110 protein-coding genes, 4 tRNA genes and 2 pseudogenes (1 of these 116 only partly in view) are annotated in these 100838 nt (G+C 67.0%); 70 read left to right on the forward strand and 46 right to left on the reverse strand.

Annotation, left to right across the window (positions count from 1 at the left end; genetic code table 11):
- From cysQ to ASD72_RS09760, 5 genes are all read left to right on the forward strand, one after another.
- Positions 1-705 carry the 3' portion of a 3'(2'),5'-bisphosphate nucleotidase CysQ gene (gene cysQ, locus ASD72_RS09740; protein ID WP_056879697.1) on the forward strand. The gene continues 132 nt to the left of window position 1, outside the view, so only the last 705 of its 837 coding nucleotides appear in the window; its start codon lies beyond the left edge, outside the window; its stop codon occupies positions 703-705.
- Complete coding sequence (gene mazG, locus ASD72_RS09745; protein WP_081420251.1) at positions 683-1501, forward strand: nucleoside triphosphate pyrophosphohydrolase; 819 nt, start codon at positions 683-685, stop codon at positions 1499-1501. Before cysQ ends, mazG begins: the two co-directional genes overlap by 23 nt.
- Before the next feature lie 61 nt (positions 1502-1562).
- Positions 1563-1886 carry a YnfA family protein gene (locus tag ASD72_RS09750; RefSeq protein ID WP_056879698.1) on the forward strand — a complete coding sequence of 108 codons (324 nt, stop codon included), beginning with the start codon at positions 1563-1565 and terminating at the stop codon, positions 1884-1886.
- Between the two features lie 16 nt (positions 1887-1902).
- Positions 1903-2205: a DUF962 domain-containing protein gene (locus ASD72_RS09755; protein ID WP_056879699.1), complete on the forward strand. Its 303-nt coding sequence runs from the start codon at positions 1903-1905 to the stop codon at positions 2203-2205.
- A gap of 7 nt (positions 2206-2212) precedes the next feature.
- Positions 2213-2752, forward strand: coding sequence for a hypothetical protein (locus tag ASD72_RS09760; protein ID WP_056879700.1), 540 nt, complete (start codon positions 2213-2215; stop codon positions 2750-2752).
- A 16-nt stretch (positions 2753-2768) separates the two neighbouring features.
- Here the strand turns inward: ASD72_RS09760 and ASD72_RS09765 are convergent, their stop codons facing one another.
- Positions 2769-3107, reverse strand: coding sequence for a DMT family protein (locus ASD72_RS09765; protein ID WP_056879701.1), 339 nt, complete (start codon positions 3105-3107; stop codon positions 2769-2771).
- Between the two features lie 129 nt (positions 3108-3236).
- Here ASD72_RS09765 and ASD72_RS09770 point away from each other — a divergent pair, with 129 nt between their 5' ends.
- From ASD72_RS09770 to ASD72_RS09800, 7 genes are all read left to right on the forward strand, one after another.
- Positions 3237-3938, forward strand: a complete 702-nt coding sequence (locus ASD72_RS09770) for a response regulator transcription factor (RefSeq protein ID WP_056879702.1) — start codon at positions 3237-3239, stop codon at positions 3936-3938.
- Between the two features lie 50 nt (positions 3939-3988).
- Positions 3989-5260, forward strand: coding sequence for a HAMP domain-containing sensor histidine kinase (locus ASD72_RS09775; protein ID WP_056879703.1), 1272 nt, complete (start codon positions 3989-3991; stop codon positions 5258-5260).
- A 96-nt stretch (positions 5261-5356) separates the two neighbouring features.
- A complete protein-coding gene (locus tag ASD72_RS09780; RefSeq protein WP_056879704.1) occupies positions 5357-6895 on the forward strand; it encodes an efflux RND transporter periplasmic adaptor subunit in 1539 nt (512 codons plus the stop codon).
- Complete coding sequence (locus tag ASD72_RS09785) at positions 6892-7623, forward strand: ABC transporter ATP-binding protein (protein WP_056879705.1); 732 nt, start codon at positions 6892-6894, stop codon at positions 7621-7623. The genes ASD72_RS09780 and ASD72_RS09785 overlap by 4 nt, the downstream gene beginning before the upstream one ends.
- Complete coding sequence (locus ASD72_RS09790) at positions 7620-8861, forward strand: ABC transporter permease (RefSeq protein WP_056879706.1); 1242 nt, start codon at positions 7620-7622, stop codon at positions 8859-8861. Before ASD72_RS09785 ends, ASD72_RS09790 begins: the two co-directional genes overlap by 4 nt.
- 45 nt (positions 8862-8906) lie before the next feature.
- Positions 8907-9863, forward strand: coding sequence for an isoaspartyl peptidase/L-asparaginase (locus tag ASD72_RS09795; RefSeq protein ID WP_056879707.1), 957 nt, complete (start codon positions 8907-8909; stop codon positions 9861-9863).
- Between the two features lie 344 nt (positions 9864-10207).
- Positions 10208-11578, forward strand: coding sequence for a S8 family serine peptidase (locus ASD72_RS09800; RefSeq protein WP_056879708.1), 1371 nt, complete (start codon positions 10208-10210; stop codon positions 11576-11578).
- A gap of 65 nt (positions 11579-11643) precedes the next feature.
- On the opposite strand, the gene ASD72_RS09805 is transcribed toward ASD72_RS09800, so the two are convergent.
- Complete coding sequence (locus ASD72_RS09805) at positions 11644-12378, reverse strand: SGNH/GDSL hydrolase family protein (protein ID WP_235577985.1); 735 nt, start codon at positions 12376-12378, stop codon at positions 11644-11646.
- 217 nt (positions 12379-12595) lie between these two features.
- Between ASD72_RS09805 and ASD72_RS09810 the strand changes: the two genes are divergently transcribed.
- The 8 genes from ASD72_RS09810 to ASD72_RS09845 all read left to right on the forward strand — a co-directional run bounded on the left by ASD72_RS09810 (position 12596) and on the right by ASD72_RS09845 (position 18217).
- A complete protein-coding gene (locus tag ASD72_RS09810; RefSeq protein WP_056879709.1) occupies positions 12596-12976 on the forward strand; it encodes a diacylglycerol kinase in 381 nt (126 codons plus the stop codon).
- Between the two features lie 29 nt (positions 12977-13005).
- Positions 13006-13740, forward strand: a complete 735-nt coding sequence (locus ASD72_RS09815; RefSeq protein WP_056879710.1) for a TerC family protein — start codon at positions 13006-13008, stop codon at positions 13738-13740.
- A gap of 158 nt (positions 13741-13898) precedes the next feature.
- Complete coding sequence (locus ASD72_RS09820; RefSeq protein WP_056879711.1) at positions 13899-14540, forward strand: LemA family protein; 642 nt, start codon at positions 13899-13901, stop codon at positions 14538-14540.
- A gap of 18 nt (positions 14541-14558) precedes the next feature.
- Entirely contained in the window at positions 14559-15437 is an 879-nt protein-coding gene (locus tag ASD72_RS09825) for a TPM domain-containing protein (protein WP_056879712.1), read from the forward strand.
- The gene (locus ASD72_RS09830; protein WP_056879713.1) at positions 15437-15928 is read left to right on the forward strand and encodes a TPM domain-containing protein; all 492 of its coding nucleotides are present in this window, start codon (positions 15437-15439) and stop codon (positions 15926-15928) included. The genes ASD72_RS09825 and ASD72_RS09830 overlap by 1 nt, the downstream gene beginning before the upstream one ends.
- Positions 15929-16015: 87 nt before the next feature.
- Positions 16016-16894, forward strand: coding sequence for a prolipoprotein diacylglyceryl transferase (gene lgt / locus ASD72_RS09835; RefSeq protein WP_056879714.1), 879 nt, complete (start codon positions 16016-16018; stop codon positions 16892-16894).
- A gap of 29 nt (positions 16895-16923) precedes the next feature.
- A complete protein-coding gene (locus ASD72_RS09840) occupies positions 16924-17718 on the forward strand; it encodes a thymidylate synthase (RefSeq protein ID WP_056879715.1) in 795 nt (264 codons plus the stop codon).
- 4 nt (positions 17719-17722) lie between these two features.
- Positions 17723-18217, forward strand: a complete 495-nt coding sequence (locus ASD72_RS09845) for a dihydrofolate reductase (protein ID WP_056879716.1) — start codon at positions 17723-17725, stop codon at positions 18215-18217.
- 1195 nt (positions 18218-19412) lie between these two features.
- Here ASD72_RS09845 and ASD72_RS09850 read toward each other — a convergent pair.
- The 10 genes and pseudogenes from ASD72_RS09850 to ASD72_RS09895 all read right to left on the reverse strand — a co-directional run bounded on the left by ASD72_RS09850 (position 19413) and on the right by ASD72_RS09895 (position 29217).
- The gene (locus ASD72_RS09850) at positions 19413-20078 is read right to left on the reverse strand and encodes a DUF1287 domain-containing protein (RefSeq protein WP_056879717.1); all 666 of its coding nucleotides are present in this window, start codon (positions 20076-20078) and stop codon (positions 19413-19415) included.
- 2 nt (positions 20079-20080) lie between these two features.
- Positions 20081-20935 (reverse strand): symmetrical bis(5'-nucleosyl)-tetraphosphatase, encoded by an 855-nt coding sequence (locus ASD72_RS09855; protein ID WP_056879718.1) that lies wholly within the window; start codon positions 20933-20935, stop codon positions 20081-20083.
- A 12-nt stretch (positions 20936-20947) separates the two neighbouring features.
- Entirely contained in the window at positions 20948-21328 is a 381-nt protein-coding gene (gene apaG / locus ASD72_RS09860) for a Co2+/Mg2+ efflux protein ApaG (RefSeq protein WP_056879719.1), read from the reverse strand.
- A 56-nt stretch (positions 21329-21384) separates the two neighbouring features.
- Positions 21385-22173 (reverse strand): 16S rRNA (adenine(1518)-N(6)/adenine(1519)-N(6))-dimethyltransferase RsmA, encoded by a 789-nt coding sequence (gene rsmA / locus ASD72_RS09865; RefSeq protein ID WP_056879720.1) that lies wholly within the window; start codon positions 22171-22173, stop codon positions 21385-21387.
- Positions 22174-22220: 47 nt separating this feature from the next.
- Positions 22221-23198 (reverse strand): 4-hydroxythreonine-4-phosphate dehydrogenase PdxA, encoded by a 978-nt coding sequence (pdxA, locus tag ASD72_RS09870; protein ID WP_056879721.1) that lies wholly within the window; start codon positions 23196-23198, stop codon positions 22221-22223.
- Between the two features lie 19 nt (positions 23199-23217).
- Positions 23218-24528 (reverse strand): annotated as a pseudogene (locus tag ASD72_RS09875) (peptidylprolyl isomerase); the annotation flags it as partial.
- A complete protein-coding gene (gene lptD, locus ASD72_RS09880; RefSeq protein WP_056879723.1) occupies positions 24525-26990 on the reverse strand; it encodes an LPS assembly protein LptD in 2466 nt (821 codons plus the stop codon). The pseudogene ASD72_RS09875 and the gene lptD, both read right to left, overlap by 4 nt.
- Positions 26991-27120: 130 nt before the next feature.
- A complete protein-coding gene (locus tag ASD72_RS09885; RefSeq protein WP_056879724.1) occupies positions 27121-28029 on the reverse strand; it encodes a histone deacetylase family protein in 909 nt (302 codons plus the stop codon).
- 4 nt (positions 28030-28033) lie between these two features.
- On the reverse strand, positions 28034-28597 hold the full coding sequence (locus ASD72_RS09890) for a cob(I)yrinic acid a,c-diamide adenosyltransferase (protein WP_056879725.1): 564 nt from the start codon (positions 28595-28597) through the stop codon (positions 28034-28036).
- Between the two features lie 17 nt (positions 28598-28614).
- Entirely contained in the window at positions 28615-29217 is a 603-nt protein-coding gene (locus tag ASD72_RS09895; RefSeq protein ID WP_056879726.1) for a hypothetical protein, read from the reverse strand.
- A 98-nt stretch (positions 29218-29315) separates the two neighbouring features.
- Between ASD72_RS09895 and ubiH the strand changes: the two genes are divergently transcribed.
- Genes ubiH through ASD72_RS09910 form a run of 3 tightly spaced genes read left to right on the forward strand, consistent with a single transcriptional unit; the run spans position 29316 to position 32890 of the window.
- Positions 29316-30524 (forward strand): 2-octaprenyl-6-methoxyphenyl hydroxylase, encoded by a 1209-nt coding sequence (gene ubiH, locus ASD72_RS09900; RefSeq protein ID WP_056879727.1) that lies wholly within the window; start codon positions 29316-29318, stop codon positions 30522-30524.
- A complete protein-coding gene (locus tag ASD72_RS09905; RefSeq protein WP_056879728.1) occupies positions 30521-31708 on the forward strand; it encodes a UbiH/UbiF family hydroxylase in 1188 nt (395 codons plus the stop codon). Before ubiH ends, ASD72_RS09905 begins: the two co-directional genes overlap by 4 nt.
- Positions 31709-31762: 54 nt before the next feature.
- Complete coding sequence (locus tag ASD72_RS09910) at positions 31763-32890, forward strand: Gfo/Idh/MocA family oxidoreductase (protein ID WP_056879729.1); 1128 nt, start codon at positions 31763-31765, stop codon at positions 32888-32890.
- Positions 32891-32896: 6 nt separating this feature from the next.
- Here ASD72_RS09910 and ASD72_RS09915 read toward each other — a convergent pair whose 3' ends face one another.
- The 6 genes from ASD72_RS09915 to ASD72_RS09940 all read right to left on the reverse strand — a co-directional run bounded on the left by ASD72_RS09915 (position 32897) and on the right by ASD72_RS09940 (position 38575).
- Positions 32897-33619, reverse strand: coding sequence for a hypothetical protein (locus ASD72_RS09915; RefSeq protein WP_056879730.1), 723 nt, complete (start codon positions 33617-33619; stop codon positions 32897-32899).
- A gap of 71 nt (positions 33620-33690) precedes the next feature.
- The gene (locus ASD72_RS09920) at positions 33691-34620 is read right to left on the reverse strand and encodes an SMP-30/gluconolactonase/LRE family protein (protein WP_056879731.1); all 930 of its coding nucleotides are present in this window, start codon (positions 34618-34620) and stop codon (positions 33691-33693) included.
- A 35-nt stretch (positions 34621-34655) separates the two neighbouring features.
- Positions 34656-35708 carry a 23S rRNA (cytidine(2498)-2'-O)-methyltransferase RlmM gene (rlmM, locus tag ASD72_RS09925; RefSeq protein WP_056879732.1) on the reverse strand — a complete coding sequence of 351 codons (1053 nt, stop codon included), beginning with the start codon at positions 35706-35708 and terminating at the stop codon, positions 34656-34658.
- A 44-nt stretch (positions 35709-35752) separates the two neighbouring features.
- Positions 35753-36313: a nucleoside deaminase gene (locus ASD72_RS09930; protein WP_056879733.1), complete on the reverse strand. Its 561-nt coding sequence runs from the start codon at positions 36311-36313 to the stop codon at positions 35753-35755.
- Positions 36313-36729 carry a hypothetical protein gene (locus ASD72_RS09935; RefSeq protein WP_081420253.1) on the reverse strand — a complete coding sequence of 139 codons (417 nt, stop codon included), beginning with the start codon at positions 36727-36729 and terminating at the stop codon, positions 36313-36315. Before ASD72_RS09935 ends, ASD72_RS09930 begins: the two co-directional genes overlap by 1 nt.
- Before the next feature lie 88 nt (positions 36730-36817).
- The gene (locus tag ASD72_RS09940; RefSeq protein ID WP_056879734.1) at positions 36818-38575 is read right to left on the reverse strand and encodes a glutamine--tRNA ligase/YqeY domain fusion protein; all 1758 of its coding nucleotides are present in this window, start codon (positions 38573-38575) and stop codon (positions 36818-36820) included.
- Positions 38576-38666: 91 nt separating this feature from the next.
- Here ASD72_RS09940 and ASD72_RS09945 point away from each other — a divergent pair, with 91 nt between their 5' ends.
- From ASD72_RS09945 to msrA, 3 genes are read left to right on the forward strand one after another with little or no spacing between them, the layout of a single operon-like run.
- On the forward strand, positions 38667-39341 hold the full coding sequence (locus ASD72_RS09945) for a glutathione S-transferase (RefSeq protein WP_056879735.1): 675 nt from the start codon (positions 38667-38669) through the stop codon (positions 39339-39341).
- A 32-nt stretch (positions 39342-39373) separates the two neighbouring features.
- On the forward strand, positions 39374-39643 hold the full coding sequence (locus ASD72_RS09950) for a DUF2007 domain-containing protein (RefSeq protein ID WP_056879736.1): 270 nt from the start codon (positions 39374-39376) through the stop codon (positions 39641-39643).
- A 30-nt stretch (positions 39644-39673) separates the two neighbouring features.
- On the forward strand, positions 39674-40324 hold the full coding sequence (gene msrA / locus ASD72_RS09955; protein WP_056879737.1) for a peptide-methionine (S)-S-oxide reductase MsrA: 651 nt from the start codon (positions 39674-39676) through the stop codon (positions 40322-40324).
- Between the two features lie 116 nt (positions 40325-40440).
- Here msrA and ASD72_RS09960 read toward each other — a convergent pair whose 3' ends face one another.
- The 6 genes from ASD72_RS09960 to ahpC form a co-directional block, all read right to left on the reverse strand.
- Positions 40441-41082, reverse strand: a complete 642-nt coding sequence (locus ASD72_RS09960) for a hypothetical protein (RefSeq protein ID WP_056879738.1) — start codon at positions 41080-41082, stop codon at positions 40441-40443.
- Complete coding sequence (locus ASD72_RS09965; protein ID WP_056879739.1) at positions 41079-42044, reverse strand: transaldolase; 966 nt, start codon at positions 42042-42044, stop codon at positions 41079-41081. The genes ASD72_RS09960 and ASD72_RS09965 overlap by 4 nt, the downstream gene beginning before the upstream one ends.
- A gap of 113 nt (positions 42045-42157) precedes the next feature.
- A complete protein-coding gene (rnk, locus tag ASD72_RS09970; RefSeq protein WP_056879740.1) occupies positions 42158-42598 on the reverse strand; it encodes a nucleoside diphosphate kinase regulator in 441 nt (146 codons plus the stop codon).
- A 112-nt stretch (positions 42599-42710) separates the two neighbouring features.
- A complete protein-coding gene (gene oxyR / locus ASD72_RS09975) occupies positions 42711-43670 on the reverse strand; it encodes a DNA-binding transcriptional regulator OxyR (RefSeq protein ID WP_056879741.1) in 960 nt (319 codons plus the stop codon).
- A 54-nt stretch (positions 43671-43724) separates the two neighbouring features.
- Complete coding sequence (gene ahpF, locus ASD72_RS09980; protein ID WP_056879742.1) at positions 43725-45311, reverse strand: alkyl hydroperoxide reductase subunit F; 1587 nt, start codon at positions 45309-45311, stop codon at positions 43725-43727.
- A gap of 240 nt (positions 45312-45551) precedes the next feature.
- Entirely contained in the window at positions 45552-46115 is a 564-nt protein-coding gene (ahpC, locus tag ASD72_RS09985; protein WP_056879743.1) for an alkyl hydroperoxide reductase subunit C, read from the reverse strand.
- A gap of 362 nt (positions 46116-46477) precedes the next feature.
- Between ahpC and prmC the strand changes: the two genes are divergently transcribed.
- The 3 genes from prmC to ASD72_RS10000 are packed head-to-tail and all read left to right on the forward strand — an operon-like array spanning position 46478 to position 49242.
- Positions 46478-47347 (forward strand): peptide chain release factor N(5)-glutamine methyltransferase, encoded by an 870-nt coding sequence (prmC, locus tag ASD72_RS09990; protein ID WP_056879863.1) that lies wholly within the window; start codon positions 46478-46480, stop codon positions 47345-47347.
- Between the two features lie 30 nt (positions 47348-47377).
- The gene (gene pip / locus ASD72_RS09995; RefSeq protein ID WP_056879744.1) at positions 47378-48319 is read left to right on the forward strand and encodes a prolyl aminopeptidase; all 942 of its coding nucleotides are present in this window, start codon (positions 47378-47380) and stop codon (positions 48317-48319) included.
- A 29-nt stretch (positions 48320-48348) separates the two neighbouring features.
- Complete coding sequence (locus ASD72_RS10000; RefSeq protein WP_056879745.1) at positions 48349-49242, forward strand: dienelactone hydrolase family protein; 894 nt, start codon at positions 48349-48351, stop codon at positions 49240-49242.
- 6 nt (positions 49243-49248) lie between these two features.
- Here ASD72_RS10000 and ASD72_RS20935 read toward each other — a convergent pair whose 3' ends face one another.
- Positions 49249-49935: a hypothetical protein gene (locus tag ASD72_RS20935; protein ID WP_235577986.1), complete on the reverse strand. Its 687-nt coding sequence runs from the start codon at positions 49933-49935 to the stop codon at positions 49249-49251.
- A gap of 233 nt (positions 49936-50168) precedes the next feature.
- Between ASD72_RS20935 and ASD72_RS10010 the strand changes: the two genes are divergently transcribed.
- A complete protein-coding gene (locus ASD72_RS10010) occupies positions 50169-50582 on the forward strand; it encodes a DUF4019 domain-containing protein (protein ID WP_056879747.1) in 414 nt (137 codons plus the stop codon).
- A 4-nt stretch (positions 50583-50586) separates the two neighbouring features.
- Here ASD72_RS10010 and ASD72_RS10015 read toward each other — a convergent pair whose 3' ends face one another.
- Positions 50587-51147, reverse strand: coding sequence for an NUDIX hydrolase (locus ASD72_RS10015; protein ID WP_056879748.1), 561 nt, complete (start codon positions 51145-51147; stop codon positions 50587-50589).
- 218 nt (positions 51148-51365) lie between these two features.
- Between ASD72_RS10015 and ASD72_RS10020 the strand changes: the two genes are divergently transcribed.
- From ASD72_RS10020 to ASD72_RS10060, 10 genes are read left to right on the forward strand one after another with little or no spacing between them, the layout of a single operon-like run.
- Positions 51366-53657, forward strand: coding sequence for a glycosyltransferase family 2 protein (locus ASD72_RS10020; protein ID WP_162250372.1), 2292 nt, complete (start codon positions 51366-51368; stop codon positions 53655-53657).
- A 20-nt stretch (positions 53658-53677) separates the two neighbouring features.
- Positions 53678-54472: an ABC transporter permease gene (locus ASD72_RS10025; RefSeq protein WP_056879750.1), complete on the forward strand. Its 795-nt coding sequence runs from the start codon at positions 53678-53680 to the stop codon at positions 54470-54472.
- Between the two features lie 10 nt (positions 54473-54482).
- Positions 54483-55613: an ATP-binding cassette domain-containing protein gene (locus ASD72_RS10030; RefSeq protein WP_081420256.1), complete on the forward strand. Its 1131-nt coding sequence runs from the start codon at positions 54483-54485 to the stop codon at positions 55611-55613.
- A 54-nt stretch (positions 55614-55667) separates the two neighbouring features.
- On the forward strand, positions 55668-57509 hold the full coding sequence (locus ASD72_RS10035) for a glycosyltransferase family 2 protein (protein WP_056879752.1): 1842 nt from the start codon (positions 55668-55670) through the stop codon (positions 57507-57509).
- A 20-nt stretch (positions 57510-57529) separates the two neighbouring features.
- Positions 57530-58780 carry a glycosyltransferase gene (locus ASD72_RS10040; protein WP_343123680.1) on the forward strand — a complete coding sequence of 417 codons (1251 nt, stop codon included), beginning with the start codon at positions 57530-57532 and terminating at the stop codon, positions 58778-58780.
- Complete coding sequence (locus tag ASD72_RS20940; RefSeq protein WP_155944575.1) at positions 58773-59567, forward strand: acyltransferase; 795 nt, start codon at positions 58773-58775, stop codon at positions 59565-59567. The genes ASD72_RS10040 and ASD72_RS20940 overlap by 8 nt, the downstream gene beginning before the upstream one ends.
- The gene (locus ASD72_RS10045) at positions 59564-60409 is read left to right on the forward strand and encodes a hypothetical protein (protein ID WP_056879754.1); all 846 of its coding nucleotides are present in this window, start codon (positions 59564-59566) and stop codon (positions 60407-60409) included. Before ASD72_RS20940 ends, ASD72_RS10045 begins: the two co-directional genes overlap by 4 nt.
- Positions 60410-60412: 3 nt before the next feature.
- A complete protein-coding gene (locus ASD72_RS10050) occupies positions 60413-62020 on the forward strand; it encodes an aldolase catalytic domain-containing protein (RefSeq protein WP_056879755.1) in 1608 nt (535 codons plus the stop codon).
- Positions 62010-62762 carry a 3-deoxy-manno-octulosonate cytidylyltransferase gene (locus ASD72_RS10055; protein WP_056879756.1) on the forward strand — a complete coding sequence of 251 codons (753 nt, stop codon included), beginning with the start codon at positions 62010-62012 and terminating at the stop codon, positions 62760-62762. Before ASD72_RS10050 ends, ASD72_RS10055 begins: the two co-directional genes overlap by 11 nt.
- Positions 62759-63421: a haloacid dehalogenase-like hydrolase gene (locus ASD72_RS10060; RefSeq protein WP_056879757.1), complete on the forward strand. Its 663-nt coding sequence runs from the start codon at positions 62759-62761 to the stop codon at positions 63419-63421. The genes ASD72_RS10055 and ASD72_RS10060 overlap by 4 nt, the downstream gene beginning before the upstream one ends.
- Before the next feature lie 160 nt (positions 63422-63581).
- On the opposite strand, the gene ASD72_RS10065 is transcribed toward ASD72_RS10060, so the two are convergent.
- The 4 genes from ASD72_RS10065 to ASD72_RS10080 form a co-directional block, all read right to left on the reverse strand.
- Positions 63582-64310 (reverse strand): class I SAM-dependent methyltransferase, encoded by a 729-nt coding sequence (locus tag ASD72_RS10065; protein WP_056879758.1) that lies wholly within the window; start codon positions 64308-64310, stop codon positions 63582-63584.
- A 36-nt stretch (positions 64311-64346) separates the two neighbouring features.
- The gene (gene galE, locus ASD72_RS10070) at positions 64347-65321 is read right to left on the reverse strand and encodes a UDP-glucose 4-epimerase GalE (protein WP_056879759.1); all 975 of its coding nucleotides are present in this window, start codon (positions 65319-65321) and stop codon (positions 64347-64349) included.
- 62 nt (positions 65322-65383) lie between these two features.
- Positions 65384-66220, reverse strand: a complete 837-nt coding sequence (locus ASD72_RS10075) for a 5'-3' exonuclease H3TH domain-containing protein (protein WP_235577992.1) — start codon at positions 66218-66220, stop codon at positions 65384-65386.
- A 67-nt stretch (positions 66221-66287) separates the two neighbouring features.
- The gene (locus tag ASD72_RS10080; RefSeq protein ID WP_056879761.1) at positions 66288-66863 is read right to left on the reverse strand and encodes a nitroreductase; all 576 of its coding nucleotides are present in this window, start codon (positions 66861-66863) and stop codon (positions 66288-66290) included.
- A 153-nt stretch (positions 66864-67016) separates the two neighbouring features.
- On the opposite strand from ASD72_RS10080, the gene ASD72_RS10085 reads away from it, so the two are divergent.
- Complete coding sequence (locus ASD72_RS10085) at positions 67017-69311, forward strand: DUF1631 domain-containing protein (protein WP_056879762.1); 2295 nt, start codon at positions 67017-67019, stop codon at positions 69309-69311.
- 64 nt (positions 69312-69375) lie between these two features.
- Positions 69376-70482 (forward strand): NAD(P) transhydrogenase subunit alpha, encoded by a 1107-nt coding sequence (locus ASD72_RS10090; protein ID WP_056879763.1) that lies wholly within the window; start codon positions 69376-69378, stop codon positions 70480-70482.
- Positions 70483-70500: 18 nt separating this feature from the next.
- On the opposite strand, the gene ASD72_RS10095 is transcribed toward ASD72_RS10090, so the two are convergent.
- Genes ASD72_RS10095 through ASD72_RS10105 form a run of 3 tightly spaced genes read right to left on the reverse strand, consistent with a single transcriptional unit; the run spans position 70501 to position 71907 of the window.
- Positions 70501-70944: a DUF3106 domain-containing protein gene (locus ASD72_RS10095; RefSeq protein WP_056879764.1), complete on the reverse strand. Its 444-nt coding sequence runs from the start codon at positions 70942-70944 to the stop codon at positions 70501-70503.
- A gap of 4 nt (positions 70945-70948) precedes the next feature.
- The gene (locus ASD72_RS10100; protein ID WP_056879765.1) at positions 70949-71341 is read right to left on the reverse strand and encodes a hypothetical protein; all 393 of its coding nucleotides are present in this window, start codon (positions 71339-71341) and stop codon (positions 70949-70951) included.
- Positions 71338-71907 carry an RNA polymerase sigma factor gene (locus ASD72_RS10105; protein ID WP_056879766.1) on the reverse strand — a complete coding sequence of 190 codons (570 nt, stop codon included), beginning with the start codon at positions 71905-71907 and terminating at the stop codon, positions 71338-71340. Before ASD72_RS10105 ends, ASD72_RS10100 begins: the two co-directional genes overlap by 4 nt.
- A gap of 248 nt (positions 71908-72155) precedes the next feature.
- Between ASD72_RS10105 and ASD72_RS10110 the strand changes: the two genes are divergently transcribed.
- From ASD72_RS10110 to ASD72_RS10120, 3 genes are read left to right on the forward strand one after another with little or no spacing between them, the layout of a single operon-like run.
- Positions 72156-72452: an NAD(P) transhydrogenase subunit alpha gene (locus ASD72_RS10110; RefSeq protein ID WP_056879767.1), complete on the forward strand. Its 297-nt coding sequence runs from the start codon at positions 72156-72158 to the stop codon at positions 72450-72452.
- Between the two features lie 17 nt (positions 72453-72469).
- On the forward strand, positions 72470-72961 hold the full coding sequence (locus ASD72_RS10115) for a hypothetical protein (protein ID WP_056879768.1): 492 nt from the start codon (positions 72470-72472) through the stop codon (positions 72959-72961).
- On the forward strand, positions 72958-74346 hold the full coding sequence (locus ASD72_RS10120; protein ID WP_056879769.1) for an NAD(P)(+) transhydrogenase (Re/Si-specific) subunit beta: 1389 nt from the start codon (positions 72958-72960) through the stop codon (positions 74344-74346). Before ASD72_RS10115 ends, ASD72_RS10120 begins: the two co-directional genes overlap by 4 nt.
- A gap of 17 nt (positions 74347-74363) precedes the next feature.
- Here the strand turns inward: ASD72_RS10120 and ASD72_RS10125 are convergent, their stop codons facing one another.
- Positions 74364-74777, reverse strand: coding sequence for a hypothetical protein (locus ASD72_RS10125; RefSeq protein WP_155944577.1), 414 nt, complete (start codon positions 74775-74777; stop codon positions 74364-74366).
- Positions 74778-74888: 111 nt separating this feature from the next.
- Here ASD72_RS10125 and sufT point away from each other — a divergent pair, with 111 nt between their 5' ends.
- From sufT to ASD72_RS10145, 4 genes are all read left to right on the forward strand, one after another.
- Entirely contained in the window at positions 74889-75440 is a 552-nt protein-coding gene (gene sufT, locus ASD72_RS10130; RefSeq protein WP_056879771.1) for a putative Fe-S cluster assembly protein SufT, read from the forward strand.
- A gap of 51 nt (positions 75441-75491) precedes the next feature.
- On the forward strand, positions 75492-76589 hold the full coding sequence (locus tag ASD72_RS10135; protein ID WP_056879864.1) for a branched-chain amino acid aminotransferase: 1098 nt from the start codon (positions 75492-75494) through the stop codon (positions 76587-76589).
- A gap of 382 nt (positions 76590-76971) precedes the next feature.
- On the forward strand, positions 76972-78762 hold the full coding sequence (locus tag ASD72_RS10140; RefSeq protein ID WP_056879772.1) for a S8 family serine peptidase: 1791 nt from the start codon (positions 76972-76974) through the stop codon (positions 78760-78762).
- Positions 78763-79268: 506 nt separating this feature from the next.
- Positions 79269-79484, forward strand: a complete 216-nt coding sequence (locus ASD72_RS10145) for a DUF4287 domain-containing protein (RefSeq protein WP_056879773.1) — start codon at positions 79269-79271, stop codon at positions 79482-79484.
- 403 nt (positions 79485-79887) lie between these two features.
- On the opposite strand, the gene ASD72_RS21650 is transcribed toward ASD72_RS10145, so the two are convergent.
- Entirely contained in the window at positions 79888-80013 is a 126-nt protein-coding gene (locus tag ASD72_RS21650) for a hypothetical protein (protein ID WP_255357645.1), read from the reverse strand.
- A 270-nt stretch (positions 80014-80283) separates the two neighbouring features.
- On the opposite strand from ASD72_RS21650, the gene ASD72_RS10150 reads away from it, so the two are divergent.
- From ASD72_RS10150 to ASD72_RS10165, 5 genes are all read left to right on the forward strand, one after another.
- On the forward strand, positions 80284-80658 hold the full coding sequence (locus ASD72_RS10150) for a hypothetical protein (protein WP_056879774.1): 375 nt from the start codon (positions 80284-80286) through the stop codon (positions 80656-80658).
- Positions 80659-80667: 9 nt separating this feature from the next.
- Complete coding sequence (locus ASD72_RS10155) at positions 80668-80970, forward strand: hypothetical protein (protein WP_056879775.1); 303 nt, start codon at positions 80668-80670, stop codon at positions 80968-80970.
- A 373-nt stretch (positions 80971-81343) separates the two neighbouring features.
- Complete coding sequence (locus tag ASD72_RS21655) at positions 81344-81475, forward strand: hypothetical protein (RefSeq protein ID WP_255357646.1); 132 nt, start codon at positions 81344-81346, stop codon at positions 81473-81475.
- Positions 81476-81541: 66 nt separating this feature from the next.
- Positions 81542-82102, forward strand: a complete 561-nt coding sequence (locus ASD72_RS20945) for a hypothetical protein (protein ID WP_155944579.1) — start codon at positions 81542-81544, stop codon at positions 82100-82102.
- A gap of 64 nt (positions 82103-82166) precedes the next feature.
- Positions 82167-82448, forward strand: coding sequence for a hypothetical protein (locus ASD72_RS10165; protein WP_056879777.1), 282 nt, complete (start codon positions 82167-82169; stop codon positions 82446-82448).
- A gap of 399 nt (positions 82449-82847) precedes the next feature.
- Here the strand turns inward: ASD72_RS10165 and ASD72_RS20610 are convergent.
- Positions 82848-82961, reverse strand: a pseudogene (locus ASD72_RS20610) (asparaginase); the annotation flags it as partial.
- Positions 82962-83082: 121 nt separating this feature from the next.
- On the opposite strand from ASD72_RS20610, the gene ASD72_RS10170 reads away from it, so the two are divergent.
- On the forward strand, positions 83083-83448 hold the full coding sequence (locus tag ASD72_RS10170) for a GNAT family N-acetyltransferase (protein ID WP_056879778.1): 366 nt from the start codon (positions 83083-83085) through the stop codon (positions 83446-83448).
- 89 nt (positions 83449-83537) lie between these two features.
- On the opposite strand, the gene ASD72_RS10175 is transcribed toward ASD72_RS10170, so the two are convergent.
- From ASD72_RS10175 to wrbA, 3 genes are all read right to left on the reverse strand, one after another.
- Positions 83538-84023 carry an asparaginase domain-containing protein gene (locus tag ASD72_RS10175; protein ID WP_056879779.1) on the reverse strand — a complete coding sequence of 162 codons (486 nt, stop codon included), beginning with the start codon at positions 84021-84023 and terminating at the stop codon, positions 83538-83540.
- A gap of 86 nt (positions 84024-84109) precedes the next feature.
- Complete coding sequence (locus ASD72_RS10180; protein ID WP_056879780.1) at positions 84110-84442, reverse strand: DUF2069 domain-containing protein; 333 nt, start codon at positions 84440-84442, stop codon at positions 84110-84112.
- The gene (wrbA, locus tag ASD72_RS10185) at positions 84442-85038 is read right to left on the reverse strand and encodes an NAD(P)H:quinone oxidoreductase (protein ID WP_056879781.1); all 597 of its coding nucleotides are present in this window, start codon (positions 85036-85038) and stop codon (positions 84442-84444) included. Before wrbA ends, ASD72_RS10180 begins: the two co-directional genes overlap by 1 nt.
- A 76-nt stretch (positions 85039-85114) precedes the next feature.
- On the opposite strand from wrbA, the gene ASD72_RS10190 reads away from it, so the two are divergent.
- The 3 genes from ASD72_RS10190 to ASD72_RS10200 are packed head-to-tail and all read left to right on the forward strand — an operon-like array spanning position 85115 to position 87227.
- Complete coding sequence (locus tag ASD72_RS10190; RefSeq protein ID WP_056879782.1) at positions 85115-86392, forward strand: YihY family inner membrane protein; 1278 nt, start codon at positions 85115-85117, stop codon at positions 86390-86392.
- The gene (locus tag ASD72_RS10195; RefSeq protein ID WP_056879783.1) at positions 86389-86961 is read left to right on the forward strand and encodes a TlpA disulfide reductase family protein; all 573 of its coding nucleotides are present in this window, start codon (positions 86389-86391) and stop codon (positions 86959-86961) included. Before ASD72_RS10190 ends, ASD72_RS10195 begins: the two co-directional genes overlap by 4 nt.
- Positions 86961-87227, forward strand: coding sequence for an acylphosphatase (locus tag ASD72_RS10200; RefSeq protein ID WP_056879784.1), 267 nt, complete (start codon positions 86961-86963; stop codon positions 87225-87227). The genes ASD72_RS10195 and ASD72_RS10200 overlap by 1 nt, the downstream gene beginning before the upstream one ends.
- 8 nt (positions 87228-87235) lie before the next feature.
- Here ASD72_RS10200 and ASD72_RS10205 read toward each other — a convergent pair whose 3' ends face one another.
- Genes ASD72_RS10205 through hemA form a run of 7 tightly spaced genes read right to left on the reverse strand, consistent with a single transcriptional unit; the run spans position 87236 to position 92151 of the window.
- On the reverse strand, positions 87236-87652 hold the full coding sequence (locus ASD72_RS10205) for a hypothetical protein (RefSeq protein WP_056879785.1): 417 nt from the start codon (positions 87650-87652) through the stop codon (positions 87236-87238).
- A 2-nt stretch (positions 87653-87654) separates the two neighbouring features.
- Entirely contained in the window at positions 87655-88434 is a 780-nt protein-coding gene (gene ppk2, locus ASD72_RS10210) for a polyphosphate kinase 2 (protein ID WP_056879786.1), read from the reverse strand.
- Between the two features lie 28 nt (positions 88435-88462).
- On the reverse strand, positions 88463-88801 hold the full coding sequence (locus ASD72_RS10215) for a helix-turn-helix domain-containing protein (RefSeq protein ID WP_056879787.1): 339 nt from the start codon (positions 88799-88801) through the stop codon (positions 88463-88465).
- Between the two features lie 15 nt (positions 88802-88816).
- Positions 88817-89335 (reverse strand): molybdenum cofactor biosynthesis protein B, encoded by a 519-nt coding sequence (gene moaB / locus ASD72_RS10220; protein WP_056879788.1) that lies wholly within the window; start codon positions 89333-89335, stop codon positions 88817-88819.
- Between the two features lie 26 nt (positions 89336-89361).
- Positions 89362-89811, reverse strand: a complete 450-nt coding sequence (locus ASD72_RS10225; RefSeq protein ID WP_056879789.1) for a GNAT family N-acetyltransferase — start codon at positions 89809-89811, stop codon at positions 89362-89364.
- The gene (gene prfA, locus ASD72_RS10230) at positions 89808-90893 is read right to left on the reverse strand and encodes a peptide chain release factor 1 (RefSeq protein ID WP_056879790.1); all 1086 of its coding nucleotides are present in this window, start codon (positions 90891-90893) and stop codon (positions 89808-89810) included. Before prfA ends, ASD72_RS10225 begins: the two co-directional genes overlap by 4 nt.
- Positions 90871-92151, reverse strand: a complete 1281-nt coding sequence (gene hemA / locus ASD72_RS10235; protein WP_056879791.1) for a glutamyl-tRNA reductase — start codon at positions 92149-92151, stop codon at positions 90871-90873. The genes prfA and hemA overlap by 23 nt, the downstream gene beginning before the upstream one ends.
- Before the next feature lie 66 nt (positions 92152-92217).
- On the opposite strand from hemA, the gene ASD72_RS10240 reads away from it, so the two are divergent.
- From ASD72_RS10240 to tuf, 12 genes are all read left to right on the forward strand, one after another.
- Positions 92218-93906 carry a tetratricopeptide repeat protein gene (locus tag ASD72_RS10240; RefSeq protein ID WP_056879865.1) on the forward strand — a complete coding sequence of 563 codons (1689 nt, stop codon included), beginning with the start codon at positions 92218-92220 and terminating at the stop codon, positions 93904-93906.
- Positions 93903-94553, forward strand: coding sequence for a lipoprotein insertase outer membrane protein LolB (lolB, locus tag ASD72_RS10245; RefSeq protein WP_056879792.1), 651 nt, complete (start codon positions 93903-93905; stop codon positions 94551-94553). Before ASD72_RS10240 ends, lolB begins: the two co-directional genes overlap by 4 nt.
- Positions 94550-95440, forward strand: coding sequence for a 4-(cytidine 5'-diphospho)-2-C-methyl-D-erythritol kinase (ispE, locus tag ASD72_RS10250; protein WP_056879793.1), 891 nt, complete (start codon positions 94550-94552; stop codon positions 95438-95440). The genes lolB and ispE overlap by 4 nt, the downstream gene beginning before the upstream one ends.
- A tRNA-Gln gene (locus ASD72_RS10255) sits at positions 95439-95514 on the forward strand. The genes ispE and ASD72_RS10255 overlap by 2 nt, the downstream gene beginning before the upstream one ends.
- 36 nt (positions 95515-95550) lie before the next feature.
- A complete protein-coding gene (locus ASD72_RS10260) occupies positions 95551-96510 on the forward strand; it encodes a ribose-phosphate diphosphokinase (protein ID WP_055940747.1) in 960 nt (319 codons plus the stop codon).
- Positions 96511-96622: 112 nt separating this feature from the next.
- Positions 96623-97276 carry a 50S ribosomal protein L25/general stress protein Ctc gene (locus ASD72_RS10265; protein ID WP_056879866.1) on the forward strand — a complete coding sequence of 218 codons (654 nt, stop codon included), beginning with the start codon at positions 96623-96625 and terminating at the stop codon, positions 97274-97276.
- Positions 97277-97327: 51 nt separating this feature from the next.
- Complete coding sequence (gene pth / locus ASD72_RS10270) at positions 97328-97909, forward strand: aminoacyl-tRNA hydrolase (protein ID WP_056879794.1); 582 nt, start codon at positions 97328-97330, stop codon at positions 97907-97909.
- Between the two features lie 75 nt (positions 97910-97984).
- Entirely contained in the window at positions 97985-99076 is a 1092-nt protein-coding gene (ychF, locus tag ASD72_RS10275; protein ID WP_056879795.1) for a redox-regulated ATPase YchF, read from the forward strand.
- A gap of 108 nt (positions 99077-99184) precedes the next feature.
- Positions 99185-99270 (forward strand) — tRNA-Tyr (locus tag ASD72_RS10280).
- Positions 99271-99308: 38 nt separating this feature from the next.
- Positions 99309-99382: transfer RNA gene (locus ASD72_RS10285), tRNA-Gly, on the forward strand.
- Between the two features lie 54 nt (positions 99383-99436).
- Positions 99437-99512: transfer RNA gene (locus ASD72_RS10290), tRNA-Thr, on the forward strand.
- 135 nt (positions 99513-99647) lie between these two features.
- Positions 99648-100838, forward strand: a complete 1191-nt coding sequence (tuf, locus tag ASD72_RS10295; RefSeq protein WP_056879796.1) for an elongation factor Tu — start codon at positions 99648-99650, stop codon at positions 100836-100838.

Below are 100838 nucleotides of genomic sequence, written 5' to 3' on the forward strand. Positions count from 1 at the left end.
GCCGACATGGCCGCGCACCGCGTCATCACCGATGGCCTGCGCCGCCTGACGCCCCAATGGCCGGTGCTGTCGGAAGAAGCCTCGGACATCCCCTGGGCCGAACGCAGCCAGTGGCCGACGTATTGGCTGGTGGATCCGCTGGATGGCACGCGCGAGTTCATCAAGCGCAATGGCGAGTTCACCGTCAACATCGCGCTGATCGAACAGAACGAACCCATCTTCGGCGTCGTGCACGCGCCGGTGACCGGCGAGACCTGGCACGCGCGGCAGGGCCGCAACGCGTATCGCCGCGTCGGCGACGTGGATACGCAGATCCGCACGCGTTCGCCCGCCACCGCGCCGCTGAAGGTCGCGGCCAGCCGCTCGCACCGCGATGCACGCACGCAGGCCTTCCTCGACGCCATGGGCGGCATCGAGGAAATGTCGCTGGGTTCGTCGCTGAAGTTCTGCCGCATCGCCGAAGGCACGCTGGACGTCTATCCGCGTTTCGGCCCGACCAGCGAGTGGGATACCGCCGCAGCCCAGTGCGTGTTGGAAGCCGCGGGCGGCGCGCTGCTGGCGCCGGATGGCCGCGCGTTCCGCTACAACCGCCGCGAGACGTTGCTCAACGGCGACTTCGTCGCGATGGGCGACATGACGCTGCCGTGGCGCACATGGCTGGCCGGCGCGCTCGGGGACGAGCATGGACACGTCCTCAGCGCCTGAGCCGGGCATCGCGCGGCTGCTGGCCATCATGGCCCGTCTGCGCGACCCCGACGGCGGCTGCCCATGGGACCTCGAGCAGGATTTCTCCACGATCGCGCCGTACACGGTCGAAGAGGCCTACGAAGTGGCCGATGCGATCGACCGCGGCGACCTGCCCGCGTTGAAGGATGAGCTGGGCGACCTGCTGCTGCAGGTCGTGTTCCATGCGCAGATGGCGCAGGAGCAGGGTGCCTTCGCGTTCGATGACGTCGTCACGGCCATCTGCGACAAGATGGTGCGCCGGCATCCGCACGTGTTCGGCGATGCTTCCTTCGCCGATGCGGAAGCGCAGACGGTCAACTGGGAAGCGATCAAGGCGGCCGAGCGCAAGGCGGCGGGGGAAGAAGATGCGTCCGCGCTGGCCGGCGTATCGCGCGGGCTGCCGGAATGGCAGCGCGCGGTGAAGCTGCAGTCGCGCGCGGCGCGCGTGGGCTTCGACTGGCCCGGCACCGCACCGGTGATCGACAAGCTGCACGAAGAGATCGACGAAGTCCGCGTCGAACTCGCCGCCGCACCGTCGCCCGAGCGGGACGCGCGGCTGGAAGACGAGATCGGTGACCTGCTGTTCGTCGCCGCCAATCTCGCACGGCACGCGAAGGTGGACGTGGGCGGCGCACTGCGCCGGGCCAATCTGAAATTCGAACGCCGCTTCCGCGCCATGGAAGCGATCGCCGCCGCCGAGGGCACCACGATGTCCGCCCTGGACCTGGAGGCGCAGGAAGCGTTGTGGGCGCGGGTGAAGCGACAGGGCTTGTAGGAGGGGCTTCCGCCCCGACCGCACAAGGCATCGGGGCGGAAGCCCCTCCTACAGGGGTCCCATGAAAACCTTGCTGCTCTTCCTGCTGACCGCGCTGGCCGAGATCGTCGGCTGCTACCTGCCGTACCTGTGGCTGCGCAAGGCGGGGAGCGTCTGGCTGCTGGTGCCGGCGGCGGCGAGCCTGGCGCTGTTCGCCTGGTTGCTGACGCTGCACCCCACGGCCTCGGGCCGCGTCTACGCCGCCTACGGCGGCGTCTACGTCACGATGGCGATCGGCTGGCTATGGGCGGTGGAGGCGGTGAAGCCGACGCGTTGGGACCTGCTGGGCGCCGGCTTGTGCCTGGCCGGCATGGCGGTGATCATGTTCGCGCCACGCGCCGCCTGACCCTGTGGGAGGGGACATGAGCCGCTTCGCCAGCTTCCGCGAGTTCTATCCGTTCTACCTCAACGAACACAGCAACCGCATCTCGCGGCGCCTGCACTTCATCGGCAGCTGCGGCGTGCTGGCCCTGCTGGTGCTGGCCATCGTCGAACGCAACGCGTGGTGGCTGCTCGCCGCGCTGTTCTGTGGGTACGGTTTCGCCTGGGTCGGCCATTTCTTCTTCGAGAAGAACCGGCCCGCGACCTTCAAGCATCCGTTCTATTCCTTCGCCGGCGATTGGGTGATGTTCAAGGACATCCTCACTGGGAAGATCCGGTTCTGAGCGGCGCATGAGCCGCGTCGTCCGGCACGCCGTCCGCGCCGTCGCGCTGCTGGTCGGGGTGCCGTTGGCCGGGCTGCTCGCGTATGACCTGGTGGCGGTCCGGCCGCATGTGGCCGAAATCAAGGCGCTCCTGGTGCATGCCGACAGTCAGGATGCATCGCCGCCGCCGTTGATCCGCGATCTGATCGACGCCAGCGTGGGGTCGCCGGCGCCATCAGTGGCCCGGATGGCGGTCCACCGATTCCATGCTCCGCAGTCCGCGATAAGCGGGCATGCCAGGACCGCGCTCTGGCGGCTCCTGCTTCCCCTGCATGTCAGCGACGAAGAAATGTACGGGCTCTATGCGTCCCAGGCTTACAACGGTGTCGACACCGGCCTGGATCGTCTTGCGCGACGCGAGCACGGCAAGCCCCTCGATGCGCTGTCGCCCATCGAGGCGGCGCGCACCGTTGCCATCCTCAAGGGGCCTTCCTACATGCTGAGGGACAGACAGCGGCTGGAGACGCACGCCGAGAGGCTGATAGCCCGAGCCGGCTACGCCCCTTGAGCGGCGTCGTCACCCTTCATTCGTAGAACATCAGGAATGCCGCGCCCACGATCAGGGCGAAGGCAGCGTAGTGGTTCCACTTCAGGGGCTGGCCCAGGTACCAGGTGCTGAAGCCGGCGAAGACCAGCAGGGTCAGGATCTCCTGGATCGTCTTCAGCTGGACCACCGAATAGACCGCGCTGCCCATCCGGTTGGCCGGGACCATCAGGGTGTATTCGAAGAAGGCGATGCCCCAGCTGGCCAGGATCACCACGAACAAGGGCGAGGACTTGTACTTCAGGTGCCCGTACCAGGCGAAGGTCATGAAGACGTTGGAGGCCAGCAGCAGGAACAGGGGCAGGACGCGTTCGATCATGGGGGGCGGTCTGGGGAGGGATGGCGAAGCCTAATCCCAACTGCCGGCTGAATGCAGCCGCGGTCTTCACATGGCGTCTACCGGTGTACCGGTAGCTTCACAAACCTGAAGCTTTTAGAAGGAGCCGTCATGCGACACAGTCAGGAAACCGCAGGTCTCGTGCTGGTGGTGGAAGACAACCGCAACATCTCCGAGATGATCGGGGAGTACCTGGAAGGGCGCGGATTCGAGGTCGACTACGCCACCGACGGACTGGACGGCTACCGCCTGGCCGTGGAAAACAGCTATGACGTGCTGGTCCTGGACCTGATGCTGCCGCGCCTGGATGGCATGGAAGTCTGCAAGCGCCTTCGCAACGAAGCGCGCAAGTCCACGCCGGTGCTGATGCTGACCGCGCGCGACACCCTGGACGACAAGCTCACCGGCCTCAGCTCCGGTGCCGACGACTACCTGACCAAGCCTTTCGCGATCCAGGAGCTGGAAGCCCGCCTGCGCGCCCTGATCCGCCGCGAGCGCCGCCAGGTGGGTGCCGAGGTGCTGAAGGTCGCCGACCTGGTGCTGGACCCGGTGAGCATGCGCGCCACCCGTGGCGGCACCGAGCTGATGCTCTCTCCCATCGGCCTGCGCCTGCTGACGATCCTGATGCGCGAGTCGCCGCGCGTGGTGACCCGCCAGGAAATCGAACGCGAGATCTGGGGCAATGGGCTGCCGGATTCGGACACGCTGCGCAGTCACCTGTACAACCTGCGCAAGGTCATCGACAAGCCATTCGACAAGCCGCTGTTGCATACCGTGCAGAGCGCGGGCTACCGCATCGCCGACATCGGCTGACCCGGGCGTCGGCGCGCGGCATACTCCGCCCTTCGCCCGACGACACGCCGATGCGCCACGGACTGCCCCGCAAGCTCAGGATCGCCTTCATCCTGCAGGCCGTCATGGTCAGCCTGGCCATCGTGCTGGGCGTGTACCTGATCTCCGCGGTGATCAAGCACAGCCTGATGAACACCGCGCTGCAGGAAGAGGCCACCCATTTCTGGGAGCTCTACAGCGCCTCCACCGCGCAGCCGCCGCCGAACACCCACAACCTGCGCGGCTATCTGGTGCTCAAGGGGCACTCGAACCTGGTGCTGCCGGAGAACCTGCGCGAGCTGAAGCCCGGCTTCCACGAACTCAAGGCCGACGACCTGCTGGTGCTGGTGGACGAACAGCCGGCCGGTCGCCTCTACCTGGTGTTCCTGCGTTCGCAGGCGGAGCGGCTGGCGTTCTACTTCGGCACCGTGCCCATCATCATGACGCTGGTGGCGATCTACCTGGTGTCGTGGCTGACCTATCGCGCGTCCAAGCGGCTGGTGTCGCCGGTCAGCTGGCTGGCGCGGCAGGTGGCCGAATGGGATCCGCGCCGTCCCGACGTCAGCGGCCTGGCCCCTGATCGCCTGCCCAACGACGTGCAGGGCGAAGCCCGCCAGCTGGCCTCCGCCCTGCATGGGCTGGCCCAGCGCGTCACCGCGCACATCGCGCGCGAGCGCGATTTCACCCGTGACGCCAGCCATGAGCTGCGCACGCCACTGACGGTGATCCGGGTGGCCACCGACATGGGCATGGCCGAGGACTCCCCGCCGCGGGTCGCGCGCGCGCTGCAACGCATCCAGCGTGCCGGCCGCGACATGGAGGCGGTGATCGATGCCTTCCTCATCCTCGCCCGCGAGGCCGAGGTCGAGCCGCAGAGCGAGGACTTCGACGTGGCGGACATCGTCATGGACGAGGCCGAGAACGCGCGCGCGCTGCTGCTCAACAAGCCGGTGGACCTGGAAGTGACCCTGCACGCCCGGCCGCGCCTGCACGCGCCGCCCCGGGTGTTCCAGGTGGTGGTCAGCAACCTGCTGCGCAACGCCTGCGCCTATACCGACCGGGGCCGGATCGACGTGATCCTGGAGCCCGACCGGGTGATCGTGCGCGATACCGGCATCGGCATGTCGGCCGAATCGATGGTCCGGGTCTTCGAGCCCTTCTACCGCGCCGACCCCAACCGCCCCCACGGCAGCGGGCTCGGCCTGTCCATCGTCAGCCGCCTGTGCGACCGGTTCGGCTGGAAGATCGAGCTCGACAGCGAGCTGGGACGCGGCACGACAGCGACGATCCGCTTCGTTCCGTAATCTATACGGGAACTGACTGGCGCCAGGGGCTGTCAACGCCGCGGCCCCCGGCGCGTTCTTGTCCCCGATTCCCCACCTTCCGAGCCGACTCACTGCATGAGCCAGCCTGCACGTTCCTCCCTCCGCAAGAAGTCCATCGTCCCCAACGTCCTGCTCGGCATCGCCGTCGTCGCCATCCTTGGCGGTGGCGCCTGGTGGTGGACCAGCCGCAAGGGCGATGCCGCGGAGAGCGCCTACCGCACCGCCACCGTCGAGCGCGGCGACATCCGCGTGGCCATCTCGGCCACCGGCACGCTCAGCGCCATCTCCACCGTCACCGTCGGCAGCCAGATCTCCGGCCAGGTGACCGACGTGCTGGTCGACTACAACAGCGAGGTCAAGAAGGGCGAGGTGCTTGCGCGCATCGACCCCAGCACCTACGAGGCGCAGATCGCGCAGGGCAATGCGCAGATCGCCAACGCGCAGGCCAACCTCAAGCAGGCGCAGGCCACGCTGGCCAACGCCGAGCTCGACTACACCCGCAAGGCCGACCTGGGCAAGCAGAAGCTGGTCGCGCAGAGCGACGTGGACCTGGCCCGCGCGGCGCGCGACCAGGCGCGCGCGCAGGTCAACGCCTCCCAGGCGTCGATCCGCCAGCAGACCGCTTCAACGCAGACGACCCGGGTCAACCTGGACCGCACGGTGATCCGCTCGCCGGTGGATGGCGTGGTGCTGACGCGCTCCATCGAACCCGGCCAGACCGTGGCCGCGAGCCTGCAGGCGCCGGAGCTGTTCACCATCGCCGAAGACCTCTCGAAGATGAAGATCGAGCTGGCCGTCGACGAGGCCGACATCGGCCAGGTCAAGGTCGGCCAGAACGTGTCCTTCACCGTCGATGCCTTCGCCGACCGCCAGTTCCGCGGCGAGGTGCAGCAGGTGCGGCTGTCGGCCACCACCACCAACAACGTGGTGACCTATCCGGTGGTCGTCAGCGTGGACAACACCGACGGCACGCTGCTGCCGGGGCTGACCGTCAATGCCGAAATCGAGGTCAGCAAGCGCGACAACATCCTGAAGATCTCCAATGCCGCGCTGCGCTACAAGCCGACCGGCGAGGAGGCCACCGCCACCGCTACCGCCACGCAGGCGCCGCAGGGCGGCCAGAACCGTGGCAGCGGCATCAGCGACGACCTGGTGCGCGTGGCCGGCGACCTGCAGCTCAAGCCCGAACAGCAGGCCGCCTTCGACGCCGCGCTTGCCGCGCTGCGCGAACGCCAGGCCGCGCGCATGGCGCAGGCGCAGCAGCGCGGTGGCGCCAGCATGTTCGGCGGCGGTCCCGGCGGCGGGCCGCGCACGGGCGGCAACAGCAGTGGCGGTGGCGCCATGCAGGCGCAGATCCGCCAGCGCATGGCCGAACGCATGCAGCAGGACTTCGCGCCGTTCCGCGCCACGCTCGACGACGCGCAGAAGCAGCGCTGGGACGGTGAGCTGCGCACGCTGCTGGGCGCCAAGCGTGCGCCGGTCTACACGCTGGTCAACGGCAAGCCGGAGATCGTGCAGGTCCGCATCGGCGCCAGCGACGGCACCAGCACCGAGGTGTCCGGCGGCGTGAAGGAAGGCGACGTCGTGGTCGTGGGCGAGCGCGCGAAGGAATGAGCACGCCGTCCCCGACCACCGGCGACCGCGTGCCGGTCATCCAGACGCACACGCTGGGCAAGGTCTATTCCGCGGGCACCGAAGCCGAGGTGATCGCGCTGACCGGCGTCGACATGCGCGTGGATCGCGGCGACTTCGTGGCGATCATGGGCCCGTCCGGCTCGGGCAAGTCGACGCTGATGAACCTGATCGGCTGCCTCGACACGCCCACCGAGGGCCGCTACCTGTGCGACGGGATCGACGTCGCCACGCTCGACGCGGAGCAGTTGGCGATCCTGCGCCGCGAGAAGATCGGCTTCGTGTTCCAGGGCTTCCACCTGCTGCCGCGCATGACCGCGCTGGAGAACGTGGCCATGCCGCTGGGCTATGCACAGGTGCCACCGGGCGAGCGCACCGAGCGCGCGCGCCAGGCGCTGGCCGCGGTCGGCCTGGCCGAGCGTGCGGGCCATCGTCCCAACGAACTGTCCGGCGGCCAGCAACAGCGCGTGGCGATCGCGCGCGCGCTGATCAACCAGCCCCCGATCCTGCTGGCCGACGAGCCCACCGGCGCACTCGACAGCAAGACCGGCGAAGAGATCCTGTCCCTGTTCAAGCGTCTGCGCGATGACGGCCACACGGTCATCCTGATCACCCACGACGCCGAAGTCGCTGCGCATGCCGACCGCATCCTGGTGATGCGCGACGGCGAACTGCACGAAGACCTCGAGCACGCCGGAGGCCGCCCATGAAGTTTTCCGACATCCTGCGCACCGCATTGCATGCACTGCGCGGCAACTGGATGCGCAGCGCGCTGACCTCGCTGGGCGTGATCATCGGCATCGCCGCCGTGATCGTGATGGTGTCGGTGGGCCAGGGCACGCAGGCCGAGATCGACAAGCTGGTCTCCGGCCTCGGCTCGCAGCGCCTGGACATCAGCCCGGGTGCGGGCCGTGGCCCCGGCGGCGGTGGCGTACGCATGAGTTCGAGCAGCTTCTACACGCTGAAGGAAAGCGACGTGGATGCGATCCGCAACGAGATCCCGGAAGTGCAATACGTGGCGGGCGCGTTGCGTGGCAACACCCAGATCGTTTTCGCCGAGAACAACGCCTCGACCAGCTGGCAGGGCGTGCAGGCCGATTTCTTCGACATCAACAGCTGGGTGATCGCCAACGGCGAAGGCTTCGACGCGCAGGACTACTCCAGCGCCAGCAAGGTGGTCATCCTCGGCGAAACCGTGCGCCGCACGCTGTTCGGCGAAGACAGCGGCGTCGGCCAGACCGTGCGCCTGGGTCGCGTGCCGTTCACCGTGGTCGGCACGCTGGCACCGAAAGGGCAGGGCGGCTTCGGCCAGGACCAGGACGACGTGATGATGGTGCCGCTGGAAACCGCGCGCCGCCGCCTGATGGGCTCGATGGGGCTGCCGCCGGGCGCCGTGCAGCAGGTCGCGCTCACCGTGGCCGACGCCAAGGACCTGAGCTACGTGCAGGGCGAAGTGGAGGCGCTGCTGCGCCAGCGGCACAAGATCAATCCGGGCGAAGAGGACGACTTCAACGTCCGCAACATCTCGGAGATCGTCGCCACGCGCACGGCCACGACCAAGCTGATGTCGCTGTTGCTGGGCGCGGTGGCCACCATCTCGCTGATCGTCGGCGGCATCGGCATCATGAACATCATGCTGGTGTCGGTGACCGAACGCATCCGCGAAATCGGCCTGCGCATGGCCGTCGGCGCGGGGCCCAGCGACGTGCGAAGGCAGTTCCTCGCCGAAGCCATGCTGTTGTCGCTGGGCGGCGGCGTGCTGGGCATCGTCATCGGCGTCGTCGGCGCCTTGCTGGTCGGCAACTTCAGCGAGTTGCCGGTGGCCTTGAACGGACAGGTCATCGGTCTCGCCGCCGGGTTCTCGATCGCGACCGGCCTGTTCTTCGGCTACTACCCCGCGCGCAAGGCGTCGCAGCTGGACCCGATCGAGGCACTCCGTTCTCAGTAGTCCGGAGTATGCTGGCGCCGTCGTATCCGAAGACCGGAGGGCGCCATGAGCACGCAATCCCCACGCAGGCCGCTCGCGCTGGCCATCCACGGCGGGGCAGGCGTGATCGACACGGCGACCCTGGGCGACGCCGCCGCGCAGCGCATCCACGCGGACCTTGATCGCGCACTCGACGCCGGCCATGCCGTGCTGGCCTCCGGCGGGAGTGCGCTGGATGCGGTCGAGGCCGCCGTCTGCGTGCTGGAAGATGCGCCCCACTTCAATGCAGGGCATGGCGCGGTGTTCACCGCCGACGGCCGCCACGAACTCGATGCGTCGATCATGGATGGCCAGCACCGGCGGGCCGGCGCCGTCGCGGGCATCGCTGGCGTGCGCAATCCCGTGCGGCTGGCGCGACGCGTGCTGGAGGATTCGCCGCACGTCTTCCTGATCGGGGCCGGCGCGGAACAATTCGCCGATCTGCATCCGGACATCGAGCGCGTGCCGAACGACTGGTTCTCGACCGAAGTGCGCCGGCTGCAACTGGTCGAAGCACAGCGGCAGGAACAGCAGGCGTGGGAGGCCAGCCAGGACCTGCGGGGGCGTTACTTCGGCACGGTCGGTGCGGTCGCGCTCGACAGCCGCGGCCATCTGGCGGCGGCTACATCGACGGGCGGCATGACGAACAAACGCTGGGGGCGCGTCGGGGATTCGCCGCTGATCGGTGCGGGCACCTGGGCCGATGCGCATTGCGCCGTGTCCTGCACGGGGTGGGGCGAGTACTACATCCGTAACGTCGTCGCCCATGACATCGCCGCGCGCGTGCGGTACCGCGGCGACCGGCTGCGCGATGCGGCCGAGGACGTGGTGCTGGGCGAAGTCCCCGCGCATGGCGGCGACGGCGGCGTGATCGCACTCGACCGCGACGGCAACGTGGTGCTGGTCCTCAGTACGCGCGGGATGTACCGCGGTTGGATCCGTCCCGACGGCAGCCGCGGCACGGCCATCCATCGGGACGACTGAGTATCGGCATCAATCTGGCGGGACGCGGATGAGCCGCCGATGCTGTCGGTGTAGCGCCGCCAGCGGGTCCAGGCGTTGCGCCAGTGCGGGGTCGAAGATGCGGTTGATCATGCTGGAAGCGTCGCCGCGCAGGCGTCGAGTCTCCTCGCAATCCGTGTCGCATTCCAGCGCTAGAACCTGTTGCGATGCGAGTCGTTCTCATGGCTACCGGTGCCATCGCAGCCGTCCTTTTGCAGGACGCAAGTGTGAGTCAAATTTGATATCTAGAACCGAAATTACAAGCTAGATTCGACCCACTGCGCCATTAGGCGCGGCAACCACAACACTCGGAGTCGGATCGGTTTATGAAGAAGAATCGCATGGCGGTATGGGTGGGATTGGCGCTTGTGGCCATGGGGGCGGCGCAGGCGGCCAGTGCGGGCGGCAGGCCCGACCTGGTGATCAAGGGCCTGAAGGAAGGCAAACCCCACGCCAGCGGCGAGTTGCTCGTGAAGTACCGCGATGGCGCGGTATCGGCCGACCGTGAGGCGGTGGTGCATGGCCTGGGTGCGCAGAAGCTGGACACGGTGCGCCGCGGCAACGGCCGCAGCGGCGAGATCGCGCTGCTGAAGCTGCCGGGCAACATCGACCTGTCCGCCGCCGTGCAGGCGCTCAGCGCCGATCCGGCCGTGGAGTACGCCGAGCCGAACTGGACCTACCAGCACAATGCGGTTTCCAACGACACCTACTCCACCAACGGCTCGCTGTGGGGCATGTACGGTGATGCGGGCACGCCCGCGAACGCCTACGGATCGCAGGCGTCCGAAGCATGGGCCGCCGGCCACACCAGCTGCGGCAACGTCGTGGTCGGCGTGATCGATGAAGGCATCTACTACACCCACGAAGACCTGGCGGCCAACATCTGGACCAATCCCTACGATCCGATCGATGGCGTCGACAACGACGGCAATGGCTATGTCGACGACGTGCGCGGCTGGGACTTCGACGGCAACAGCAACGACATCAATTCCGGTGGCGCCAACGACGACCACGGCACGCATGTGTCGGGCACGATCGCCGGCGTGGGCGGCAACGGCAAGGGCGTGGCCGGCGTCTGCTGGAGCGGCGTGAAGCTGATCAGCGGCAAGTTCCTGGGCCGTCGCGGCGGCAACACCGCGAACGCTATCAAGGCCATCGACTACTTCACCGACCTGAAGGTCCGTCATGGTCTGAACATCGTGGCGACCAACAACTCGTGGGGCGGCGGCGGTTTCTCGCAGGCTCTGCAGGACGCCATCACGCGCGCCGGCAATGCGGAAATCCTCTTCATCGCGGCAGCGGGCAACGACGCCTACGACAACGATGCGACCGCGAGCTACCCCTCGAACTACCCCAACGCCAACATCATCGCCGTTGCATCGACGACCAGCACCGGTGGCCTGTCCAGCTTCTCGCAGTGGGGCCGGACCACGGTGGACCTGGGTGCGCCTGGTTCGGGCATCTGGTCCACGGTACCCAAGTCGTCCAAGGGACAGTTGGTTTCCGGGTATGCGAGCTACAACGGCACGTCGATGGCCACGCCCCACGTGACCGGTGCGGCGGCCCTGTATGCCTCCACTCGTCCGGGCTCGACTGCGGCCCAGATCAAGGCGGCGATCCTCGGCGCGACCGTGCCGACACCGTCGCTGCAGAACAAGACCGTGACCGGTGGACGCCTCAACGTGAGCGGGTTCTGACGGAACATCCGCGTGGAACGAAGAAGCCCGGCATTGCCGGGCTTCTTTTTTTTGTGCGGACGGGGTTACTTCAGATAGGGGGCGATCACACGCTGCCAGATGACGTAGCCGGCACGGTTCATGTGCAGCCGATCCTCGATGAACAAGGATTCGTCAGGCTGGCCGCTGGCGTCGAGCATGGGCGTGAAGATGTCGATGTAGTCCACGCCCAGGCGCTTGGCTTCCGCCGCAATCAACGTGTTCGCCTCGCGCTGGACGGACAGCAGTTGCGCGCGCGACGGGCTGGGCTTGTTGCTGATGTAGGCGATCTTCGTCTTCGGCAGGTCGCGGCGCACGCGTTCGACGAACGCGATGAAGTCCGCATGCAGTTGCCGTGGCGTGCGCCCCGCGTTGAGGTCGTTGTCGCCGGCGTAGATCAGGATCTGCCGCGGCGCGTACGGCACGACGATGCGGTCGGCATACCAGGTGCTGTCGCGCAGCTCGGAACCGCCGAAGCCGCGGTTGATCACCGGCACGCCCGGAAAGTCCTGCGCCAGCGTGTCCCAGAAGCGGATCGACGAGCTGCCGATGAACAGCACCCCCCCGCGCGGCGGCGGCGACTGCGCGTCGGTGGCCTCGAAGCGCTGCATGTCGGCTTCCCAGGCCGGGTTCGAGACCTGCTCCGGGATGCGTGGCGTCGCCTTGGCCGCCGTGGGCGCTGCAGCGCTGGGTGTCGTGGGCGGGCCGCCGCTACAGGCGGCCAGCAGGGCGATCAGCGAGGCGGCGATCAGGGGCAGGCGGACGGAATTCAGGAAGGGCACGGGGGGAAGGGCTCCTTGGACACGGACGGGCCCTAGTGGACCAGCCCGTTCCCGGGGATGCAAACCACGCCGCCACGACCGGGGAGTGCCTTGTGGCAAAATTGCGCCCTTGGCGTGCTGACTGCGCCGGCTCCACCCGATACGTCCCTTCGCTGGCTCCGGCTTCGGCCCGACCCGCAAGGGCCGATGCGTGACCCCTTCCGCCTCTACCCGCCCCATGGCAGACGAAACCGGACACCTCCCGCGCGGCCCCGGCCGCATCCTGAAAGCCACCGTCTGGTCCCTACAGGGCCTGCGCGCGGCCTGGATACACGAATCCTCGTTCCGCCTCGAGGTCTACCTGCTGGTGGTCATGGCGCCGCTGGCGCTGTGGTGGGGCGACACGGGTCTGGAGCGCGCCGTGATGATCGGCAGCTGCCTGCTGGTGCTGGCGGCTGAACTGCTGAATTCCGCGGTGGAAGCGGTGATCGAGCGCTACGGCCCGGAACACCACGAACTCGCCGGACGCGCCAAGGACATGGGCTCCGCCGCCGTGTTCGTGCTGATGATGAATGTGTTGCTGTGCTGGGCGCTGATCCTCGCGCCGCGCTACCTCTGAACTCCTGATCTGAACCTAGGTACCCCCCGATGATGGAATTGCTTACCGATCCGCAGGTGTGGATCACGCTGGTCACGCTGAGTGCGATCGAGATCGTGCTGGGCATCGACAACCTGGTCTTCATCTCCATCGCGGTCAGCAAGCTGCCGCCGCACCAGCGCGAAGTGGCGCGCAAGTTCGGCATCGCGGTGGCGTGCATCACCCGCATCCTGTTGCTGCTGACGCTGGCCTGGCTGGCCGGCCTGACCGCCGACCTCTTCACGCTGTTCGGCCAGGGCATCTCGGTGCGCGACCTGGTGCTGATCCTGGGCGGCGTGTTCCTGCTGGTGAAGGGCACCAAGGAAATCCTGGAGCTGGTGAAGGGCGAGCCCGACTCGGAAGACGTGCATACGCGTCCGGCCGCCTCGTTCGCCGGCGTGATCGCGCAGATCGCGGTGATCGACATCGTGTTCTCGCTGGATTCGGTGATCGCGGCCGTCGGCATGGCCAACCACACGCCGGTGATGGTGGCGGCGATCCTGTTGGCCGTGGCGGTGATGCTGCTGGCGGCACGTCCGCTGGGCCAGTTCATCGACAACAACCCGACCATCAAGATGCTGGCGCTGGCCTTCATCGTGGCGGTGGGTGCGTATCTGCTGCTGGACGGCTTCGAGCTGCACATCCCGAAGGGCTACCTGTACGGCGCGATGGGCTTCTCGGCCGTGGTCGAGTGCCTCAACCTGTGGGCGAAGAAGCGCGCCAACCAGCGCATGCTGCGCGAATAACGTCGCGTTCCCCGGTCGTGTTGCGAAGGGCTCCCTCGGGAGCCCTTTCTTTTTCACGGAAGCCTAACGAAGCTCAGCCCGTGTGACGCGAGCGCCTGCTTGCGCCGTCATGGGCAAGGTGCTGCAATCGGGGCGTCCGTCCCAAGGAGTGTCGTGCCATGCGCCAGGTGTCGCGTCTGTGGTTGCTCGTCGTGCTGACCGCGCTGTTGTCGGGCTGCGGTTACAACGCCATCCAGCAGAAGGACGAAGCGGTGAAAGCCGGCTGGTCGGAAGTCCTGAACCAGTACAAGCGCCGCGCCGACCTGATCCCCAACCTGGTCAAGACCGTGCAGGGCTACGCCCAGCAGGAACGCCAGGTGCTGACCGACGTCACCAATGCCCGCGCGCGGGTGGGGCAGATCCAGGTCAATGCCGACGATGCGGCTTCGCTGGCGCAGTTCCAGCAGGCACAGGGCGAACTTTCCAGCGCGCTGTCGCGCCTGCTGGTGGTGACCGAGAACTACCCGAACCTGAAATCCGACCAGTCCTTCCGCGACCTCCAGGCGCAACTCGAAGGCACGGAGAACCGCATCACCGTCGCCCGCGGCCGCTACATCCAGACGGTGCAGGACTACAACACCTACATCCGCCAGTTCCCGCAGGTGATCACCGCCAAGGTCACCGGCGCCAAGGAGAAGCCGAACTTCACCGTCGAGAACGAGGCGGCCATTTCCGAAGCGCCGGCCGTTGATTTCGGCACGCCGCCGCCGGCCGCACCGCAGGCGCCCACACCGCCGCCGCCGCCGTCGCCCGGTAACTGATCCGCGCCCATCGCCCCCATGCTGCGCGCACTGGCGTTCTGCCTGCTGCTGGTCGCCGCGCCCGCGTGGGCGCAGTCGCTGGCGGCCATTCCGGCGCTGGATTCGCCGGTGGTCGACACCACCGGCACGCTGGACGCGGCGCAGAAGCAACAGCTCGAGCAGCAGGCACTGGCGTTGCAGCAGCGCAAGGGCAGCCAGCTGCAGGTGTTGATCGTGCCCAGCACGCAGCCGGAAGACATCTTCGACTACACCCAGCGCGCGTTCGACCAGTGGAAGCTGGGGCGCAAGGGTGTCGACGACGCGGCGATCCTGGTGGTCGCCAAGGACGACCGGCGCGTGCGCATCCATACCGGCTACGGCCTGGAGGGAGCGATCCCCGATGCCATCGCGAACCGCATCATCCAGGAGTACCTGGTGCCGAAGTTCCGCACCGGCGACTACGCGGGCGGCATCATCGACGCCACCGGCGTGATGGTGAAGCTGATCGATGGCGAAGCGCTGCCGGCGCCCGTGAGCACCCACCGCGGCAGTCCGGGGGGCGGACGGGGTGGTGACTGGTTCTTCGCGTTGTTCGCCGCGTTCATCGTGGCGACCATCGTGCGCGGCATGTTCGGCCGTGCCCCGGCCGGCTTGCGCGGGCTGTTCACGGGCGGTGCCGCCGCGGGCGTGGCGCTGTTGCTTTCCTCATTGATTCCGGCCGGCATCGCCGGCGTCTTCGGCCTGCTGTACGGCCTGGCCTCGGTATCGACGCGCGGTGGTTATGCCCGGCACCGCGATTGGGGCGGCTGGGGTGGCGGCGGTGGAGGCTGGGGCGGGGGTGGCTTTGGGGGAGGCGGAGGTGGCTGGGGCGGAGGTGGCGGCATGTCCGGAGGCGGTGGCGCCTCGGGGAGCTGGTGATGCGCCTGCTGCGCCATCTGTTCGCGCGTTCGGCCCGGCGGCTGTTTCCCGAGGACAGCCTGCACCGCATCACCGATGCGATCGCGGCGGGTGAGCGCCTGCATCGCGGCGAGGTGATGTTCGCGGTGGAATCCAACCTGCCGCCGAGTGCGGTGATCTCGGGCGTGGAGCCGCGGGAGCGCGCGCATGACGTGTTCGTCCGCTTGCGCACCTGGGATACCGAAGCCAACAACGGCGTGCTGATCTACCTGCTGCTGGCCGACCACCGCATCGAGATCGTCGCCGACCGCGGCCTGGCCGGTCTCGTCAGTGACGCCCAATGGCGCGAGGTCTGCCAGCTCATCGAGACGGGCATGGGCGAAGGCCGGGCCGAACAGGCCGTGCTGGACGGCATCGCCGCGGCATCCGCCCTGCTGGCGCGGCATTTCCCGCAGCAGGCGGGCGACACCGACGAGGATGAGTTGCCGAACCGCCCGCATCTGCTGGATTGAGCCGGAACGGTCTGGCGCGCACGCAGTCATCCACGCGCGGGCAGGGTGGGGCAAAATAGCCCATCTCCACCGGCCACGCCGAGGCGCATGATCTACCTCCACCAGATCGATCCGATCATCTTCTCGCTGGGGCCGGTCAAGCTGCACTGGTACGGCCTGATGTACCTGCTGGCTTTCGTCGTGGCGTGGTGGCTGGGCCGCATGCGCGCGTCGCAGGGGCGCCTGCCCGGCGTCAATGCCGATGCGTTCTCCGACCTGATGTTCTACGCGATGCTCGGCGTGGTGCTGGGCGGGCGCATGGGATACGTGTTGTTCTACGGCTTCGGCACCTTCCTCGACAATCCGCTGTCGATCTTCAAGGTGTGGGAAGGCGGCATGAGCTTCCACGGCGGCCTGCTCGGTGTGATGGCCGCGGCACTGTGGTGGTCGCGCAAGCATCGGTTGCACTTTTTCGACACGATGGATTTCGTCGCGCCGCTGGCCGCGCCCGGGTTGGGCTTCGGCCGGCTGGGCAATTTCATCGGCGCCGAGTTGTGGGGCAAGTACACGCACGCCAACTGGGGCGTCATCTTTCCCACCGATCCGGCGCTGCGAAACCTGGATGCACTGCAATTGAAGGCGCAATACGCCGCGGGCGCGTTGAATCAGTTCGCGCGCCATCCTTCGCAGCTGTACCAGGCCTTCCTCGAAGGGCTGGTGATGTTCGTCGTGCTGTGGACGGTCTCGCGCAAGCCGCGGCCGCGCTACCTCGTTTCGGGCCTGTTCGCGCTGATGTACGGCGTGTTCCGGTTCCTGATGGAATTCGTCCGTGTACCGGACGAAGGGCATTACGTCGCCTGGGACTGGCTGACCAAGGGCCAGGTCCTCAGCGTGCCGCTGGTGCTGCTGGGCCTGTACCTGCTGTGGCTGTCGCGCCGTGCGCCAACGCTGCAACCCGTTGTTCCCGCGCCGGTCGCCGGCAAGTAAACCGTGAAGCCCACTGCCGGAGACCAGGCATGAAGCAATACCTCGACCTGCTGCGCCACGTGCTGGAGCAGGGCGCCGAGAAGTCCGACCGCACCGGCACCGGCACGCGCAGCGTGTTCGGCTGGCAGATGCGCTTCGACCTCAACGAAGGCTTCCCGCTGGTCACCACCAAGAAGCTGCACCTGCGCTCGATCATCCACGAACTGCTGTGGTTCCTGAAGGGCGAAACCAACATCGCCTACCTGAAGGACAACAAGGTCAGCATCTGGGACGAATGGGCCGACGAGAACGGCGAGCTGGGGCCGGTGTACGGCAAGCAGTGGCGCAGCTGGGAAGGTGCGGACGGCAGGACCATCGACCAGATGCAATGGCTGGTGGACGAGATCAAGCGCAATCCCGACTCGCGACGCCTGGTGATCAGTGCCTGGAACGTGGCCGAACTGCCGAAGATGGCGCTGATGCCGTGCCACTCGCTGTTCCAGTTCTATGTCGTCGACGGCAAGCTCAGCTGCCAGCTCTACCAGCGCAGTGGCGACATCTTCCTCGGCGTGCCGTTCAACATCGCCAGCTATGCGCTGCTGACGCACATGGTGGCGCAGGCCTGCGGGTTGGGCGTGGGCGACTTCGTGCACACGCTCGGCGATGCGCACCTGTATTCGAACCACTACGACCAGGCGCGCGAGCAGTTGGCGCGCGAACCGCGCGCACTGCCGAAGTTGCACCTCAATCCCGAGGTCAACGATCTGTTCGGCTTCACCTTCGACGACATCGAGATCCTTGGCTACGACCCGCACCCGGCGATCAAGGCGCCGGTGGCGGTCTGACCCGATGCGCATTTCGCTGGTCGTCGCCCTCGACCGCCATCGCGCCATCGGCCGCGACAACGACCTGCCGTGGCGGTTGCCGGATGACCTGAAGCGCTTCAAGGCGCTGACGCTGGGCAAGCCGGTGTTGATGGGGCGCAAGACCGCCGAATCGCTGGGGCGTGCATTGCCGGGCCGCCTGAACCTGGTGCTGACGCGTCGTGGCGTGGTGCCGTTCGAGGGCATGCAGGCCGTCGCGTCGGTCGAAGACGCACTGGCGATCGCCGAGGCGGAGGGTGCAGGGGAGTTGTGCGTGATAGGCGGCGGCGAAGTCTATGCGCTCACCCTGGGGCGTGCCGACGTACTGCATCTGACCGAGGTCGATACCGTGGTGGAGGATGCGCATGCATTCTTCCCGGCCTTCGATCCTGCGGAATGGCGGGAGGTCGCGCGCGCGCCGCACCCCATCGACGCGAAGCACGCGCTGGCGTTCGACTTCGTCGAGTACCAGCGTCGCTGAGCCGCCCACCCGCAGGCTGGGATGAAGCGAAGCGCAATCCCAGCAGCGCCATCTTCGACCGAGGCGATACCGGATGCTGGGTTTATCAACCCAGCCTACGGAGGATCGCGAGCGTCCAGCACCCGTAGGCTGGGATGAAGCGAAGCGCAATCCCAGCAGCGGGATCTTCGACCGCGGCGATACCGGGTGCTGGGTTTATCAACCCAGCCTACGGAGGATAGTGAGGGTCCCGCATCCGTAGGCTGGGATGAAGCGAAGCGCAATCCCGGCAGCGCGATCTTCGACCGAGGCGGCACCGGATGCTGGGTTTATCAACCCAGCCTACGGAGGATCGCGAGGGCCCCGCATCCGTAGGCTGGGATGAAGCGAAGCGCAATCCCAGCATCACCCTCTTCGACCGAAGCGGCACCGCGCGCTGGGTTTATCAACCCAGCCTACGGAGGATCGTGAGGACCACGCATCCGTAGGCTGGGATGAAGCGAAGCGCAATCCCGGCAGCGGGATCTTCGACCGAGGCGATACCGGGTGCTGGGTTTATCAACCCAGCCTACGGAGGATCGTGAGCGCCCCGCATCCGTAGGCTGGGATGAAGCGAAGCGCAATCCCAGCATCACCCTCTTCGACCGAGGCGATACCGGGTGCTGGGTTTATCGACCCAGCCTACGGAGGATCGCGAGCGCCCTGCATCCGTAGGCTGGGATGAAGCGAAGCGCAATCCCGGCAGCGCGATCTTCGACCGAGGCGATACCGGGCGCTGGGTTTATCAACCCAGCCTACGGAGGATCGTGAGCGACCTGCATCCGTAGGCTGGGATGAAGCGAAGCGCAATCCCAGCATCACCCTCTTCGACCGAAGCGGCACCGGATGCTGGGTTTATCAACCCAGCCTACGGAGGATCGTGAGCGCCCTGCATCCGTAGGCTGGGATGAAGCGAAGCGCAATCCCGGCAGCGCCATCTTCGACCGAGGCGATACCGGGCGCTGGGTTTATCAACCCAGCCTACGGAGGATCGCGAGCGCCCTGCGTCCGTAGGCTGGGATGAAGCGAAGCGCAATCCCGGCAGCGCGATCTTCGACCGAGGCGATACCGGGCGCCGGGTTTATCAACCCAGCCTACGGAGGATCGCGAGCGCCCAGCATCCGTAGGCTGGGATGAAGCGAAGCGCAATCCCAGCGCGTCGCCGTGCCATTCGACGTTATCGGGATGCGCCGGATGCCATGTCCGTCGGCTGGCGGTAATGGCCGATGATCGCGTGATCGAACAGGAGGTCGTCTTCCTGCGTGCCTGCGCTGATGTTGTGCAGGATCAATGGTGTGCCGTCGCGACTGCGCCTGTCGGACACGATGCCGATGTGCAGCAGGCCGCTACCGCTGAGCTTCCATGCCACGATGTCGCCTGCCGCGAAATCGTCTGGCGATCGTCCGATGGCCTGTTCCCATCCGTGCCGCTCGAACCAGCGCATCTGGTTCGGTACCCGGCGGTGGTCGATGTTGCGGTCGGTGCGGCTCAATCCCCATTGGCGGGGATACAGGTCGAAGTGCGCCAGCATGTCGTCGTGGATGGCCTGCTGCAGGTCGAGGCCTTGCGTGCGCAGCGCGCGGATCACCACGTCGGTGCAGACCCCGCGGTCGGCGGGTACGTCGCCGCCGGGATAAGGCAGGCTGAAGTAGGTGGGGTCGTAGAGACGGACCACGCCGATCTGTGCGCGTGCCGCGGACACCAGTGGCGGGGAGACCGCAGGTGGCGTGTCTTCCACGGTCGCCGGGGGTGCGCCAGGCGCGACGGCGACCGGCGTGTCATTGCGGCACGCCGCGAGCGCCAGCACCACCACGCACAGCGTCGGGAGCCGTGCCAGCCGCATGCTCAATCCTTGGGTAATTCGCCCTTGGGCGGCGGCGGCACGTCGCGCCCTGCCACCTGCACGAGGCGGACATCGTCGGTGTCCAGCTGCAACGCGGTGAGTTTGCCGCCCCAGACCGCGCCGGTGTCGATCGCATGCACCCCGTGGCCGATCATCAGGCCGAGCGTGGACCAGTGGCCGCAGACGATCTTCAGGTCGCGCTCGGCGCGGCCAGGCACTTCGTACCAGGGATACAGCCCCTGGGCCTGCCGGCCCGGCGCGCCCTTTTCCTCGATCGCCATGCGCCCGCGCGGCGTGCAATAGCGCATGCGGGTGAGCACGTTGATGATGGCGCGCGAACGGTCGTGGCCGGACAGGTGCGGCGCCCAGTTCGGCTTGTCGCCGTACATGTTGCGGAACAGCTTGCGGTAGCCGTTGCCGTGCAGTTGCACCTCGACTTCGCGCGCGTGCTTCTCGGCCAGCGTGGTGGTCCACTTCGGCGCCAGGCCGGCGTGCACCATCATCCAGCCCAGGTCGCGGTCCACGTGCAGCAGTTTCTGCAGGCGCAGCCAGTCCAGCAGCATGCGCGCGTCGTCGGCCAGCACCACGCGTTGCAAGTCGGGATTGACCTTGCGCTGCTCATCCGGCGAACGTTCGCCGATCGCCAGCAGGGACAAATCGTGGTTGCCCAGCACGACGACGCTGTGTTCGCGCAGCGAATGCACCAGGCGCAGCGTCTCCAGCGACTGGCCGCCGCGATTCACGAGGTCGCCGCAGAACCACAGCCGGTCCTGCGCCGGATCGAAGCGGATCTTCTCCAGCAGCCGCTGCGTCGCGTCGTAGCAGCCTTGCAGGTCGCCGATGGCCCAGACACTCATCGCGCCAGGGCCTCAGTGCAGCGTCCGCGGAACGGACAGGGTGAAGGTGGCGATGGGGGCGTCGAAGCGGGTGCCGTCGTCGGCGAGCATGTCGTAGCGTCCCTGCATGGTGCCCAGCGCGGTCTCGAGGACGGCGCCGGAGGTGTAGCGGAAATCCTCGCCCGGCCTCAGCCAGGGCTGTTCGCCGACCACGCCTTCGCCGTGCACTTCCTGCACCTTGCCGTTGGCGTCGGTGATGACCCAGTGCCGGCGCAACAGTTGCGCCGGGACGCTGCCGCGGTTGTGGATGCGGATGGTGTACGCGAACACATAGCGCCCGTCCTCGGGCGCGGACTGATCGTCCAGGAAACGCGTGGCGACGTCGACGTCGATGGCGTAGTCGGGGGAATCCATGCGTTCAGTGTATGCAATGGCACGTCAAAGCGGAAACAACGCCGGTTTCCGCGCGATCAGGGCGCGTCGGGCTGGTTCGCCAGGCGGATGAAGTCGGGGACCGCCACCTGTTCGGCGCGCAGGTCGGGACGCAGCCCGGCGGCTTCGATCTGCTCGGTGGTGCAGGTGCCGGACAGCGCGTTGCGCAGCGTCTTGCGACGCTGGCCGAAGGCGGCACGCACCACGTCGGCGAAGCGACGATGATCGTGGAGGCCCACCTGGTCCGCCGCACGCGGCACCAGGCGCGCCACGGCCGAATCCACCTTCGGCGGCGGACGGAACGCGCCCGGCGGCACGACGAACAGGCTGTCCACGCGGCAGTAGGCCTGCAGCATCACGCTGAGGCGTCCGTACACCTTGCTGCCGGGTTCGGCGGCCATGCGGTCCACGACTTCCTTCTGCAGCATGAAGACCATGTCGCGGATGGAGGCCGCGTGCTCGATGGCATGGAACAGGATCGGCGACGACAGGTTGTAGGGCAGGTTGCCGACGAGACGCAGCGTGTCTTCGCCCGCGAGCTTGCCGAAATCCACGTCCAGCACGTCCTTGTGGATGATGGTGAGGCGGCCCACACCCTCCGAGGCCTCCATCAGCGGCGTGATGAGGTCGCGGTCGAACTCGATGGCGGTCAGCTCGCCGTGCTTGCGCAGCAGCGGGAAAGTGATGGCGCCCTGGCCCGGACCGATCTCGACGAGGCGATCGCCGGGCTGCGGGTTCACCGCCATGACGATCTTCTCGATGTAGGCGCGATCGGTCAGGAAGTGCTGGCCGAGGGACTTCTTGGGGGGAGCCTTGAAATGCGACATGCGCGGATTATGCGGGAACGCCGCGGGCCGCGCGGTATCGGCGTGCGTCAGCGCGCGCGGCGGGTCGCCGCGATGCGCGCACAGGTGGACACGGCGGCGAACAGGCTGGACGGGTCGGCGATGCCTTTGCCGGCAAGGTCGAGTGCCGTGCCGTGGTCGACGGCCACGCGCGGATAGGGCAGGCCGAGCGTCAGGTTCACGGCCTGCTCGAAGCCGCTGTACTTGAGCACCGGCAGGCCCTGGTCGTGGTACATCGCCACGACGGCGTCGAAGCCGCGCAGCTTCTGCGGCAGGAAGGCGGTGTCTGCGGGCAACGGGCCGACGAGTTCCAGTCCATCCGCCCGCAGCGCGTGCAGGACGGGTTCGATGACGTCGATCTCCTCGCGCCCCAGATGCCCCGCCTCACCGGCATGCGGGTTGAGTCCGAGTACGGCGAGTGTCGGGTGGGCGATGCCGAAGTCGGTGCGCAGTGCGCGGTCGGTGATGCGCAGCACCTCTTCCAGGGCACTGGCCGTGATGGCATCCGGCACGTCGCGGAGCGGCAGGTGGGTGGTGGCCAGCGCCACGCGGACGATCTCGTTCGCCAGCATCATCACTACCGGCAGGCCGGCCTGTTCGGCGAGCAGCTCGGTCGTGCCGCTGTACGCGATGCCGCCCGCGTTGATGGCGGCCTTGTGCACGGGGCCGGTGACCAGGCCATCGAGCTCGTCGGCCAGGCAGGCGCTGGCCGCGTTCGTCAGGGCATCGATGACGGCACGCGCATTGCGTGGATCGGTGTGGCCGAACGTATTCGGCGCGGTGTTGGGGACTGGACGCAACCGCAGGTCGCCAGGGCGCGCGGCAACAGCGTCCTCTTCGATCAGGTGCAATGGCAGCCCCAGCGCCTCTGCGGCGGACGTGAGCGTAGCCGCGTCCGCGAAGGCAAGCAGGGTGCAATCGGTGCGCGGCTGCTGGGCCAGCCGCACGCAAAGCTCAGGGCCGATGCCCGCCGGCTCGCCCGGCACCAGCGCGAGCCGAGGCAGCATGTCAGCCGCCCGGCGTGGTCTCGGCGCGGTCACCGGTGCGGAAGCTGACGTAGGCTTCGCCACGCAGTTCCTGCAGGTAGCGGTTGTACTCTTCTTCGGCCTTGCGGCGACCGATCGTCTCGCGGACCTGCGCGCGGCGGTTCTGGTCGGTCACATCGGTCTGGCGGCTTTCGACACGCTGCACGATGTGCCAGCCGGCATCGGTACGGAACGGCGCGCTGACCTGGCCATCCTGCAGGCTGGTCACTTCCTGGCCGAAGGCAGGACCGAAGGCATCTGCCGGGAACCAGCCCAGGTCGCCGCCGTCCTCGCGGCTGTTGGCGTCCTCGGTGGACTCCTTGGCGACCTCGACGAAATCCGCGCCGCCGGAAATGCGGGCGCGCAGGGTGTCGATCTTGGCCTTGGCCGCTGCGACATCCTGGGTAGGGGTGACGCGGACCAGGATGTGGCGGGCGTGGAACTCGGTCACGTTGCGCTTTTCGGCCTGCGCGGCATCACGTACTTCCACCAGCTTGAGCAACTGGAAGCCGCTGGGACCACGCAGCGGGCCCACGACCTGTCCCGGGCTCATGCTCTTGAGCAGGTTCGCGAATGCGGCGGGGATCTCATCGACGCTACGCCAGCCCAGGTCGCCGCCTTCCAGCGCGTTGGGGCTGTCGGAATAGCGGACGGCGGCTGCGGAGAAGTCCAGCTCGCCCTTGTCGATCAGCGCCTTGATGCCGTCGACCTTGCCCTTGCCGGTATTGATCTGCTCGGCGCTTGCGCCGTCCGGCAACCCCACCAGGATATGCGCCAGGTGGTATTGCGCGCCGGTGGCCGCCTGCGCTGCGATCGCGGCGTCGACTTCGCCCTCGCTCACCTGCACGCGACTCTGCGCATAGCTCTGGCGCAGGCGCTGGATGGTGATCTCGTCGCGCAGCGAACTGCGGAACTCGGCGAAGGACATGCCGTCGGCCTCGAGCCGCTGGCGCAGGCCGTCCACCGTGGTGCCGTTCTGCTGGGCGACGGCATTGACGGCGTTGTTGAGTTCGGCGTCGCCGATGCGGATGCCGCTCTCGGCGGCGCGCGCCACCTGCAGCTTCACCAGCACGAGGCGCTCCAGGACCTGCCGCTCAAGCACCGCGCGCGGCGGCAGCTGGCCGGGCTGGTTGGCGTACTGGCTGATGACGTTCTGCACGGCGCGGTCGAGTTCGCTCTGCAGCACGACTTCTTCGTTGACGACCGCAGCGATGCGATCCAGCGGCTGCAGCGATTGGGCCAATACCGGCGTGGCGACCGTGGAGAAGGCCAGCAGACTGGCGATCAGGAGGCGGGAAATCGGCTTGTTCATGGGATCGGATCCGGATCGTAAGAGGTATCGTCCGGTCGCTGCGCGATATTGCTAGGCGGGACGAGATAGAGGTCGTCTCGGTAATAGCCGAGGATAGCACGGCGCAGGGTGCGCTCCGTGTCCTGGCCTGCCGAGCCCAGGCCTTTCAGGACGAATTCGACCTGGAAGCCGGTATTCATGTCGCCCTCGCGGTTGCGCACGTAGCGGCGAACGAGGGCGCGGACGGCGAGGCAGCAACTGTCCCACTGCACGCCCGCCACGCCTTCCAGCAGGCCGGGTTCCTGGTTGGTGGCGGCGTCGCGGTAGAACGAATGGTAGTAGCGACCGACGACGCTCCAGGACGGCGTGACCGGATACAGGAACGAGAAGTCCGCCTGTTCCAGCAGGTCGCGTCGCCGACGGTACGTGATGTTGACCACGCCATCGTCCGGCAGCAGGTAGCGGGCGCGCACGCTGGCCAGATCTTCGCGGCGGAACTTCGGGTCCCACTGGTACGAGGCGCCGATGGTCCAGCGGTCGGTGGGGGCGTAATTGGCGTCGACGACCCACGCCGACTTGCCCTGTTCCAGCGGCACTTCATTGGGGGCGGTGACGCGGCTGTCGTCGAAATAGCGGATCTGGCCGATGCTGGCCGACAGGCGTTCGAAGCCGTCCTTCTGCCGCAGCAGGCGGGTCGTCAGGGCCAGGGTCAGCTGGTTCGCATCCGTCTGGCGGTCGGGGCCCGTGTAGCGGTTGTCGCGGAACAACTGCCCGTAGCTGAAGTTGAAGGGACGGGTATCGAAGATCGGCAGGCCGTCCTGCTCGCGGTACGGCGCGTTGAGGTAGAAGAGGCGGGGTTCCAGCGTGTGCAGGAAGCGATCGCCCTTGATCTCGGTCTCGCGATCGAAGTACACCCCCGCGTCCAGCGAGCCGATCGGCAGGCTGCGGCTGGGTGAGCGGTCATAGAACTCGGCGATCATCGCCGGAGTGAGCTGGTCGGCCGGCAAGCCGTACGTTTCGCCCGCCCGGCTTACCGCGATTTCCTGCGCCAGTTCGGCATCCAGCCGGTACTCGGTGTGCCGATAGGCGAGCGTCGGCGTGACGTACCACGCGGCCCCCTGGAAAGGGAGCGAGATGGTCGGCTTGATGTCGATGCGGCTGCCGCCGGGCTTCTCGTCATGCTGGAACTGCACCGCTTCGGCATGACCGCCCACGCTGATCCAGCGGCTCAACGGCTGGTTCCAGTTGAGGTACGTACGCGGCAACCGGTTGTAGGGCAGCGAGCGTTCGCTGGTCAGGTAGTCGGACAGCTGCCAATGGTCCGCCATCACGCCGGCGGTCCAGAACTCTCCTGAACCGTAAACCCCCGCGGTGCTGGTGACCGAGGAATATGCCTGGCCGTACAGGGAATTGCCGAAATCCTCCTGATAGCGCGCATCGCTCAGCCAGATCAGGTTGGCCCGCGCCTGCCAGTGGCGGTTGAACCGGTGGTTGCCTTCGAATGCCAGGAAACCGCGCCCGTCATCGGGGTCCGGGTTGTTCGGGTTGAGCGGGTCGTAGTCCGCTTCGCCCATGCGGTCGCGGACCAGGTCGTCCCGGGTCATCCAGGTACCCTGGATCTCGCCGCGACCCTTCTCATAGAGGTAGCGGAACTCGGCGCCCATCTGGAACCCGCGCTCGCTCATGTAGCGAGGTTCGAGCGTCGCGTCGTAGTTCGGCGCCAGGTTGAGGTAGATCGGCTGCTTCCAGTCGAAGCCGTTGCGGCCCGACAGGCCGATCGCGGGGTACAGCAGGCCGGTATGGCGCTGGTCGTCGATCGGGAACTTCAGGTAGGGCACGTACAGGACGGGCACCTTGCCCAGCCGGATCGTCGCGCCGCGCGCCACGCCCCAGCCGTCGTCGGTATTGATGTCGATCCGGCGCGAGCGCAGCTCCCAGCGGCGGTCCTGGGGATCGCAGGTGGAATAGGTGGAGTGCTGCAGGCTGCCTTCCGGGCCCTTCATGTCGATGCGGTCCGCGCCACCGTTGCCGCGCCGCGAGACCAGCTGGTAACGCACGTTGTCGATCTGATGCGAGTCGGCACCCTGGTTGCCGCGCGCACTGTCGGCGATCAGGCGGATGCCGGCGTCCTGGTAGCGGATGTGGCCATCGGCGACGTAGGTATCTTTTTCCTGGTCGTATTTCAGGTTGTCGGCGCCGAGGAACTGGTCGCCCCTGACGAGCTGGACTGCGCCGCTGTACTCAGGGTTGGCCTCGGTGCCGGACAGCTGGTCGCCCTCGATCGAGGTGGGCTGTTCCGCCCGTTGCTCGCGCGTCGCCTGGGCGCTGCTGCCCGCGACGGTCTGCGGCGCCTCGCTGAAGACCGGAATCACGTCCTGGACCGGGCACAGGGCCCAGCTTTCTGGCTTCTCATCGTCGGCCAGCGCGGGCAGGCACAGGGCGATGCTGAAGGGCAACGGGAGCAGGCGGAGGACAGGACGCACGCGGTGCTGGGCTCGCTGACGGGTCAAAACGGTCGTTAGCTTGCCCCATCCCCTGCATGCGGGCAATGAAGGCAGGCGGCGCGGTGTCGGGCGGGGTTCAGCGAGGCGGAAGGGCGCGGCGTCCGCGGCCTCAGCGGAGTTCGTCGACGTGCGCGGCCACGGAGTCGCGCAGGGCGTCCAGGTCGTAGCCGCCCTCCAGCATGGAGACCACGCGGCCGCCGGCATGGCGCTGCGCCAGGGTGCGCAGTTGGCGGGTCAGCCAGCCGAAGTCCTCGGTCTCCAGCATCAGGTCGGCCAGCGGGTCCCGCATGTGCGCGTCGAAGCCGGCGGAGATCAGCAACAGCTGCGGCTTGAAGTCGTCAAGCGCCGGCAGCAGTTCGTCCGCCCAGGTGTTCTGGAAGCGGAAGCCCCCGCTGCCGGGCGGCAGCAGCGCGTTGAACACGTTGCCCGCGCCGCGCTCGTACGGGGCACCGCTGTGCGGGTAGATGCCCGACTCGTGGCTGCTGAAGTAGGCCACGCGCGGGTCATTGTAGAAGATCGCCTGGGTGCCGTTGCCGTGGTGGACATCGAAATCCACGACGGCCACGCGTTCCAGTCCATGGCGGTCGCAGGCGTAGGCGGCGGCCACGGCGATGTTGTTGAACAGGCAGAAGCCCATCGCCGTGCCGCTGGTGGCATGGTGGCCCGGGGGGCGCACGGCGCAGAAGGCCGTGGACGTTTCGCCATTCATCACTGCATCGACGGCCGCCACGCCGGCACCGGCCGCACGCAGCGCGGCGGCGGGCGAGGCCGCACACAGGACCGTGTCGGGGTCGAGCATCCGGTAGCCCGCGACGTCCGCGTCCAACACATCGTTCACCAGGGCTTCGTCATGCACGCGGCGGAGGTCGCCGAGCTTGGCGATGGGCGCCTCGCGCCATTCGACGTCGCCGTGTTCGCGGCGCAGCACCTCCAGCACCACCTCGAGCCGCGCCGGGCGCTCCGGATGTTCGGGTCCGGGATCGTGGGCCAGGCAGGCGGGGTGGGTGAAGATGATCACGAGGTCAGCGCGGGGCGTGCCGCCGCTCGTGCTTCCAGAGCACCTCGCCGTGGCCGTCGGCACGGGCCAGCACGCGGGCCAGCACGAACAGCAGATCGGACAACCGGTTGAGGTAGCGGATCGCCTCCGGCCGCACGGCATCGTGGCGGGCCAGGGTGACCGTCTCGCGCTCGGCGCGGCGCACGATGGTGCGCGCCAGGTGGCAGCGCGAGGCCGCCTCGCCCCCGGCCGGCAGGATGAAATCCTTCAGCGGCGGCAGGTCGTCGTTGTAGTGGTCGAGCTGGCGCTCGAGCGCGTCCACGTCCTCGCCGGTGATGGCGGCATGGCCGGGGATGCACAGCTCACCCCCCAGGTCGAACAACTGGTGCTGCACCGTGGTCAGCAGCGTGCGGATGTCCTCCGCCACGCTGGGGACCGCCAGCAGCACGCCGATCGCCGAATTGGCTTCGTCCACCGTGCCGTAGGCGGTGACGCGCGCCGAGTCCTTGCCCACGCGCGTGCCGTCGCCCAGGCCGGTGCTGCCGTCGTCACCGGTGCGGGTGTAGATCTTCGAGAGGCGGTTGCCCATCGTCCGCGCGGGACCGGTCAGTCCGCGGTGCGGCCGTGCGGCTTGGCCAGGCGCGCGACCTGCTCGACCATCACGTGCACGATGACCGCCAGGCCCACGTAGATCGCGGCCACGCGCAGGTACGGCAGGTACCAGTCGCTGAAGTTCTTCCACCAGCCGGCGAAGGTCGGTTCGCTGACGACCGGGCTCAGCCAGTAGAAGCTGCCCTGGCTCAGCAGGTGGCAGACGGTGGCCGAGACCAGCAGGCTGCCCACCAGCAGCGCGAGCGTGCGGCCGTGGCGTGCGGTCTGGTAGCGGCGCACCAGCGCACCGCCGGCCCACATCGCCAGATAGGCGGGGACCAGGAACCAGTACGCTGCGGACACGCAGTAGTGCGTCCAGAAATTGATGCCCTGGCCGCTGATGACCACGTAGTCGACCGCGACCGCTGCCGCCATGAACAGCGGGAACGCCCAGCGCGACCAGCTGCGCAGGTAGTAGCCGCCGATGAAGAACGCCGCCCAGCTGGCGTCGGGCAGCGGCCCGATGTGGCCGAACGTGGTGGGCAGGTGCAGACGGGTGAGGACCAGCAGGGCGGCGACCAGCGCCAGGACGATGGCGCGTTGCGAAGTGGTGTTCATCAGGCACGGTTCCGGAGACTCAGCCCCGCATTCTACCGGAGCCGGCGCGCACCGGGCCGCCGGGTCGGCGCCGCGGGGTGGGGCGCTATCATGACGGGATGACAGATCGGCATGACGTAGTAATCGTGGGCGGAGGCCTGGTGGGCGCCAGCCTCGCGATCGCCCTGGACCGGCAGGGTCTCGACGTGGGGCTGGTCGAGGCCGCGCCGGCGGGACAGATGCCGGCCGTGTTCGACCAGCGCAACCTCAGCTTCGCCGCCGCCACCGTCAATGCGCTCGGCGCGCTCGGCATCATGGGCCGCCTGCGCGCGCCGACCGGCCCCATCCGCCGCATCCACATCAGCCGGCAGGGCGACTTCGGCCGGGTGCGGCTCGACGCCGCCGACTATGCGCGCGAGGCCTTCGGCCAGGTGGTCGTGGCGCGCGACTTCGGCGAGGCACTGGAAGCCGGCCTGCAGGACCTGCGCGGACTGACGCGCTACCGGCCCGCGCGTTTCACCGACCTGGGCGGAACCGACGACGGCCATCGCATCGTCCGCCTCGCCACGGGCGACCAGGTGCGCGAGCTGCGCGCGCGCCTGGTGGTCGCCGCCGACGGCACCCACAGCAGCGTGCGCGAGGCCCTGGGCATCGCGGCGGACACGCACGATTACGGGCAGACTCTGTTCGTTGCCCGCATACGCGCCGAGCGTGCGCCGGACGGCACCGCCTACGAACGTTTCCGTGAAGACGGACCCACGGCGTTGCTGCCGCGCGGGGACCGTCATTGGGGCGTCGTGCACGGCGTGCAGCAGGCGCAGGCGGAGGCGGTCGCCGCGCTCGACCACGCCGCATGGCTGCAGCGCCTGCAGCGGCACGTGGGCTGGCGTATCGGCCGGTTGCTGGAAAGCGGTGAGCGCAGCGCCTACCCGATGACGCGTGTGGTCGCGCAGCGCGTGGTTGGTGAACGCGCGGTCCTGTTGGGCAATGCCGCGCAGACGATCCATCCGATCGGTGCACAGGGCTTCAACCTTGGCCTGCGCGATGCGCTGACGCTCGCCGAGGAAATCGCACGCGCGGGCGATCCCGGCGATCCGGTCGCACTGGCGCGGTATGCCGCGCGCCGGCAGGAAGACCGCGAGCGCACGCTGGCGTTCTCCGATGGTCTGGCGCGATTGACGTCCAATCCTTCGCCGCTGCTGCGTCCGTTGCGCAGCCTGGGCCTCGCCGCCGTGGATGCCAATGCCTCGCTGCAGGCGTTCCTGGTGGGCGGCGCGATGGGGTTCCGTGGCGACGTGCCGGCCCTCTGCCGGGGAGAAGCGGCATGAAGCGTCGCGGACAGATCGATGTCGCCGTGGTCGGTGGCGGCGTGGTGGGTGCGGCCTGCGCGCTGGTGCTCGCGCGCGAAGGCCTGCAGGTGGTGCTGGTCGAAGGCCGCGAACCCGCGCGCTGGTCGCGCGAACAGCCCGACCTGCGCGTGTACGCCTTCGCGCCCGACAACGCCGCGCTGCTGGAAGACGCCGGCGCGTGGTCGGCCGTGCGTGAGGCGCGGGCGCATCCCTACCGCCGCATGCGCGTGTGGGATGCGGCAGGCGGCGATGAACTCCGTTTCGATGCCGACGCGCTGGGCCGTACCCAACTCGGCTGGATCATCGAGAACGCGCTGCTGGTGGATCGCCTGTGGGCGGCCCTGCCCGCAGCCGGCGTCGACATCCGCTGCCCGGCGCGCGTGGACGCGATGGAGCAGGACGCCGATGGCGTCGTGCTCCGGCTCGACGATGGCACGCGCCTGGATGCGCGCCTGGCGGTGGCCGCCGACGGTGCCGATTCCACGTTGCGTCGATTGGCCGGCCTGGAGGTCAGCGGTCGCGACTACGCGCAGCGTGGCGTGGTCGCGTTCGTCCGCACCGAACAGCCGCACGAAGACACCGCATGGCAGCGCTTCCTGCCCACCGGACCGCTGGCCTTCCTGCCTTTCGGGGACGGCCTGAGTTCCATCGTCTGGACATTGCCCGACACCGAGGCCGCACGTGTGCTGGCCATCGATGATGGCCACTTCAATCGGGAACTCAGGCAGGCGATGGGGGGACAGCTGGGCGAAGTCGCGCTCGCCTCTCCGCGCGCCGCCTTCCCGTTGAAGCGGCAACTGGCCAAGGACTATGTCGCCGGCCGCGTGATCGTCGCGGGCGATGCCGCGCACGTGGTGCATCCGCTGGCCGGGCAGGGCGTCAATCTTGGCCTTCGCGACGTGGCGGCATTGCGTGACGGCATCCGTGCGGCCGTGGCCAAGCGCGCAGACTGGGACGCGCCGCACCGGCTGGAACGCTGGGCGCGTCAGCGCCGCAGCGAGAATGCCACCGCGGCGCACGCCTTCGATGGCATCAATCGTCTGTTTTCCAACGACGAAATGCACCTGACCCTGCTGCGCGGCCCGTTGCTCGGCCTGGCGGGCAAGCTGCCGCCGCTGGTGGATTTCTTCTGGCGGCACGCGGCCGGCCAGCGCGCGCGCTGACGACATTCGCCGCAGCCATGCGGTAGCCTCGCGGTTCCCCACGAGGTTGCCGCGATGAACGACGACGCTTCTCCCGTGCATGATCCCGCGCGTCGGCGCTTGCTCGGCGCCCTGGGCGCGGCGGGCCTGGCCGGCGCACTGCCACGCGCGCGCGCGAAGAGTTCGCGTCCGCTCGGCGTGGCCCTGGTCGGCCTGGGGTACTACAGCCGCGACCTGCTCGCGCCCGCCTTGCAGGCCACGACACATTGCCGCCTGGCCGGCATCGTCACCGGCACGCCGGCGAAGGCGGCCGAGTGGCAGCGGCGATACGGCATTCCGGATCGCAACGTCTACGATTACGACGGTTTCGACCGCATCGCCGACAACCCGGACATCGACGTGGTCTACGTCGTCCTGCCCAATCATCTGCACAAGCCGTTCACCCTGCGCGCGGCGGCGGCGGGCAAGCACGTGTGGTGCGAGAAGCCGATGGCCATGGATGCCGCAGAAGCGGGCGCGATGATCGATGCCTGTCGGCACCACCGCGTCCAGCTCGCCATCGGCTACCGCATGCAGTACGAACCCAACACGCAGGCGGTGATGGCCCTGGCGAAGACGCGATCCTTCGGCCGCCTGCAGCGCATCCGCGCCGAGGCCGGCTTCCACGGGTTCGACGGCGCGAGCGGCGACAACTGGCGCCTCGATCCGACACGGGGCGGGGGCGCGATGTACGACATGGGCGTCTATGCGCTCAACGCGGCGCGCTACACGGCGGGCAAGGAGCCGCTCGCGGTGACGGCCACGCAGGAGATCCAGCGGCCGGCGATCTTCCGTGGTGTCGACGAATCGATGCGCTTCACACTCGAATTCCCCGAGGGCATCGTGGCGGACTGCGCGACCAGCTTCGGCCGCAACATGAACCTGTTGCGCGCCGAGTGCGCGAAGGGCTGGTACGAACTGTCGCCGTTCCAGGCCTACGAGGGCGTGCGCGGCGAAGCGAGCGATGGTCGCCGCTTCGATGCCGCCATCGGCGCCACGCCCGCCCAGCAGGCACGCCAGATGGATGCCGAAGCGCTGGCGATCCTGGCAGGACGTGCGCCGCGCGTGCCCGGCGAGGAAGGGCTGCGCGACATGCGCGCGCTGGATGCGATCTTCGCCTCGGCGCGCGCGGGCGGAAAGCGCGTCGAGATCGCGACGGTGTGACGGGGCTCAGCCGGGAATGAAAGGGAACACGATCTTCAGCAACCCCTTCAGTCCACCCTCCGCGGTGCTGGCGACGGCCTTGGCGCCCAGGCTGTTCAGCGCATTGCGCGCGTCCTGCCAGCGCAGCTTGCTGACGTCCTTCTTCAGCAGGTCGGCGACTTCTTCGGCCGTCGGGGTCAGCTTCCTGAGTTCCGCGACGACCGCCGCCGGATCCGGTTGCAGGTAGCCCCAGCGCTCGGCGATCGCCAGCAGCGTATCGAAGCGCACCGCGACGACTTCGCGGTTGCGCTCGTAGACCGGCAGCGCACCCACGTCGAGGATGGCCTGTTCGAACTGCTGGTGGTCGTCCGGATGCTCGATGCGGATGGCGAGGAAGCCGTCCTTGCGGCTGCGCTCGCTGACGTGCTTCGCGCCGGCCTTCAGGTTGGTTTCGGTGAGTACGGTCGCCACGATGCGCTGCAGCGCCGCGTCGCGTTCCTCGGGCACCAATGCGCGCCAGCGGGCGTAGCCGTCGCGACGCAGTGCCTTGATCTTGGCGGGGGTGACCCGCAGCTTGCCGGCGACGGTGAAGTTGGATTCGTCGCGGCCGATCGCGCCATCGCGCTCCAGCAGCACGAACATCAACAGTTCCAGGTCGCGCTTGGTCAGCGACTGGAAACCCTGCAGCAGGGTCAGGCGCATGAACTCGGTGCCGAAGCCGGCAGGGTCCTTGAGTTCGATCGGCAGCATGGCGGTCTCCTTGTCAGGGAGGCATCTTGCCACGCGGGGATGTCAGTGCCTGAGACCCGTCGTGTCCCGCATCACAGGCCGGCTTCGCGGCCCGGGGTTTCGGCCCTGAAGGCCTCGATGGCCCCGCGGTCCTGCAGGGTGACGTACACCGTGCGGCCGTCCGGTCCGCCGAACGCGACGTTGGTGGGCTTCCGCCCCTTCAGCGCTACCTCGCGCAGTACCTTGCCTTCGGGCGAGACGATCGCGACCGCGCCGGCGCCGTAGCGCGCGATGTACAGGTTGCCCTTCACGTCGGTGCGCATGCCGTCCAGGCCGTGATCGTCGAAGGCGATCAACAGGCGCTTGTTCGTCACGCCGCCATCGGCGAGGAGGTCGTAGACCCACACGGTGCGCTGCACGCTCTCGTTGACGTACAGGCGCTTGCCGTCCGGACTGACCTCCACCCCGTTGGTGGTGCCCATGCCCGTTTCGAGAAGATGCGGCGTGCCCGTGCGGTCGATGCGCCACAACTGGCCGGTGTTGTCGGCCCACTTCGGGTCGCTGGCGTACAGCGTGCCGTCCGGTGCGAGTGCGATGTCGTTGGGCTGGTTCGCCTGCGGCATGTGCGCGAATACCGCCGCTTCGCGTGCTCCCGCCGCGATGCGCAGCACATGGTGTCCGCTGTAGTCGGCGATGAACATGCTGCCGTCGGCCGCGAAGCGGATGCCATTGCCCGTGCTGCCTGCCGGCAGCGTGGCGAACAGCGCTGCGTTGCCGCTCCCGTCGGCGTCGAACGTCACCCGGCCGATGGTGCCGTCGCGGCCGAAGCTGACTGCGTACAGCGCGCCGTCGGGACCCCACGCGGGGCCTTCGATGCCGGCACTGAAGATGCCGTCGCCCACCACATCGCGCGCCACGTACAAGGTGTCGTCGGGCGCGGGCGTGCTGGCGGTCGTCTGTGCGCAACCCACGAGCAGGAGCGCGATGCCCGCGGCCAGGTGCCTGAAGCGTCGTGCCGTCATCCGTTTCCCCTTGGCGGCGTAGCCTTGCTGCCGGGTCAGCCCGGCGTGGCGAACACGGTGATCTCTTCGCGATCGTGGTACAGCTGCCTTGCGCGGATCTCGAGTGGCCGGCCGGCCTGTTCGGCGAACAGGTCCAGGCACAGGCGGGTTTCGTCCCAGCGCTTCTTCATTGGCAGCTTGAGGTTGAACACCGCGTGCTTGCACCAGCCTTCGCGGAACCACTGCGCCATGCGCTCGGCCACGCGACGCGGTTGTTCCACCATGTCGCAGACCATCCAGTCCAGCGCATGCGGTGGTTTCCAGTGGAAGCCGTCGGCACGTAGGTGCTCCACCAGCCCGGTGGCCAGCACATGCTCGCGCAGCGGGCCGTTGTCCACGCTGGTCACCCGCAAGTGGTGGCGGGTGAGTACCCAGGTCCATCCGCCGGGCGCGGCGCCAAGGTCCGCGGCGGTCATGCCCGGTGTGAGCAGGGCTTCGCGTTGGCGATCGTCGAGCAGCGAGAGGAAGGCTTCCTCCAGCTTCAGCGCGGAACGCGACGGGGCATCGGGCAGCAGCTTGAGCCGCGGAATGCCCAACGCCCAGGGCGCGCTGTCGCGCGTATCGGCGACGCACAGGAACAGATGGTCGCCCTGCACGAACACCACATGCAGCCGCGGCAGCCGGGCGTCTTCCTTCTCGCTGAGGAAGCCCTGCTTGCGCAGCACCGGGCGCAGGGCGTTGCCGAAACTGCGCGCCAATCCGGCCAGTGGCTTGGCGGTATCCGAATCGGGGTGTTCCACCCACAGGTCGCCGAAGCGTCCAGCGCCCGCCAATGCAGCGAGGAGCGGCGTGATGCGGTCCTTCGGGTCGATGCCGCGCAGCTCGGCGAGCACGCGCAGCTTCTGCCGCGCGAAGATCAGGTCGCGCCAGGGCAGGGCGCGATCCAATCCGGCCGCGTCTTCGCAGACGAACAGCACGTGCCCGTCGTTGCGTTGCGCGCGCGCATAGCCCGCGAAACCCGCGTGCGCCGCGCGTTCGCTCAGCTCGGCGGCGAGTTCGGGTTCGAATCCCTGGCGGCAGTAGCCCAGCAGGCCGGTCGTCGATGACATGGGGACAGTGTAGCCGCGACGCGATGCGCGGCGCAGCCGTTGGATCAGTAGCGGTCGCCGCCGCTCTCGCCGTAGTGCTTGAGCACCGCCCGCGCGTCGTCGCGCCGCAGGTCGCGCACGACCTCGATGCCGCGCTTGTTGAGCTCGCCTACCCAGTCCGCCGGCAGCGGGCCTTCGTCGAACTCGGTCAGCTCCATCACGTCTTCCGCGCGCGCGCCGATCAGCAGGCGGTCGATGCCGGCCCACACGGTGGCGCCATAGCACTGGCAGCAGGGCTGCGAGGACGTGGCCAGGGTCACCGGCGCCATGCGGTCGTTGAGCCGCGGCGTCTGCAGGCGCTGCTGCGCCAGCATGTAGGCCATGTTCTCGGCATGCGCCAGCGAACAGGTGTGAGGCATCACCCGGTTCACGCCCAGCGCGATCACGCGATGATCGGGCCCGAACACCACCGCGCCGAACGGGCCGCCGGTGTTGGCGTCCACGTTGCGGCGCGAGAGATCGATGGCCAGCGCGACCTTGTCCTCGTCGCTGGCGTAAGTGGCGGCCGGGTCGACGAGGTCGTGGGTCCAGGCGGGCAGCGTCAGATGGATCTGTTGGTGGAGCATCACTGTGCGGGGGGAGGAGAAGAGGAATCGGCTTCGCAGCGACCGCTCACGCATTGGCAGGCGGTCACCTCGGCGAAGCCGCAGATGCCTGCCATGCCGCTGGCGGCGCACTGCGCGCGCACGCCCTGCGGATCGGTCGGGCTGTTCTTGTTGACGCAGGCCGGCATGCTGCCGCAGCAGTTGCCGACGTCCTTCACGGCGCAGTCGGCGTTGCTGCCGCAGGCATAGTCGACGGTGATCGCACCGGCCCGGCGCGGTGGCAGCGTGCCTCCCGTCGGCTTCGGGGCCGGCGTGGAGGTCGCGGGCGGCTCGGCCCCGTCCCCGGATGCAGCGGGTGCCGCGCAACCGGCCAGGGTGAAGACGGCGGCCAGCATCAACGACAAGGCGAGCGGCAGGCGCAGGGCGGTGCGGGGCATGGCGAACTCCTTTCCGGGATGGATGAAACGCCAGCCTGAGGCCGGCCGCCTCAACGGTCGGTGAAAGCGCCGCCTGGGGCCGCCCGGCTCAGGCCTTCGTCGCCCAGGTGTCGCGCAGGGTGACGCTGCGGTTGAACACCGGGCGCGCGGCCGCATGGTCGTAGCGGTCGGTGACGAAGTAACCGATCCGCTCGAACTGGAACGACTGCTCGGGCGCGGCATCGGCGGCGGCCGGTTCCACGTAGCCGGTGGTCGTACGGCGCGATTCGGGGTTCAGGTAATCGCGATAGGTCTTGCCTTCGGCATCGTCATCGGGATTCGCGACGGTGAAGAGGCGGTCGTACAGGCGCACCTCCGCTTCGACCGCATGCTTCGCGCTGACCCAATGGATGGTGCCCTTGATCTTGCGTTCGGCGCCGGCCATGCCGGGACGGGATTCCGGGTCCAGCCAGCCGCGCAGCTCGACGATCTCGCCGGCGTCGTTCCTGATCACCTCATCGCAGCGCACGATGCCGGCGCCGCGCAGGCGCACTTCGCCGCCCGTGGTCAGGCGCTTGAAGCCCTTCGGCGGCACTTCCTCGAAATCCTCGCGCTCGATCCACAGCTCGCGCGAGAACGGCACGCTGCGCTGGCCGAACGACTCGTCCTTCGGATGGTTGGAGAACGTCAGCGTTTCTTCGTGCCCGTCCGGCAGGTTCGCCAACACCAGCTTCACCGGATCGATGACCGCCATGCGGCGCGGTGCGGCGGCATCCAGGTCTTCGCGCAACGCGCCCTCGAGGATGGAGATGTCCAGCAGCGAGTTCTGCTTGCTGATGCCCACGCGGTCCACCATCAGGCGCAGCGCCGCCGGCGTGTAGCCGCGGCGACGGATGCCCTGCAGCGTGGGCATGCGCGGGTCGTCCCAGCCGTCTACCAGGTTGTCTTCCACCATCGCGAGCAGCTTGCGCTTGCTCATCACCAGGTAGTTGAAGTTCAAGCGCGAGAACTCGATCTGGCGCGGCTTGCTCGCTTCCTTCGGCAGGCCCTTGGCCAGCAGCGGCGCGATCAGGTCCGGCGAGCCGGCCAGGTCCACCTTGTCCACGCACCAGTCGTACAGCGGGCGGTGGTCTTCGAATTCCAGCGTGCACAGCGAATGGGTGATGCCTTCCACCGCGTCGCTCAGCGAGTGCGCGTAGTCGTACATCGGATAGATCGGCCAGTCGTTGCCGGTGTTCTGGTGCTCGACGTGCTTGATGCGGTACAGCGCCGGATCGCGCAGGTTGATGTTGCCGCTGGCCATGTCGATCTTCGCGCGCAGCGTGCGCGCGCCGTCCGGGAACTCGCCCGCGCGCATGCGGCGGAACAGGTCCAGGTTCTCCTCGACGCCGCGGTCGCGGTAGGGCGAGTTGCGACCCGGTTCGGTCAGCGTGCCGCGGTACTCGCGCACTTCTTCCGCGCTCAGGTCGCAGACGAAGGCGTCGCCCTGGCGGATCAGCTTTTCACCGGCGAGGTACAGCACCTCGAAGTAGTCCGACGCGTGGCGCAGGTCATGCCAGTCGAAGCCGAGCCAACGCACGTCGTCCTGGATGGCGCGCACGTACTCGGGGTCTTCCTTGGCGGGGTTGGTGTCGTCCAGGCGCAGGTTGCAGACGCCGCCGAACTCGCCAGCGATGCCGAAGTCCAGGCAGATCGCCTTGGCGTGGCCGATGTGCAGGTAGCCGTTGGGTTCGGGCGGGAAACGCGTCTTCACCGAGGTGTGGCGACCGCTGGCCAGGTCCTCGCGCACGATCTGGCGGATGAAGTCCCGCTTTTCGGGGGCGGCATCGTCAGACAGGGGGGCGGAAGGGGCGGCAGTGTCGGACATCGGGCGTGGAGGCGTGGAAAAACGCCAGTTTAGCCGGTCTGGCGCCCGCGCTGGTCTATCCTGAACAGCCTTCGCGCACCTGGCCCCCCGCATGAGCCTCCCGACGCTCGTCATCGGCAACAAGAACTACTCGTCCTGGTCGCTGCGCCCGTGGCTGCTGCTGCGGCACTTCGGCGTGGAGATCGAGGAGATCCGCCTGCCGCTGGATACGCCCGAGTTCGCCGCCGAGGTCGGACGCCATTCCCCGACCGGCAAGGTGCCCGCCCTCCACGATGGGGGCGTGCATGTCTGGGACTCGCTGGCGATCTGCGAGTACGCCAACGAGCGCTGGCTGGACGGCCAGGGCTGGCCGCGCGACCGCGCCGCGCGGGCGGTGGCACGTGCGGCGGCGGCGGAAATGCATTCCGGATTCACCGCCCTGCGCACGCAGTTGCCGATGAACAGCCGGCGCACGCCGGATGCCTACCGTTGGGACGCCGCGGCCCAGCGCGACATCGACCGCATCCAGGCGCTATGGCGCGCGCTGCGCACGGCGCATGGCGGCGATGGCGACTTCCTGTTCGGCGGGTTCGGCATCGTCGATGCGATGTATGCGCCGGTGGCGGTGCGCTTCGACGGCTATGGCGTGGGCGTGGACGACACCGCGCGTCGCTACATGCAGGCCCTGTTCGCGCTGCCGGCGATGCAGGCATGGCGGGCCGCAGCCGCGGTTGAGCCTGAATCTGTGCCGGCCACCGACGCCTTGCGCAAGCCGTTGCCCGCCTGAGCGGGTGTAGGCTGGCGGCGGAGGACGTATCCATGCGCGTGGTCTATCTGGCCGACAACCTGTTCGATGCCCATCTGGTGAAGCACGCGCTGGAGGAAGCGGAGATCCCGGCGTTCGTGTTCGGCGAGTCGCTGCTGGGCGGCATGGGCGAACTGCCGCTGTTCGGCGTGTTGCGCGTCTGCGTGCCGGACACAGCGTTCCCCGACGCGGAAGGGATCGTGAAGGGCCTGGGACTGGATTCGGGCGGCAACGGCCCCATCTTGGAAGGCGACGACGAAGGCCTGGGCATCCTGCCGGCCTGATCCGCTTTCCCCCGACACACGAGGTTCGCCATGCTGGGTATCGGAGCCTACAAGCAGCGCATGCCGCGCGCGGAAGACATGCTGCCGGGGCGCAGCGCGCCGCTGCCGCTGCACAACGCCCATTTCGTCAACGGACGCCCGCTGCGCGATGCGTTCGACGGGCTGCAGCAGGTCGAGTTCGGCCTGGGCTGTTTCTGGGGCGCGGAACGCAAGTTCTGGAACGTGCCCGGTGTGTACAGCACGTCGGTGGGTTACGCCGGCGGTGGTACGCCGAATGCGACCTACGAGGAAGTCTGCTCCGGCCAGACCGGCCACAACGAAGTCGTGAAAGTGGTCTACGACCCGGCGCAGGTGTCGTTCGAACGCCTGTTGCAGGTGTTCTGGGAAAGCCACGACCCCACCCAGGGCATGCGCCAGGGCAACGACGTGGGCACGCAGTACCGCTCCGGCATCCACTGCCATACGCCCGAACAGCAGGCCGCCGCCGAAGCCAGCCTGAAGGCCTACCAGCAGACGCTGCGCGCGGCGGGCTACGGCGACATCACGACGGAAGTCGTGTTTCCCGCGCCGGCCTTCTACTACGCCGAGGACTATCACCAGCAGTACCTGGCGAAGAACCCGAACGGCTACTGCGGGCTCGGCGGTACGGGCGTGAGTTGTCCGATCGGGCTGGATGCCTGATACCGGGGATCCTGCAGGAGGGACTTCAGCCCCGACCGCATAGAAGCTTGCAGTTGACGACCAACAGCAGGAGCCATGCGGGATAGCGCCTGTTCCGGTCGGGGCTGAAGCCCCTCCTACAACCGCGTGACGCCGCAGACGTAGACCACTTCGCAGGCGCCGCCGCCGGTATCGGTGCGGCTGGTGGAACTGCGCCACCGCCAGCCGTCGCGCGCATTCGCTTCCACCAGCCAGCCATCGATCCGCACGCGTTCGCCCTTGCGCACGCCGGCGAGCGCCTGCGCGACGCTGTCGTTGCCGGGGATCATGTGCATGTTGGCGCTGCTGCGGGCGATCTCGCTCGCCGGCAGCGGCGGCTGGTCGCTCCAGCGGTAGTGGTACCAGCGTGAGGATTGGCTGATGTCCAGCGCATCGATCACCGCGTCTTCCGTCATCCGTGCCCAGCCCAGCGCCAGGTCGGTCGGCGACAGGTCCGACTCGCGGCCGCTACGGTAATCCTCGCGCGACAGCACGCGCGCTTCCACGCTGAAGCCCGCGAGCGGCGTCAGTGTGGCGGCGTCGAGGGCAAACGGCGCCAGGCTACCCGGCACGTCCGTCTGCAGGGGCGGCTCGCCCGATGCCACGCGGGGCGGCAACGGGCAGGCCAAGGTCAGGTCGCCGGCCGCGGCAGGTGCGCGGGGACCTTCCCGCTTTTCGGAGAACCACCACCCCGCCAGGCAGACCAGGATGCCGATCACCAGCAGGGTGCGCAGGCTCACGCGGTGAGCTTCTCGCGGATGGTGGCGCGCAGGGCGGCCAGGTCCTTGGCGAAGATCTCGATGCCGGTCGCGAGCTTTTCCTTCGCCATCGGATCGGCTTCGATCGCGGCGGCGAAGCTCTCGGCCGTCACCGGTGCCGCAGTGACCGCTTCAGCGGCCGTGGGCGACAGCTTGCGCGGCAGCTCGCCGTGGTCCTGGTCCAGCTTCTCCAGCAAGTCGGGTGAAATCGTCAGGCGGTCGCAGCCGGCCAGGGCCTCGATCTGCGCAGTGGAACGGAACGACGCACCCATCACCACGGTGGGCGAACCGCGGCGCTTGAACTCGGCGTAGACGCCGCGCACGAACACCACGCCCGGGTCTTCGTCGATGGTCGCCGGCGCCTGGCCGTTGGCCACGTACCAGTCGAGGATGCGGCCCACGAACGGCGAAATCAGGAACGCGCCGGCTTCCGCGCAGGCGATCGCCTGGGTGGGATTGAAGATCAGGGTGAGGTTGCAGTCGATGCCTTCGGCCTGCAGTACGCGTGCGGCTTCCACGCCCTCCCAGGTGGAGGCGACCTTGATCAGGATGCGATCGCGGCCGATACCCTGGTCGGCGTACATCTGCACGAACTTGCGCGCCTTGGCGACCGTCGCGGCGGTGTCGTAGGCCTGGTCGGCATCGACCTCGGTGGACACGCGGCCGGGGATCAGGCCGGCGAGCTTGGCGCCGACGCCGACCGTCAGGCGGTCGACCACCTCGTCCACCAGTGCTTCGCCGCCGCCCTGCGCGCGCGCCCAGGCGAGCTGTTCTTCGATCAGCTCGGCGTACACCGGCAGGTCCAGCGCCTTCTTCACCAGCGTGGGATTGGTGGTGCAATCCACCGGCTTGAGGCGCTTGATGGCGTCGTAGTCGCCGGTATCGGCGACGACGACGGAGAGTTCGCGGAGCTGCTGCAGCTTGGAGGGGGACGTATCGGACATGGGATTCGGCGAGGCGGGGGAATCGGATGACAAGTATGCCCTGTCCCGCGGGGGCAGGCCCGGCCGCGGGAGCGTACTTTTCGTGGATTGACGCGATAGCGCGCGTTGCGCCCTCAGCGGTGCAGGTCGCCGCTGGCTTCGGGTTGGTAGTCGATGGCGGTGACCCGCAGGCGCAGCGGTCGGTTGCCCGGCGCATGCCAGTCGATCGTCTGGCCGATGGCCAGGCCCAGCAGGGCGCTGCCGACGGGCGCGAGCACGGATACCCGTCCGGTCTCGACGTTCGCTTCGTGGGGATACACCAGGGTCAGGCGATGGTGCTCGCCGGTGAGTTCGTCGTCGCACTCCACGCGCGAGTGCATCGTCACCACGTTGTCCGGCATCCGGTCCGGCATGCGCACGTCGGCGCGGTTGAGTTCGTCCATCAGTGCGAGCGCGGCCGGGTGCCGGCGCAGCACGGGGGTATCGAGCAGGGCCTCCAGGCGCGACAGATCGCGGCTGGACACGACGAGAGGGGGAAGCGAGGGCGGCAGGCCGCTGGTGCGGGTGTTGTTCATCGGGGTTCTCTGTGGATTTTGGGGTCGCGCAAAAGGAAACGGGCGACGCGTCGCCGCGCCGCCCATCGGAGTCCTGTTTGCCGCCTTACCGTAGCCCGGAAGGCGGTGCGGTTCAAGCCGCGCGCGCGCGCGGCGTGGGACGCCCGGCCGGCGGTTGCGCGCCGCCGGTCTCGGGTTCGAACAGGCCCGGCGGCAGTTCGCGGAACACGCGCGCCAGTTGCTGCAGGAAGTCGCTCATCGCCGAACTCTTGCGCCATACCATCGCGATCTGCCGGCTCGGGTGCGAATCGCTGAAGCCCAGCAGGTGGATGTTCTCCGAACGCGCCACGGGCGGCTTCACCGCCAGCGTCGGCAGCAGGGTGATGCCGACATCGGCGGCGACCATCTGGCGCAGGGTTTCCAGGCTGGTGGCGCGGAACTCGGATTTCTCGTTCGCGCCCGAGAGGCGGCAGACATCGAGCGCCTGTTCGCGCAGGCAGTGCCCGTCCTCCAGCAGCAGCAGGCGCTGGTCGGCGAGTTCGGCCAGCGCCAGCGAATCGCGGCGCGCGAGCGCATGCGATTCCGGCACGGCGAGAACGAAGGGCTCTTCGAACAGGAATTCCGTGTGCAGCTGGTCGTCGGCCACCGGCAGCGCCAGCAGGCCGGCATCGAGCTTGCCCTCGCGCAGGCGCGAGAGCAGCACGTCGCTCTTCTCCTCGACCAGCAGCAGTTCCAGGTCCGGGAAGCGCGTGCGGATGCGCGGCACGACGTGCGGCAGCAGGTAGGGGCCGAGGGTAGGGAAGATGCCGAGCCGCACCGTGCCGGCCTCGGGATCCTGGCTGCGGCGCGCGGCTTCCTTCATCTGCTCGACCTCGGCCACGATGCGACGCGCGCGGTCGGCGGCGTCGCGCCCGGCGGGCGTCAGCATGACCTTGCGCGGTGCGCGCTCGACCAGCGGCACGCCCAGCTCGTCCTCCAGCTTCTTGATCTGGGTGGAGAGCGTGGGCTGGCTGACGTAGCAGGCCGCGGCGGCCCGGCCGAAATGCTTGTGGTCGGCCAGGGCCACCAGGTACTTCAGGTCGCGCAGATTCATCGGAACCCTCCCTCAAGGAACCGCGGAGCGGGCGGCAGCCGCCCGCACGTCACATCATGCCGCGACTGCGTCCACCGCTTCCACCGGGGCCGATGTACGGATCAGGTGGTCGAAGGCGCTCAGCGCGGCCTTCGAACCCTCGCCCATGGCGATGACGATCTGCTTGTACGGCACGGTGGTGGCGTCGCCAGCGGCGAACACGCCGGGCAGGCTGGTCTGGCCGCGGTCGTCGACGATGATCTCGCCGCGCGGACTCAGCGCCACCACGCCCTTCAGCCATTCGGTGTTCGGCAGCAGGCCGATCTGCACGAAGATGCCTTCCAGTTCGACGCGGTGCGTATCGCCACCGATGCGGTCCTTGTAGACCAGGCCGTTGACCTTGCTGCCATCGCCCAGCACGTCCGTCGTCTGCGCGCTGGTGACGATGCGCACGTTCGGCAGGCTGCGGAGCTTGCGCTGCAGCACGTCGTCGGCGCGCAGCTGGCTGTCGAATTCGACCAGGGTCACGTGGGCCACGATGCCGGCCAGGTCGATCGCCGCCTCGACGCCGGAGTTGCCGCCGCCGATCACCGCCACGCGCTTGCCCTTGAACAGCGGGCCGTCGCAGTGCGGGCAGTAGGCCACGCCCTTGTTGCGGTATTCGTTCTCGCCGGGCACGTTCATCTGCCGCCAGCGGGCGCCGGTGGACAGGATGACCGTCTTCGACTTCAGCGACGCGCCGTTGGCGAGGTGTACTTCGACCAGGCCGTCGGCGCTGGCCGGCACCAGCTTCTCCGCGCGCTGCAGGTTCATCACGTCGACCTGGTAGTCCTTGACGTGCTGCTCCAGCGCGGCGGCGAGCTTCGGGCCTTCGGTGTAGGGCACGGAGATGAAGTTCTCGATCGCCATGGTGTCCAGCACCTGGCCGCCGAAGCGCTCCGCCGCCACGCCGGTGCGGATGCCCTTGCGCGCGGCGTAGATCGCAGCGGCGGCGCCGGCGGGACCACCGCCGATCACCAGCACGTCGTACGGCGCCTTGGCCTTGATCTTCTCGGCATCGCGCTTGCCGGCATTCGTATCCAGCTTGGCGACGATTTCTTCCACGCCCATGCGGCCGGCGCCGAACACCTCGCCATTGAGGAAGATCGTCGGCACCGACATCACTTCGCGCCGCTCGACTTCCTGCTGGAACAGCGCGCCGTCGATGGCGACGTGCTGGATCTTCGGGTTCAGCACCGCCATCAGGTTCAGCGCCTGCACGACGTCCGGGCAGTTCTGGCACGAGAGCGAGAAGTAGGTCTCGAAGCGGTACTCGCCATCGAGCGAACGGATCTGCTCGATCACGTCCTGCGCGAGTTTCGACGGATGACCGCCGACCTGCAGCAGTGCCAGCACCAGCGAGGTGAATTCGTGACCCATCGGCAGGCCGGCGAAGGTCAGGTGGATGTCGTGACCGGGGGAGGTCAGCGAGAACGACGGCGTGCGTTCGCCGCCGCGCTGCTCGGTGACGGTGATCTTGTCCGACACGTCCTGCAGATCCTTCAGCAGCGCCTGCAATTCGGCCGAGCCGGCGCTGTCGTCCAGCTGCGCGGTGATGTGGATCGGGCGCACGGCCTTTTCCATGTAGGCGGTGAGCTGCGTCTTCAGATTGGCGTCCAGCATGGCGAACGTCTCCGTGGAGGGGATTCTGGGAAGGGAATCGGGGAGGAGGGGAGGGCAGGCGTTTGCAGGAGCGGCATGTGCCGGGGAGAGGGCGCCGGTCGGGGAGGAGGGAACCGGCAAGCGGCGCATGCCGCTGCTGCAAACGTCCGGATCAGCCTCCGGGCCAGCGGCCCGGAGGTGACGTGATGCGGTGTCGCCATGGCGCATCCGCATCGGGATGCGCCGGTGCTGCGATGACGCTTAGATCTTGCCGACCAGGTCCAGCGACGGGGCGATCGTCTGCGCGCCTTCCTTCCACTTGGCCGGGCAGACCTGGCCCGGGTTGGCGGCGGTGAACTGCGCGGCCTTCAGCTTGCGCAGGGTTTCCGACACGTCACGGGCGATCTCGTTGCTGTGGATCTCGGCGGTCTTGATGACGCCTTCCGGGTTGATGACGAAGGTGCCGCGCAGGGCCAGGCCTTCTTCCTCGATGTGCACGCCGAAGGCGCGGGTCAGCTGGTGGGTCGGGTCGCCGACCAGCGGGAACTGGGCCTTGCCCACCGCCGGGGAGGTTTCGTGCCACACCTTGTGCGAGAAGTGCGTGTCGGTGGTGACGATGTAGACCTCGGCGTCGGCCTTCTGGAACTCGGCGTAGTTGGCGGCGGCGTCTTCCACTTCGGTCGGGCAATTGAAGGTGAAGGCGGCCGGCATGAAGATCAGGACCGACCACTTGCCCTTCAGGGTGCCGTCGGTGACTTCGACGAATTCGCCGTTGTGGAAGGCGGTGGTCTTGAACGGCTGGACCGCGGTGTTGATCAGGGACATGGAAGATCCTCGTGGATGGAGTGGGTGTGGTGAAGCGATGGCGCCATGGTAGGCAGCGACTATTGATTCCTCAAATCGATTGATGGAATTGAATAGATAGTCTCTGGCTATCAATAAATGGGGTTGGCCCGCGGCGGGGACAAGGCCGGTAGAAAAAATTCAAGTTTTTCAGTTATTTGCGTTCGATGCGATCCGGCGGCGCGGCCGTGCAGCGGTGCTTGCATGCAGATCCGGGCCAAACCGGGGCCGCTTTTCAGCGCTCGCGCGAGGCCCATATGCTCCATACGCCATTGAGCACCATGATGGTGCGTCGCGGCGATGCGTAGGCGTGTGGGGTACGGCCGCCCGGTACCATGCGCGCCATGTCCGATCACGCATCCCTTCGGCTCGACCACGCCCTGCGCGCCGCTGCGACCCGACTGGCGGGTCCCGACGCGCGGCATGAAGCCGAGCAACTGCTGCTGCAGGTGATCGGCCGCGACCGCGCCTGGCTGTTCGCCCACGGGGACGCCCCCCTGGTGGACGCGGACGCATCGGCGTTCGAGGCGCTGCTGTCGCGCCGGATCGCCGGCGAACCAGTGGCCTACCTGACCGGGCATCGCGGCTTCTGGACGCTCGACCTGCAGGTGTCGCCCGCCACGTTGATCCCGCGGCCGGAAACCGAACGCCTGGTCGAGCTGGCGCTGGAACGCCTGCCGGCGGACGCGCCGATGCGCATCGCCGACCTCGGCACCGGCACCGGCGCGATCGCGCTGTCGCTGGCGGGCGAGCGGCCGCAGGCCCGCGTGGTCGCGACCGACGTCAGCGAAGACGCGCTGGCCGTCGCCCGCGCGAACGCCATGTCGAACGGCATCGCCAATGTCGAATTCCGCCACGGCAGCTGGTGGGCGCCGTTGCGGGCCGAACGCTTCCACCTGATCGCGAGCAATCCGCCTTACATCGCCGACGGCGACGCGCACCTGGCGCAGGGCGACCTGCGCTTCGAGCCGCCGACGGCGTTGTCCTCCGGTGTGGACGGACTGGACGCGATCCGCGAGATCGTGCGCGGCGCACCGGCGTTCCTCCTGCCCGGCGGCTGGTTGCTGCTGGAGCACGGCTGGGACCAGGGTGCTGCCATCCGGGCGTTGATGACCGCGACGGGCTTCGTCGATGTGGCCACCGAAACGGACCTCGAGCAGCGGGACCGCGTGACCCTTGGGCGCGTCACGGAAGGGCAAGACGCGAGCCGTTAGACTGTCGCTTTCATCCAGGACGGGCCGCTCATGCGCACGCTGTACCCCGATATCGAACCCTTCGACACCGGCACGCTGAAGGTCGATGACCGCCACACGCTGTACTACGAGCAGTGCGGCAACCCGCAGGGCAAACCGGTGGTGCTGCTGCACGGCGGGCCGGGCGCTGGCTGCAGCCCGAAGATGCGCCGCTTCCACGATCCGGCGAAGTACCGCATCGTGCTGTTCGACCAGCGCGGCTCCGGCCGCTCCACGCCGCACGCGGATCTGGTGGACAACACGACGTGGGACCTCGTGGCCGACATCGAGAAACTGCGCGAACAGCTGGGTATCGAACGCTGGCAGGTGTTCGGCGGCAGCTGGGGTTCGACATTGGCGCTCGCGTACGCCGAGACGCATCCGCAGCGGGTGACCGAACTGGTGCTGCGCGGCATCTTCATGCTGCGGCGCTGGGAACTGGAGTGGTTCTACCAGGAAGGTGCGAGCCGCCTGTTCCCCGATGCGTGGGAGCACTACGTCACGGCGATTCCGTCGGTCGAGCGCCACGACCTGATCTCGGCGTTCCACCGCCGCCTGACCTCCGACGACAAGGCCACGCGCCTGGCCGCGGCGAAGGCGTGGAGCGTGTGGGAAGGCGCGACCAGCTTCCTGCACGTGGATGCCGATTTCGTCAGCGGCCACGAGGAGCCCGAGTTCGCGCTGGCGTTCGCGCGCATCGAGAACCACTACTTCGTCAACGGCGGCTTCTTCGAGGTCGAAGACCAGTTGTTGCGCGATGCCTCGCGCATCGCCGACATCCCCGGCGTGATCGTGCACGGTCGCTACGACGTGGTCTGCCCGATCGCCAACGCCTGGGAACTGCACAAGGCCTGGCCGAAAGCGAAGCTCGAGATCACGCCGGCGTCCGGCCATTCTGCGTTCGAGGCCGAGAACGTCGACGCCCTCGTGCGCGCGACGGACGCCTTCGCCTGACCGCCCCTCGTCGCCGCCGGGAGAACGCCATGGATACGCCGCGCGCCACCGCCTCCGCGTTCGACCAGCGCGTACTGGACCTGTACGACGACTACGTCCATGGTCGCGTCGATCGGCGCGGCTTCCTGTCGGGCGCGGCGCAGTTCGCCGTCGGCGGCACGACGGCGGCCGCGCTGCTCGCCGCATTGGCCCCGCAGTACGCGTTCGCCGCGCAGGTGGCGGCGGATGATGCGCGCATCACCACGGTCTATCGCACGTTCCCGGCCCCCGAAGGCCATGGCGAAGGTCGCGGCCTGCTGGCGATGCCGCGCGCGCCGGGACCTCACCCGGTGGTGCTGGTGGTACACGAGAACCGTGGACTGAATCCGTACATCGAGGATGTCGCGCGTCGCCTTGCCGTGGCGGGTTTCATCGCCTTCGCGCCGGACGCGCTGTATCCGCTCGGCGGGTATCCCGGCAACGACGACACCGGACGGGAGATGCAGGCCACGCTGGATCGCGCGAAGGTGATGGCCGATCTCGAAGCCGCCGCGCGCTTCGCGGATGCGCTGCCGCGCGGAAACGGCAAGCTCGGCGTGGTCGGTTTCTGCTTCGGCGGGCTGGTGACCAACGTGTTGGCCGCGCGCTTGCCGGATCTCGTCGATGCCGGCGTGCCGTATTACGGCGGCCCGCCGTCTGCGGAAGAGGCGGCACGCATCAGGGCGCCGCTGCTGCTTCAGTTCGCCGCGTTGGACACGCGCGTCAACGCGGGCTGGCCTGCCTACGAGCAACAGTTGAAGGCCGCAGACGTGCCCTATACGGCCTACCTCTATCCCGACGCCAACCACGGCTTCCACAACGACACCACGCCACGCTATGACGCAGCCGCTGCTGCGCTTTCCTGGCAGCGCACGCTGGCCTTCTTCGAGCAGCACCTGCGCTGAGCGCGGCTACGGCGTGGCGCGCTCCGGGGCGGCGACGTCCACCTTCATGCGCCGGTACGCGCGCTGCAGCCGCACGCTGCCGCCGGGCAGCCGGTCGCCTTCAACGGTGATGTCGATGCGCAGCGCCCCGGAGGCCGCGTCGGGGAGCGCGTAGCGGTAGATCGCGCGACGCCCATCGGGGACATCCAGTTGCAGCGCGAGCCGCCCCCCCTCGTCGCGCAGCGTGGCGTGCGTGCCGTCGGCGAGGTCGAGCGTGCCGGACAGTGGCACCACCACCACGTCGCGGCCCTCCGAGGTCCCGAACACGACCGCTTCGCGCATCCGCTGCATCACCAGGACCGCATCCTCGGGAGCAGCGAACGCGCCTTGCGTCGGCAGCAGGCCTTTCAGGCTTGGGCGTCCACCGGCGGGCCGGGCGCCGCCTGGCGGCGGCCCCATCGGGCCGCCCCCACCCGGAGGTGGGCCCATCGAACCCTCGCCCCCGTTGCCCGGAGGAGGCCCTCCGGCACCGCCGGGGCCCCCGCCAGGCCCACCGCCGCGGCCCGGTCGCGCGCCACGCTCGGGGCGTGCACCTGCGGGCATGGCGCGCTCGGCGTCCTGCAACAGTTGCGTGTTGGTCTCCACGTCGGGTTGCCACTCGCCCGAGGGGTCCTGCGGAGTCGCCTGCGCCAGCGCGGGAGGGGTGGCCGCCATCAAGGCAGCGAGGAAGCAAGAAGTCAGGCGCACGTCGTCGGCTCGTGGGGGAACGAGCGCGGAACGCTTGGCAGCGGCGCGGGATGACGTTGGATCCCCGCGTGTTGCCGGGCATTCAGACGTGGCGGGGCGCGGATGTCCGGTGCCCGTGCGCGGCCACGAACCTCCCGGATGTACGCCGACGCTTCGCTGCGCGGACGGCGACAGATCAGCCGCTCCGGGAGGATGTCACGATGATCGCGCACGCCGCGCCGCTGCACGAAACCAGGATCGGGCTGGAGGATGTCGACATTCCCCGCCTGGGCATGTCGGCCATGCGTTTCATCAAGGCGATCGAACGCGGCCAGCACGAGGTCCTGTGGGAGGCCGCGTCGGACACGATCCGGCACACGATGGGGCGCGAGGCGTTCATCGCGCTGCTGGCGCAACGTCATGGTGCGCTCGGGCATGGCATGGGTCGGCGCTGGGCGGCGGTACGCGTCGACCAGCCCGGGCAGCGGCCGCATTGGCAGCCGGGCACGTACGCGGTGCTGGAGTTCTCCGCAGCGTTCGGCGAGGCCGCCACGCCGTATCGCGAAACGGTGACCCTGCGGCGTGAAGAGGCGGGTGTCTGGCGCCTGGCCGGTTACGCCGTCCGGGCGTGCTGATCGCTCATCGCCGCGGCGTGCCGTCGAGGGTGTGGTCGATCATCCACAGGCCCGCCCACAGCTTCGCATCCAGTTCGTAGCCTTCGGCCATCTTCTGCGCCAGCCACGCGGCGGCGCGCGTGCGCGGGATGGCGTGTACGGTGATGTCTTCGTCACCATCGCCGCCGCCGTCGCCCACCTTGCGCAGGCCGGTCGCGCGGACGAAGGCGATCTTCTCGCTGCTGCTGCCGGACGAGGTGGGGCCGATCATCAGCACCTCGGCGTGCGCGGCGGTCCAGCCGGTTTCCTCTTCGAGTTCCCGGATCGCCGAAACCTCGATGGATTCATCGGCGTGGATGTCGCCCACCAGGCCGGCGGGCATCTCGATGGTCAGTGCCTGCAGCGGCACGCGGAACTGCTCGACGAACAGCACCTCGTCGTCCGGCGTGACTGCAATGATGATCGCCGCGAGCCCGCCCGCGTGCGCACGCTCCACGTATTCCCAGGTGCCGCGGACCATCATCCGCTGGTATTTGCCTTCCCACACCACCTGCGGCGGCGTACGGCGAACGTCTTTGTTATTCATGGTTTCACATTCATTAATGGGGCGCGCGAAAGACATTACCGCACCAGGATGTCCGGCCCGTGCTTGTTAATGTGATGTGTGGGCTTCCGTAAAGATTGTTACACTCTCACTTCGGGGAGGAACCTCGTCAACACGGGAGTATCGGCCGCCATTGATGGCTGGCCCGGGGAATCATGTCTTTGCGCGTTTGGCGATCCTCCTGGGTGGCGCCCTTAGGCGTGCGTCTAACCCCCCTTGTCCAACTCGTGGCCCACGTGGGGCCCTCGGGCGAAGTGGAGTACGAGGCGGAAGGGGATGATCCCCAGTTCCGCGTGGATCCGGAGCTCGGCATCCACGCGTTGGTGCCGGGGTGGTACCTGGTCGATATCGTGGTGAAAGCCGTCGATGGCGACATCCAACGCCCCTGCCTGTATCCCGATTATGGCGGTGGCTGCAGCGAAGCCACCCGCATTCCCCTGCCGCCCCCCGGTCCCGACGGACGGATCCGCGGCATGGTCGTCATCAGCCGGCCGTTGCGCGCGCTTCGTTTCGACCCCTCGATCCGTCCCGCGCGGTTCAAGGCCGGGGCCATGGCCTTCCGGCGCATCACGCGCGCTCGCGCGCTGTGGATCCTCCCGCAAGGCGCCGAGGCGTCGCGGGGAGGCGAACCTCCCACCGTCGCCGGGTTCGCGCGACGTTTGCGCATGTTCCTCGGCGAGGTCCGCGGGCAGGGCCTGAGCGCCGCCGTCGATGACCTCGTCCATCGCTATTACGGCGCTTCGCGGCATGCGTCCGGTGGCTATCCGTTGTGGCTCGATCATTTCGACCCGCTGAAAGGGGCAGGGCTCGAGCGCGCGCGCGTTCAGGCCGGTCAGTACGCCAATGGTCCGCTGATTTCGGTGGTGCTTCCCGTTTACGACACGCCGCTGCCTTTCCTGCGCCGCTGCATCGACAGCGTGAGGGAACAGACGTACCAGAACTGGGAGCTTTGCATCGCGGACGATGCGTCCCCCGATCCCAGGATCGAGGAGTGCCTGCGCGCGTATGCGCACGAAGATGTTCGGATCAAGGTGGTCGTGCGCGAGCAGAACGGCCATATCAGCCTGGCCACGAACAGCGCATTGGCCATGGTCACCGGCAGCCACGTCGCGTTCCTCGACCACGACGACGAGCTCAGTCCGGACGCGTTGCACCAGGTGGTGCTCGCGCTGGCCGAACACCCGCAAGCGCGGCTGCTGTACAGCGACGAAGACAAGATCGACGCGATGGGGCATCGTTTCCAGCCGCACTTCAAGCCTGGCTGGAACCCCGAACTGCTCCGTTCCCAGAATTACATCTGCCACCTGATGGTGGTGGAGACCAATCTGCTGGCGCAGGTCGGGGTGTTGCGCACGGGGTTCGAAGGCTCGCAGGACCACGACCTGGTCCTCAGGTGCACCGAAGTGCTCGCGCCCGAGCAGATCTGCCACATCCCCCGCGTGCTGTATCACTGGCGTGCCATCGAAGGGTCCACTGCGCTCGGGGGCGAACAGAAGAGTTACGCGTCGGAAGCCGGCAGGCGCGCCGTCAGCGAACACCTGCAGCGCATCCGGCGTGCGGGCGAGGTGGAGATCGTGTCCCCCGGCTGCTATCGCACCCGGTTGGCGCTGCCTGCCTCCGCGCCGAAGGTCAGCGTGATCATCCCCACCCGCGATCGCGCCGACCTGCTGTCCATCTGCGTGCGGAGCGTCCTCGAGAAAACGGAGTATCCGGACTTCGATATCGTCGTGGTGGACAACGGCAGCCTGGATCCCGACGCCCGCCTGCTGTTGAAGGAACTGCGCAAGACGCCGCGTGTCCAGGTGCTGGATTATCCGATCCCGTTCAATTTCTCGGCGATCGTCAACCATGGCGTCCGGCAAGCCAGCGGTGACGTGCTGTGCCTGCTGAACAATGACACCGAAGTCATCAATCCGTCCTGGCTGCACGAACTGGCGGCGCGCGCCATGCAGCGCGATGCCGGTGCGATCGGCGCGATGCTGTACTACCCCGACGACACCATCCAGCACGCGGGCGTCGTCCTGGGGCTGGGCGGCGTCGCGGGCCACATCCATACGCGCATGGGGCGCGGCGCACCGGGGTACATGGCGCGGGCCTGGGTGGCGCAGAACATGAGTGCGGTGACCGCAGCCTGCCTGGTCGTCAGGAAAAGCGTCTTCGAGGAAGTGGGTGGCTTCGACGAGGCTCTCCCCGTGGCCTTCAACGACATCGACTTCTGCCTGCGCGTGCTCCAGGCGGGCTACCGCAACGTGTGGACGCCGTACGCCGAGCTCTACCACCACGAATCGGCGAGCCGCGGCAACGAGGATTCACCCGATAAGCAGGCGCGCTTCGCCGCCGAAGTGCACGCCATGAAATGGCGCTGGGGCGACGCGCTGCACGACGACCCGGCCTACAACCCCAACCTCACGCTGGACCAGGGCGATTACGGTCTGGCGTTTCCGCCGCGCTCGCCGAAGTTGCGTGTCGCGGGCATCCCCACCCGACATTGATGTCCCAGGCAATCCGAACGATGAGTCTCCTTTTCCGGCATCTCGCCGAAAGCTTCCGAAAGCCCGACCACTGGCTCTACGCGAGCTGGCTGGATGTGATCACCAAGTATCGAAAGAACGCGCTCGGGCTGTTCTGGGTCTTCTTCCCGCCGATCGTCTACATCTGGGGCCTGGGCCTGTTCTTCCGTGCGATTCGCGGCGGGGCGCCCGACGAGGCGGGGTTCCTCGCGCACATGGGGTTCGGCTTCATCCTGTTCCGGTTAATGTCGACGGTCGTCATGGAAGCGGGCGGCAGTTTCGGTTCGTACCTTCCGTACATCCACGAGGGCCACCTGCGCCTGACCGACTACGTGCTGAGGCCGCTCGCGCGCTCGGCGATCTATTTCCTGTTTGCGGTTCCGCTGCTGGTGATCGTCCTGGTGGGGGATGCCCCGATTCTCCCGATCGGTGTCTTGTGGGCATCGCTCGGCCTGCTCGTCGTCCTGGTCAACCTGTTTCTCTATGGCACGATGCTGGCGTTCGTCGGTGCACGGTTCCCCGACGTGAACCAGTTCTTCAGCAGCGTGATGCTGGCCATGTTCCTGATCACGCCCATCGTATGGTTCGCCAAAGACGCGCCCGTTGACACCATGCACGGCATGCTCATGCGCGCAAACCCGTTCCATCACATGCTGGCGGTCGTCCGCGGCCCCGTGCTGGGCGAAACGATCGAGCCGTTGACCTACACCTACCTGGGCGCGATGACGCTCATCGGCCTTGTGCTGGCGGCCGTCATATACGGACGGCTGGCCAAGCGCATGCCGGCGTGGCTGTGAGGAGCGCGCCATGAATGCAATGCTGCGTGCCTACAACGTATCGCTCGAACTGCCGACGGAAGTCCACAAGACCGGCCGCAAGGGCTACAGCGACCTGCTGGCCACCCTGTCGGGCTCCGTGCGCTACCGGACGACGATCCTCTCGGGCATCAATTTCGAAGCCGTGGACGGCGACCGCATCGGCATCATGGGGCTGAATGGTGCCGGCAAGACGACGTTGCTGAGGGTCCTCAACGGCGCGTACGCGCCGACGGCGGGCGTCCTCCGCGTGGAGGGTTCGCGACAGTCGCTGTTGAATCCGTTGCTCGGTTTCGCCGACTACGCGTCCGTCGCGGAGAACATTTTCCTGCGCGGCACGGCCATGGGCCTGCGCTACCGCCAGCTGAAGGCGATAGCGGTGGATGTGCTCGAGTTCGCGGGCCTGACCGATCGCGCGGAATTTCCGCTGTATACCCTGTCCAGTGGGCAGCGCATGCGCCTGGGCTTCGCGATCACCACCGCCGTGCAGCCCGATATCCTGTTGATGGACGAGTGGTTGTCCACCGGCGATGCGGCCTTCGTCGCGCGGGCGCGCAAGCGCATGCAGGATCGGTTCGAAGGCAGCCGTATCGTGATCCTCGCCAGCCACAGCACCAGCCTGTTGCGGGATACGTGCAACAAGGCACTCGTGCTGGACAAGGGGCGCATGCACTTCTTCGGCGACACGGCAGATGCCCTTGAAGCGTATCGCGACATCGTTTCGCAGGCCTCGTCGGAAGAGCGGGATGCCGCGATGACGTCCGACCCCGTGCTGTTCGGCAACACACAAGGCGTGGTGGAGCGTATCCGGGCCACCCAGGACAGCCTGGAAGTGGTCGGCTGGGCCATGGACGACCGGGGGCGCGAGGCGTCGGTCGTCTGCCTGGAGTTTGCCGGCGGGAAGCACCTGGTGGAATCGTTCGAGCGCGTGCAAAGAGACGATGTCAACGACTACATCGGCAAGCGGACCGGCAAGTACGGCTTCCGCTTGTCGCTTGCACTGGAACAGCCCGTCGTCGCGCGCGAAGTCGTGGATCAGTTGCAGGTGCGCGTGGGGCGCAATGTGTCGCGGTTGGGCACCCCTCTGTCGCTCGTGCGCGCCAGCGTCATCGAAACGGAATAAGCGTGGGGAGGCGTCGCCTCCCTGGTTCAGTCAACGGAGCACACAGCCATCGCTATGAAGAATCTGTTGGGAAAAATAGCCCAGCCGTCCAAAGCCCACGGCAGGCCGGACGAGGGTGGTATCGAACTCCAGAAGACGCCGTTGGAGCTGCCCGACGTTTCGGGTGGCACGCCGTGCCGCGTCAAGGTGGATGTCGCCGTGCGGTTGGGCGACAAGGTGCTGGTGGGTGGCTGGAGCACCGGCCCGTTGAAGCTCGCGCTGCAGGCCGACGGAGCGCCGATCGCCACGACCGAAACGCGCTTCGTCCGCGCCGACGTCGTGGCCCATCTCAACTTGCCGAAGGAAACCCAGACCGGCTTCGTCCTGATGGCGGAGGCGACCCCGGGCAAGGCGGTCGCGTTCTCCTGGGGGGCCGGAAAGAACAGGCGCGGCGAACAGGAGCTCGTGCTCAAGCCCGCGAGCGAACTGACCGACGATGATTCCGGGCTGCTCGGCCCCGCCGCCAGTCTGCTCACGCGGCAGATGGCGCCGCATACGCCGGAATGGCGGGAAGCGATCACGCGTTTCCCGGTGGCCGCGAAGGAATGCGCGGATGCGAAGTCGTACATCGAGGCCGCGCATGTCATCCGTGGCACCCGGCACATCATCGTGGTGGGCTGGCTGGTGGCCCGTCCCGGCATGCAGGTATGGGGTGAGGATGACCAGGGCAATACCTATCCCCTGGAATCCAGTTACCGGCTGGTCCGCAACGACGTGCACCAGCTGTTCGGCGCGCTGTTCGGTGCGTCGGCACGCCGTTCGGGCTTCATCTTCCATGCGCCCGCGACGGGAACACCCACCACGTTCCATATCAAGGCGCTCTCGGAGGACGGCGTACACCTGTTGGCCGAGGCCGCATTGGCGCCGTTGAGCGAGGATCCGGTGACGTTCGCGCGCTGGCTGTTCGGCGTCGGTGCGGGCGACGAGGAATGGACGCGGCGCGTCGGCGAACTGGACGCGCCGCTGCTGTCGGGCATGATCGAACGCGCGCGCGCGCAGTGGGACGACTATCCCGTCACCGCGCGAGTGTGCGGCAAGCCGCTGGACGCGCCGGAGGTCAGCATCGTGGTGCCGTTGTACGGGCGCGTCGATTTCGTCGAGAGCCAGATGCTGGCGTGGGTGCGGGATCCGTGGATCCGCGAACACGCGCAGTTGATCTACGTCCTGGATGATCCCAACCTTGTGGCCGGGTTCCGCCCGTTGGCGGAAGAGTTGTACTCCCTGTATCGCGTGCCGTTCATGTGGGTGTGGGGCGGCGTCAATCGCGGCTTCTCCGGAGCCAACAACCTGGGCGCGCAGTACGCAACGGGCCGTCACTTGCTGTTCCTCAACAGCGATGTCTTTCCGCGCGGGCCGGGCTGGCTCAAGTGTCTGGTGGAGGTGCTGGAGGCGCGTGCGGACGTGGGCGCAGTCGGGCCCCGGCTGCTGTTCGCCGATGGCGGCATCCAGCATGCGGGCATGCGCTTCATCTGGCTGCCCGAGCACGATGTCTATGTCAATGAGCATCCGATGATGGGGCTGGATCCCGCCCTGGATCGGCGGACGGGTGTCGTCGATGTCCCGGCGGTCACGGGTGCGTGTGTCCTGGTGAGGCGGGAGGACTTCGATCGCATCGGCGGGTGGGACACGGGCTACCTGATCGGCGACTTCGAGGACTCGGACTTCTGCCTGAAGCTGCGTGCCGAAGGACTGTCGTCCGTATACCTGCCGGAGATCGAACTGATCCATCTGGAGCGGCAGTCGATGACGGCGCTGGGTACCGAGGATTTCCGCAGCAAGGTCACGCTGTGGAATGCGCTGCGCCACCAGGCGCGCTGGCGGACGCTCATCGAATCGTCGATGGGGGCTGCCGAATGAACGCTGTCGAGACGCTTCCGATGTCCAGCAAACCCCGCATCCTGGTGATGTCGCACCGCCACCCGGACTTCAGCCTGGGGGGTGGGGAGATCGCCGCCTACAACCTGTACAAGGCCTATCGCGACAGTGCCGACGTCGAGGAGGCGTGGTTCCTCGCCAGCGCCGATCGTGGCCGAGGCGTCAACGGCGCCATCACGCCGCGGCGCGCCAACGAGTATCTGTGGGAGCAGGGCATCGGCGACTGGACGATGCTCAAGGCGGCGCATCGCCGCTCGCTGGTCACCGGCTTCCTGGACCTGCTGCGCGCGCTACGGCCCACGGTCGTGCATACGCACCACTATGCGCACCTGGGCGTGGAGTTCCTGCGGCTGGTCAAGGAGTTCGACCCGAACATCAAGCTCGTGCTGACGCTGCATGAGTACATGGCCATCTGCAACAACCAGGGGCAGATGATCAAGACCAACGGTCGCCTCTGCAGTCGCGAGTCCTACGACGATTGCCGGCTGTGCTTTCCCCAGCGATCGGTCCAGGACTTCTGGCGCCGCAAGGACTTCATCCAGAGTCACTTCGCCTACGTCGACCAGTTCGTGTCGCCATCGGAGTTCCTGCGCCAGCGTTACATCGCCTGGGGCATCCCGGCGGACAAGATCGTGGTCATCGAGAACGGCCAGGACGACGTGGAGCCGTTGCCGCTGCGGCCGCTGGCAGAGGGAGGGACGCGCAACCGGTTCGGTTACTTCGGGCAGATCAACCCGTTCAAGGGGCTGGACGTGCTGCTCCGCGCGCTGACGCAGATGCGGAAGGCGGAACGCAAGCAGATCGTGCTGGAAGTGCACGGCGCCAACCTGGAGACGCAGAGCGGCGAGTTCCGCGACAAGATCAAGGAACTCGCCGATCCGTTGATCAAGGAGGGTGTCGTCCAGTGGATAGGTCCTTATCAGCCGCACGAGATCGCCAGTCGCATGGCCAATGTCGATTGGGTGGTGGTGCCTTCTGTCTGGTGGGAGAATTCGCCGATGGTGATCCAGGAGGCGTTTGTCCACGGGCGTCCGCTACTGGTTTCCGATATCGGCGGCATGGCCGAGAAAATCACGCAAGGAATCGATGGAATTCATGTGGCGACCAGCAACACGATGGCATGGTCGACCGCATTGTTGAGTTCGACCTCTCGAGAGCTCCATGCACGCATGGCTTCAAACATTGGTCGCCCCAAGGATCACAAAGCCTGCGCCTTTCTGCATATCGAAATGCTGAGTAAGGGTCATGTCTGACGCATTTCAAAATCTTAGAAACACGCTCGACGCCCCGGAGCTTCTGCGGTCTAGCGTCGGACAGGTCGATGTGACGCTTCCATGTGTCGATGGTCTTGTGTTGATTGGCGAGAGTTCGCTCGGGATCTCCTTCGAAAAGGGGGAAATCTCCTCAAATCTCGTCTTTGCGCATCCGGGCAGACGATGCTCTCATCCGCTAAGGATTAACTATCATGCCGGTGCAGCACGAAACACCGTTGTGCTTGGCAAGGGTGCCGAAATATACGGGCAGCTCCACATTCATGGCAGCGACAATGTGGTCATCCTAAGTGGCGGTACAAGTCACTGGTCCATGGTTAATGCTCGCCTGTGGGGCAGTAAACAGGTATTCCTGTGGGGGCTGGGGGCGACATCAAACGGTTGCGACGTGGTTATGCAGGGTGACGGAAGGAAGGTCCTTGTCTCCGACGACTGCATGTTTGCGAATGGCATCTATGTGAGGAACTCGGATATGCACCCTGTCGTCGATCTACAGACGAAGGAGTGGCTCAATCCGCCCGATGATGTCGTTGTGGGTTCGCATGTCTGGGTCGCGCAGGAAGTCTTGATTGGAAAAGGAGTCCTGGTGGGGCGCGGGTCTGTCATAGGCGCCAAAGCATTTGTCAATCGCTCGATACCCCCGTTCTGCCTTGCAGGGGGCGCACCTGCAAGAGTCCTCAAGAGTGGCATTAGCTGGGACCGGGACGAGTTCCCTCGACGAGAAGTGGTCGATCGTCTGAGCGAAGAATACTTGCAAGGCCAGCCATGAAGACGGCAGTTCTTGTTCCTGTTCATAGGAGGGTCGATCTGGTGGTCGACCAGTTGCTCAACTATTCATTTTCTTCCGACGGTTGCGTTAGTCAGTTCATTCATGTGTCGAAGGCTGGGTTGATCGATAGAGATGAACTCCGAGGATTGTGCGGCGTTCTTGGGGTCGATGCGGAAGTATGTGAGTCGTCTGAAAGTACCGGGTGGGCTTGCGTCTACGGGGCCTACAACAAGCTCACTACTCGCTACAGGCTAGAGATCCTGGCCCGGTACTCGCATGTTTACATGCATACGGATGCTGATCTTGTGCTGGACGGTGATCTCAATGAATGGCTGGAGGAGAATCCTGTCGCATTCGGCCGTGAGCCCTTGGATGCCCAGCATCACTGGCACACGAAGATCTTGATGGATGAAAGGTTCTCCGCCCTTCGATCCCACATGGGGATTCCAGACGGTTCGATTGTTGGAGGCAGGCAGGAGGGCTCGCATATTCCGGTGGGGCTCTGGCTTGATGCGGTGGACGTCATTTCCAGGTTCTATGGCGAAGATTTTTTCGCGGACCCGGCATTGCATTGGCCGATAGAGGAGTTTGTACTTCCGACCGTTCTGATGGGTATCGATCGCGACATTTCACCGAGTCGGCCACTTGTAAGAACGAGGTCGATGCTTGACGTTAGCGCGACGAACCCGCGAGACCAAGACGCAAACTGCATGTCGATAGAGGACATGGAGTCGATGATTTTGGGTGCTTCCGGTGGGTGCGTCGCCGCGAAGTGGTTTTCGCAAGATTTCAATAACCCGGCGCGTACCAAGGTACGGTCGAAGCGAATTGGGGCTGACTGAACTATGGCTAGAATTAGGGTTATCGACTGCACTCTTCGAGATGGCGGGTACTACAACGCCTGGAACTTCGACGTAGACTTGGTTAATGAGTACCTGGCTGCGATGCACGCCGCTGGCGTCGACTATGTCGAGGTTGGATTTAGATCTTTTGAGAAGAGCGGCTTCAAAGGTGCGTGCGCCTACACGACCGACAACTACATCCGGACCCTGAAGATTCCCGAGGGTCAGGTGCTTGGCGTTATGGTGAATGCGGCAGAGATCGTCAATCACCCTGCCGGAGTCGTCGGCGCGACCAGCTTGCTCTTCTCTAGCGCTCACTTGTCCCCAGTTGACCTGGTGCGTTTCGCCTGTCATTTCCATGAGTTCGAAGCCACGCTTCAAGCTTGCGACTGGCTGAAAGCGAATGGTTACAGGGTGGGCATCAATCTGATGCAGGTGGCGGACAGGACTGAAGAGGAACTTCATCATATTGGGCGCCTGGCTTCGGCGCATGATCTTGACGTGCTGTACTTCGCAGACAGTCTTGGAAGCATGGATGCTGCGCAAACAGAGCGGATTGTCCGCGCGCTCAGAGTGGCTTGGTCAGGGGAGATGGGTATCCATACTCATGACAACATGGGGCGCGCAGTATCGAACACGCTGAAGGCCGTAGAGTGCGGTGTCGCGTGGGTTGATTCCACTGTGACAGGAATGGGGCGCGGACCGGGCAATGCGCAAACTGAGTACGTGTTGATGGAGCTTGAGGCGGAGCGTCCCGGACGGATGAATCTTTCTCCGCTGATGTCCCTTATCCGCAGGCGATTTGGTCCTATGCAATTCGAATGCGGATGGGGAAAGAACCCGTACTACTTCCTGAGTGGGAAGTACGGAATTCATCCAACCTATATCCAAGAGATGCTATCCGATCCTCGTTATGGCGAGGCGGAGATTCTTTCTGTCATCGACCATCTGCGGCAAGTTGGCGGCAAGAAATTTCGCAGTGACTTGATGGAGCAAGGGCGGCAGGCGTCCAGTGGCGCATCCAGCGGAGGTTGGAGGCCTGATGTTTCTTTTCGTGGAAGGGACGTTCTGATCATTGGGGCGGGACCTTCCGCAGCGGTGCATGCGCCCGCGATTGAAGACTATGTCCTGCGCGCCAAGCCGATCGTGATGGTGCTCAATACATCCGAGCCGGTGCGGGCTGAGCTCGTCGATTATCGAGTTGCTTGCCATGCATTTCGCCTGATGGCCGACTCCCACAGGTATGAAGTGCTTGGCCACAGGCTCATCGCCCCGGTCGGGCAAATGGATGATTCTTTGCGGGATTCGCTGGGTGGCGTGGAGATTCTTGACTTTGGCCTGTCGGTGGAGAGCATGGCCTTTGAGTTCCGCGGAGACGGTGCAGTCGTGCCAACATCATTGGCGATCGCATATGCGCTTGCCGTATGCTCGTCTGGCCACGCAAAGGCAATCAAATTGGCCGGATTCGATGGATTCTCGTCCGATGATCCCAGGCAGATCGAAATGAGCGAGCTGTTCGCTGCATATGCTGCTGCCGAGGGCGCAGTTCCGCTTGAGTCGATTACCCCTACCAGCTATAAGATTCCGGTTACTTCCGTCTATGCGCTCTGAAAAATCCGTCGAGCCGCTTATCGTGATCCCGGCTCGCTTTGAATCTGCAAGACTTCCCGGGAAGCCCCTGATTCCATTGAATGGGGTTCCGATGATAATTCGTACCTGGCGACAAGCGGTCAAGGCGGTGGGCGCCGATCGCGTGCTGGTGGCGACGGAACATGAGCGCATCGCCGAGGTTTGTCGGCAGTATGAAGCGCGGGTCGTTATGACATCCTCGACATGTTTGACCGGCACGGATCGTGTTGCCGAGGTTGCGAGGTCAATTCCGGCGTCTTGCTACGTCAATGTTCAAGGCGATGAGCCGGCCTTCAATCCAGAGGATATTGTTCGACTTGTGGATGCGGCGGAGAGGGATCCCGCTGCGGTCATAAATGGATACTGCAGTGTGTCGGATGAGGACCAGTTCCGCTCACCGACTATCCCGAAGGTCGTCATCAGGCCCGATGGCAGGCTCTTGTACATGAGTAGAGCGGCGATTCCCACCGACAAGAGTCTCGGCTTCCGGGGTGCGAGGCGACAGGTTTGTGCCTATGCGTTTCCTCCTTCGGCGCTTGAGGCGTTCAGCGCGCGCGCGACAAAAACGCCGCTGGAGAGCGTTGAGGATATTGAGATCCTCAGGTTTCTTGAGCTGGGGTTTGAGGTGCGGATGATTGAGATGAGCAACCAATCGGTTTCCGTTGATGTCCCGGAAGATGTCGCGCACGCGGAAGCCAGGCTGTCTTCGCTAGGGCTGGCATGAGGTTGGGTGACGCGCAGAACTTCCGCACTGTCGTCTTTGACTGCGACGGCGTCCTTCTGAATTCAAACTCAATCAAGACGAGCGCTTTTCATGTAGTTGCATCGCAGTTTGGTGCCGGCCCAGCGGAAGAGATGGTTAGGTACCATGTCGAAAATGGGGGGATTTCCCGGCAGGAGAAGTTCAAGTACCTGCTTTCAGTCATATTGGGCGTGGAATCTTCGGTTGACGTTGTGAGTCGCCTTTGCGATCAGTATTCGCAGGAAGTCCGTGCAGGCCTGATGACATGTGCGGTGGCTGGGGGGTTGGAAGAAGCCAGGGCGCGATTCGGTTGGCAGCGTTGGATGGTGGTGTCCGGGGGGGCTCAAGATGAGCTGCGGGACGTGTTTGCTGCGCGAGACATGGAAGATGTCTTTGACGGTGGGATCTTTGGCAACCCTGACGACAAAGTGACAATTTTCCGTCGTGAGGTCGCGAATGGCGCCTTGAAGCTTCCGGCTGTCTACCTGGGGGATAGCCGTTACGATCACGTGGCTGCCACGGCAGTCGGCTTGGATTTCCGGTTCATTTCTCGATGGACTGAGTTTTCCGAGTACAAGAGCTACTGTCGTCAGAGCGGGATTCAGGTACTTGATTGCGTCGCTGACTTCTTTGCTGGTTGAGTGAGAAGCGAGAGGATGTGCAGAACTTTCGAGGTGGACGCCTGATGTCCAGCATCTCGTGTTTGGCCCGGGCGCAGGGCGCTTTCGACTCCGCAGCTCTGCCGCTGGTCGCGTCGCCTGCGGCGTTGACCCATAGCTGCGCGCGCACCGCTCTTAAGGATTAGGCCGCGAACGATACGCAGACAGATTGCCCCAGGCTCCCCGCTTGCTGCATCTCGCGTCCGTCGTCCCATCGCACCGGTTGTGCGAGCGGAATGTAGTTTCGGTCGCCATCCAGGATCTGCTCGACCTTCAGCCCCAGATGCGCCGCCCAGACACGGATCCCATCCCGGTCCATGAACTGGTTCAGCACCTTGTCGGGCCTCGTGTCCTGCAGTGAGGCCTCGAAGATGTTCCAGTGCGACGGAATGCGGAACTCCAGGAACGAGAAGACGATCTTGCCGCCGGGCTTGAGCACCCGCTTGGCGTCCTGCAGGTAGCGATAGGTTTCCTCGAACTGCAGGTGCGTGAACACCGAGAAGAACGTGATGAAGTCGGCCGAAGCATCCGGCTCCGGGATCGTGGTGCCGGGCGCGGCATAGAAGCGCCAATCGTCCCGCTGGCACTTGCGCTGCGCGTACTGGAACAACTCGGGCACGACATCGATGCCCACGTAAGGACCCGTCAGATAGTCCTTCAGCTGGTAGGCCAGCCGTCCGCTGCCGCACCCCACGTCGACGACTCCGTGATCCGGCTGAAGGCCCAGGTGCTTGAGCAGCTGGAACTCCAGCATCCCCACGGCCTCGTAGTCCCCGCCGACGGCCAGGGACATGGCTTCGCCTTCGTCATGCGATGCCATCAAGTCCTTGCTGTGCTTCAGGTAGCTCGACAGGAAGTGCGGAAGTTTCATTTCAGGATCCTAATGCTTGCCATGCGTGGTGTCCGGTCAGAATGCCGGCGCCCGGTGCCAGTCCCACGCGGTGCGCAGGATAGCTTCGATGCTCGTGTGGGTCGGCGACCATTCCAGGACCTCCCGGGCGCGCTGGCTGGCGGCCACGAGCACGGGAGGGTCGCCCGCGCGCCGAGGTGCCCGCTCGAACGGCACCGGCAGCCCCGTCACCCGTTCGGCGGCACGGATCACCTGCATGACACTGAAGCCCGTGCCGTTACCGAGGTTGAAGGCATGTGCGCCGGGTGCGGCCTCCATGTAGTCCAGCGCCCGCGCATGCGCATCCGCCAGGTCCAGCACGTGCACGTAATCGCGCACGCAGGTGCCATCCGGCGTCGGGTAGTCCTCCCCGAAGACCTTGAGCGGTGCGGCGGGATTGATCAGCGCACGCAGCAGGTTGGGGATCAGGTGCGTTTCCGGCTCGTGCGACTCGCCGATGCCGTCGTTCGCGCTGGCTCCCGCGGCATTGAAGTAACGCAGGCAGACCGAGCGCAACCCGTACGCGTGCGCCGCGTCCGCCAGAATGCGCTCGACCATCAGCTTGCTCGCGCCATAGGGATTGATCGGCGCCTTGGGATGGTCTTCGTCGATCAACGCGGCGACCGGATTGCCGAACACCGCCGCGGTCGAGGAAAACACGATGCGGTCCACGCCATGGCGGCGCATCGCCTGCAGCAGGTTGAGCGTACCCACCACGTTGTTCTCGTAGTAGTCGTACGGTGCGGCCATCGATTCCCCGACCAGCGAGCGTGCGCAGAAGTGCAGCACGGCGTCGAAGCGCTGGTCCTGGAAGGCGGCATCGAGGCTGGCCGGGTCGAGGAGGTCGGCCCGGATCAGCGGCCCCCAGCGCACGGCTTGTGCATGGCCGGTGCTCAGGTTGTCCAGGACGGTGACGCGATGGCCCCGGGCGTCGAGGACCTTGGCGACATGCGAGCCGACGTAACCGGCGCCGCCGCAGACAAGCAAATGCATCGTGTCTTCCCTGAAAGTGAAGCCTGCATTCTATCCGCGGCGCACCGTCAGGACAGGATGCATCAGCTTTCCAATCCCGCGGCCACCCGCAACCGTCGCCGCGTCATCGGGCCGAAACGCAGCGCATCGGACAGACCCAGGAGCATGTCGCCATCGGCCTGGCCGCGGGCGTGGCCGGAGGCGATGTCGCCCAATGGCGCATCCAGGGCGATGGTGGTGAGTTGGCGCCAGAGCAGCGCATGTTCGCGCTGCTCGCGCAGGCGTGCGGCCATCGTCGCGGCGCCGCGCAGGCGCAGGAAAGCCACTTCGTCCACGCGAGCGAGCAGGGTGTCGAGATCGCCGAAGTGCGCGAGCAGGATGGCCGCCGACTTCGCCCCGATGCCGCTGACGCCCGGGATGTTGTCCACGGCATCGCCCGTCAGCGCGAGGTAGTCGGCGATCTGCCGCGCTTCCACGCCGTGGCGCGCCTTCACGCCCGCCATCCCCCAACGCAGACCGCGCGAGAAATCCCATTGCTCGTCGTGTTCTTCGAGCAGCTGCGACAGGTCCTTGTCGGCGGACACGATGACGCCGCGGAACGCCTGCGGGCGCGCGGCATGCAAGGCGCTGCCGATCAGGTCGTCCGCTTCGTACTCGCCGTGCGACAGCACGCTCAGCCCGAGCGCGGCGCAGAGCGCCTTGCAATGGGTGAACTGCCGCCTCAGTTCTTCGGGGGCGGGCTCGCGATTGGCCTTGTAGGCCGGGTACAGGCGGTTGCGGAAGCAACTGTCCAGCGCTTCGTCGAAGGCGATCGCGATATGCGCCGGCCGCTCCTTTTCCAGCAACTCCAGCAGGAAACGCGCGAAGCCGTGCACCGCGTTGGTGGGCCAGCCGTCGGCGTCCTGGAATTCATCCGGCATCGAATGCCAGGCGCGGAACACGTACAGGCTTGCGTCGACCAGGTAGAGGGCGCGCACGCCGTCGGCCTCAGGGTGCCCAGTCGGTCAGCAGCGTGGCCGCATCGGGGCGGTCGCGCTCGGGCGCTTCCACCTGCGACGTACCGATGTGGATGAAACCGGCGATCCGTTCGTTCGGCGCGAGGCCCAGCGTCGCGGCGACCGCGTCGTCGTAGGCCATCCATCCGGTCAACCACTGCGCGCCGAAGCCCAGCGCCTGTGCGGCCTGCAGCAGCGCGAAGCACACGCTGCCGGCGGTCAGCAGCTGTTCCTGCTCGGGCACCTTGTGGCCGGCCGTGAGGCGTGCGACCACGGTGATGATGGTCGGCGCATGCGAGAAGCGTGCGCGGTCCTTCTCGACCACGGCATCGGCGGCATCCGGGTCGAGATGCAAGGTGCGTGCCGCCAGCCTTTCGCCGAGCGCATGGCGGGCGTCGCCCTGGATGCGGACGAAGCGGAACGGCACCAGCTTGCCGTGGTCGGGCACGCGGACGGCGGAGGCGAGCATCCGCAGGAGGGTGGCGTCGTCGGGGCCGGGCTCGCCAAGTTGCTTGGAGGGCACGGAACGGCGGGCGTCGAGGAACTGCAGGGGGGAGGGGAGCGACATGCGTCAAGTTTAGCGTGTCACATCTTGTTGCACGGCACTAAAATGCTGAGGCCATCACGGTTGCCCGTCCCGTGGATTTCCTACGATGGCGGTGCGGATTCCGGTCCGCCTCCCCCGAACTCCTTTCGCCTGCCAAGGCGGGGAACCTTGTGCATGTCGAACGTCCTCAATATCGCCGATCGTCCCGGCCGGGAAACGCGCATGCTTGACCAGGCGCGTGAAGCGGCCATTCCGCCGCTGGTGGACGCCTTTGCGGTCGCGCTGGGCCGTTTCGACGATGCGCTGTTCGACCGTGCCGAGCGCGCGGGCCCCTCGCAGATGGCGTTCCTGGATGCCATGCGCGAACTGCGCCGCCGGCGCGAAGACATCATCGTGCGCTTCCGCTCGCACCTGCAGATGGCCTGGAAGGCATTGCAGGATGGCCAGCCGCTGTCGATGGAGAGCGCGTTCACCCATTCCGCGGAAGACGCGCTGACCCTGGTGACCGACCAGGAGCTGGAATCGCGCCTGGCCGTGCGCAACCTGGCCAGCGTGATCCTGCGCGACTGCAAGCCGGTGCTGACGCGCCTGGACCGCCGCCTGGGCTGGCTGGCCGGACAGGCCGCGCTGGAGGCCGAGTACAACCCCGTGGGTGCCGAACACATCGGCGTCGCGGTGCACCAGGGCTTCGCCGCGTGCGACCTGACGCCGGAAGTACGGCTGGTGGTCATCAAGCTGTGCGAACGCGACCTGGTGCCGGCGATCGCACGCATCTACGCCGCGCTGGACCAGCGCCTTGCGCAGATGGGCGTGGCCCCCGAGATGCCGACGCCGCGTCGCGCGCCGAAGTCCGACGCCACCCAGGACATCGAAGACCTGATGTCGGGGGACGATCCGGGCGCGCCCGCCTGGGCCGCCCGCTTCCTCAACCGCATGGCGGGCATGAACCGCGGCCTGCAGGCGACCCACGCAACGCCTGCCGCCGGCTTTGGCGACGTGCCGCCGGGTTATTCCGCGGCGCCCGGAACGCAGGGCGTGCTGCTGGAAGCCCTGCACCACCTGCTGCAGGAATCGCGTCGTGGCCGGGACGTCCCGCAGGACGAGCCGCGCCCGGCGCATCCCCAGCGCGACCTTTCGCAGCGCGAGATGCTCTCCGTGCTGTCGCTGCTGCAGGCCACGCCCAGCGCCACCCTGCGTGCCGCCATCGGCGACACCGGCGAGTCGCTGTCGCAGCGATTGAAGAACGAAGTACTCAGCAGCGCCATGCAACTGGGCGTGGATCCGTCCACGGCCCGCCTGGCGCCGGTCGACGAGGACGCCATCGACCTGGTCGGCATGCTGTTCGACGTGATGCTGGACGAACGCGACCTGGACGGCCGTCCGCGCGAACTGATCGGGCGCCTGGTCGTCCCGTTCGTGAAGGTCGCCCTGCTGGACCGCCGGATGTTCGTGCAGAAGACGCATCCTGCGCGCCGCCTGCTCAACGTGCTGGCCGAAGCCTGCGAAGGCAACAACGGCGAGAGCGCGGCCGAACGCACGTTGCTGACCAAGGTCGAGGAAGTGGTCGACCGGTTGGTGGCCGAGTTCAACGAGAACCTGGCGATCTTCCTGACGCTGGAAGAAGAATTCCGCTCGTTCCTGGAACAGCACCGCCGTCGCATCGAGATCGCCGAGCGCCGTGCCGCCGAGATCCAGCGTGGACAGGAGCGCCTGGAAGCGGCCCGCGCACGGATGAATGCCGAACTGGACGAGCGCCTGGCCGACCGCACCGTGCCGCAGGCCATCGAGGATTTCCTGCGCCAGCCCTGGGCCCACCACGTCACCATGACCGTGCTGCGCGAGGGCGAGGAAGGCGATGGCCTGCGCGAATCGCTGACGCTGGCCGACGGCGTGCTCGAAGAACTCACCGAAGCCCAGCGCCATGTCATCGGCAAGCCGTGGCTGCAGGCGTGGCGTCCGGCGCTGTTGAAAGTGTTCTCCAGCGTCGGCATGAACCTGGATGCCGCCGCCGGCGCGGTCGATGCACTGCACGACACGCTGCAGGCCGTGGCCGCCGCGCGTCCCGACCTCGAGCGGGCCTTGCCGGAGCTGCCGCAGGTGGTGCTGCCCAAGCCCGCCGTGGACGAAGAGACCACGCCGATCCAGCTGGTCGCGGGCGCCGATACGCTCGACTTCGACCACAGCGACGCCGACCACTTCCGCAATCTCGCCATCGGCACCTGGCTGGACTTCATCGACAAGGACAACAAGGTGCAGCCGGGCAAGCTGTCGTGGGTCAGCCCGATTTCCTCGCGCCTGCTGTTCGTCAATCGCCGCGGCGTGCGCTTCTGCGTCGCCTCGCCGGAAGAACTGGCCGCGATGGTCCGCCTGGGCCGCCTGCGCACGCACCAGAGCGAGGATGCGTTCGACAGCGCCATGCAGGGCGTGATCGAGCGCCTCGAGCCGGTCCCCCCGACCCCGCTGACCTGAGCCTGCGCGGCTCTGCCGCGCTCTGCTAGCATCGTCGTACGGTTGGCCTAACGACGAGGGGCGCATGGCGGTCGAAGTGCGAGTAGTGAAGGAGTCCGCGGCCGGTGAGCGCCGCGTGGCCGCCACGCCGGAAACGGTGAAGAAGCTGATCGCCGCCGGCGCGCAGGTCATCGTCGAGCGCGGCGCAGGCACGGGCGCCGGCTTCATCGACCAGGCCTACACCGACGCCGGTGCCCTCCTGGATGACGGCGAGGGCCGGGCGCAGGCCGATGTGGTGCTCTGCGTGCAGGCGCCGCCTGCCGAGGCGATCGCGGGCTTCAAACCGGGTGCCAGCCTGGTCGGCGTGCTCCAACCCACCGCCGATCCCGCGCGCGCCGAGGCGCTGCAGGCGCGCGGTTTGCAGAATTTCCCGCTCGAACGGCTGCCGCGCACCACGCGCGCGCAGGCGATGGACGTGCTCAGTTCGCAGGCCGGCATGGCGGGCTACAAGGCCGTGCTGATCGCCGCGCAGCTGGCGCCGCGCTTCTTCCCGATGCTCACGACCGCTGCCGGCACGATCCGTCCGTCGAAGGTGCTGATCGTCGGCGCCGGCGTAGCCGGCCTGCAGGCCATCGCGACCGCCAAGCGCCTGGGCGCGCAGGTGGAAGGCTTCGACGTGCGCCCGGAGACGCGCGAGCAGATCGAATCGCTGGGCGGCAAGTTCCTCGATCTGGGCGTGAGCGCAGCGGGCGACGGCGGTTATGCGCGCCAGCTCACCGAAGAAGAACGCGCGCTGCAGCAGCAGCGGCTGGCGGACCACCTCAAGGGCATCGATGTGGTCGTCTGCACGGCCGCGGTGCCGGGGCGCCCGGCGCCGAAGATCATCACCGCCGCGATGGTCGCCGGCATGAAGCCGGGCAGCGTCATCGTGGACCTGGCCGCGGAAACCGGCGGCAACTGCGAGCTCACGCGGCCTGGCGACACCTACGACCAGCAGGGCGTCACGGTGGCCGGGCCGCTGAACCTGGCCAGCCTCGGCGCGGTGCACGCCAGCGAGATGTATGCGCGCAACGTGCTCAACTTCGTGTCCTTGTTCATCAAGGACGGCGCGCTGCAGTTCGACTGGGACGACGAACTGCTGGCGAAGACGGTGTGGCCGGAACGGCCGGATACGTCGGCGCAGGCGGCCTGACGCAGGCAGGACGCGCGATCAGCGCTCCTCGCGCTGGGGCCTGCGCCGCGGCGCGTTTTCCTTCATCCAGGCATCGCGCTGCTCGGACGTCATCTTCTTCCACTGGTCGCGCAGTTCGATGCGCTGTTCCGGTGTGAGCTCCTTCATCCGGCCATAGAGCGCACGCGCCTGTCGGCGCTGTTCGGGATTCATGCCTTCGAAGCGCTTCATGCCGTGGCGCGCCTGTTCGCGCTGCTCGGGCGACATGGCGTGCCAGCGTTGCGCCCGCTCCAGCATGCGGGGGCGCTCGTCCGGTTCGCGGTTCCAGCGGTCGCGCAGCGGCGCGATCAACGCTTCGCGCTGCTGCGGGGTCAGCTGCTCCCACGCGGGCAGGGGCGCGGGCGGCGCGGACTGCGCAAACGCCTGGGCGGAGGCGAAGACCAGCAGGCCGAGCAGAAACAGGCGGGTGGTGCGGGATGTCATGGGGTCACTCCATCGCAAGAGGCTGCGCATCGGCCGAGGCCAGCCACAGGTACAGGTCGGGGTCTTCTTCCAGCGTGCCGGCCGTGGCCTCGTCCAGCGAGGCCTCGCCGTCGGCCGCAGCGACGGGCGTGGGCGCCGTCGCGCCCGGTGCCGGCGCGGTCGGCGCGCGCGGCAGGAACTGCAGCCCGATGCCCACCGCGAGTACCGCACTGAACGCGGTTGCGGTCAGCCAGCGCCACGAGCGCGTGCCTCCGGCGGGCGCCGCACGCTGCGCCTCGTGGCGCGCGGTGCGCAGGCGCATCAAGGTCTGCGGGGACACCTGCGCCAGCGATGCGCGATGCAGGCCGCGGGCCTGCGCATCGAAGCCGGTGTCGTCGTGGGGATGGACGGGGTTCATCGGAATTCCTCCAGTTGCTTCTGCAGGGCATCGCGCGCGCGGGACAGGTGCGTCTTCACCGATCCCTCCGAGCAGCCCATGGCGCGTGCGGTGTCCGCCACGTCCAGTTCTTCCAGCACGCGCAGCGTGAACGCTTCGCGCTGGCGCGCCGGCAGGGCGCGCAGGGCCTGCACCAGGCGGGCATAGGCCTCGCGCTGGTCGTGCGCCTGCGACGGACCCGCGCCGGTGTCGGGTGCCCAGTCCACCGGGCCTTCTTCGCCACGGTCGCCGGTGGGCAGCAGCCAGCGCAGGCGGAAACCCGCGCGACGCTGCACGTCGACGATCCGTCGGCGCAGGATGCTCCAGAACAACGGCGTCCATTCGTCGGCGGGCCGGTCGCGGTACACCAGCATCTTCATCATCGCGTCCTGCACCACGTCCAGCGCGTCGTCGCGATGGCGCAGCCCGGCTTCGGCGAAACGGAACGCACGCGGCCCGATGTCGGCCAGGAACAGCTCCAGCGTCGCCGCAGGTGCGGGCGAGGCGGTCGTGTCCGGCAACGGGTTCGGGGTGGCGCTCACCAACATAGCTTAGCGACCGGTGCCGTGAATCAGCCGCGACGCGCCGGTCGGACGGCGTGGACGGCCGGCGAGGACGGTTCGGAGGGGCACGGCATGGGCGGTTCTCCCTGAGGGTCGCTGGGGGAAACGCGCCACGTGGCGTGCGGTTGACAGGCCAGGGTCGGGGTCCCTGCGGGTTCAGGTACGGTTATGATGCGGAACACGCCCCGCCACGCGGCGGCGGCGCAGACAACGTGGACAGGATGGGGGAGCGGATGAGCGACGGGTTCGTGGCGCTGTACATCTTCATGCTGGCGGCCATCGCCGGGCACGTGATCATTTCGCGGGTGCCGGTGATCCTGCACACGCCGCTGATGTCCGGCTCCAACTTCATCCACGGCATCGTGCTGATCGGCGCGATGGTCGTGCTGGGCCATGCCGATACCACGCTGGAAAAGGCCATCGGCTTCATCGCCGTCCTGCTGGGCGCGGGCAACGCGGCCGGCGGCTACGTGGTCACCGAGCGGATGCTGGACATGTTCAAGAGCAGCAAGCCCGCGGGTGGCAAGTGAGCCACGGCGCAACGGCCATGCCGGCACGCGGGCGCGCCACGGCGCGCGACATCTTCCAGTGGTTGAGCTACCTGCAGTACCCGGCGTTGCTGGTGGCGCTGGGGTATGGGGCCAAATCGGGCTGGACGCTCGCGACCGCGGGCGACGGCGGCTGGGCGACGGTCTACGACGACTGGAACTACGTGCTCCTTTACGCCGGCATCGGCATCGGCCTGTCGTCGCTGCAGGACCCCACCAAGACGCAGAACGACGTGTCCAAGCGCGTCTGGCAGGACCCACGCAAGGGCCGCTGGCTCCTGCTGCTGATCTCGTTCTACACCCTGGGCGCGATGGTGGCCGGCCTGGTCGGCGCCTATCTCGCCGATACCACGGTGGTGAACCAGTTGTCGCTCGGGTTGGTGGCCTTCGGCCTGGGCATGGTCGGCCTGCTCAAGACCGCCATCGAGATGCGTGAACACCATCGGTTGGACAAGCAACCGGCGTCGTCGTCTGAAGGGAGCCGTGCATGAGTGCGTTGACGCTGGTGAAGCTGAGTTATTTCGTGGCCGCCACGCTGTTCCTGCTGGGCCTGCAGCGCATGGCCAGTCCCAAGACGGCGCGCAGCGGCATCCAGTGGGCCGGCGTGGGCATGCTGATCGCGACGATCGCCACGTTCTTCCTGCCGGGGTTGCACAACATCGGCCTGATGATCGCGGCCATCGTCATCGGTGTTGGCCTGAACTGGGTCTGGGGCAAGAAGGTCGCCATCACCGACATGCCGCAGATGGTCGCGCTGTTCAACGGCATGGGCGGCGGTTCGGCCGCGGCGATCGGTGCGGTGGAACTGGTGCGCTATTCCGCCGGTGAACCGGCGCCGTCCACGTTCACGCTCTCGCTCGCCGTCATCGGCGCGCTGATCGGCGCGGTCTCGCTGACCGGCTCGGTGATCGCGTGGGCCAAGCTCGACGGGCGCATGGACAAGCGCTACACCTTCCCGGGCCAGCAATGGTTCAACGCGCTGGTCGCACTGGCCGCGGTGGTCTGTGGCGTGATGGCGCTGACCACCCTGGCGATGCCGTGGATCGTCGCGTTCTTCGTGCTGTCGCTGGCGCTCGGCGTGCTGATGACGCTGCCCATCGGCGGCGCCGACATGCCGGTGGTGATCTCGCTGTACAACGCCTTCACCGGCCTGGCGGTCGCCTTCGAAGGCTACGTGCTCGGCAACGAGGCGCTCATCATCGCCGGCACCATGGTCGGCGCGGCCGGCATGCTGCTGACGCGGCTGATGGCCAAGGCGATGAACCGCAAGATCACCAACGTGCTGTTCTCCAACTTCGGTGGCGGCAGTGCGGCGATGCAGGAGATCGGCGGATCGATGAAGCCCATCGAGGCCGCCGACGTCGCCGCGATGATGGCCTACGCCGAACGCGTGGTGATCGTGCCCGGCTACGGCCTGGCGGTGGCGCAGGCGCAGCACAAGATCTGGGAGCTCAGCCAGAAGCTGATCGATCGCGGGGTGAAGGTGAAGTTCGCCATCCACCCGGTCGCCGGCCGCATGCCCGGCCACATGAACGTGCTGCTCGCCGAAGCCGGCGTGCCCTACGACCTGATCGCCGACATGGACGACATCAACCCCGAGTTCGCCAACACCGATGTCTCGCTGGTGATCGGCGCGAACGACGTGGTGAACCCGGTCGCGAAGACCGACCCGGCCAGCCCGATCTACGGCATGCCCATCCTCGACGTGGTGAACTCGAAGAACACCATCGTCATCAAGCGCGGCAAGGGCACCGGTTTCGCCGGCATCGAGAACGCGCTGTTCTACGCCGACAACACCCGCATGCTGTACGGCGACGGCAGCGAGATGGCCAACGCGCTGGTCAGCGAACTGAAGGCGCTCGACGGCGGGCACTGAGCCCGCCGATCACTTCGTCAGCGCGACCACCAGGCCGCCAGCCACGGCGCGGCGGCCAGGGCGATCCAGTCCAGCGGCGTCATCGCCAGCGTCAGCAGCGTCCACCCATGGTGCAGGCCCAGCTTCAGCGCCGAATCCCACGGCGTCAGCCCCATCGCGAAGCCCAGCTGCGTCGCCACGATCCCCCACAGGGCGGTCAGGCAGATCAGCAGGGTCACCGCCAGCGCCAGCACCGCGCGCGGCTTGCCCGCCGGCATGCCGGCCAGGCGCAGCACCACGATCACGTCCAGGGCCGCCAGCAGGGCCATCCAGCCCGCCTGCCGTTGCAGGTAGAGGGCGGCCGTCACCCAGATCAGGACCAGGCAGGCGCCGCCGAGCAGCAACATCAGGGGAACCAGCCAGCGGTAGGGGCGACGCGCAGCGGGGGGCATGGGGACTCCGTCAGGGGCCGCCAAGGATACGGCCTGAACGCGGTCGCCGGGGTGCGAGGGCTACAATAGGCCGTCTTGCAGCGCCCCACGCGCGCCCCCATCTGATCCGGCATGTATTCCCGCAGCAGCGAACCCGTCCAATTCTCCCGCGACTGTGCGGCCGTCCTCGTCCCCCAGGGTGAGCTCGTGACCCTGCCGGCTGGCAGTTACGGCTACATCACCCAGGCGCTGGGGGGCAGCTACACCGTCTTCGTGGAAGGCAATCTCTTCCGCATCGCCGGCAAGGATGGCGACGCCATCGGCAAAGACCCGACCGAACCGCTGTCGCTGCCCGACAACGCCAGCGACGAAGAAGTCGAAGCCCTGGTGTGGAACCAGCTGCGCACCTGCTTCGATCCGGAAATCCCCTTCAACATCGTCGACCTCGGCCTGGTCTACGAAGCCAACCTCAGCACCCGCGACGACGGCCAGCGCGGCGTCGAAGTGAAGATGACGCTGACCGCACCCGGTTGCGGCATGGGCGAGATCCTCGTCGACGACGTGCGCAGCAAGCTGGAGATGATCCCCACCGTCGCCGAAGCCGACGTCGAGCTGGTGTTCGATCCGCCGTGGGGCCGCCACATGATGTCCGAAGCCGCCAAGCTGGAAACCGGCATGCTCTGAGCCGCCGGCTCACCCGATGCAGAACCCGTCAGGAAGGAAGAGATGAACGTGATGAACGCCGCCCCGTTGACCTACCGCGTGAACCGCTCCGACAAGGCCCGCACCCCGGCCGAGCGCGACGCCATCCTCGCCAACCCCGGATTCGGCCTTCACTTCACCGACCACATGGTCGCCATCACCTGGGACAAGGCGCAGGGCTGGCACAGCGCCGAAGTGCGCGCCTACGGTCCGCTGTCGCTCGACCCCGCCGCCTCGGTGCTGCATTACGGCCAGGAGATCTTCGAAGGCATCAAGGCCTACCGCCATGCCGACGGCTCCATCTGGACCTTCCGTCCCGACGCCAACGGCGCGCGCCTGCAGCGCTCGGCCGCCCGCCTCGCGCTGCCGCAGCTGCCGGTGAACGAATTCGTCGAATCGCTGCGCCAGCTGGTCGCCATCGATGGCGACTGGGTGCCGTCGGCACCGGAAACCAGCCTGTACTTCCGTCCCTTCATGATCGCCACCGAAGCCTTCCTCGGCGTGCGTGCCGCGCACCAGGCCGGCTACTACGTCATCGCCAGCCCCGCCGGCGCGTACTTCGCCAAGGGCGTGGCGCCGGTGTCGATCTGGCTCTCGGAAGACTATGCCCGCGCCGCCAAGGGCGGTACCGGTGCCGCCAAGTGCGGCGGCAACTACGCCGCCTCGTTGCTGCCGCAGCAGGAAGCGCAGGCGCAGGGCTGCTCGCAGGTGCTGTTCCTCGATCCGGTGGAAGGCAAGTACCTGGAAGAACTGGGCGGCATGAACGTGTTCCTCGTCTACAAGGACGGCCACATCGTCACCCCGGAACTTTCCGGCAGCATCCTGGAAGGCATCACCCGCGACAGCATCATCCAGATCGCACGCGATCGCGGCCACGCCGTCGAAGAGCGCAAGGTGTCGATCGACGAGTGGAAGCAGGGCGTGACCTCCGGCGACATCGTCGAAGTATTCGCCTGCGGCACCGCCGCGGTGATCACGCCGATCGGCCAGCTCAAGGGCAAGGACTTCGCCGTCGGCGACCTCAACGCACCGGCCGGCGAGGTCACGATGGGCATCCGCAAGGAACTCACCGACATCCAGTACGGCCGCCTGCCGGATCGCCACGGCTGGCTGGTGAAGCTGCGCGACTGACCATCGCCGCATCGCCGCGCAACGAAAGCCCGCCGCATGGCGGGCTTTCTTTTTTGCGTATCGAAGATGCATGTGTGCGAATAAAAAATTCGCACTCATCACGCGCAGCGCACGTAAATGAATCTACGCGGCGATGTCCACCGGTGGCTTCGACTTCATGCGTGTATTCCGATGATTACGTTTGTAACGTGATGACATGAAGTGTGTCTTTCATCGCTGATTCACGCTGCCGCAAACCGCTAGCGTCGTCATGCGCCGTGCATTGCACGGTGCGCACCCGGTCGAACGCAACAGCCCGTCCACCCCCTCCCGTGCCAGCCCCTGCGCCCTCGACCGGGCTCTTGCCGTTATTCGGCTTTCGACAACTTTGAGGGAGAGTCTGATGTCTGGATTTGCAAAGCGTGGTTCGCGTGTCCGCCTGCTGTGCCTGTCTTCGGCCGTGCTGGCGTCGTTGTACGCCTTGCCCGCCATGGCCGGCCGCGTCGACATGAGTGGCCTGCAGGTGGAAGAACCGGGTGGCTACGACCGCTTCATCGTGAAGTACCGCGACGGCAGTACCGAAAGCACCAACGCGACGCAGTTGCAGCGCTCGCTGACCAGCGCGGCCAGCACGGGGGTCGCCAAGCGCGGCGGCCGCGCGCTGGGCCTGCAGAAGCTGCGCCGGCTGGCCTCCGGTGGCGCCGATGTCGTGCGTGCCGACCGCAAGCTGGACCGCGTCGAAGCCGAATCGCTGATGCGCCAGCTCGCTGCCGATCCGAACGTGGAATACGTGGAAGTCGACCAGCGCATGTATGCCGTGCTGACGCCGAACGACACCCGCTTCTCCGAGCAATGGGGCTTCGGCACCACCGCCTCGGGCATCAACGTGCAGCCGGCGTGGGACAAATCCACCGGCGCGGGCGTGGTGGTCGCGGTCATCGACACCGGCATCACCAACCATGCCGACCTCAACGCGAACATCCTGCCGGGCTACGACTTCATCAGCGACACGTTCGTATCGCGCGACGGCAACGGCCGCGATTCCAACCCGAACGACGAAGGCGACTGGAACCCGGTGGCGGGCGAGTGCTACAGCGGCTCGCCGGTGACCAACTCCAGCTGGCACGGCACCCACGTCGCCGGCACGGTTGCCGCAGTGACCAACAACGCCACCGGCGTGGCCGGTACCGCGTTCGCCGCCAAGGTCGTGCCGGTGCGCGTGCTGGGCCGTTGCGGTGGCCTGACCTCCGACATCGCCGATGCGATCACCTGGGCGTCCGGCGGCACCGTCAGCGGCGTGCCCGCCAATGCCAACCCGGCCGAAGTGATCAACATGTCGCTGGGCGGCGGTGGCACGTGCTCGGCCACGTACCAGAACGCGATCAACGGTGCGGTCGGTCGCGGCACCACGGTCGTGGTCGCGGCGGGCAACAGCAACGCCAACGTGTCCACCGCGGTGCCGGCGAACTGTCCGAACGTCGTGGCCGTCGCCGCGACCACCTCGGCGGGCTCGCGTGCCAGCTTCTCCAACTACGGCACGGGCATCGACATCTCCGCGCCGGGCCAGAGCATCCTGTCCACGTTGAACACCGGCACCACCACCGCGGGCAGCGCCAGCTACGCGTCGTACAACGGCACGTCGATGGCGGCCCCGCACGTGGCCGGCGTGGTCGCGCTGATGCAGGCGGCCGCACCGTCGCCGCTGACCCCGGCCCAGGTGGAAAGCATCCTGAAGAGCACCGCGCGGCCGCTGCCGGGCACGTGTTCGGGCGGATGCGGCGCGGGCATCGCCAACGCCGACGGCGCAGTCGTGGCCGCGCAGGGCGGCACGCCGCCGGGCGGCGGCACGACGACCTACAGCAACGGCACCGACGTCAACATTCCCGACAACAACACGACCGGCGTGACCAGTACGATCGCTGTCTCGGGTCGTACGGGCAATGCACCGAGCAATGCGCAGGTGGCGGTGAACATCGTGCACACGTACAAGGGCGACCTGATCGTCGACCTGGTCGCGCCGGATGGCTCGGTGTACAACCTGCACAGCCGCACCGGCGGCAGCGCGGACAACATCAACCAGACCTACACGGTGAATCTGTCGAGCGAAGCGCTCAACGGTTCGTGGGGCCTGCGCGTGCGCGACCGTGCGGCAGCGGACACCGGCTACATCAACAGCTGGAGCGTTACCTTCTGAGGATTCCCCTCGAGGGGAGCACAGGGAGGTGCAAGAAGAACCCCGGCGTTGGCCGGGGTTCTTTTTTGGCCGGAAGGAAGGGGCGTCGGCGTTGTGTGCATCAGGGCGGGAGCGACGTTCGTTCCCGACTTCCCCTCTCACGCGCACATCCAATGCTGACCCTTTCCGGGTGTTTCTTCTCACGCCAAGGGTGTCGCGTGGATCTTCCAGGTCCATCGTTCCCCCTTTTTTGGCCTCTCTTCTCTCACTAAGGTCCAGCGTTGGATGTTGTTGGGCGTTTCTTCTCACACAAAGGGTCAACGTTGACCCTCTTGGGTCCAACGCTGGGTGTTCCGGGACGGGGAGGGAACAGAGCGGCCCGGCGATGCGGCGGCGTCCCGTTTGGGGGTGGGGCGGTCAGAGGGGCAGGCATGTCGATCCGGGGCATGCTCCTTCGTCGAAAAGGGAAGGGCCGGACAGGCCAGCCAGCGCGGCGGCCACCGACACGCCACGACCAGGAGCGATGCATGACGACGAACGAGAAGGTGAAAGGCCCGGCTTCCTACTTCCCCTCGATAGAGAAGCAGTACGGCAAGCCGGTGGAGCACTGGTTCACGGTCCTGGATGCCGTCAGCGACCGGAAGCACATGGAGCAGGTGGCCCTGCTGAAGACCGAGCACAAGATGGGCCACGGCCATGCCAATGCCCTGGTGGCGTATCACAAGGCCAAGCGAGGGGGCTAGGCAGCGGGTGAGGGGGCTTACACCCCCCCTGTTCCCGTCTTGTGAGCTGAACCGGGCCGCCCTAAGATCGGGCCGTATCAATGAGGGGGAGCTCACGGTCGTGGGCGAGGGAAGTCGTGGACGGCTCGGGGGGGTTGCACATCGGTCGTTCTTCAGAAGCTCGGTGGAACGCCGTTAGAGGCGAAGTTCAGGTCAGGCGCAAGGGATTGCAGTGAAGATATTCAGTAGCCCCATCCTCCATATCCAGATCTCTCCCGACCACGTCGTGGGTCGCGTCGTGGGTCAGTCCGGCTCGATCAGACGCGAGTGCGCGGCTCTGGGGCGCGGGTTGAATGCCGCCGACATTCGCGAAGTTGAGCAGTGCCTGCGGAGTCTCAAGAAGGCGCTAGTCCCGGGATTTTCCCTACGCAAGCCGCGAGCCTTCCTGCATTTCCTGCCTGCACAGTTTCCAGTGACTCCAGAGGTGCAGAAGAAGTTTGCGGATGTGGTCTACGCAGCCGGCTTCGATGAGCACCTTCAATCGGTCCATGATTCCCTCCACAGTGACGATCAAATCCGTCATTACTTCAGCTCTGGGCATTGGGTTTAGGTTGACCAGCGGACAGTGCCCAAGCTGGGACGATCGCTGCATGCTTATGCATCGCATCACCATCGAAGCAACTGGCTGCACGCGGGACGCCGCCATTTTCATCCTGACCCGTTCACAAGGCACTCAATGCGAAACCGAATTGTCCCCGCAGCTTGCATCGTCCTGCTGGCCGCCGCCTTCACCGGTTGCACCCGAGAAGATCCCGACTGCGTGGCCGCTGGCAAGGCACTCTCCGATGCGGCGTATCGCACCCAACTGAAAGACGCCGTCCAGCGCCAGTTCGATGCGGGTGAACTCGGTGAGGTCAACATGCTGGTGAGGCCGGACACGCCGCCCGACCTGCCCGGCCGATACGGCGTCGCCGTCGCGCCCGAGTTCGATGCCGTGGCGTCGAAGCCGCTGTACCAGCGCACCCTCTTCGATGCGCGCGGCTACCTGGTTGCGGTGTTCGTGGGCTGGGCCGCAGGCAAAGGGGCGGTCGTGGATGTGCAGGATTCGGATGGTGAGGTGCCAGTGGATGCCGTCACGCCAACCATCGACTATGGCGATGGGGTGTGGTTGATGTGTGCTGCTGGGGAGGGGTGAGGCAACGTCATGGCCGGAACCTTTGCAAGGCTTGAGACGAATCTCCGCAGGGCGGCCTGCGTCCTGCTGGTGGAGATCATCGGTGGCCTGCTGCTCTTTTTCTTGTTGCCGCTGTTCGGTGTCGAACGGGACTGGATTGTCCTCTTCATCTGGACAATCAATCTGCCGGCCGCGTGGTTCCTGGCGCGGGCGGCCAAGCAACAAGGACGCAATCCATGGCTTCATGGCCTCACTTCAATTCCTCCGCTTTTGGCGCTGCTCAATCTCCTGGCCATGTCGGCCGGCTCCAGGAGCTATGGCAATAAGGCCTAACCATTCATTCAAGCTGATACCGACCTGCGAGTCGGCCTAACCCAGGCGTCAGGGCGCACCTATGGCATTGAGGCGAATCAAACTTTCACTTCACCGCGGTCACGCTCTCGAGCTCACGCGTGTTTCCGTCGGAAAGGCAAAGCTCGTATACGTTCTAATTACGGACAAGAAGATCAAGTACAGCAACGGGAAGAAATCGCGTATTGCGTACATCGGTACTACGGAGAAAGGCAACGCTCGCATTGCGCAGAGTGTCGCGGCCCGAGCCGAGGACATCTTTGACATTCGAGGAGTGCATTCCTTTCACGCACGAATCATTACCTGCAGGCCCCGCAGGAACGTCAAGACATGGCGCCAGTTGGAACGGGCGTTGTTGATCAAATTCAAGGAAATGTTTGGCGAGGTTCCGTACTGCAATATCCAAGGAAAGAACATCAGTCGCTTCAAAGAGTTCAATTATTTTGCCGAGGCTGGTGTGCAGGCGACCATTGAGGAGCTTTCATAGTGCGCCCTGATAGTTCATGCAAGCCGAATCCGCCTCGCGGGGCGGCCTAACTCAGGCGTTAACGCCATGATTGTTTCATACGTGCTAGCAGTAATGATCTCTTCCTCCGATGCCAAGACTGTTCCGGGAGATTGCTTGCAGAATTCCTGGCCTACGAACTACGAGGTGTCTCAGTCGGTGACGTTTGCCGAGCTCCAGGATATCTATTTGCGCGAGGTGCCTGGAGCATTTATGTCGCAGCAGACAATTTCGCGTGCTGAGTCTGTTGCCCGACACCGAGGTCAGGAAAATTGGAAGGCGCAAGCGGAAGCGATCGGGGATGCGGTCTACATAACTCAACTTCATCAAATTGAAGCGCGTTGCGGATCAAGTCTTGACGCTGAGCACGGAGCCGCCGGTCTGATCGAACAGGCTTATGCGAGAGTGTTGGCGCACACCAATCTGAGGCACGACGCTGTGGCTGCTGGAGCGCTCCTGCCAGAGCATTTCTCCGTCAACCTTACGCCTCGTATAGCGATTGTTGGCTTGTCAGTGCACTGCTCCGGATCGACTCCTGCGCTGGCGTCTTTCTTGGCTCGTGCGTCCATCCCTTGCGGGCAGTTGCAGGGGGCAAAGGATGGACGCTAACAATTCATTCAAGCCGAACCCGCGTCGCGGATCGGCCTGACCCAGACGTCTGGCGCCACTGCATATGCCCGCGAGCCTGCTGACAGAGATTCTTTTCCGTGGCGTCTTCGAGGTCGTTCTCTATGGCCTTGGCTATGTCATTGGTTGGCTGGTTGTCCCCACCTTCACTCTCGGTCGCTACTGTGTTGAGCCTTGGGACTTCAAGAGCCGCAAGAAGTCGAAGAGCCATTCCCGGCGGCAGCATCCCAAACAGATCTCGGCGGACGCGGCATGCAGCATCGGTCTCGTCACCCTGGCGGTCGCGTTAACGGCCATGTACTTCATCTGGCGTGCCATAGACGCCTAGCATTTCGTTGAAGCCGAGACCGCTTCGTGGGTCGACCTTATCTACGCATCAGGCGGTTCATCGTGTATCCACGCAAACTGGCCAAGGCGCTGCTTCTCGTTTCTTCAGTCCTGGTGGCCTCGTGCGCTACCCGGGCCAGGGCGGTAGACACGCCCGCTGACATTCCATTGCCAAACTGTTCCGCTGGCGGCGCCATCCGATGCGACGAAGGATGCGCATCCTGAGTCCCGGTATGACCGTAATCGCACGATCTCCGATGACACGTAGGGCCGTAGGCTGGGTTGGAGCGAAGCGCAAACCCAGCATCGCGCTGTGCCAAGCGGTGATCGCATCCGGTCTCCCGACAGCAAAAGGCCCGCATCCGCGGGTCTTGTCGTTACCGAGGTGGAGCAGTTCGCGTCAAACCGCTTCGAAGCGATTCGCCGCCACGTTCGTCCTGGCTTTCGCCGGGTCCCAGATGCGGCCGTTCATAGCGATGTAGACGCCGGATGGCAGCGACTGCCCTGCGCCGAGCGGAGATTCAGCTCAGAGAAGGTATCCTGCCTCCCGCTTCCGGCCTGTCTCCCTTCGCCCAGGCCGCGACATGGCCTGGCTTGACTCGGGTGTGCGGCCATCGCACCCACGTGGACCCTCATTGAAAGCAACCCCCCTCCAATGGAAAACAGACTGGCGCTTCGAGGAGAGCCAGCAGCGGCGGCACTATGTCATCGAGCCATGGCTCGATGGCCGCCGGGTAGGTCGCGCCCATGGCTGGTTCGAGTCCGGAGAGCGCTTTGTGCTGGAGAAGATCGAGATCGATTCAAGACAGCGCTCCCGCGGCTATGGAAGTACGGTGATTGAACAGCTACGGCAGAAGGCGCGTGACGAGGGGTGTCGCGAGCTGGTGATCAACAATGTGCGTTCCAGCAACCACAGGGCCATCTCGCTCTATGAGGCCCTGGGTGCAAAGGCCATCCCGCTGTCGGCAAGCCTCTGCGCATTCGCCATTTCACCGCCGTAGGTCATAAGGGTGGGGGAACATGCCTTCTTCCGCAGAGCAAAAGGCCCGCATCCGCGGGCCTTTTCGTTGCCGGGCTGAAGCAGGTCGCCTCAAACCGCCTCGAAGCGATTCGCCGCCACGTTCTTCCTGACCTTCGCCGGGTCCCAGATGCGGCCGTTCATGGCGATGTAGACGCCGGTCGGCAGTGACTGCACCGCACCGATCGCGCAGCCGATGTTGAACTCCGCGTCCGAGCCGCGGAAGCGGGCCGGGCTGAGCGCGCCGGTCATCACGATGGTCTTGTCCGGGATGGAGGCCAGCACGTGGCCGGTCTGCACCATGCTGTCGGTGCCGTGGGTGACCAGCACGTGCTTGGTCGGTTGTGCGGCGATGGTCGCGCGGATCAGTTCGCGGTCCTCGTCGGTGATGTGCAGCGAATCCTTGCGCAGGATCGGGATGACCGTGAAACGGAACGTCACCCCCAGCTCGCGCAGGATCATGCCGATCTGCGGGTCGCCGATCTGGTAATCCGACTTGTCGTCGAAGTAGATCTTGTCGATCGTGCCACCGGTGGTGACGATCAGCAGCTCTTCCATCTGGGTACTCCTGCCGGCGCGCCTGGCGCCCGGCTTTGAATGCGGTCGTGGATGCGATTATCGCCGCATCCGGAGGCTGGCGCGCATCACGCCTTCTTGCCGAACCGTTTGGCGAAGGCCGGCCAACTGGTGGCGATCACGATGCCGATCGACAGCACGATGCCGCCCCACGCGAATTTCGCCTTCACCGGGTCGGCCCACGCGACCATCACCGCATGCGAGAACCAGAACAGCGCAGCGACGCCCGCCCAGAAGGCGGCCGTGCGCCGGCGCGTCATCACGCCGATCATCAGCAACAGCGGCGGCAGCGAGAACACCAGCAGCGCCAGCGTGTACTGGCGGTCGCCGAAGAACCACACCGCGTAGAGGACGGCCAGCAACTGCAACAGGCCGGCCAGGACCAGGCGCGAGCGTTCCATCAGCGCACCTCCAGCCGACGGGCGATATCGGCCACGCGGCGACCGAGCGCGCGCGCGAGTGCGGCCTCCTCCTCGCTGGGATGCGGATCGTCTTCGCCGCCGGCCACGTGGCTGGCGCCGTAGGGCGTGCCGCCCGTGCGGGTGGTGCTGAGTTGCGGTTCGGTGAAGGGAATGCCGACGATCACGCAGCCGTGGTGGAGCAGCGGCACCTGCATCGACAGCAGCGTGGATTCCTGCCCGCCGTGCTGGGTGGCGGTGGAGGTGAACACCGCCGCCGGCTTGCCGACCAGCGTACCGCTGGCCCATTCGGCGCCGAGTCCATCGATGAAATGCTTGACCGGGGCGGCCATGTTGCCGAAACGGGTGGGGCTGCCCAGCACCAGGCCGGCGCACTCGGCCAGGTCCTGCCGGTCCACGTAGGGCGCGCCGTCCTCGGGCACCGGCGGGGCCGCTTGCTGCGTCACCGCGGCCACCGGCGGCACGCTGCGGAGGCGGGCCATCATGCCGTCGACCTCGCCCACGCCGCGCGCGATCTGCCGGGCCAGCTTCGCCACGGAACCGCCGCGGCTGTAGTAGAGCACCAGGATCTCGGGCATGGGCCGTCTTCGTCGTTCGGGGAGCGCCTAGTATCGGCGATGTCGTGCCCTTGGCCTATCGGTTACCCTTCCGCCCATGGAGCCATTGGACTCGTTGAACCGCTGGACCGAACGCGTGCGCGACCGTGCGCGCATGGGCACGTTCTTCCGTTTCCTGGCCAAGCGCTTCCTCGACGACCGCCTGTTCCAGGCCGCGGGTTCGCTGGCCTACACCACCCTGTTCGCCCTGGTGCCGCTGGCGATGGTGGTGTTCGGCGTGTTGTCGGCATTCCCGGTGTTCCAGGAATGGAGCGACCAGCTGCGCGACTATATTTTCACCAACTTCCTGCCGGGCGCGGCGGTCAGCCTGAAGGCGAAGCTCGATGGTTTCCTCGCCAATCGGGGCAAGCTGACAGCCGTCGGCGTGATCGCGCTGGTGGCGTCGTTGCTGATCACGCTCAACAGTATCGAGGCCACGTTCAACCGCATCTGGCGCGTGCGCAGTGCGCGGCCGAAGCTGTCGCGCTTCCTCGTCTACTGGACCGTGCTGACGCTGGGTGCGCTGATGGCGGCCGCGTCGCTCGCCCTGTCGGCGCGCTTCTACGCGCTGCCCGTGTTCGCGACCAGCGGCGGCAAGTGGCTGCAGACGCTATCGCTGACCGTGGCGCCGGTGCTGATCGAGCTGGCGGCCATCGTGGTGATCTACCGCGTGGTGCCGCACCGGACCATCAAGTGGCGCTATGCGGTGGCGGGCGCCCTGCTGGCCACCCTGCTGCTGGAGCTGGCGAAGTGGGGCCTGGGCCTCTACCTGGGCAGTTTCAACGCGTACGAAAAGATCTACGGTGCGGTCGCCGCGGCGCCGATCCTGCTGCTGTGGATCTTCCTGTGCTGGGTGGCCGTGCTGCTGGGTGCGTCGCTTGCCTCCGGCATGGCGGCGTTCCGCTACCAGCCGATCGCGCTGCGCCTGCCGCTGGGCTACGAGTTGTACGGCCTGCTGCGCATGCTGGGCCGCTTCTCGCAGGCGCGCGAGAAGGGCAGGGGCCTGCACAGCGACCAGATCCTCGCGATGGAGCCGATGCTGACCGATTCGCTGATCCAGCAGATGCTCGGCCAGTTGGCGGAGATCAACCTGCTGCGTCGCGATGAGGAAGGCGAATGGTTGCTGGCCCGCGATCTGGAAGACCTGACCCTGTGCGACCTCTACGAAGCCTGCCAGCTGCGCGTGCCGGTGGCCGAGGCGCACCTGCCTTTCCATGACGATGCGCTCGGCCGCGCCGCGCGCACCGCGCTGGACGATCTGCGCGTGCCGCTGCGCGAGCTGTTGAAGAAGCGCGTCAGCGATCTGTACGTCGAACCCCCTCAGGAGTCTGCATGAAGTCGTTCCTTTCCCTTCCGCTGGCGATGGTGTTGTCGCTGGCGGCCTGCAATGCCGGCTCCGAGCCGACCGAGGCGGCGACGCCGGCGATCGAAGCGCACGTGCAGGCGGTCGATCCCGCCACGACCCGCGCGGCGGATCGCACGGCCGAGATCCCGACGCTGCAGGTGAAGACCCTGGACGGCGCGGACTACGCGCTGGCCGCGCACCGCGGCAAGTGGGTGGTGGTGAACTTCTGGGCCACGTGGTGCGCGCCGTGCCTGAAGGAAATGCCGGACTTGTCCGCGCTGGACAAGGACAACGCGCACATCGAAGTGATCGGCCTGGCCTACGAGGAAATCGAAGCGGACGAACTGAAGGCGTTCCTGGAGGAGCGGCCCGTCGTCTATCCGATCGCGATCCTCGACGTGTACAACCCGCCGGCGGATTTCGCCACGCCGCGTGGCCTGCCGCTGACCTACCTGATCGCGCCGGACGGCAAGGTGGCCAAGCAGTTCCTCGGTCCGGTGACGGGCAAGGACATCGAAGCGGCGATCACCGCGGCGGGCGGACCGAAGGCCGGGGCGTGATGCCTGCCGCATGCTTCCTGGTCAGCGGCAAGGTGCAGGGCGTGTTCTTCCGCGCCTCCACCCGCGAACGCGCGCTCGACCTGGGCGTGAACGGACGCGCGACCAATCTGCCCGATGGGCGCGTTGAAGTGGTGGCGGAAGGATCGGCCGAGGCGCTCGATGCGCTCGACGCCTGGTTGCACGTAGGGCCGCCTGCGGCACGCGTCGATACGGTGGTGCGGACACCCTGGCGCGATGGGGTGAACGAAGGCTTCGTCACCGGTTGAACGCGGGCTCAGGGCTCGCCCGCTTCCTGCAGCCTCAACGCGCGTGCCGCCTGTTCCTCGCTCAACGGCGGCGGCCGTGCGACGGCGGCCTGCACGGGCTCTTTCCATCCCGGAATCTTGCGCGCGCCCTTCTGCACCTGCTGCGCCGCCATGCCGACCAGCACCGGCACGATGCCGCCATTCTTGCCAAGTTGTTCCAGGCTGGGAGGCTCGCTCCAGCGCTCATCGAGTGCGCCGGGTTCGACCTCGATGGGATTGCGGAAGCGATAGAGATCCACCACTTCCTCCGGATCCGGCCGGACCACCAGGGTGTCCAGCGTGGTCGCCGACGCGTCGTCCCTGGGCGTATCGTCAACGCCCGCGGCGTCCTGGGCCATCGCGCGCGATGCCGCGAGCCACAGCGCGGCCATGAAGGGCAGGCGCACGGTTAGCCGCCGCGCTGCGGTTTGATCGGCTTGATGACGCCGTAGCGTTCCTTGTGCAGCTTGCCCCGCAGCGGCGGCAGGCCCAGCGGCTCCACCGGTACGCGGGTATCGGGCAGGCGGTCGAGCAGATCGCGGATCAGGGTCAGGCGGCCGACACGCTGGTCGTTGAAGTCCACCAGCGTCCACGGGGCATTTGCGGTGTGCGTGGCCTTGAGCATGGCTTCGCGCGCGGCGGTGTAGTCGGCGTATTTCTCGCGCGCCTTCAGGTCGATGGGCGACAGCTTCCAGCTCTTCAGCGGTTCTTCGGCGCGTTCGGCGAAGCGTTCTTCCTGCTGCGCCTGGTCCACGCAGAGCCAGTACTTGAACAGCAGGATGCCGTCGTCGGTGATGCCGCGCTCGAACACCGGCGCCTGTTGCAGGAAGCGCGCGTACTGCTCGTCCGTGCAATAGCCCATGACTTTCTCGACGCCGGCGCGGTTGTACCAGCTGCGATCGAACAGCACGATCTCGCCCGCCGCCGGCAGGTGGGCGATGTAGCGCTGGAAATACCACTGCGTCGCTTCGCGTTCGCTCGGCTTGGGCAACGCCACGACGCGGCACTGGCGCGGGTTGAGGTGCTCGGTGATCGCGCCGATGGCGCCGCCCTTGCCGGCGGTGTCGCGGCCTTCCATGACCACCACGACGCGCGCCCCGCAGTGCGAGGCCCAACGGGCCATCGCCGCCAGTTCCAGTTGCAGGGGCTTGAGGCGGGCTTCGTAGTCCTTGCGCTTCAATGGCTTCATCGCATCGTCCTGTGCGGCGGGGGGAAGGTCAGCGCTTGCGGCGCGCAGCGTGTCCGGCCATGCCGCGCGCGACTTCCAGCAGGGCGCCCTGCTGGCGCGTGTTGAGCGCGCGATAGGCAGCGAGCAGGTCGTGCTCGCCCCGCGTGCGTGCGGGGTCGAACGTGGAGGCGAGTTCCGACAGCAGCGCGCCGGCCGGCACGCCGAGCGCGCGGGCGAGGGCGTTGAGCTGGTCGCGGCCGGGCAGCTTGTCGCCGGCCATCCAGGATTTCACCGTCGCCACGCCGGCGCGCGGGATGGCGGCAGCGAGGTCCGCGGCGGTGAGGCCGCTCGCCTTGGCGAGCAGGCGCAGGGTGGTATCAAGCGACATCGCGGATCTCCTGGCTCATTCCTTCAGGCGGGGACGCAGCGTGGCGAGGTTGCAGGGCTTGGTGCGCGCGTCCAGCTGCGTGCGGATGATCCCTTCCCACGCGGTGCGGCACGCGGAGGTCGACCCCGGCAGGCAGAACAGGAAAGTCTGGTTCGCCAGTCCGGCGAAGGCGCGCGACTGCAGCGACGACGTGCCGATTTCTTCGAAGCTGATCTGCCGGAACAGTTCGCCGAAGCCCGGCATCTCCTTGTCCAGCAGCGGCAGCAGCGCTTCGGGCGTGGAGTCGCGACCGGTGAAACCGGTGCCGCCGGTGACGAGGATGCCGTCGACGGCGGGATCGGCGATCCAGTGCGATACCTGCGCGCGCAGGCGGTAACGGTCGTCGGGCAGCAGCGCACGGGCATGCAGGCGATGGCCTTCCTTCGCGAGCGCATCGACCAGGTAATCGCCGGAGCGGTCATCGGCCAGGCTGCGGCTGTCCGACACGGTCAGCACGCACAACTGCAACGGGATCAGTTCATCGGCATGGCTCATGCCGCGCAGGGTAGCGCAATCGCGCGTCAGCGGAGCGGCAGGCGATAACGCAGTGTGCCGTCGTACAGCGTCCAGCCCATCGCGTGGTACAGGGCCTGCGCCGTGTGGTTGTCGTGGTCGGTTTCCAGCTCCAGCCGCAAGGCGCCATCCGCGCGCGCGAAGTCGGCGGCCGCCGTCAGCAGGGCGCGCGCCACGCCACCGCGGCGGGCCTCGGGCAACACCAGCAGGTCGTTGAGGATCCAGACATGGGTGGCGCTGACGGAAGAAAACGCGGGGTACAACTGGGTGAAGCCGGCCGCCTTGCCGTCGGCGAGCGCGAGCAGGATCACCGACTGCTCGTGCGTCATGCGTGCCCGGATGAAATCGCGCGCGAGCGTGGGGTCCGACGGCTTGCCGTAGAACACGCGGTAGGTGTCGAACAACGGCGCGACGAGGTCCAGGTCGGCCGGGGTCGCGCGGCGGATATCGAGGGTCATGGTGCCTCCGACAGGCGGGCCAGTTCGTCGGCCAGGTGCTCGCGGCCGAGGCGGTCGATCAGGTCGTCCAGGTCGCCCTGGATGATGTTGGGCAGATCGTAGAGCGTGAGGCCTTCGACGCGGTGGTCGGTGATCCGCCCCTGCGGGAAGTTGTAGGTGCGGATGCGCTGGCTGCGGTCGCCGCTGCCGACCTGCAGCCGGCGCGATTCGGCCTGCGCGGCCTGCTGCTTGCTGCGTTCCGCATCCAGCAGCTGCGCCTTCAGCCGCTTCATCGCCTTGTCGCGGTTGGCGTGCTGGCTGCGCTCGGTCTGGCATTCCACCACCACGCCCGTGGGGACGTGGGTGATGCGGATCGCCGACTCGGTCTTGTTGACGTGCTGGCCGCCGGCGCCGGAAGAGCGGAAGGTGTCGACCTTCAGGTCCGCGGGATTGATCGTGATGTCGTCGACTTCCTCGACGTCCGGAATGATCGCCACCGTCGCGGCGGAGGTGTGGATGCGGCCCTGCGATTCGGTTTCGGGCACGCGCTGCACGCGGTGGGTGCCGGATTCGAACTTGAGCTTGGAGTAGGCGCCGCGGCCGACCACGCGGGCGACGACTTCCTTGTAGCCGCCATGCTCGCCGGGATTGTCGGATTCGACTTCGACCTTCCAGCCCTGGCGTTCGGCATAGCGGGCGTACATGCGGAACAGGTCGCCGGCGAAGATCGCCGCTTCGTCGCCGCCGGTGCCGGCACGCACTTCAAGGAACAGGTTGCCTTCGTCGCGGCTGTCGCGCGGCACCAGCAACAGCATCAGTTCGCCATCCAGCTGCGCCAGGCGCGCTTGCGCACCGGCGATCTCCTCTTCGGCAAGGTCGGCCAGTTCCGGATCGCTGCGCATCGCCTGCGCGGCGACGAGGTCGGCGCGTGCGCGCTGTTCCTCGGCCAAGGCGGTGGCGACCGGTTCCAACTGGGCGAACTCGCGCGAGAAGTTGCGGAAGCGCTCCACGTCGCCGATCACGCCGGGGTCGGCGAGGAGGCGTTCGAGTTCTTCGCGGCGTTCGGCCAACGCTTCAAGCTTACGGCGCAGCGTCGGCGTCATCGTCTTTCTTCAGGTGCGAATACGGGGCCTGCGCCGGGAACAGCCGGTCGGCGGCGCGCGCCAGGTCGCCGTCGCCGCTCAGGGCCGCTTCGCGCAACGCGGCGGTCGGTGGATGCAGCAGGCGGTTGGTCAGCGTGTGGGCGAGGAACTCGAGCACCTGCTCCGGCTCACGGCCGTTGGCCAGTTGCTGGCGCGCCTTGGCCAGCACGTCCTCGCGGGTGGATTCGCCCAGGGCGCGCAAACGCTTGAGCGGCTCGGTGCGGGTGCCGGCCTGCAGGGTTTCCATGAAGCGGCCGACCTGCACGTCGATGATCGCCTCGGCGGCATCGGCGGCTTCGCGCCGGCCGCGGCGGTTGTCTTCGACCGCGCGCTCCAGGTCGTCCACGGTGTAGAGGTAGGCGTCGCGCAGGTCCGCCACGGAGGCTTCGATGTCGCGCGGCACGGCCAGGTCGAACAGCAGCATCGGCTTGTGCTTGCGCTTGGCCAGTGCGGCGGAGACCTGCGCCTGCAGTACCACCGGTTCGCGCGCGGCGGTGGCGGAGAACACCACGTCGGCCTCGGCCAGGTGGCGGTCCAGTTCGGTCAGCGGCAGTGCGTAGCCGCCGTGGCGCGTGGCCAGTTCCTGCGCATGCGCCAGTGTGCGGTTGGCGACCAGCAGGCGACGCACGCGCCCTTCGCTGAGGTGCTTGGCGGCCAGCTCGATGGTTTCGCCGGCGCCGACCAGCAGCACGGTGGATTCGCTGAGCCGGGCGAAGGCGTTCTGCGCCAGGCGCACGGCGGCGGATGCGACCGAGACGGGGTTCGCACCCACGCGGGTATCCGTGCGCGCGCGCTTGGCCACGGCGAAGGTCTGCTGGAACAGGCGGTCCAGGCGATTGCCCAGGGCGCCGTGTTCGCGCGCGGTGGACCAGGCGTCCTTCACCTGGCCCAGGATCTGGGGTTCGCCCAGCACCATCGAGTCCAGCCCCGTCGCCACCCGGAACAGATGGCGCACGGCGTCGGCATCACGGTGGCGGTACAGGTAGCCGTCGAGGCCGTCGGCATGCGTGGCCAGCCAGCTGGCCAGCACATCGCCGTCCTCGGCCACGGCGTAGAGCTCGGTCCGGTTGCAGGTGGAGAGCAGGGCGGCCTCGGCCACGTTCGGCAACGCGCGCAGCGACGACAGCGCGTGCGCCACCGTGCCGGCGTCGAACGCCACCCGTTCGCGCAGGTCGACCGGCGCGGTCTGGTGGTTCAATCCGAGGACCCACAACGTCATCGTTCAGGTGCTTGCAGTAAGCTGCTGGCTCATCAGGGCCGCCATTTTACGGCCGACATGACCTTCATGCCCGAAATGATTCGCACCACGCTGGCCGTGCTGGTCCTGGGGGCGCTGGCCCCGCTGGCGATGGCGGCACCGTCCACCGCGCGCGCCGAGAAGGACGACGCGCTGACCACGGTCATGGCCGGTGAGTTCGCCCTGCAGGCCGGCCAGCTACCGGATGCCTCCCGCTGGTACCTGGAAGCCGCCCGGCAGGACGACGACGCCGGCCTGGCCGAGCGCGCGACCCGCATCGCGTTGCTGGCCAAGGACGATGCGCGCGCCGCCGAGGCCCTCAAGCTGTGGCGCGCACGCTCGCCGCGTACGCTGGCCCTTCGCGGGGCCGAAGCCACGCTCGCGCTTCGCCAGGGCCAGGCCCGGGTCGCGCGGCGCGAACTGACTGCCTTGATGAAGGAGCCCGAGGAACTGGGCTGGCGCCATGCGCTGACGGCGCTGGCCAGCGGTGCCAAGGATCCCCAACTGGCGGCGCGCCTGCTGCGCGAGCTGGTCGACGATGGCGCGATTCCCGGCACGCTCCAGGCCTGGCTGGCCTTCACCGGCCTGGCCCAGCAGCTGGACCAGCCGGCGCTGGCCGAGCGCATGGTCGCCGACGTGGTGAAGCGCTTCTCCGGCGAGCCCCAGGTCGCGTTGTTGCAGGCCAGCCAGTTCATCCAGGCCGATCGCAAGGACGAGGCGCGCAAGGTGCTGGACGGCTTGTTGCCCAAGGCGGCGGGCGACAGCGGGCTGCGCCTGAAGCTGGCCGAGGAGTACGACCGCCTGGGCGACTCGGCGGCGGCGTCGCGTGCACTGGGGCAGGGCCCGCAGGACACACTGACCTACGGCCTGCGCGCGCGGTTGCTGGCGAAGGCCGATGACACGGATGCGCTCACCGCCTTGTACGAAGAAGTGAAGAAGGCCGCGGACGGCGCGGACCAGCCCACCGAGTTCAGTCCGGACCGCCGGTTGCTGCTGGGGCAGATGGCCGAATTCCTGAAGCGGCACGACGAAGCGCTGGGCTGGTACCGCAGCGTGCCGGCCGGCGAACAGCGATCCGAAGCGCGGCTGCGCGCGATCTCGGCGCTCTTCGATCTCGATCGCAAGGACGAGGCATTCGCCGAGGCGCGCAAGCTGCAGGCCGATGCCAGCGTCGAGGACGGCGCGCGCCGCGATGCCTATCTGATGGAAGCCGAACTGCGGCAGAAGGACGGACAGGCCGAGGGCGAGCTCGACGTATTCGCGCGCGGACTGGCAGCGTATCCCGACGATCTCGCGCTGCTCTATTCGCGCGGCCTGGCGTGGGAGCGCCGCGACAGCATCGAGCATGCCGAAGCCGACTTCCGCCGCATCCTGGTGATCGAACCGGACAATGTGGCCGCGCTCAACGCGCTGGGCTACACGCTAGCGGACCGCACCACGCGCTACCAGGAAGCGCTGGAGCTGATCGATCGCGCGCGCACCGCAGCCCCCGACGATGCCGCGATCATCGACAGTTACGGATGGGTGCTCTACCGCCTGGGTCGTAATGCCGAGGCGCTGGTGGAGTTGCGGCGCGCCTTCACGATGCAGAAGGATGCCGAGATCGCCTCCCATATCGCCGAAGTGCTGTGGGTGATGGGGCAGAAAGAGGAGGCGCGCCGGTTCTTCGAAGAGGCGCGCAAGATCGACCCCGAGAACCGCTCGCTGTTGCGGGCGCTGGAGAAGACGGGCGCATGACGGGTTCGCGAATCCTGGTGGCGGGGCTGCTCGCCCTGTCGATGGCGGGCTGCGCCACGCGCGGGCCTGGTTCCGATACGCCGGTCCTGAGCGATCCGGCCGCGTTGGCGGCGGCGCGTAGCGCGCAGGCCGAGCGGCAGGCGTGGCTGGAGAAGCGGTCCGCCTGGTCGTTCGCCGGCCGTGTGGCCGTGAACGCCAATGGCAAGGGCGGCAGCGGTCGGATCGACTGGCAGCAGGCGGCGTCGGCCTACGAGGTCGCGCTGAGCGCGCCGGTCACGCGGCAGAGCTGGCGCCTGAGTGGCGATCTGCGCGCGGGCGGTGGGCGGCTCGAAGGATTGGAGGGCGGCACCCGTGAGGGAACCGATGCCGAGGGCCTGCTCCGCGAGGCGACGGGCTGGGATATCCCCGTGGCCTCGATGACGCAGTGGGCGCGCGGGCTGGAGGATCCGGCGGTCGCGACCGAGGCTGCCGACTACGGCACCGATGGCCGCCTGCGCACGCTGCGCCAGCGCGGCTGGCGGGTGGACTATATGGAGTGGCATCCCGCCGACGCCGGCCAGCCGGCCATGCCTCGCCGGATCGAAGCGCGGCGCGAGGGCGCCACGGTGAAGCTCGCCATCGATCAGTGGCAACTGGAATCGCCGTGACCGGCTTCCCCGCGGACGAGGGCTGGTCGGCCTGGCCGGCCCCCGCGAAGCTGAACCTGTTCCTCCAGATCACCGGGCGGCGGGCCGACGGCTACCACCTGCTGCAGACCGTGTTCCGGATCCTGACGTGGGGCGACACTGTGTACCTGAGGCGGCGCGACGACGGCCAGGTGCGCCGCGTGGGCGACTCGGTGGCGGGCGTGGCCGAGGCCGACGACCTGCTGGTCCGGGCGGCAAAATTGCTTCAAGTAGAGGTCAATGTCGCCCAAGGTGCAGACATCGGCGTCGAAAAGCGGATTCCGGCAGGCGGTGGCTTTGGCGGCGGCTCGTCGGATGCGGCCACCGCGCTGGTCGCGCTGGATCGGCTCTGGGGCACGAATCTGGGTGTCGAGCGGCTTGCCGCCCTGGGGCTGCGCCTGGGGGCCGATGTTCCGGTCTTCGTCCGCGGCGAGAACGCCTGGGCGGAGGGGGTGGGCGAGATCCTGGCCTCCCTGGACCTGCCGCCGGCCTGGTATCTGGTGGTCGATCCGGGCGTTCATGTCCCCACGGCGGGCCTTTTTCAGTCCCCGGATTTGACGCGTGATGCTGCACCCGCGAAAATATCGGACTTCGTTTCGGGATCATTGCTCGGCAATGCGTTCGAGCCGGTCGTGCGTCGCCGTGAACCTGCCATCGAGGCGGTGTTTTCGGCACTTTCGCACGTCGGCCGCCCGCGTTTGACCGGCTCCGGCGGCGGCTGCTTCGTGGAGTTCGCCAACCGGGCCGCCGCCGAGGTTGCGCTGGCATCCCTGCCTGCCGGGCTTCATGCCTGGGTGGTGCAGGGCGCCGCGCGCTCGCCGCTGCTGGATGCGCTGGCGCAGGTCCGCGGGACGGAGAAAAACGCCTAGGGGCGTCGCCAAGTGGTTAAGGCACCGGGTTTTGATCCCGGCATTCGTAGGTTCGAATCCTTCCGCCCCTGCCAACTCAATCAGTCCAGCCGCATCCGCCGAGACGACCCATGCAAGACGAACGTAACCTGCTTGTGTTCTCCGGCAACGCCAACAAGCCGTTGGCGAACAGCATCTGCCGCGAGTTGGGCGTGCGTCCGGGCAAGGCGCTGGTGTCCCGGTTCTCCGACGGCGAAGTGCAGGTGGAGATCCAGGAGAACGTCCGCCGGCAGGAAGTGTTCGTCGTGCAGCCCACCTGCGCGCCGAGTGCCGAGAACCTGGTGGAACTGCTGGTCCTGATCGACGCGCTGAAGCGCGCATCGGCCAGCAGCGTCACCGCGGTGGTGCCGTATTTCGGCTACGCCCGCCAGGATCGCCGCATGCGGTCCTCGCGCGTGCCGATCACGGCGAAGGTGGCGGCGAAGATGTTCGGCGCGGTGAGCGCGGATCGTGTGCTGACGGTCGACCTGCACGCGGACCAGATCCAGGGGTTCTTCGATATCCCGGTCGACAACGTGTATGCGTCCCCGCTGCTGCTGGCCGACATCTGGCGCGCCTACGGCACGGAAAACCTGCTGGTCGTGTCGCCCGACGTCGGTGGCGTGGTCCGCGCCCGCGCGGTCGCCAAGCGCCTGGATGACGCCGACCTGGCGATCATCGACAAGCGCCGTCCGCGCGCCAACGTGGCCACGGTGATGAACATCATCGGCGACGTGGAAGGCAAGGACTGCGTGCTGGTGGACGACATCGTCGATACCGCCGGCACCCTCTGCGCCGCGGCCGCGGCGTTGAAGCAGCACGGCGCCAACAAGGTGGCGGCGTACTGCACCCATCCCGTGCTTTCCGGCCCGGCGGTGGACAATCTGAACAACTCGGTGCTCGACGAGCTCGTCGTCACCGACACCATCCCGCTCTCGCCGCAGGCGCAGGGCTGCAGCAAGATCCGCCAGCTGTCGGTGGCGGAACTGCTGGCGGAAACGATCCGCCGCATCGCCTTCGGCGAGTCGGTCAGTTCGCTGTACGTGGATTGAGTCTCCGCCGCGCACCGGTTCATCGGGGCGTGGCTTTTCGGGTTCATCTGGTCGCGGATGAGCCTTCATCAGATCGCCGAAGGGCGGTCCAACAACCTAGGTAGTGAAGCAAATGGCTAAGACACATGAAATCAAGGTCGAGCGCCGCGCAGACGAGGGTAAGGGTGCGAGCCGCCGCCTCCGTCACGCGGGCACCGTGCCTGCCATCGTCTACGGTGGCGAACTGAAGCCGGTCAGCATCCAGCTGAACCACAACGAAGTCTGGCTGGCCTCCCAGCACGACTGGTTCTACGCGTCGATCCTGGACCTGAGCCTCAACGGCGACATCCAGAAGGTCCTGCTGCGTGACATGCAGCGCCATCCGTTCAAGCAGCAGATCATGCACCTGGACTTCCAGCGCGTGAACGAGAACGAGACCCTGCGCACCGCGGTGCCGCTGCACTTCCTCAACGAAGACAAGTCGCCGGCCGGCAAGTCCGCCGAGGTCGTGGTCACCCACGAGCTGAACGAAGTCGTCGTCGAGTGCCTGCCGAAGGACCTCCCGGAATTCATCGAGATCGACCTGGCCGACCTGGCCATCGGTGCGGTGATCCACCTGTCGGAAGTGAAGCTGCCGGCCGGCGTCTCGATCCCCGAGCTGAAGCTGGGCAAGGAACACGACGTCGCCGTCGTGATCGCCAAGCACGGCAAGGAAGAGGTCGAAGCCGCCCCGGCCGAGTCGGCCGACGTGCCGGCTTCGAAGGTCGCCAAGAAGGACGACAAGTAATCGCGTGAGCCTTCGCCCGCTCCGGCGGGCGAAGGTGCGTGATGCGTCCCCATGGCAGGCTTGCGCCTCATCGTCGGACTGGGCAACCCCGGTGCCGAACATGCCCGAACCCGGCACAACGCCGGGTTCCATTTTGTCGACGCCCTGGCGGAACGGCAGGGTGAGCGGTTCGGGCTGGACAGCAAGTTGTTCGGCGAAACGGCGAAAGTCGTGGTTGCGGGGCAGCCGGTGTGGCTGTTGAAGCCGGCGACCTACATGAACCTCAGTGGCAAGTCGGTCGCAGCGGCCCTGCGCTTCTGGAAGATCGCGCCGGAAGAAGCGTTGCTCGCGCACGATGAGCTCGATCTGGCGCCAGGTGCCGCACGCCTGAAGTTCGATGGCGGCCACGGTGGCCAGAACGGGTTGCGCGACACCATGCAGCACCTCGGTCATGGCAAGTTCCATCGCCTGCGGATCGGGATCGGGCATCCCGGGCACAAGGATCGGGTGACGGGCTGGGTGCTGGGCAAGCCCGGCAAGGACGACGAAATCCTGATCGCGCGCGCCATCGACGAGGCGATGGAGGCATTGCCGCTGGCAGTGCAGGGCGATTTCAACGAAGCGATGAAGCGGTTACACACCTCCAAGGCCTGAGGGCCGATTGGGGATTCGGGATTCCGGCAGCGGCCGCGAGTCCCGAATCCCGAATCATCAAGACGGATTCACGACATGGGCATCAAATGCGGCATCGTGGGCCTGCCGAACGTCGGCAAGTCGACCCTGTTCAACGCGCTGACCAAGGCGGGCATCGCCGCGGCCAACTTCCCGTTCTGCACCATCGAGCCGAACGTGGGCGTGGTGCCGGTGCCGGACCTGCGCCTCAACCAGCTCGCCGAGATCGTCAAGCCGCAGAAGGTCATCCCGACCGCGGTGGAGTTCGTCGACATCGCCGGCCTGGTGGCGGGCGCGGCCAGTGGCGAGGGCCTGGGCAACAAGTTCCTGGCCCACATCCGCGAAGTGGACGCGATCACCCATGTGGTGCGCTGCTTCGAGAACGACGACGTCATCCACGTCAACAACCGGATCGACCCGATCTCGGACATCGAGACCATCGATACCGAGCTGGCGCTGGCCGACCTTGAAAGCGTCGAAAAGGCGCTGAACCGCGCCGAGCGCTCAGCCAAGGCCGGCGAGAAGGACGCGATCGCCCGCAAGCCCGTGCTGCAGAAGCTGCAGGCCGGCCTCAACGACGGCAAGCCTGGCCGCGCGCTGGGCCTGGACGACGAAGAGAAGGCGCTGGTGCGCGACTTGTTCCTGCTGACGCTGAAGCCGGTGATGTACGTGGCCAACGTGCTGGAGGACGGGTTCGAGAACAATCCGCACCTCGAGGCCGTGCGTGCCCGTGCCGTGACCGAGGGCGCCCAGGTGGTGCCGGTGTCGGCCGCCATCGAGGAGGAGCTGTCCCAGCTCGACGACGCCGACCGCGACGCCTTCCTGACCGACCTCGGGCTCGACGAGCCCGGCTTGAACCGGGTGATCCGGGCCGCTTACACCCTGCTGGGCCTGCAGACCTACTTCACGGCCGGCGTGAAGGAAGTGCGCGCCTGGACGGTGAAGGCCGGCTCCACGGCCCCGCAGGCGGCGGCCGTCATCCATACGGATTTCGAAAAGGGCTTCATTCGCGCCGAGACCATCGCGTTCGACGACTTCCTCAAGTACCGGGGCGAGTCGGGCGCGCGCGATGCCGGTCGCCTGAGGCTGGAAGGCAAGGAGTACCGCGTGCAGGAAGGCGACGTTCTCCATTTCCGATTCAACGTCTGAGAAAAAAGTGCGCCGGGCGCGTTGACAGACGGGTCCGTACACGCCAAAATCTCGGGCTGTTTCACCCTGGTTTGATTTGGCCGCCTGGCCGGTCAGTCCGGTGATCCCGGAGGGATACCCAAGCGGCCAACGGGGGCAGACTGTAAATCTGCTGGCTTACGCCTTCGGTGGTTCGAATCCACCTCCCTCCACCAGTTTTCGTTGTTGTTTTGAGTTGTAGTGGTCTCCCGGTGCGGGAGTAGTTCAATGGTAGAACTGTAGCCTTCCAAGCTACTAGTGCGGGTTCGATTCCCGTCTCCCGCTCCACTGAACGCCAGTACAGAGTCTGCAGCAAGTCCAGGCAACACCAAACGGTTTCACGCTCACGTAGCTCAGTCGGTAGAGCACCTCCTTGGTAAGGAGGAGGTCGAAGGTTCGATTCCTTTCGTGAGCACCACTTCCCATTGACGATTCACTCGAGAACTAGCAGCCATGGCAAAGGGTAAATTCGAACGCACCAAGCCGCACGTGAACGTGGGCACGATTGGTCACGTTGACCACGGCAAGACGACGCTGACGGCGGCGCTGACGNATGGCAAAGGGTAAATTCGAACGCACCAAGCCGCACGTGAACGTGGGCACGATTGGTCACGTTGACCACGGCAAGACGACGCTGACGGCGGCGCTGACGAAGATCGGCGCGGAGCGTTTCGGTGGCGAGTTCAAGGCCTATGACGCGATCGACGCGGCGCCGGAAGAGAAGGCGCGCGGCATCACGATTTCGACGGCGCACGTGGAATATGAATCTGCAGCGCGCCACTACGCGCACGTGGATTGCCCGGGCCACGCCGACTACGTGAAGAACATGATCACCGGTGCGGCGCAGATGGACGGCGCGATTCTGGTGTGCTCGGCCGCTGACGGCCCGATGCCGCAGACCCGCGAGCACATCCTGCTGTCGCGCCAGGTCGGCGTGCCGTACATCGTCGTGTTCCTGAACAAGGCCGACATGGTGGACGACGCCGAGCTGCTGGAGCTGGTGGAGATGGAAGTCCGTGAGCTGCTGAGCAAGTACGAGTTCCCGGGCGACGACACCCCGATCATCTCGGGCTCGGCCCGCCTGGCGCTGGAAGGCGACCAGAGCGAGATCGGCGTGCCGGCGATCCTGAAGCTGGTGGACGCGCTGGACACCTGGATCCCGACCCCGGAGCGTGACGTCGAYAAGCCGTTCCTGATGCCGGTGGAAGACGTGTTCTCGATCTCGGGCCGCGGCACCGTGGTGACCGGCCGTATCGAGCGCGGCGTGATCAAGGTGGGCGAGGAAATCGAAATCGTCGGTATCCGTCCGACCCAGAAGACCACGGTCACGGGCGTTGAGATGTTCCGCAAGCTGCTGGACCAGGGCCAGGCGGGCGACAATGCCGGTCTGCTGCTGCGCGGCACCAAGCGTGACGACGTGGAGCGTGGCCAGGTGCTGGCCAAGCCGGGTTCGATCACCCCGCACACCGAGTTCGAAGCCGAAGTCTACGTGCTGAGCAAGGAYGAAGGCGGCCGTCACACCCCGTTCTTCAAGGGTTACCGTCCGCAGTTCTACTTCCGCACCACGGACATCACGGGCGCCGTGACCCTGCCGGAAGGCGTGGAGATGGTGATGCCGGGCGACAACATCAAGATGGTGGTCACCCTGATCAACCCGGTGGCGATGGACGAAGGCCTGCGTTTCGCGATCCGCGAAGGTGGCCGTACCGTCGGCGCCGGCGTCGTGGCCAAGATCATCAAGTAA

The sequence above is a fragment of the Pseudoxanthomonas sp. Root630 genome, from assembly GCF_001427585.1.
Taxonomy (GTDB): domain Bacteria; phylum Pseudomonadota; class Gammaproteobacteria; order Xanthomonadales; family Xanthomonadaceae; genus Pseudoxanthomonas_A.

What these genes read in the sequence shown, in the direction of transcription:
- ASD72_RS09795 (WP_056879707.1), top strand. Translation starts at nt 8,907, where the DNA reads ATGAGCACGCAATCCCCACGCAGGCCGCTCGCGCTGGCCATCCACGGC.
- oxyR (WP_056879741.1), bottom strand. Translation starts at nt 43,670, where the DNA reads ATGAATCTGCGCGACCTGAAGTACCTGGTGGCCCTGGCCGACCACAAG.
- pth (WP_056879794.1), top strand. Translation starts at nt 97,328, where the DNA reads ATGGCAGGCTTGCGCCTCATCGTCGGACTGGGCAACCCCGGTGCCGAA.
- ASD72_RS10125 (WP_155944577.1), bottom strand. Translation starts at nt 74,777, where the DNA reads ATGCCCCCCGCTGCGCGTCGCCCCTACCGCTGGCTGGTTCCCCTGATG.
- ASD72_RS09850 (WP_056879717.1), bottom strand. Translation starts at nt 20,078, where the DNA reads ATGCGGCTGGCACGGCTCCCGACGCTGTGCGTGGTGGTGCTGGCGCTC.
- ASD72_RS09945 (WP_056879735.1), top strand. Translation starts at nt 38,667, where the DNA reads ATGAGCCTCCCGACGCTCGTCATCGGCAACAAGAACTACTCGTCCTGG.
- ASD72_RS10055 (WP_056879756.1), top strand. Translation starts at nt 62,010, where the DNA reads ATGCGCTCTGAAAAATCCGTCGAGCCGCTTATCGTGATCCCGGCTCGC.
- ASD72_RS09775 (WP_056879703.1), top strand. Translation starts at nt 3,989, where the DNA reads ATGCGCCACGGACTGCCCCGCAAGCTCAGGATCGCCTTCATCCTGCAG.
- ASD72_RS09965 (WP_056879739.1), bottom strand. Translation starts at nt 42,044, where the DNA reads ATGTCCGATACGTCCCCCTCCAAGCTGCAGCAGCTCCGCGAACTCTCC.
- ASD72_RS09855 (WP_056879718.1), bottom strand. Translation starts at nt 20,935, where the DNA reads ATGAGTGTCTGGGCCATCGGCGACCTGCAAGGCTGCTACGACGCGACG.
- ASD72_RS09935 (WP_081420253.1), bottom strand. Translation starts at nt 36,729, where the DNA reads ATGCCCCGCACCGCCCTGCGCCTGCCGCTCGCCTTGTCGTTGATGCTG.
- ASD72_RS10225 (WP_056879789.1), bottom strand. Translation starts at nt 89,811, where the DNA reads ATGACCCTCGATATCCGCCGCGCGACCCCGGCCGACCTGGACCTCGTC.
- ASD72_RS10135 (WP_056879864.1), top strand. Translation starts at nt 75,492, where the DNA reads ATGAACGCCGCCCCGTTGACCTACCGCGTGAACCGCTCCGACAAGGCC.
- rsmA (WP_056879720.1), bottom strand. Translation starts at nt 22,173, where the DNA reads ATGTCGCATTTCAAGGCTCCCCCCAAGAAGTCCCTCGGCCAGCACTTC.
- ASD72_RS10200 (WP_056879784.1), top strand. Translation starts at nt 86,961, where the DNA reads ATGCCTGCCGCATGCTTCCTGGTCAGCGGCAAGGTGCAGGGCGTGTTC.
- ASD72_RS09750 (WP_056879698.1), top strand. Translation starts at nt 1,563, where the DNA reads ATGAAAACCTTGCTGCTCTTCCTGCTGACCGCGCTGGCCGAGATCGTC.
- ASD72_RS10240 (WP_056879865.1), top strand. Translation starts at nt 92,218, where the DNA reads ATGCCCGAAATGATTCGCACCACGCTGGCCGTGCTGGTCCTGGGGGCG.
- ASD72_RS10215 (WP_056879787.1), bottom strand. Translation starts at nt 88,801, where the DNA reads ATGTCGCTTGATACCACCCTGCGCCTGCTCGCCAAGGCGAGCGGCCTC.
- ASD72_RS10105 (WP_056879766.1), bottom strand. Translation starts at nt 71,907, where the DNA reads ATGTTGGTGAGCGCCACCCCGAACCCGTTGCCGGACACGACCGCCTCG.
- ahpC (WP_056879743.1), bottom strand. Translation starts at nt 46,115, where the DNA reads ATGTCCCTGATCAACACCGCGGTCCAGCCGTTCAAGACCACCGCCTTC.
- ASD72_RS10075 (WP_235577992.1), bottom strand. Translation starts at nt 66,220, where the DNA reads ATGCCGGATGAATTCCAGGACGCCGACGGCTGGCCCACCAACGCGGTG.
- ASD72_RS10155 (WP_056879775.1), top strand. Translation starts at nt 80,668, where the DNA reads ATGGCCGGAACCTTTGCAAGGCTTGAGACGAATCTCCGCAGGGCGGCC.
- ASD72_RS09825 (WP_056879712.1), top strand. Translation starts at nt 14,559, where the DNA reads ATGCTGCGCGCACTGGCGTTCTGCCTGCTGCTGGTCGCCGCGCCCGCG.
- ASD72_RS10060 (WP_056879757.1), top strand. Translation starts at nt 62,759, where the DNA reads ATGAGGTTGGGTGACGCGCAGAACTTCCGCACTGTCGTCTTTGACTGC.
- ASD72_RS10115 (WP_056879768.1), top strand. Translation starts at nt 72,470, where the DNA reads ATGCCGGCACGCGGGCGCGCCACGGCGCGCGACATCTTCCAGTGGTTG.
- moaB (WP_056879788.1), bottom strand. Translation starts at nt 89,335, where the DNA reads ATGAGCCATGCCGATGAACTGATCCCGTTGCAGTTGTGCGTGCTGACC.
- ASD72_RS09930 (WP_056879733.1), bottom strand. Translation starts at nt 36,313, where the DNA reads ATGCTCCACCAACAGATCCATCTGACGCTGCCCGCCTGGACCCACGAC.
- ASD72_RS10140 (WP_056879772.1), top strand. Translation starts at nt 76,972, where the DNA reads ATGTCTGGATTTGCAAAGCGTGGTTCGCGTGTCCGCCTGCTGTGCCTG.
- prfA (WP_056879790.1), bottom strand. Translation starts at nt 90,893, where the DNA reads ATGACGCCGACGCTGCGCCGTAAGCTTGAAGCGTTGGCCGAACGCCGC.
- ASD72_RS10165 (WP_056879777.1), top strand. Translation starts at nt 82,167, where the DNA reads ATGCCCGCGAGCCTGCTGACAGAGATTCTTTTCCGTGGCGTCTTCGAG.
- ASD72_RS09905 (WP_056879728.1), top strand. Translation starts at nt 30,521, where the DNA reads ATGAAGCGTCGCGGACAGATCGATGTCGCCGTGGTCGGTGGCGGCGTG.
- mazG (WP_081420251.1), top strand. Translation starts at nt 683, where the DNA reads ATGGACACGTCCTCAGCGCCTGAGCCGGGCATCGCGCGGCTGCTGGCC.
- ASD72_RS10080 (WP_056879761.1), bottom strand. Translation starts at nt 66,863, where the DNA reads ATGTCGCTCCCCTCCCCCCTGCAGTTCCTCGACGCCCGCCGTTCCGTG.
- ASD72_RS10180 (WP_056879780.1), bottom strand. Translation starts at nt 84,442, where the DNA reads ATGGAACGCTCGCGCCTGGTCCTGGCCGGCCTGTTGCAGTTGCTGGCC.
- ASD72_RS09940 (WP_056879734.1), bottom strand. Translation starts at nt 38,575, where the DNA reads ATGTCCGACACTGCCGCCCCTTCCGCCCCCCTGTCTGACGATGCCGCC.
- lolB (WP_056879792.1), top strand. Translation starts at nt 93,903, where the DNA reads ATGACGGGTTCGCGAATCCTGGTGGCGGGGCTGCTCGCCCTGTCGATG.
- ubiH (WP_056879727.1), top strand. Translation starts at nt 29,316, where the DNA reads ATGACAGATCGGCATGACGTAGTAATCGTGGGCGGAGGCCTGGTGGGC.
- ASD72_RS09755 (WP_056879699.1), top strand. Translation starts at nt 1,903, where the DNA reads ATGAGCCGCTTCGCCAGCTTCCGCGAGTTCTATCCGTTCTACCTCAAC.
- ASD72_RS10090 (WP_056879763.1), top strand. Translation starts at nt 69,376, where the DNA reads ATGGCGGTCGAAGTGCGAGTAGTGAAGGAGTCCGCGGCCGGTGAGCGC.
- ASD72_RS10145 (WP_056879773.1), top strand. Translation starts at nt 79,269, where the DNA reads ATGACGACGAACGAGAAGGTGAAAGGCCCGGCTTCCTACTTCCCCTCG.
- ASD72_RS20945 (WP_155944579.1), top strand. Translation starts at nt 81,542, where the DNA reads ATGATTGTTTCATACGTGCTAGCAGTAATGATCTCTTCCTCCGATGCC.
- rlmM (WP_056879732.1), bottom strand. Translation starts at nt 35,708, where the DNA reads ATGTCATCGACGACCGGCCTGCTGGGCTACTGCCGCCAGGGATTCGAA.
- ASD72_RS09950 (WP_056879736.1), top strand. Translation starts at nt 39,374, where the DNA reads ATGCGCGTGGTCTATCTGGCCGACAACCTGTTCGATGCCCATCTGGTG.
- ASD72_RS09815 (WP_056879710.1), top strand. Translation starts at nt 13,006, where the DNA reads ATGATGGAATTGCTTACCGATCCGCAGGTGTGGATCACGCTGGTCACG.
- ASD72_RS09770 (WP_056879702.1), top strand. Translation starts at nt 3,237, where the DNA reads ATGCGACACAGTCAGGAAACCGCAGGTCTCGTGCTGGTGGTGGAAGAC.
- galE (WP_056879759.1), bottom strand. Translation starts at nt 65,321, where the DNA reads ATGCATTTGCTTGTCTGCGGCGGCGCCGGTTACGTCGGCTCGCATGTC.
- ychF (WP_056879795.1), top strand. Translation starts at nt 97,985, where the DNA reads ATGGGCATCAAATGCGGCATCGTGGGCCTGCCGAACGTCGGCAAGTCG.
- sufT (WP_056879771.1), top strand. Translation starts at nt 74,889, where the DNA reads ATGTATTCCCGCAGCAGCGAACCCGTCCAATTCTCCCGCGACTGTGCG.
- ahpF (WP_056879742.1), bottom strand. Translation starts at nt 45,311, where the DNA reads ATGCTGGACGCCAATCTGAAGACGCAGCTCACCGCCTACATGGAAAAG.
- ASD72_RS10260 (WP_055940747.1), top strand. Translation starts at nt 95,551, where the DNA reads ATGCAAGACGAACGTAACCTGCTTGTGTTCTCCGGCAACGCCAACAAG.
- ASD72_RS10000 (WP_056879745.1), top strand. Translation starts at nt 48,349, where the DNA reads ATGGATACGCCGCGCGCCACCGCCTCCGCGTTCGACCAGCGCGTACTG.
- wrbA (WP_056879781.1), bottom strand. Translation starts at nt 85,038, where the DNA reads ATGCCCGAGATCCTGGTGCTCTACTACAGCCGCGGCGGTTCCGTGGCG.
- ASD72_RS10195 (WP_056879783.1), top strand. Translation starts at nt 86,389, where the DNA reads ATGAAGTCGTTCCTTTCCCTTCCGCTGGCGATGGTGTTGTCGCTGGCG.
- ASD72_RS21650 (WP_255357645.1), bottom strand. Translation starts at nt 80,013, where the DNA reads ATGGACCGATTGAAGGTGCTCATCGAAGCCGGCTGCGTAGACCACATC.
- ASD72_RS09845 (WP_056879716.1), top strand. Translation starts at nt 17,723, where the DNA reads ATGCGCATTTCGCTGGTCGTCGCCCTCGACCGCCATCGCGCCATCGGC.
- ASD72_RS10050 (WP_056879755.1), top strand. Translation starts at nt 60,413, where the DNA reads ATGGCTAGAATTAGGGTTATCGACTGCACTCTTCGAGATGGCGGGTAC.
- ASD72_RS09920 (WP_056879731.1), bottom strand. Translation starts at nt 34,620, where the DNA reads ATGACGGCACGACGCTTCAGGCACCTGGCCGCGGGCATCGCGCTCCTG.
- ASD72_RS09910 (WP_056879729.1), top strand. Translation starts at nt 31,763, where the DNA reads ATGAACGACGACGCTTCTCCCGTGCATGATCCCGCGCGTCGGCGCTTG.
- ASD72_RS10120 (WP_056879769.1), top strand. Translation starts at nt 72,958, where the DNA reads ATGAGTGCGTTGACGCTGGTGAAGCTGAGTTATTTCGTGGCCGCCACG.
- ASD72_RS10265 (WP_056879866.1), top strand. Translation starts at nt 96,623, where the DNA reads ATGGCTAAGACACATGAAATCAAGGTCGAGCGCCGCGCAGACGAGGGT.
- pip (WP_056879744.1), top strand. Translation starts at nt 47,378, where the DNA reads ATGCGCACGCTGTACCCCGATATCGAACCCTTCGACACCGGCACGCTG.
- ASD72_RS09780 (WP_056879704.1), top strand. Translation starts at nt 5,357, where the DNA reads ATGAGCCAGCCTGCACGTTCCTCCCTCCGCAAGAAGTCCATCGTCCCC.
- ASD72_RS10045 (WP_056879754.1), top strand. Translation starts at nt 59,564, where the DNA reads ATGAAGACGGCAGTTCTTGTTCCTGTTCATAGGAGGGTCGATCTGGTG.
- ASD72_RS10095 (WP_056879764.1), bottom strand. Translation starts at nt 70,944, where the DNA reads ATGACATCCCGCACCACCCGCCTGTTTCTGCTCGGCCTGCTGGTCTTC.
- ASD72_RS20940 (WP_155944575.1), top strand. Translation starts at nt 58,773, where the DNA reads ATGTCTGACGCATTTCAAAATCTTAGAAACACGCTCGACGCCCCGGAG.
- prmC (WP_056879863.1), top strand. Translation starts at nt 46,478, where the DNA reads ATGTCCGATCACGCATCCCTTCGGCTCGACCACGCCCTGCGCGCCGCT.
- ASD72_RS10065 (WP_056879758.1), bottom strand. Translation starts at nt 64,310, where the DNA reads ATGAAACTTCCGCACTTCCTGTCGAGCTACCTGAAGCACAGCAAGGAC.
- ASD72_RS10030 (WP_081420256.1), top strand. Translation starts at nt 54,483, where the DNA reads ATGAATGCAATGCTGCGTGCCTACAACGTATCGCTCGAACTGCCGACG.
- ppk2 (WP_056879786.1), bottom strand. Translation starts at nt 88,434, where the DNA reads ATGAAGCCATTGAAGCGCAAGGACTACGAAGCCCGCCTCAAGCCCCTG.
- ASD72_RS09840 (WP_056879715.1), top strand. Translation starts at nt 16,924, where the DNA reads ATGAAGCAATACCTCGACCTGCTGCGCCACGTGCTGGAGCAGGGCGCC.
- ASD72_RS10040 (WP_343123680.1), top strand. Translation starts at nt 57,530, where the DNA reads ATGTCCAGCAAACCCCGCATCCTGGTGATGTCGCACCGCCACCCGGAC.
- ASD72_RS09765 (WP_056879701.1), bottom strand. Translation starts at nt 3,107, where the DNA reads ATGATCGAACGCGTCCTGCCCCTGTTCCTGCTGCTGGCCTCCAACGTC.
- ASD72_RS09800 (WP_056879708.1), top strand. Translation starts at nt 10,208, where the DNA reads ATGAAGAAGAATCGCATGGCGGTATGGGTGGGATTGGCGCTTGTGGCC.
- ASD72_RS09820 (WP_056879711.1), top strand. Translation starts at nt 13,899, where the DNA reads ATGCGCCAGGTGTCGCGTCTGTGGTTGCTCGTCGTGCTGACCGCGCTG.
- hemA (WP_056879791.1), bottom strand. Translation starts at nt 92,151, where the DNA reads ATGACGTTGTGGGTCCTCGGATTGAACCACCAGACCGCGCCGGTCGAC.
- lgt (WP_056879714.1), top strand. Translation starts at nt 16,016, where the DNA reads ATGATCTACCTCCACCAGATCGATCCGATCATCTTCTCGCTGGGGCCG.
- ASD72_RS09760 (WP_056879700.1), top strand. Translation starts at nt 2,213, where the DNA reads ATGAGCCGCGTCGTCCGGCACGCCGTCCGCGCCGTCGCGCTGCTGGTC.
- pdxA (WP_056879721.1), bottom strand. Translation starts at nt 23,198, where the DNA reads ATGCTGCCTCGGCTCGCGCTGGTGCCGGGCGAGCCGGCGGGCATCGGC.
- ASD72_RS09790 (WP_056879706.1), top strand. Translation starts at nt 7,620, where the DNA reads ATGAAGTTTTCCGACATCCTGCGCACCGCATTGCATGCACTGCGCGGC.
- ASD72_RS09895 (WP_056879726.1), bottom strand. Translation starts at nt 29,217, where the DNA reads ATGAACACCACTTCGCAACGCGCCATCGTCCTGGCGCTGGTCGCCGCC.
- ASD72_RS10110 (WP_056879767.1), top strand. Translation starts at nt 72,156, where the DNA reads ATGAGCGACGGGTTCGTGGCGCTGTACATCTTCATGCTGGCGGCCATC.
- ASD72_RS10025 (WP_056879750.1), top strand. Translation starts at nt 53,678, where the DNA reads ATGAGTCTCCTTTTCCGGCATCTCGCCGAAAGCTTCCGAAAGCCCGAC.
- ASD72_RS09915 (WP_056879730.1), bottom strand. Translation starts at nt 33,619, where the DNA reads ATGCTGCCGATCGAACTCAAGGACCCTGCCGGCTTCGGCACCGAGTTC.
- ASD72_RS10100 (WP_056879765.1), bottom strand. Translation starts at nt 71,341, where the DNA reads ATGAACCCCGTCCATCCCCACGACGACACCGGCTTCGATGCGCAGGCC.
- ASD72_RS20935 (WP_235577986.1), bottom strand. Translation starts at nt 49,935, where the DNA reads ATGGCGGCCACCCCTCCCGCGCTGGCGCAGGCGACTCCGCAGGACCCC.
- ASD72_RS09830 (WP_056879713.1), top strand. Translation starts at nt 15,437, where the DNA reads ATGCGCCTGCTGCGCCATCTGTTCGCGCGTTCGGCCCGGCGGCTGTTT.
- ASD72_RS10085 (WP_056879762.1), top strand. Translation starts at nt 67,017, where the DNA reads ATGTCGAACGTCCTCAATATCGCCGATCGTCCCGGCCGGGAAACGCGC.
- ASD72_RS09785 (WP_056879705.1), top strand. Translation starts at nt 6,892, where the DNA reads ATGAGCACGCCGTCCCCGACCACCGGCGACCGCGTGCCGGTCATCCAG.
- ASD72_RS09810 (WP_056879709.1), top strand. Translation starts at nt 12,596, where the DNA reads ATGGCAGACGAAACCGGACACCTCCCGCGCGGCCCCGGCCGCATCCTG.
- ASD72_RS09890 (WP_056879725.1), bottom strand. Translation starts at nt 28,597, where the DNA reads ATGGGCAACCGCCTCTCGAAGATCTACACCCGCACCGGTGACGACGGC.
- msrA (WP_056879737.1), top strand. Translation starts at nt 39,674, where the DNA reads ATGCTGGGTATCGGAGCCTACAAGCAGCGCATGCCGCGCGCGGAAGAC.
- ASD72_RS10190 (WP_056879782.1), top strand. Translation starts at nt 85,115, where the DNA reads ATGGAGCCATTGGACTCGTTGAACCGCTGGACCGAACGCGTGCGCGAC.
- ASD72_RS10035 (WP_056879752.1), top strand. Translation starts at nt 55,668, where the DNA reads ATGAAGAATCTGTTGGGAAAAATAGCCCAGCCGTCCAAAGCCCACGGC.
- ASD72_RS10175 (WP_056879779.1), bottom strand. Translation starts at nt 84,023, where the DNA reads ATGGAAGAGCTGCTGATCGTCACCACCGGTGGCACGATCGACAAGATC.
- apaG (WP_056879719.1), bottom strand. Translation starts at nt 21,328, where the DNA reads ATGGATTCCCCCGACTACGCCATCGACGTCGACGTCGCCACGCGTTTC.
- ASD72_RS10015 (WP_056879748.1), bottom strand. Translation starts at nt 51,147, where the DNA reads ATGAATAACAAAGACGTTCGCCGTACGCCGCCGCAGGTGGTGTGGGAA.
- ASD72_RS10010 (WP_056879747.1), top strand. Translation starts at nt 50,169, where the DNA reads ATGATCGCGCACGCCGCGCCGCTGCACGAAACCAGGATCGGGCTGGAG.
- rnk (WP_056879740.1), bottom strand. Translation starts at nt 42,598, where the DNA reads ATGAACAACACCCGCACCAGCGGCCTGCCGCCCTCGCTTCCCCCTCTC.